The organism is Asticcacaulis sp., assembly GCF_035497195.1.
Taxonomy (GTDB): domain Bacteria; phylum Pseudomonadota; class Alphaproteobacteria; order Caulobacterales; family Caulobacteraceae; genus Asticcacaulis.
The window spans coordinates 112,366-227,708 of sequence record NZ_DATJDZ010000022.1; the positions used below are offsets into that span (position 1 = coordinate 112,366).

General features: G+C 58.6%; 92 protein-coding genes and 3 pseudogenes (2 of these 95 only partly in view). 43 read left to right on the plus strand and 52 right to left on the minus strand.

The window, feature by feature from the left end:
- A protein-coding gene (locus VL130_RS13960) for a hypothetical protein (RefSeq protein WP_325363542.1) crosses the window boundary here: on the minus strand, positions 1-94 show its beginning. Its footprint begins 230 nt before the window's first position; 94 of the gene's 324 nt are visible here — the first part of the coding sequence; the start codon lies at positions 92-94; its stop codon lies beyond the left edge, outside the window.
- Between the two features lie 78 nt (positions 95-172).
- Here VL130_RS13960 and VL130_RS13965 point away from each other — a divergent pair, with 78 nt between their 5' ends.
- Positions 173-343: a hypothetical protein gene (locus tag VL130_RS13965; RefSeq protein ID WP_325363544.1), complete on the plus strand. Its 171-nt coding sequence runs from the start codon at positions 173-175 to the stop codon at positions 341-343.
- A gap of 24 nt (positions 344-367) precedes the next feature.
- Here VL130_RS13965 and VL130_RS13970 read toward each other — a convergent pair whose 3' ends face one another.
- Both VL130_RS13970 and VL130_RS13975 read right to left on the minus strand, forming a co-directional pair.
- Positions 368-622 (minus strand): pentapeptide repeat-containing protein, encoded by a 255-nt coding sequence (locus VL130_RS13970; protein WP_325363546.1) that lies wholly within the window; start codon positions 620-622, stop codon positions 368-370.
- 87 nt (positions 623-709) lie between these two features.
- Complete coding sequence (locus tag VL130_RS13975) at positions 710-1,591, minus strand: glyoxalase superfamily protein (protein WP_325363548.1); 882 nt, start codon at positions 1,589-1,591, stop codon at positions 710-712.
- A gap of 454 nt (positions 1,592-2,045) precedes the next feature.
- Between VL130_RS13975 and VL130_RS13980 the strand changes: the two genes are divergently transcribed.
- Positions 2,046-2,252: a phosphoribulokinase gene (locus VL130_RS13980; RefSeq protein WP_325363550.1), complete on the plus strand. Its 207-nt coding sequence runs from the start codon at positions 2,046-2,048 to the stop codon at positions 2,250-2,252.
- A gap of 619 nt (positions 2,253-2,871) precedes the next feature.
- Complete coding sequence (locus VL130_RS13985; protein ID WP_325363552.1) at positions 2,872-4,005, plus strand: NAD(P)/FAD-dependent oxidoreductase; 1,134 nt, start codon at positions 2,872-2,874, stop codon at positions 4,003-4,005.
- A gap of 2 nt (positions 4,006-4,007) precedes the next feature.
- On the opposite strand, the gene VL130_RS13990 is transcribed toward VL130_RS13985, so the two are convergent.
- On the minus strand, positions 4,008-4,628 hold the full coding sequence (locus VL130_RS13990; protein ID WP_325363554.1) for a TetR/AcrR family transcriptional regulator: 621 nt from the start codon (positions 4,626-4,628) through the stop codon (positions 4,008-4,010).
- A 174-nt stretch (positions 4,629-4,802) separates the two neighbouring features.
- Here VL130_RS13990 and VL130_RS13995 point away from each other — a divergent pair, with 174 nt between their 5' ends.
- Positions 4,803-5,687 carry an alpha/beta hydrolase gene (locus VL130_RS13995; protein WP_325363556.1) on the plus strand — a complete coding sequence of 295 codons (885 nt, stop codon included), beginning with the start codon at positions 4,803-4,805 and terminating at the stop codon, positions 5,685-5,687.
- A 158-nt stretch (positions 5,688-5,845) separates the two neighbouring features.
- Here the strand turns inward: VL130_RS13995 and VL130_RS14000 are convergent, their stop codons facing one another.
- Complete coding sequence (locus tag VL130_RS14000) at positions 5,846-6,742, minus strand: LysR family transcriptional regulator (protein ID WP_325363558.1); 897 nt, start codon at positions 6,740-6,742, stop codon at positions 5,846-5,848.
- Positions 6,743-6,999: 257 nt separating this feature from the next.
- Here VL130_RS14000 and VL130_RS14005 point away from each other — a divergent pair, with 257 nt between their 5' ends.
- From VL130_RS14005 to VL130_RS14015, 3 genes are all read left to right on the plus strand, one after another.
- Positions 7,000-7,659, plus strand: a complete 660-nt coding sequence (locus tag VL130_RS14005; RefSeq protein ID WP_325363560.1) for an FMN-dependent NADH-azoreductase — start codon at positions 7,000-7,002, stop codon at positions 7,657-7,659.
- Positions 7,660-7,675: 16 nt separating this feature from the next.
- Complete coding sequence (locus VL130_RS14010; protein WP_325363562.1) at positions 7,676-8,530, plus strand: pirin family protein; 855 nt, start codon at positions 7,676-7,678, stop codon at positions 8,528-8,530.
- Between the two features lie 103 nt (positions 8,531-8,633).
- Positions 8,634-9,254: an NADPH-dependent F420 reductase gene (locus VL130_RS14015; RefSeq protein ID WP_325363564.1), complete on the plus strand. Its 621-nt coding sequence runs from the start codon at positions 8,634-8,636 to the stop codon at positions 9,252-9,254.
- Between the two features lie 208 nt (positions 9,255-9,462).
- On the opposite strand, the gene VL130_RS14020 is transcribed toward VL130_RS14015, so the two are convergent.
- Both VL130_RS14020 and VL130_RS14025 read right to left on the minus strand, forming a co-directional pair.
- Positions 9,463-9,963, minus strand: a complete 501-nt coding sequence (locus tag VL130_RS14020) for an SRPBCC domain-containing protein (protein ID WP_325363566.1) — start codon at positions 9,961-9,963, stop codon at positions 9,463-9,465.
- A 3-nt stretch (positions 9,964-9,966) separates the two neighbouring features.
- Positions 9,967-10,518, minus strand: coding sequence for an NADPH-dependent F420 reductase (locus tag VL130_RS14025; RefSeq protein ID WP_325363568.1), 552 nt, complete (start codon positions 10,516-10,518; stop codon positions 9,967-9,969).
- Between the two features lie 5 nt (positions 10,519-10,523).
- On the opposite strand from VL130_RS14025, the pseudogene VL130_RS14030 reads away from it, so the two are divergent.
- Positions 10,524-11,198 (plus strand): annotated as a pseudogene (locus VL130_RS14030) (efflux RND transporter permease subunit); the annotation flags it as partial.
- Positions 11,199-11,535: 337 nt separating this feature from the next.
- On the plus strand, positions 11,536-11,928 hold the full coding sequence (locus tag VL130_RS14035) for an STAS/SEC14 domain-containing protein (RefSeq protein ID WP_325363571.1): 393 nt from the start codon (positions 11,536-11,538) through the stop codon (positions 11,926-11,928).
- A gap of 14 nt (positions 11,929-11,942) precedes the next feature.
- On the opposite strand, the gene VL130_RS14040 is transcribed toward VL130_RS14035, so the two are convergent.
- From VL130_RS14040 to VL130_RS14050, 3 genes are all read right to left on the minus strand, one after another.
- A complete protein-coding gene (locus VL130_RS14040) occupies positions 11,943-13,454 on the minus strand; it encodes a tryptophan halogenase family protein (RefSeq protein WP_325363573.1) in 1,512 nt (503 codons plus the stop codon).
- Between the two features lie 23 nt (positions 13,455-13,477).
- Complete coding sequence (locus VL130_RS14045) at positions 13,478-14,491, minus strand: cupin-like domain-containing protein (protein ID WP_325363575.1); 1,014 nt, start codon at positions 14,489-14,491, stop codon at positions 13,478-13,480.
- Between the two features lie 96 nt (positions 14,492-14,587).
- Positions 14,588-17,638 (minus strand): TonB-dependent receptor, encoded by a 3,051-nt coding sequence (locus VL130_RS14050; protein WP_325363577.1) that lies wholly within the window; start codon positions 17,636-17,638, stop codon positions 14,588-14,590.
- A 313-nt stretch (positions 17,639-17,951) separates the two neighbouring features.
- Here VL130_RS14050 and VL130_RS14055 point away from each other — a divergent pair, with 313 nt between their 5' ends.
- Together VL130_RS14055 and VL130_RS14060 are read left to right on the plus strand one after the other, a co-directional pair.
- Positions 17,952-19,151, plus strand: a complete 1,200-nt coding sequence (locus tag VL130_RS14055; protein ID WP_325363579.1) for an ROK family transcriptional regulator — start codon at positions 17,952-17,954, stop codon at positions 19,149-19,151.
- A 139-nt stretch (positions 19,152-19,290) separates the two neighbouring features.
- Positions 19,291-22,704 (plus strand): glycosyl hydrolase 2 galactose-binding domain-containing protein, encoded by a 3,414-nt coding sequence (locus tag VL130_RS14060; protein WP_325363581.1) that lies wholly within the window; start codon positions 19,291-19,293, stop codon positions 22,702-22,704.
- Between the two features lie 7 nt (positions 22,705-22,711).
- On the opposite strand, the gene VL130_RS14065 is transcribed toward VL130_RS14060, so the two are convergent.
- From VL130_RS14065 to VL130_RS14075, 3 genes are all read right to left on the minus strand, one after another.
- Positions 22,712-23,398: a DUF6445 family protein gene (locus tag VL130_RS14065; protein WP_325363583.1), complete on the minus strand. Its 687-nt coding sequence runs from the start codon at positions 23,396-23,398 to the stop codon at positions 22,712-22,714.
- A 7-nt stretch (positions 23,399-23,405) separates the two neighbouring features.
- Positions 23,406-24,920, minus strand: a complete 1,515-nt coding sequence (locus VL130_RS14070; RefSeq protein ID WP_325363585.1) for a tryptophan halogenase family protein — start codon at positions 24,918-24,920, stop codon at positions 23,406-23,408.
- Positions 24,921-25,059: 139 nt separating this feature from the next.
- Positions 25,060-28,479 (minus strand): TonB-dependent receptor, encoded by a 3,420-nt coding sequence (locus VL130_RS14075; RefSeq protein WP_325363587.1) that lies wholly within the window; start codon positions 28,477-28,479, stop codon positions 25,060-25,062.
- Between the two features lie 724 nt (positions 28,480-29,203).
- Between VL130_RS14075 and VL130_RS14080 the strand changes: the two genes are divergently transcribed.
- The 6 genes and pseudogenes from VL130_RS14080 to VL130_RS19555 all read left to right on the plus strand — a co-directional run.
- Entirely contained in the window at positions 29,204-29,797 is a 594-nt protein-coding gene (locus VL130_RS14080; RefSeq protein ID WP_325363589.1) for a hypothetical protein, read from the plus strand.
- 538 nt (positions 29,798-30,335) lie between these two features.
- Positions 30,336-30,974, plus strand: coding sequence for an acyl-homoserine-lactone synthase (locus tag VL130_RS14085; RefSeq protein ID WP_325363591.1), 639 nt, complete (start codon positions 30,336-30,338; stop codon positions 30,972-30,974).
- Complete coding sequence (locus VL130_RS14090) at positions 30,967-31,191, plus strand: hypothetical protein (protein ID WP_325363593.1); 225 nt, start codon at positions 30,967-30,969, stop codon at positions 31,189-31,191. The genes VL130_RS14085 and VL130_RS14090 overlap by 8 nt, the downstream gene beginning before the upstream one ends.
- Before the next feature lie 120 nt (positions 31,192-31,311).
- Positions 31,312-33,285 carry a conjugal transfer protein TraG gene (locus tag VL130_RS14095; RefSeq protein ID WP_325363595.1) on the plus strand — a complete coding sequence of 658 codons (1,974 nt, stop codon included), beginning with the start codon at positions 31,312-31,314 and terminating at the stop codon, positions 33,283-33,285.
- Positions 33,286-33,292: 7 nt separating this feature from the next.
- Positions 33,293-33,709, plus strand: a complete 417-nt coding sequence (locus VL130_RS14100) for a CopG family transcriptional regulator (RefSeq protein ID WP_325363597.1) — start codon at positions 33,293-33,295, stop codon at positions 33,707-33,709.
- 356 nt (positions 33,710-34,065) lie between these two features.
- Positions 34,066-34,254: pseudogene (locus tag VL130_RS19555) on the plus strand (DNA -binding domain-containing protein); the annotation flags it as partial.
- Between the two features lie 99 nt (positions 34,255-34,353).
- On the opposite strand, the gene VL130_RS14105 reads toward VL130_RS19555, so the two are convergent.
- Both VL130_RS14105 and VL130_RS14110 read right to left on the minus strand, forming a co-directional pair.
- Positions 34,354-34,992: a hypothetical protein gene (locus VL130_RS14105; RefSeq protein ID WP_325363598.1), complete on the minus strand. Its 639-nt coding sequence runs from the start codon at positions 34,990-34,992 to the stop codon at positions 34,354-34,356.
- 184 nt (positions 34,993-35,176) lie between these two features.
- Positions 35,177-35,584, minus strand: coding sequence for an RHS repeat domain-containing protein (locus VL130_RS14110; protein ID WP_325363600.1), 408 nt, complete (start codon positions 35,582-35,584; stop codon positions 35,177-35,179).
- Between the two features lie 148 nt (positions 35,585-35,732).
- Between VL130_RS14110 and VL130_RS14115 the strand changes: the two genes are divergently transcribed.
- On the plus strand, positions 35,733-40,148 hold the full coding sequence (locus tag VL130_RS14115; RefSeq protein ID WP_325363602.1) for an RHS repeat-associated core domain-containing protein: 4,416 nt from the start codon (positions 35,733-35,735) through the stop codon (positions 40,146-40,148).
- 28 nt (positions 40,149-40,176) lie between these two features.
- Positions 40,177-40,512, plus strand: a complete 336-nt coding sequence (locus VL130_RS14120) for an NTF2 fold immunity protein (protein ID WP_325363605.1) — start codon at positions 40,177-40,179, stop codon at positions 40,510-40,512.
- A gap of 222 nt (positions 40,513-40,734) precedes the next feature.
- Here the strand turns inward: VL130_RS14120 and VL130_RS19560 are convergent.
- The 3 genes and pseudogenes from VL130_RS19560 to VL130_RS14140 form a co-directional block, all read right to left on the minus strand.
- Positions 40,735-40,903: pseudogene (locus tag VL130_RS19560) on the minus strand (MucR family transcriptional regulator); the annotation flags it as partial.
- A gap of 1 nt (position 40,904) precedes the next feature.
- On the minus strand, positions 40,905-41,027 hold the full coding sequence (locus VL130_RS14135; protein WP_325363607.1) for a hypothetical protein: 123 nt from the start codon (positions 41,025-41,027) through the stop codon (positions 40,905-40,907).
- 138 nt (positions 41,028-41,165) lie between these two features.
- A complete protein-coding gene (locus VL130_RS14140; protein ID WP_325363609.1) occupies positions 41,166-42,176 on the minus strand; it encodes a hypothetical protein in 1,011 nt (336 codons plus the stop codon).
- Between the two features lie 820 nt (positions 42,177-42,996).
- Between VL130_RS14140 and trbB the strand changes: the two genes are divergently transcribed.
- From trbB to VL130_RS14195, 11 genes are read left to right on the plus strand one after another with little or no spacing between them, the layout of a single operon-like run.
- A complete protein-coding gene (gene trbB / locus VL130_RS14145; RefSeq protein WP_325363611.1) occupies positions 42,997-43,962 on the plus strand; it encodes a P-type conjugative transfer ATPase TrbB in 966 nt (321 codons plus the stop codon).
- A gap of 12 nt (positions 43,963-43,974) precedes the next feature.
- Complete coding sequence (locus tag VL130_RS14150) at positions 43,975-44,298, plus strand: TrbC/VirB2 family protein (RefSeq protein WP_325363613.1); 324 nt, start codon at positions 43,975-43,977, stop codon at positions 44,296-44,298.
- Positions 44,298-44,582, plus strand: a complete 285-nt coding sequence (locus VL130_RS14155) for a VirB3 family type IV secretion system protein (RefSeq protein WP_325363615.1) — start codon at positions 44,298-44,300, stop codon at positions 44,580-44,582. Before VL130_RS14150 ends, VL130_RS14155 begins: the two co-directional genes overlap by 1 nt.
- Before the next feature lie 9 nt (positions 44,583-44,591).
- Entirely contained in the window at positions 44,592-47,024 is a 2,433-nt protein-coding gene (gene trbE, locus VL130_RS14160) for a conjugal transfer protein TrbE (RefSeq protein WP_325363617.1), read from the plus strand.
- On the plus strand, positions 47,011-47,763 hold the full coding sequence (trbJ, locus tag VL130_RS14165; protein ID WP_325363619.1) for a P-type conjugative transfer protein TrbJ: 753 nt from the start codon (positions 47,011-47,013) through the stop codon (positions 47,761-47,763). The genes trbE and trbJ overlap by 14 nt, the downstream gene beginning before the upstream one ends.
- 2 nt (positions 47,764-47,765) lie before the next feature.
- Positions 47,766-49,115 carry a P-type conjugative transfer protein TrbL gene (trbL, locus tag VL130_RS14170; RefSeq protein ID WP_325363621.1) on the plus strand — a complete coding sequence of 450 codons (1,350 nt, stop codon included), beginning with the start codon at positions 47,766-47,768 and terminating at the stop codon, positions 49,113-49,115.
- Positions 49,116-49,117: 2 nt separating this feature from the next.
- Positions 49,118-49,801 carry a conjugal transfer protein TrbF gene (gene trbF / locus VL130_RS14175; RefSeq protein ID WP_325363623.1) on the plus strand — a complete coding sequence of 228 codons (684 nt, stop codon included), beginning with the start codon at positions 49,118-49,120 and terminating at the stop codon, positions 49,799-49,801.
- Between the two features lie 47 nt (positions 49,802-49,848).
- Entirely contained in the window at positions 49,849-50,679 is an 831-nt protein-coding gene (gene trbG, locus VL130_RS14180) for a P-type conjugative transfer protein TrbG (protein WP_325363625.1), read from the plus strand.
- On the plus strand, positions 50,676-51,881 hold the full coding sequence (locus VL130_RS14185) for a TrbI/VirB10 family protein (protein ID WP_325363627.1): 1,206 nt from the start codon (positions 50,676-50,678) through the stop codon (positions 51,879-51,881). Before trbG ends, VL130_RS14185 begins: the two co-directional genes overlap by 4 nt.
- Positions 51,882-51,883: 2 nt before the next feature.
- Positions 51,884-52,108 (plus strand): DUF2274 domain-containing protein, encoded by a 225-nt coding sequence (locus VL130_RS14190; protein WP_325363629.1) that lies wholly within the window; start codon positions 51,884-51,886, stop codon positions 52,106-52,108.
- An 11-nt stretch (positions 52,109-52,119) separates the two neighbouring features.
- Positions 52,120-52,401, plus strand: coding sequence for a pyocin activator PrtN family protein (locus tag VL130_RS14195; protein WP_325363631.1), 282 nt, complete (start codon positions 52,120-52,122; stop codon positions 52,399-52,401).
- Here VL130_RS14195 and VL130_RS14200 read toward each other — a convergent pair.
- Entirely contained in the window at positions 52,373-52,570 is a 198-nt protein-coding gene (locus tag VL130_RS14200; RefSeq protein WP_325363634.1) for an SOS response-associated peptidase family protein, read from the minus strand. The two genes, VL130_RS14195 and VL130_RS14200, sit on opposite strands and share 29 nt — an antisense overlap.
- Before the next feature lie 36 nt (positions 52,571-52,606).
- Here VL130_RS14200 and VL130_RS14205 point away from each other — a divergent pair, with 36 nt between their 5' ends.
- From VL130_RS14205 to VL130_RS14215, 3 genes are all read left to right on the plus strand, one after another.
- Complete coding sequence (locus VL130_RS14205) at positions 52,607-52,909, plus strand: hypothetical protein (protein WP_325363636.1); 303 nt, start codon at positions 52,607-52,609, stop codon at positions 52,907-52,909.
- A 124-nt stretch (positions 52,910-53,033) separates the two neighbouring features.
- Positions 53,034-53,474 (plus strand): response regulator, encoded by a 441-nt coding sequence (locus VL130_RS14210; protein WP_325363638.1) that lies wholly within the window; start codon positions 53,034-53,036, stop codon positions 53,472-53,474.
- A 79-nt stretch (positions 53,475-53,553) separates the two neighbouring features.
- On the plus strand, positions 53,554-54,291 hold the full coding sequence (locus VL130_RS14215) for an SOS response-associated peptidase (RefSeq protein WP_325363641.1): 738 nt from the start codon (positions 53,554-53,556) through the stop codon (positions 54,289-54,291).
- Here the strand turns inward: VL130_RS14215 and VL130_RS14220 are convergent.
- The 3 genes from VL130_RS14220 to VL130_RS14230 all read right to left on the minus strand — a co-directional run bounded on the left by VL130_RS14220 (position 54,288) and on the right by VL130_RS14230 (position 56,096).
- Positions 54,288-54,821: an SOS response-associated peptidase gene (locus tag VL130_RS14220; protein WP_325363643.1), complete on the minus strand. Its 534-nt coding sequence runs from the start codon at positions 54,819-54,821 to the stop codon at positions 54,288-54,290. The genes VL130_RS14215 and VL130_RS14220 overlap by 4 nt on opposite strands.
- A gap of 218 nt (positions 54,822-55,039) precedes the next feature.
- Positions 55,040-55,300 carry a hypothetical protein gene (locus tag VL130_RS14225; RefSeq protein ID WP_325363645.1) on the minus strand — a complete coding sequence of 87 codons (261 nt, stop codon included), beginning with the start codon at positions 55,298-55,300 and terminating at the stop codon, positions 55,040-55,042.
- A gap of 142 nt (positions 55,301-55,442) precedes the next feature.
- Positions 55,443-56,096, minus strand: a complete 654-nt coding sequence (locus VL130_RS14230) for a class I SAM-dependent methyltransferase (RefSeq protein ID WP_325363647.1) — start codon at positions 56,094-56,096, stop codon at positions 55,443-55,445.
- 215 nt (positions 56,097-56,311) lie between these two features.
- Here VL130_RS14230 and VL130_RS14235 point away from each other — a divergent pair, with 215 nt between their 5' ends.
- The gene (locus VL130_RS14235; protein WP_325363649.1) at positions 56,312-56,710 is read left to right on the plus strand and encodes a hypothetical protein; all 399 of its coding nucleotides are present in this window, start codon (positions 56,312-56,314) and stop codon (positions 56,708-56,710) included.
- Between the two features lie 360 nt (positions 56,711-57,070).
- Here the strand turns inward: VL130_RS14235 and VL130_RS19565 are convergent, their stop codons facing one another.
- From VL130_RS19565 to VL130_RS14295, 12 genes are all read right to left on the minus strand, one after another.
- Positions 57,071-57,745: a nucleotidyl transferase AbiEii/AbiGii toxin family protein gene (locus VL130_RS19565; RefSeq protein ID WP_325363651.1), complete on the minus strand. Its 675-nt coding sequence runs from the start codon at positions 57,743-57,745 to the stop codon at positions 57,071-57,073.
- A gap of 20 nt (positions 57,746-57,765) precedes the next feature.
- Complete coding sequence (locus VL130_RS19570; protein WP_325363653.1) at positions 57,766-58,122, minus strand: nucleotidyl transferase AbiEii/AbiGii toxin family protein; 357 nt, start codon at positions 58,120-58,122, stop codon at positions 57,766-57,768.
- A gap of 1 nt (position 58,123) precedes the next feature.
- Positions 58,124-58,801: a DUF6088 family protein gene (locus VL130_RS14250; protein ID WP_325363655.1), complete on the minus strand. Its 678-nt coding sequence runs from the start codon at positions 58,799-58,801 to the stop codon at positions 58,124-58,126.
- 502 nt (positions 58,802-59,303) lie between these two features.
- Positions 59,304-59,576: a DUF2274 domain-containing protein gene (locus VL130_RS14255; RefSeq protein WP_325363657.1), complete on the minus strand. Its 273-nt coding sequence runs from the start codon at positions 59,574-59,576 to the stop codon at positions 59,304-59,306.
- Entirely contained in the window at positions 59,564-60,133 is a 570-nt protein-coding gene (locus VL130_RS14260; RefSeq protein ID WP_325363760.1) for a TrbI/VirB10 family protein, read from the minus strand. Before VL130_RS14260 ends, VL130_RS14255 begins: the two co-directional genes overlap by 13 nt.
- Positions 60,072-62,213: a phosphocholine-specific phospholipase C gene (locus VL130_RS14265; RefSeq protein WP_325363659.1), complete on the minus strand. Its 2,142-nt coding sequence runs from the start codon at positions 62,211-62,213 to the stop codon at positions 60,072-60,074. Before VL130_RS14265 ends, VL130_RS14260 begins: the two co-directional genes overlap by 62 nt.
- A gap of 68 nt (positions 62,214-62,281) precedes the next feature.
- On the minus strand, positions 62,282-63,235 hold the full coding sequence (locus tag VL130_RS14270) for an aspartyl/asparaginyl beta-hydroxylase domain-containing protein (RefSeq protein WP_325363661.1): 954 nt from the start codon (positions 63,233-63,235) through the stop codon (positions 62,282-62,284).
- Positions 63,232-65,139: a tetratricopeptide repeat-containing sulfotransferase family protein gene (locus VL130_RS14275; RefSeq protein ID WP_325363663.1), complete on the minus strand. Its 1,908-nt coding sequence runs from the start codon at positions 65,137-65,139 to the stop codon at positions 63,232-63,234. Before VL130_RS14275 ends, VL130_RS14270 begins: the two co-directional genes overlap by 4 nt.
- Positions 65,136-65,741 (minus strand): aspartyl/asparaginyl beta-hydroxylase domain-containing protein, encoded by a 606-nt coding sequence (locus VL130_RS14280; RefSeq protein WP_325363665.1) that lies wholly within the window; start codon positions 65,739-65,741, stop codon positions 65,136-65,138. The genes VL130_RS14275 and VL130_RS14280 overlap by 4 nt, the downstream gene beginning before the upstream one ends.
- Entirely contained in the window at positions 65,738-66,376 is a 639-nt protein-coding gene (locus VL130_RS14285) for a sulfotransferase family 2 domain-containing protein (RefSeq protein ID WP_325363667.1), read from the minus strand. Before VL130_RS14285 ends, VL130_RS14280 begins: the two co-directional genes overlap by 4 nt.
- Before the next feature lie 71 nt (positions 66,377-66,447).
- Positions 66,448-69,297, minus strand: a complete 2,850-nt coding sequence (locus VL130_RS14290) for a TonB-dependent receptor (protein WP_414636289.1) — start codon at positions 69,295-69,297, stop codon at positions 66,448-66,450.
- Between the two features lie 447 nt (positions 69,298-69,744).
- Positions 69,745-70,473, minus strand: a complete 729-nt coding sequence (locus tag VL130_RS14295; RefSeq protein ID WP_325363671.1) for a UTRA domain-containing protein — start codon at positions 70,471-70,473, stop codon at positions 69,745-69,747.
- 418 nt (positions 70,474-70,891) lie between these two features.
- Between VL130_RS14295 and VL130_RS14300 the strand changes: the two genes are divergently transcribed.
- On the plus strand, positions 70,892-72,799 hold the full coding sequence (locus tag VL130_RS14300) for a PAS domain S-box protein (protein WP_325363673.1): 1,908 nt from the start codon (positions 70,892-70,894) through the stop codon (positions 72,797-72,799).
- Positions 72,800-73,115: 316 nt separating this feature from the next.
- Here VL130_RS14300 and VL130_RS14305 read toward each other — a convergent pair whose 3' ends face one another.
- Both VL130_RS14305 and VL130_RS14310 read right to left on the minus strand, forming a co-directional pair.
- On the minus strand, positions 73,116-73,919 hold the full coding sequence (locus VL130_RS14305) for a ThuA domain-containing protein (RefSeq protein WP_325363675.1): 804 nt from the start codon (positions 73,917-73,919) through the stop codon (positions 73,116-73,118).
- Positions 73,920-74,009: 90 nt separating this feature from the next.
- On the minus strand, positions 74,010-76,814 hold the full coding sequence (locus tag VL130_RS14310; RefSeq protein WP_325363677.1) for a TIM-barrel domain-containing protein: 2,805 nt from the start codon (positions 76,812-76,814) through the stop codon (positions 74,010-74,012).
- A gap of 736 nt (positions 76,815-77,550) precedes the next feature.
- Between VL130_RS14310 and VL130_RS14315 the strand changes: the two genes are divergently transcribed.
- The 8 genes from VL130_RS14315 (at position 77,551) to VL130_RS14350 (ending at position 88,628) form a co-directional block, all read left to right on the plus strand.
- The gene (locus VL130_RS14315; RefSeq protein WP_325363679.1) at positions 77,551-79,776 is read left to right on the plus strand and encodes a TonB-dependent receptor; all 2,226 of its coding nucleotides are present in this window, start codon (positions 77,551-77,553) and stop codon (positions 79,774-79,776) included.
- A gap of 11 nt (positions 79,777-79,787) precedes the next feature.
- Positions 79,788-80,786 (plus strand): 4Fe-4S dicluster domain-containing protein, encoded by a 999-nt coding sequence (locus VL130_RS14320; protein WP_325363681.1) that lies wholly within the window; start codon positions 79,788-79,790, stop codon positions 80,784-80,786.
- Positions 80,783-81,985, plus strand: a complete 1,203-nt coding sequence (locus VL130_RS14325) for an MFS transporter (RefSeq protein ID WP_325363683.1) — start codon at positions 80,783-80,785, stop codon at positions 81,983-81,985. The genes VL130_RS14320 and VL130_RS14325 overlap by 4 nt, the downstream gene beginning before the upstream one ends.
- Positions 81,960-82,355, plus strand: coding sequence for a hypothetical protein (locus tag VL130_RS14330; RefSeq protein WP_325363685.1), 396 nt, complete (start codon positions 81,960-81,962; stop codon positions 82,353-82,355). The genes VL130_RS14325 and VL130_RS14330 overlap by 26 nt, the downstream gene beginning before the upstream one ends.
- Positions 82,356-82,516: 161 nt before the next feature.
- On the plus strand, positions 82,517-82,924 hold the full coding sequence (locus VL130_RS14335; protein WP_325363687.1) for a hypothetical protein: 408 nt from the start codon (positions 82,517-82,519) through the stop codon (positions 82,922-82,924).
- Positions 82,925-82,987: 63 nt separating this feature from the next.
- Complete coding sequence (locus VL130_RS14340; RefSeq protein WP_325363689.1) at positions 82,988-84,241, plus strand: TolC family protein; 1,254 nt, start codon at positions 82,988-82,990, stop codon at positions 84,239-84,241.
- Entirely contained in the window at positions 84,238-85,392 is a 1,155-nt protein-coding gene (locus VL130_RS14345; protein ID WP_325363691.1) for an efflux RND transporter periplasmic adaptor subunit, read from the plus strand. Before VL130_RS14340 ends, VL130_RS14345 begins: the two co-directional genes overlap by 4 nt.
- Before the next feature lie 2 nt (positions 85,393-85,394).
- Positions 85,395-88,628, plus strand: a complete 3,234-nt coding sequence (locus VL130_RS14350; RefSeq protein WP_325363693.1) for a CusA/CzcA family heavy metal efflux RND transporter — start codon at positions 85,395-85,397, stop codon at positions 88,626-88,628.
- A 71-nt stretch (positions 88,629-88,699) separates the two neighbouring features.
- On the opposite strand, the gene VL130_RS14355 is transcribed toward VL130_RS14350, so the two are convergent.
- The 16 genes from VL130_RS14355 to VL130_RS14430 form a co-directional block, all read right to left on the minus strand.
- A complete protein-coding gene (locus VL130_RS14355) occupies positions 88,700-89,059 on the minus strand; it encodes a response regulator (RefSeq protein WP_325363695.1) in 360 nt (119 codons plus the stop codon).
- A 33-nt stretch (positions 89,060-89,092) separates the two neighbouring features.
- Positions 89,093-91,915: a PAS domain S-box protein gene (locus VL130_RS14360; RefSeq protein ID WP_325363697.1), complete on the minus strand. Its 2,823-nt coding sequence runs from the start codon at positions 91,913-91,915 to the stop codon at positions 89,093-89,095.
- Between the two features lie 690 nt (positions 91,916-92,605).
- A complete protein-coding gene (locus tag VL130_RS14365) occupies positions 92,606-94,114 on the minus strand; it encodes a tryptophan halogenase family protein (protein ID WP_325363699.1) in 1,509 nt (502 codons plus the stop codon).
- Positions 94,115-94,117: 3 nt separating this feature from the next.
- A complete protein-coding gene (locus VL130_RS14370; RefSeq protein WP_325363701.1) occupies positions 94,118-95,593 on the minus strand; it encodes a tryptophan 7-halogenase in 1,476 nt (491 codons plus the stop codon).
- 4 nt (positions 95,594-95,597) lie between these two features.
- Positions 95,598-97,139: a tryptophan halogenase family protein gene (locus tag VL130_RS14375; RefSeq protein ID WP_325363703.1), complete on the minus strand. Its 1,542-nt coding sequence runs from the start codon at positions 97,137-97,139 to the stop codon at positions 95,598-95,600.
- Between the two features lie 63 nt (positions 97,140-97,202).
- A complete protein-coding gene (locus VL130_RS14380; RefSeq protein WP_325363705.1) occupies positions 97,203-97,889 on the minus strand; it encodes a DUF6445 family protein in 687 nt (228 codons plus the stop codon).
- A 36-nt stretch (positions 97,890-97,925) separates the two neighbouring features.
- Positions 97,926-98,504, minus strand: a complete 579-nt coding sequence (locus tag VL130_RS14385; RefSeq protein ID WP_325363707.1) for a CC0125/CC1285 family lipoprotein — start codon at positions 98,502-98,504, stop codon at positions 97,926-97,928.
- A gap of 83 nt (positions 98,505-98,587) precedes the next feature.
- Positions 98,588-101,845 carry a TonB-dependent receptor gene (locus VL130_RS14390; RefSeq protein WP_325363709.1) on the minus strand — a complete coding sequence of 1,086 codons (3,258 nt, stop codon included), beginning with the start codon at positions 101,843-101,845 and terminating at the stop codon, positions 98,588-98,590.
- Positions 101,846-102,445: 600 nt separating this feature from the next.
- Entirely contained in the window at positions 102,446-104,320 is a 1,875-nt protein-coding gene (locus tag VL130_RS14395) for a glycoside hydrolase family 97 protein (protein WP_325363711.1), read from the minus strand.
- Positions 104,321-104,334: 14 nt separating this feature from the next.
- The gene (locus tag VL130_RS14400) at positions 104,335-104,478 is read right to left on the minus strand and encodes a hypothetical protein (protein WP_325363713.1); all 144 of its coding nucleotides are present in this window, start codon (positions 104,476-104,478) and stop codon (positions 104,335-104,337) included.
- A gap of 86 nt (positions 104,479-104,564) precedes the next feature.
- Entirely contained in the window at positions 104,565-106,259 is a 1,695-nt protein-coding gene (locus tag VL130_RS14405) for a tannase/feruloyl esterase family alpha/beta hydrolase (protein ID WP_325363715.1), read from the minus strand.
- Positions 106,260-106,263: 4 nt separating this feature from the next.
- Positions 106,264-108,681: a glycoside hydrolase family 95 protein gene (locus tag VL130_RS14410; protein WP_325363717.1), complete on the minus strand. Its 2,418-nt coding sequence runs from the start codon at positions 108,679-108,681 to the stop codon at positions 106,264-106,266.
- Positions 108,682-108,719: 38 nt separating this feature from the next.
- A complete protein-coding gene (locus VL130_RS14415) occupies positions 108,720-109,604 on the minus strand; it encodes a hypothetical protein (protein ID WP_325363719.1) in 885 nt (294 codons plus the stop codon).
- 14 nt (positions 109,605-109,618) lie between these two features.
- Positions 109,619-112,246, minus strand: a complete 2,628-nt coding sequence (locus VL130_RS14420; protein WP_414636290.1) for a glycoside hydrolase family 3 protein — start codon at positions 112,244-112,246, stop codon at positions 109,619-109,621.
- Between the two features lie 60 nt (positions 112,247-112,306).
- Positions 112,307-114,394 (minus strand): alpha-L-arabinofuranosidase C-terminal domain-containing protein, encoded by a 2,088-nt coding sequence (locus VL130_RS14425; RefSeq protein WP_325363722.1) that lies wholly within the window; start codon positions 114,392-114,394, stop codon positions 112,307-112,309.
- 59 nt (positions 114,395-114,453) lie between these two features.
- A protein-coding gene (locus VL130_RS14430) for an alpha-N-arabinofuranosidase (RefSeq protein ID WP_325363724.1) crosses the window boundary here: on the minus strand, positions 114,454-115,343 show its 3' portion. The gene runs 667 nt beyond the window's last position; 890 of the gene's 1,557 nt are visible here — the last part of the coding sequence; the start codon falls outside the window, past its right edge; its stop codon occupies positions 114,454-114,456.

Genomic DNA, 115,343 nt, shown 5'->3' on the forward strand with positions numbered 1-115,343 from the left:
GGCGCGCTCTGACCATCGCAAAAGAGATAGAAGGATGGACAAGGTCGAGACAACGAGACGTAGGCAGACGACGTTGCCCCTTGATGTTATCCAATCTTGAGTTCGCTCTGGCGGTTGGTTTTTCCGTTTTCGATACTGGTGGGAGCGTCGGTGACCGGCGCGGAGCTGCGCGATGAGCGCAGCGCCGATGCCGGCGGAAGCCAGATCGATATCGGTGCGGGCAGTTATCCCGGCCATAGCCGGGATCAGCGAAGGCGTAAGGATCGATGGAGCTGTTGTCCCACGTCTTGCCACTCACATGCAGTTCGTTGCGCAGGATCAGGGCGGTATCGCTGACAATTGAGGTGAGTTTCTCAGGGCCTAAAGGTCATGTTAAACGCGCGAGTTCCGCTTCAATGAGCGCCTGGATGTCATGTCCGAAGATGGTCAGGCCATCAATATTGGCATTGGTAATTGCGACACCCGACATGTCGATATCGTGGAGTTTGGCGTCCCTCAGATTAATGTTGTTAAAAGTGCTGGCGGACAAGTCGACATTCTCGAACTTACACCCCTTCATCGAGCAATCCTCGAAGCTCCCTCCTTCAATCCGTTTGTTCACAAACTTATTTTCGGTAGTCATTGTCTATCTCCTCTTCTTTAGGGCGCCTTCTAAACTCTGTTTATAAATCAAGGCTCGTCTTATCCGAATTGCCGGCAGCATGAGTCATCAGGTGCCTCCGTTGGTCGGTTCGGTCTGATGGTATTGCACAAAAGAAATCTCGTTGCCGCTCGGATCGCGAACATAAAAATCCGTCCCGCCCCACGGCTGATCGACAAGCCCGCGCGAAATATGCACACCTCGGCTATCGAACTCAGCACGCAGTGCATGAATATCTGAGACTTCGACCGTCGCGAGAACAAGAGCTTCTTCCGTCGCGGCAAGCTCGGCGAAGTTGGGATGAGCGACATAGCGCAGGTGAAGGCACGCCCCATCACGCGACACGGAACCGTAAAAAGGGGGGGTGCCATAAAGGAAGTCTGTCGAGAAACCCAAGTCCATATAAAACTGGGCGGCCTGTGTGACATCGCTTACAAAGAAGATCGGGGTGACGCCTTTCACCTGCAAAGTCCGCGCGGAAGTTGTTTCCCGATCCGATTGTGTTTCACGTCCCACACCTATCAGGGCTGCCAATAGCTTACGTAGCCCCGCCAAGCCCGCCCGACCGATCCGCGCCGTGAGGCTAAGGTCAATCCCTTCGCGCGCCTCTGTTTGTATGCGTGCGGCGTCGCGGCCTCGCTCTGTAAGCGAAACAATGTAGCGACGACGGTCCTGCGGGTCTATCTGGCGCTCCAGATAACCCCGCGCAACAAGCGTATCGACCAACTGACCTGAGGCTTGTTTTGATAACCCAAGGTCGTCGATGATCTTGGCCAATTGGATATTGTGTGGTTCGTAAGCAAGCCCGCCTATTACATAGAGACCATTTCTGGGGATATCGTCATAGCCCTCAGCCTCCAAGGCTTTGCGCATGGCGGTGCCATATATGTTTCCGGCATGACGAATCAAATAAGGAATAGATACCGTCTCGAACCAAGCTCCTTCGCCCATTATCGCCAACCCTATGTGGTACGTAATAATGATAGTCCCATATCAGTACCAATATTCTTAGTCAAGAGTAATTGCCGCAATTGAGGATATGACAAGGTCCGCTTCGGCCACGACGGCGGTAAACTATAATGGTACGGTTCCCGCTCCGATGAACGCGCGAAGGCGTTCAGCCAGTCTAGCCTTTGGAAATCGTATGGTAAGAAAAACGGCCGGTTTTCTGGCGATCGCCGATCAATCCAATATCCAGACGTCAAACCGCAAGAAAGCCCGTTGCGGAAATCAGCATAAGGATGCCCCCCACCAGTCTCTTCTTGCGGGTGAAGCGGTGTAAATCGGCTATGCACGGGTGAAGCCGCAACCATCATGGCTGCCAAGCTGAAAACACCGCTTCAGATAGGGCGCCATCTTGTGCGGGCGTTCGAGGCGGGCTTTGAAGCTGGTGTAAAGCCCATCGATGCCAGTATTGTTTGAGACCGTTCTATCGCGCCGGATTGATGACCTGGAACCCGAACTGACCCGCCATGGCTACGATGTCAGGACCCTTTGCGATCAATTTGATGCCAAGGCCGTGGAAATTCGCCAACTCCTGCGGGGCAATCTAAATCCCCAACGGACGAACGAATTGATTGACGAAATGCGTGCTGCGGGACTGCCCGAATGACCTGTGTCCAGCAATCTGCGTCTTCGTCTCACGATCTTGCGTCTGTCTCAAAGATTGTGGACTGTGTCTCACTTAATGTGCGTGTGGCGCGCGCCACTGTCTCAATTAATTTGCGCCGAAACCGACCTTGAATCTCGCGTCAGGCCGTTAATTATTGCGCGTCGCTACAGCTATCACCCGGCAGATGTCTTTCGCGTATATCTTCAGCGGACGGCATGGGCTAGCCTTGTCGCGTTCGTCGGCGCCACGCCAATTGGCCTCGATGCCCCGCGACGCATAGTCTTGGATATCGGAATGGCTAGCGCCGCGTGCCCAGACAAGAAAGTTTGCTGACCCAGGCTGTTCTCCGCCCCAATATAGGACGTTCAGCGGAACTGTATCTCCGCTGACAACTGACAATGTTACTGACCCGCAGACGCGATAGCTGCCTTCGCTGATCCCTTGACTCACAAAAAAGCTCAAGCTACTGACGAGCGTCGCGAAAAACGGTCGTCAGCGATGAGCATTCTTCGCTTTCGGACACCGCATATATGCCGATTGTGCACGAGCACGGTCGACCAGCGTCTCCTAAATCATCCGCCAGCGTCCAGGACGCTGATGCGACCAGTGGAGCGCAACCATGACTAAAACTATCGGCATCATCGGCGCCGGCCTCGGCGGCCTGACACTCGCCCGCGTCCTCCATTTTAACGGGATCGAGGCGATCACCTTTGAGGCAGAACCATCGCCTCGAGCAAGATCGCAGGGCGGCTTGCTCGACATCCATGAATATAACGGCCAGCTAGCGCTGGAGGCTGCCGGGCTTTATGGGGATTTCCTCAAACTCGTCCGCCCCGGAGAGGATGCCAAGCGTATTGTCGATAAGGACGGCAACGTCCTTCTCAACAAACCCGGCAGTCTCCGGTCCCAGCGCCCCGAGGTCGACAGGGGTGAACTTCGTGCCATGCTCATCCGGTCGCTGCCAGAGGCGGCGATCCGATGGGGCCAAAAGGCCACGTCGATCAAGGCAGTCGGAGACAACCGGCATGAAGTGATGTTCAGTGATGGCAGGGTATTCACGCTTGATCTGCTTATCGGCGCTGACGGAGCCTGGTCGAAGGTCCGACCACTCCTTTCCGACGCCACGCCGGTATACTCCGGCACTTGCTTTTTTGAAATTGCACATCCTGCTGGCGGTAAAGGCGCAGATGGGCGCGCGGCTGTCGTCGGCACAGGCACCGTAATGGCGGTTGCGCCGGGCAAGGGCATAATCGCTCATCGCAACTCTGATGGAACTATCGCTGGATATGTAGCGCTGAACAAACCAGAGGAATGGGTCAGGTCTATTGATTTCAGCGATGCTCGTGGCGGCCTGGCGGTCATCGCAGCGCAGTTCGAGGATTGGGCACCGAGTCTCATCGACTTCATCACTGCGAGCACTCTGGCTCATCCGACGCTCCGCCCGATCTATGCATTGCCGGTGGGGCATGAATGGCCCCGGAGACCAGGGCTGACATTGGTCGGCGATGCGGCGCATCTGATGTCCCCGTTCGCGGGCGAAGGAGCCAACCTGGCCATGCACGACGGCGCTGAGCTTGCGAAGACCATCATCGCCAACCCTGGCGACATAGAGGCCGCTCTTGAGACATATGAGCATGAGCTGTTTACGCGAACTCGTGAAATCGCAGAAATGTCGGCACAGAACCTTCAGTTGTTCTTTGGCGAGGCTGCGCCACGCAGCGTGGTGGAGATATTCAGTCACCCTGAGGGCTGAGATCAAACGATGGGCCGACCGGGATTGGCGCGGAGCCCCCGCAAAACCTGGTCGATCAGGCTGGCGCCGTACGCCTCCGTGAGGGGCATAAGCCGAAGCAGCAGGCGATAATACATCGGGCCAAAAATGGCATCGACCAGCAGTTCCGGATCGGTGTCCTCGGGGAACTCGCCCGCGTCCTTGCCGCGCTCGATGTCGCCAATCGTCGACGCCCGCCGAAGGCTGATGTGGCTATCGTAAAGTTCCTGCAGAACGGCCTGGTCGCTTTGACCCTCGGCAATCAATTCGGCCATGACTTTGCCGAAGAGGCCGTTAAACTCACCGATCAGGTGTCGCACCTTGGCGCGGATAGCCTCTTCGGCGGAGGCCGCCGGCGGCGCCTCCAGCTTTCCGACCATGCGCTCATGAAACATCGCAAAGATCAGCGCCGCCTTGGACGGCCACCATTTGTAGAGCGTTGGCTTACCTACGCCGGCCCGCTTGGCCACCGCCTCCATCGACAGGTCGCGGACCGACTTTTCATGCAGCAGCTCATAAACGGCGTCCAGGATGGCGGCGTGTGACTCGGCGGCCACGCTGCGGGGGCGGCCGATTCGTGAAGGACTTTGAGGATCGGTCTTCATTTTATATTTCCTGAACGGCACGGAAAGGATATTGACTCCACTCGAGTCTATAGATTACTTGACGGGCAGTAAAGCTAATCGGCTGCGACGCCGGTTCCTCGTTTGGAGTCCACAATGCAATCTTTCCCAGACTGGTCCCATATCCACGCTCTAACGCCCGAGGATCGGATCGTCATGACCCAGATGCGGGCCATGATCGCGCCCAACAAGGGGAAGCTGCGCGGCATCGCCGCGCGCGCGCCCTATGATGCCATCATGGGGCGGGTCCTTCCGCCCGACGGGGTGAGCTTCCGCCCCGACACGATTGGCGGCGTCACCGGCTGGTGGTGCGAGCCAGAAAATGCTCAGCCTCACGCGGCGGTTCTCCATGCGCATGGCGGGTGGTTCACCTGGGGGTCGGGCAAGTCGTTTCGGCATCTCGTCGGGCACATTGCCCGCAGTGCAAGGATCAGCGCGTTCGTCCCCGACTATCGGCTTGCGCCCGAGCATCCCTTCCCTGCGGCTCTCGAAGATGTCCATGCCTCCTATCTGGGGCTTGTCGAGAGCGGTGTGCAGTCCATCGCGTTGTCCGGGGATTCTGCCGGCGGCAACCTGACCCTGGCCTTGCTGGCGCTGATCACGGCGCAGTCGCCTGCGAACAACGCGACCTTTGGTGCCGTGGTTCTTTCCCCCGTAACCGATCTGGCGATGACGGGCCGAAGCTGGGAGAGCCGGGCGAACGCCGATCCATTCTTCATGCGGGAGCAGGCCGAGGAACTTGTCCGAGGCTATCTCGGTGGTCGTGACGCCGCGGACCACACGGCGTCACCGCTTTATGGTGACCTCGCTGGCCTGCCACCGATCCGCGTTCATGTCGGCGATGATGAAGTCCTGCTCGAGGATTCCCTGCGCTACGTCGAGCGCGCGGTCGCTGCCGGTGTCGACGCGAAAGTCGACGTCTGGGAAGGAATGGCGCACGGCTTTGTCGGCAGCATTGGCCGGCTGGACGCCGCGACCGCGGCCTTGGGCGCGATCGGCGCGTTCCTTGCCACTCGGTTCGCCGTTTCCCGCAGCGCCTGAACACCTCTTACCGAAAGACAGTCTCAGATCCTGATCGACGTCAGGACGACGCGTGTCCTCGAATGCCATGACGCAGGTAACGGATTTGTCGATCCGATAGATCGCGCTTGAAGTCGGCTATGATTGTTACGCGCTAGTGATTTCCCAGGCGAGAAGTTTCAACCGTTTACGCTCCCGAAAAGCTCGATCAGCTTGGTTTCGCAGGCCGATGGATCCCGGCCTTTGCGACGGGAGATCATGAATGTCAGTGGCCGGATATGCCACGCTCGCCGGTTGATCTCCACGAGCGCTCCACTGGCCAAGTCACTGGCAATGAGATCCGATGGCATATGGCCCCAGCCCAGCCCGGCTTTGAGGAAGTCGTGCTTTGCGCTCAGGTCGTTAAGCAGCCACTGGCGTTCGCCGGCGACGGCCATCTGAGTTTTCTCAGCCCCCGGCTGGTTGTCGGTGACGACGAGCTGAACGTGCCGACTGAACTCGTCTACAGAGACGGGTTCTGGATGCGATGCGAGCGGGTGACTTGGAGCGCATACGGTCAGCATCGGCGTTTCGCATAGCCAGTGTCTTTCGATCGCGCTCGGATTTCCTTCGGGAACATCGGCGATCGTGACTGCAAGAGAGCAGGTGCCGTCCAACACCAGATTCTCGCCCCCCTGCATAGTCGTCATGCGCAGGTCGATCACCGCCGTGGGAATGTCGGCTTGTAGGGTCCGTAGACAGTCAGTCAGATGGGCACGGGGGAAATAAACATCCACCGCTATCGAAATTAGCGGCACGCCGATCCTGGCGATTGAACCGGCCCGATTCTTCATTTCCTCCGTTCTTGAGATCACCGCGCGAGCATCCGGCAACAGGTTGCGGCCTGCCGGACTGAGTTGAGCCTTGCGAGTATTCCGCTCGAACAGCTCAACGCAAAGGGCGCTCTCGAGTGCCGTGATCGCATGGCTTATCGCTGACTGAGCGCGTTTCACCTCCCGCGCTGCACCCGAAAAGCTCCCTTGGTCGGCAACGGCGACGAAGGCACGGAGCTGGTTGATCGTTACGCCGTCGAGCATGATATATCCAAAGAGTAGATGGTACTAAGCTAAATTAAGTCAGTTCTCCTCATAAGTCAATGCGACTAAGGTTTGACAGTCTTCGATGCCGGGCACCACCCGACGCCGGGGCAAAACAAGCCAACCACTGAGAAGATGTCGCCGGTGAAGCTGCCAATCTCTCTTTTCGAAAACTAGCTCGAGTCGCGGGATCAGGACCCCGAGATTGCCAGACGCGCCCAAGCCATTCTTCAAATCAACCATTCACGAGGTCAGATATGCCTACATTACTCGTTATTGAAGTGAGTCCGCGCTTTGACTATTCTACGTCGCGCAAACTGACAGCGGTGTTCGCCGAAAAATGGAAAACCGCCAACCCGGATGGGTCGGTGATCGTGCGGGATTTGGTGAAGACCGAACTTCCGTTCGTCGATTTGCCGTGGATTATGGGCGCGTTCACGCCGCCGGAGACGCACTCCCCGGAAAGCGCGGCCGCTATCAAGGTCTCAGACGACCTCGTGGCGGAATTGAAGGCCGCCGACCGGATCGTCATCGGCACGCCGATGTACAACTTCGCGATTCCCGCCATGCTCAAGGCGTATATCGACCACATTGTGCGCGTCGGTGTCACCGTGACAGCCGACAACACAGGTCTCCTGACAGGCAAGTCCGCCGACATCATTCTCGCCAGTGGTGGCGACTTCTCCCCCGGCTCTCCGGTCGAACAGTACAATCAGGCCAGCGGCTACCTACGCCAGGTTCTTGCCTGGATCGGGATCACCGACGTCAATATCGTCCTCGCTGGTCGCGCGGTCGGAGGCACCTATGGTGAGACGGCAGTGGAGCAGCTTGGCGAAACCGTCCGCGGCGCCGCTATTCGCGAGTTGGCCATCCCGATCACGGCCCCAGTCACGGCCCCGGCCCCGATCCCGGCATAGAGTGAGGTCTGATCGAATGTCTTCTTCCGATAGCTTCAGCGGTTTCGAGCGCGGCGTTGCCCGGATCAGCGATCCAGCGACGTCGCTGACGGGAATGCCCGGTTATAAGGGACGGCGCCTGATCGACGCCGGCGATCCGGATTTTGCGGACCCGTTTCTGTTGATGTCTGAGGATTGGGTGCCTTACGGAGCGTTTGCGGTTCACCCGCACCGAGGAATCGAGACCGTCACCTTTGTCATCGAGGGGGTGCTGGAGCATTATGACAGTGCCGGCCATCGAGGCGCCATAAACGCCGGCGATGCGCAATGGATGACGGCTGGGCGCGGCGTGCTCCACGAAGAGAACCCTCCGCCCGGTACGACGGCCCACGCGCTTCAGCTCTGGGTCAATTTGCCCGCCGCCTCGAAGATGACAGAGCCGCGATATCAGGATATTCTCCGCAACGCGGCACCAAGTTGGCGCCAAGACGGGGTTGAGGTCAAGATCTTCTCCGGCGCCATGGATGGGATCGCTGCCGAGACGCTCAATCACGTCCCGGTTTTGATGCTGGAAGTCCGTCTTCAGCCGGAGGCGGCTTTCCAGCTTTTCCTGCCGGGTTCGGACAACGCCTTCGTCTTCGTGATTGAAGGCGCCGTGAAAGTCGGTGCCGACGCCACCGCCATCTCGGTTGGTCAGCTCGGCTGGCTCACGCGATCTGAGGCGTACGGCCTCTCGCAGCTCAGCCTTCGCTCGACCAAGGTACCGAGCAAATTGCTGCTATTCAGCGGGCCTCCGCTTGGGGAGCCCGTCGTATTCGGCGGTCCGTTCGTCATGAACACCAAAGAAGAAATCCGGCAGGCGTTCCGCGATTTCGCGAATAACCGGTATTGACGGCCGAGCGTCGTCATCAGCGCGAACCGAGATTCGTCAAACCAATAGACGGAATCTCATCTCCAGAGACCCAGCACTACCCCAACTCAATAGGAGACTGTACATGAGCACTATCAGCATTATCGGTTCAGGGAGCATGGCCGCGGCGATCGCGGGCCGTGCCGCCAAGGCCGGACACACGGTCGAGGTTGTCAGCCGCGACCCCGCCAAGGCGCGGGCGCTGGCCGACAAACTTGCAGCCGGAGCGATTACCGGGACGTACGGCGCCGCGCCTGCGGGCGATATAGTTATTCTCGCTGTGCCGTACAGCGCGGCGGCGGCGGTCGTGGCCGACTTTGGGAAAACACTCAATGGTAAGGTAATTATCGACGTCGCCAACCCGTTTGCACCCGACCTTTCGGGCCTCGTCACGCCCCCCGGCAGTTCCGGTGCCGAGGAGATCGCCAAGGGCCTCCCGGCCGGGGCGCATGTCGTGAAGGCGTTCAACACGATCTTTGGTCACGTGCTTGCGAAGGGTGGACGCCTCGACGCGTTCATGGCAGCCGATGATGCGCAAGCGAAAGCGAGTGTTTCGACGTTCCTCGAAAGTATCGGGCTGCGTCCGCTCGACGTGGGCGACCTGCACATGGCACAGACGCTCGAGGCGCTCGGTTTGATGATGATTGGACTGGCCAAAAACGGCGCCGGCACCTGGAATTTCGCCATGAACGCCGATATCGGCTGAATCATCGGCAGGTCGACAATGCCGCTTCCGGCTAAGCGCCCAGGTCATCGACCTGGGCGCTTAGCCGCATCGATCCCGCTGATGAAGCACGATCCGGGCTTTCCCGATGGCGCTTGCATAATCGGTCTGATGCGACTGGTCTTCAGCGATATGGCTCTGTTTAAGCGTTAGCTGAAAACCCGACGCGAGCGGGAACAACAGATCGGGATTAGCGGGCCGCCGCCGCTACTACCTCGGCAGCACGAGCAAGGTCGTCGACCCACTGCTGGTGATAGCGGTAGAGCCCACCGGGGTGCTTGTGTCCGAGCATGTCGAGAAACCAGGGCCCCTGCTGCGTCTCTTCCGTCAGGACATGGCAGCCCGTGTCCGTGGGCGTGATGACCCAACCGTGATAAGCCGTCGAGCCTGTCTCGTCGCCGTCGACCACCGTCTTCCACGCAAGCCTGTGGCTGGGCTCGCACTCCGTCACCACAAGGCTCATTGGAAATCCAACCGTCACCCGGCTGTATCGGGTTCCGAGCGCCAGTTTGGGCTCACCGGTCAGGATCTTGACCTGGTCCTCGGGAGGAAAGTAGTTCGACCAGTTCTCGGCATCGATCAGCAATTTCCACACAACTTCAGGCGGCGCTTTCACGTCAACGTCATTGAGCGCGTAGATCGCCGAAATCTTCGGGTCGAAATGCTCAGGCCATTTCACATGATCATACATTGTTCAATTCTCCTTCTTGAAGAGATCTTTAAAAATGAGTGGTCCCCAGGCGTTTCCGCGCGCCTGGACGAGCAGCCCACCCTCTGTGAGTGCTCCCAGCTTGACCGGTGCGTAACCGAGCTGCTCGACCAGTGCGGCGACCACCGGAATGGCGCTGTCCTTGTCGCCGGACAGGAAAATCACTCGCCGCCCGCCATCGACGGCGGGATCCTGCGCGAGGACGCCCGCAGGCAGGTGGTTAAACGCCTTGACCAGCGTTGCAGCGCCAAACGCCTTGGCGATCACAGCCGAAGACGGGAGGTTTCCCAAATCGCTAGGGGAGACGCCGTATGCGTTCGTGACATCGATAACGATCTTACCCTGCCAATCTGCAGCCGCATTCGTTACGTCACGGTGCGCCCAAAAGGGAACGGCCAGGAAGATGATATCGGCCTTGACGGCTTCATCCAGGGAGACAGCAGTGACCGTAGGCCCAATGGCCTTTACGAGCGGTGCGAGCGCTTCGGGCGCGCGGGTGCTTGCTATGGCCACCTCTATACCCTTGCGGGCGAACATTTTAGCGAGCGCTTGTCCGCGACCGCGATGTCGGCTCCTTCGTCAGGGAAGCGCTGCCGAAGGTCGAGGCTGTCGTTTTACCGACCGGCTCGTGGCTTGAGTGGGGTGGTCAGTTCCAAAACCTGAAGGCGGCTTCAGACCGTCTGGTGATCGTAGTGCCGATCTGCTTCACTATCATCTTCGTTCTTTTGTACCTCGCTCTTGGAGGTCTTGGCCGCGCAATCTCTGTTTTCGCGGCCATTCCGCTTGGCCTCGCTGGCGGCGTGTTCACCCTTGCGCTCACGGGCATTGCCTTCTCCGTCTCGGCGGCCGTCGGCTTCATCTGTCTGTCTGGCGTCGCCGTGCTCAACGGCTTGGTCGTCATGACCAGTATCCGTGAGCGGCTGGAGGCGGGTATGGAACTAAGCCAGGCCATCATCACTGGAACGATGGAACGGGTCCGTCCCGTCATCATGACGGGACTGGTCCCTGCCATTGGTTTTATCCCAATGGCCATTGGCACCGGCACAGGCGCTGAAGTGCAAAAGCCGTTGGCGACGGTTGTCCTCGGAGGACTGGTGGCTGCTACCGTTCTGACATTACTGGTTTTGCCGGCCATCACCCAGGTAATTCTCAATGTGGGGGAACGTCTAAAACCGAAATCTGCCAAGCCGTCCGTCGGCAAAACGCTGACAGAATAGAATACGAGCCTCCGGTCTTTACGACCGGAGGCTCGTCCAGAAAGGATAATCATTAAAGTATAATCATGGCCCAGATGAAAGAGCGTACATGAAGGTCTCTTAGCTGCTAGGCGGCACATGATATCGCGGGGGACCTGGCCACGCCTATATTAGAAGCGTCACTTACTTTTCGTCAGTCTTTCGGTCGCTCGACTGCTGCGCGCCCCAATCCGGACGTTCGTCCTGCACTTAGTCCTTCTCCCCTAAGCGGACATAAGTTTCCCGCCACATTGAAGATTGACAACTCAGATGGTCAGAGCTGAAGTGCCACACAGCGTGAATGTCACGGGAGATCAATTTGCCAAGCGAACTCTTCAAACTCTCCGTCGACCATGATCTGAAACTTATTTCAATGCGACTGAAAGGATCAGAGGCAAGCGCATACTACGTCGATCGGATGTTGGCTGGATACGACGGTATTGACGCTCCATGCCTTTACGACTGGCTTTTGGATTATCGGCAATTTAGCGGCATCATTGAAGGTCAAGATGTCGAACGTCTCGCACAACATTGGCGCGACTTAGCTGATGGACAGAGCGCTGGATCCAAAATAGCGGTCGTCACCGACGATGTTCTAACGCCTGCCCGGGCAAATGCCTTTCGTCATCTCTTTCCGAAGGATGAAATTCGAACCTTCCACGATCTGAACACAGCTCTTGTCTGGCTGAAACATATTGACGTGGGCAGGTAAAAGCGGCCGATATATCACCGGACCGTCAATTGGCTTTCAACGAAACTGGCGTGGCTTTTAGCTTGTCCGGCGATAGCCGTAATGTCGATGCGCAGGCGTTTCGCAATATCAAGCAGTTGAGCAAATTCCACGCGATCAGCGGACGGGTCGCGGCAGGTCGCAGAAATCCCAAACCCAGCATACATGCTGAGCCAGCTTGGATCTTGGAAGCTTTCCCATTCATACCGCACCAGATGGCCGTGGGCGCGGAACACATCGATCTTATGTCGCAAAGGTTCTGGCAGTTCCGCCATCTGGCAGGCGCGCCACATCGGTTCGGGTCTCCCCGACGCCCAATAGTGGAGAATCAAAAAATCGCGGATACGCTCATATTCGAGTCGGGTACTGCGATTGAACTCGTCGCGAATGACCGAGTTGAAACCGGCTTGGGGAAACAGACGGATCAGTTTCTCTATGCCGGTCTGAACCAATACGATACTGGTAGATTCTAGCGGTTCGAGAAACCCGGCGGCCAGTCCAAGGGCGACGCAATTCCCTTTCCACATTTCCGTGGCGTGGCCGCTCGTAAAACGAAGCCGGTTGGCGTCGGCCAATATCTCGCCTTCAACTCGTGTTCGCAATACAGCTTCTGCCCCATCGTCCGAGACGTGATCGCTACTGTAAACATAGCCGTTGCCGATACGGTGTTGCAGGGGGATGCGCCATGACCAGCCGGCGGCAAGCGCTGTCGCGCGCGTGTAAGGCGTCATTGCGTCAGCGCTCGCGGACGGCGCAAATCCACATGGCAGGGCGACCGCCCGGTCGCAGGGCAGCCACTGCTTCCAGCTCTGATAACCGCTACGCAGGGCGCCTTGAATCAGCAAACCACGAAATCCAGAGCAGTCGATAAATAGATCGCCCTCCAATAAAAGACCGCTATCGAGGCGAACATTCTCGATATGGCCGTCCGCCTTCACTTCGACTCCCAGTACCTTCGCATCGATCCGCCTGACGCCATGTTGCGTTGCGAATTTACGCAGGTAGCGGCCGAATAGGCCTGCATCGAAATGAATGGCCCAGTCATAAGCCTCGAATGCGGCCCTTGGCTTCGGCGGCGGCAACATGAAGCGACCGGATAAGGCCAGTTGCGTGCATAGATTATAGGCGGCCATCGGCGCGTCGTCCCCCAACTCTCGCAGACGATGCCACATGTGGTGAAAGGCGGTTTGCCCCGCCGGTACGCCATAGGCGGCAAAAGGATGAAAGAATCGCTGCCCCTCACTGCTCCATCCGACATATTCAATGCCGAGCTTCGCTGTGCCCTGGGTCGCCCGCATGACATCGAAGATGTCCAGGCCGAGCGACGCAATATAGTCGCGGATTGCCGGGACGGTTGCTTCGCCGACTCCAACCGTCCCAATATCCGAAGATTCAACGAGCGTGATCTGAAGGTTCAGATGCGCCAGCTGGTGCGCCAGGCTGGCGGCCGCCATCCAGCCGGCTGTGCCGCCCCCAACAATGACGACTTTTTTGACAAGTGTTTGCATGCATTCTTCCCCGGATTTGCCACCTATGCAGGCGGTGGCTTAAATTGCTTCCTTAGCCAGTTGTTGAGATGCGCGGCCAAGCCTGGCGTCATCGGTCCTAACACGGATCGGGCGGCATCAGGCATATGGGCCGCAGGATCGCCGCTGTCGTCAAAGACATAATGATCGATCAAGGTTCGCCAGGCCTCGCGTTCGGGTTTGGGCAGATGCCGGACCGCCAACAAACCATGGACGAGCCAATTAAAAGGGGTACCGCATTCCGCCGGATAGTCGCGCCACCAATAATTGACAAGCAGGTTTACGGGAGACAAGGCGGCCACATAATGCCACCATGGGCTTGGAATATAAATCGCGTCACCTGGGTCCAGCTCCGCGACAGATGCCGAGGTCAACGCCTCTCGGAACATAGGAAAGCGGTCGAAATCCGGTGCTTCTGGATCAACCAGGCTAATCGGTTGACCTGCCGGTGTGAAGTCGAGCGGACCGACATAAAGGTTTTTCACCTGATCTGTAGGAAACAGGATGAAGCGGCGCCGTCCGGCCGCAACCACCGCCAAATTATCTGCGACATCGAAATGGGCAGCCACACGCGTCGCGTTGCCGATCCACAACCGTGGTTCGATGGCATCGTCAATTATAGCGTTGATATTTTCAACCGCAAACCTGGGCATGATTTGCGAAGCTGGTGTCGATTGAATATAGACTGCGGTTGAATTGTCCGCGTTCCGCAATTGCAGCAGGTGGTCGAGAACCTCCCTGAGCGGCGCCTTGCGGCGCTCAAAATTGCGGCCCGTCATGTCGTCGGTGTAGGAGAATAGACCCTTTGCTTTCGGCGGCGCGACTAAAATGTCCTGCATCTGCTCCACCGCCTGCCGAGCGATGTGGTCACAAAGCCTCTCATCACCTGCCGCCGCGGCCGCCACGATTGGCCAGGCAGCGCCCAAACCTTTCAAGACCACGGGATCGCGGCGATGCGATATCGCCTCGAATTCGGAACGGCTCAGACCTGCAGCCGCGATTGTCGGTATTGAGCGCATAGCCACCTGAAATGAAAGAAGCGCCCCGGAGTTATTGGCTCCGAGGCGCAGTTACCCATCCAGGCTCTTAGGGAGAAACCTGGATGCGAGGAACAGCTAGAACTTGGCGCGCAAACCGAGGGTCACGCGTTTCTCATAAACATTTTGATAGGCATACTGATTTTCCCACTGGAAGTAGTAGGATTCCTTTTCGCCGGTCAGGTTCGAACCTTGCAGGTAAACGGTCATGTTGGGCATGAACTCATAGCTGACTGAGGCATCGACGTAATTGGTCGGCTTTTGATACAGCTCTAAGCCGGCCGTACCCCATACCTGGTTTGATGCAACGGCGCGTTTCGAGCGATAGTTGTCGGCGATGCGTGCCTGCCACGGACCATTCTGGTACCAAAGGGACGCATTGACCTGGTGGACAGAATTATCCTGGAACGGCAGGTCGTCCCCGGCAAGATCGGTTTGTCCCGATGACGACGGCGAATAGGTGTAGTTCGCATCAACACCGAAATTGGACCAGAATCCTGGCAGGTAAGTAAAGGCCTGCTTCGCATTCAGCTCTATACCCTTAAGGGTGCCGCCTGCGCCTTGGCCGGAGGTGTTGATTGATACCATCCGGTGACCACCACCGGTCTGGTCCGGATAGTCACGCATGACACTGACATTTTCAATGAAGCTGGCGATTTCGACATAGAAGACGCCAACGCTGAACAGAGAACCAGGTGCGTTGTACCATTCAAGGGAGACATCGTAGTTTGTCGAACGCCACGGATCGAGGTCGGGGTTGCCGGATTCATTACCGCCGATGACGAGGAAGTTGCCCGTCGCCGAATCCTTGGAATAGCTCAGCGAGAGAGCGCCGCCCCACTGGGCCGCGTCGAGGATTGTCATGTTCTTGGAGAACGCGCCGCGGAGTTTCAGGTCATCACGCAGGTCGAACGAGATGTTGAACGACGGCAGGACATCGGTGAAGTCGCGTTGCGTTTCCTTGGTGCCGTTGTTGACGTTCGGCGCACCATAAAGGCCAGAAGCTCCTGGCAGGTTTTGAACAACGTCAAGCTCGGTGCGAATAACCTGGACTCCGGCGTTCAGGCGATAGGGCACGCCGGCCACGCCCCGCAGGTTCATCTGCCCGTAAGCTGCCTCCTGCTTGATGCCGACGCTGAAAGACGCGCCTGGATCGGCCACCCGGACTTCGCCAGGCCAGTACTTTTCCTGCCAGGCCAGCGGATCGTCCATGGCGTGCGGATCGATAGCATAAGCGGTCGGAATACCACCGACTCCGCCGAAATTGTTTACGGCAATCACGTCATTGCCGTAGGCGGTCAAGGGGATACCCGGGGACGCGGTAAAGTAACCCCCGGCATCGCCTGCGTGGCAACCGGCATTTCCGTCACCACCGTTGATTACGACATCAGTCGATTTCCATTTGACGAGACAGCCCTGGCCATCCAGCGCACCCGTGCCGACCGCGGAGTAATTCTTGTATAGGGGCGCCAGGTAGGCGAACTGATCATTACGCATGTCACGGTTAGAATAGCGAGCGCCGAAGTCGAATTTGAGGTCATCGTTGACACGGTAATGGCCGTCAAATCTCGCCACATCCATCGTGGCTTCACGATCATAGTTGTTCTCCGATGACGCACCGTCCATGACGTAATTGGCCTTGTTGCCCAGCAAGGCCGCGTCCAGGCCGCTCCATACTGGCGAGTCGCCGCTGTAGTCGATATTTATCGCCTGCAAGCCGGTGAAGCCGGTCGGGTTAGTAACGTGGTCGCCATCCGGGAAGTGGTTTTGGCCGACCGTATCGCCGGGATTGTTGGCGGCGTCACATGGGCTTGTGCTCGTAGCGTTCGGGCAGTCGGCATATTGATATTCGGTGCCGAGGCTCTGACCGGCGTAGGAATTGATATTGAGCTGCGTGGCCTTGGCGTGCAGAACACGGGCGTTGAAGCTAAAATTACCGCCGTTGTCGTAGTTCAGAGCCAGATTAAAATTATCCGACTTGGAATCATAGCGGTCCGTTTCCGTGTAGGTGCCCAGGCGCAGGGCATTAATTTTGTATTCCTGCACGGTATAGAGGGCCTTGCCGCCATCGTCATAGCCGGTGTCAGTTGCGGAGACGGGCGCGAACCAACCCCAGCTCGACCACTTATTTTCGGCATCGATACCGACTTCACGGTTCCATTGTGTTTGCTCGGTATGGAAATACTCGGCGTTGATGTGAACGGCGTCACTCACGTTCCACTGGAAGGCAGCGTTTATACCCGTGCGCTTGCGTTCGGTCGACTTGTTGAAGCCGACGTGGCCCTCGTAAGAAATGAATTCATCGTTCGTGGTGCCGTTGCCGTTCTGGTCACCAGCCGCAAAGGCAAGACCGCCGCTGTTCAGGCCCGTCGGCTGAAAGACCGGCAGGGCAAATGACCCTTCGTCCGGTTTGCCCGACCAGCCAGAATTGCCATTCATGCCGTTATAATAGTTTGCCTGCGTCGTGTCGGAATAGGCGACCGAAATGAGAGCGCCAAATGTGCCGTTCCGCCAGCTGCCCAAAACGTTGGCATTGGGTTCCCACTTTTTGGTCTGGTCACCATAGGCGCCTTCAATGGCGCCGGTCAGGGTCAGGCCCTTCTTGAAATCGAACGGGCGCCAGGTTTTAAGATTGACCGTGCCGGTGATGCCCGCCCCCAATTGCGTGGCAGTTGTCGATTTAATAACATCGGCCCCGGACATGAGCTGCGAAGGAATATCGCCAAAGTTCGGCTGGACGTTGGTGATTGAGTTGGCGCCTAAAAAGGCTTCGCCGTTCAGCAGAGTCGCGACCTGCGGCAAACCGCGGATATTAACCGCGCCCGCCTCGCCGGCCTCGCGGCGCACCTGGACCCCAGGTATACGTTGCAGGGAGTCCGAGATCGTCGCATCGGGGAATTTGCCGATGTCTTCGGACGAGACAGAATCGATGACCTGATCGGCATCGCGTTTCAAAGTTACAGCGCGCTTCAGAGAGGCGCGGATACCCGTAACAACGACAACCGTATCTGAATCGGCGCTCGGCGCAGGCTCCGTCGCTTCCTGGGCAATGGCGCCGCCCGCCATCAGTATTGCCATACCGGACGCGGCCGTAAGCAGCGCCAACTGGCGCCGGGGATATTTCTTCATGATAGTGTTTCCCTGTATTTTTTCACGACTGCAATCAGCGCCGCACGGGAGTCATAATTCCATAATCGGGATCTGGCAAATTAATTTATTCAAATTGTTTTAATCAATAGACATGCTATTTTTATACAGCTTTTCAAGGCTATAAATTTATGACAGCGTTATCATCGGTTGATTTTATAAGTTGCAGAAAAGACACTTAGACCTGTAAAGAGCGAAGTCAGGATATTTGCCGCGTACAGATTATGGCTGTGGGTGCCATCTATTGTTTCTGGATTTATCGATCTGAATCAGTGGTAAAAGGAGTTTCGGTTATATGGTTTTGCGTCCGCATCGTTACCCAGCCGATATCGGCTTGGCCGGTACCAATCTGGCGCGTGCGGGCGATTATAACCAGCGGGTTGTTTTGCAGGCGATTCGCTCCCACGGCGAGCTGACGCGTGGAAAGCTGGCCCAAATTACGGGTTTGACGCATCAGTCGACTATAAATATCACCAAGCGCCTTATCGCTGATGGCATGGTGCTGGATCTCGGTCGAATCTTGGGCGCACGTGGCCAGCCGGCAATGCGGTTGACCGTCAATCCCGAAGGCGCATACGCTGTCGGTCTTAATCTTGACCGGGATCACATGACTGTGGTCATTATGGATTTTCAGGGCCAGGTCCGCGATCGGGTGTATATCGACAAGCACTTTGCCCTGCCCGACGAGGCGCTGGCATTCGTGCAAGCCGCAATGGAAGACGGTATGCGCCGTCTCCAAATCCCACGAAATCGGATGACGGGCGTGGGCCTAGCTATCCCCGATCGCCTGGGAGGCGTTGAAGTCAACGAGCGGCCAGACGGATACGATCAATGGTCACGTATCGATGTCGCTTCAGTCTTTTCCGCGACCCTCAATGTCCCTGTATTTATAGAAAACGATGCTACGGCGGCGGCCATTGGTGAACTGCAATTTGGCCAAGGCCTGCGCCATAAATGTTTTATCTACACCCTCATCAGCGCGGGCATCGGATGCGGCCTGATCATAAATGGTCAGCCGTTTCCGGGCGGACTGACGCATGCCGGCGAAATCGGCAACATCCCGATCGCGCCAAAAAATGGCCGAGCCCGCACCCTGTGGAATGCCGTTTCTTTGTATGCGCTCTATGATGAACTGGCACTTCGAAACATTGACGTCAGTGACCCGGACGAGTTGGTAGCTGATGGCGGAGAGATGGAGGCCGGCATCGATGCCTGGGTCGAGCAGGCCGCCGGACACATGACGCCGCCCTTCCTGGCAATCACCTATGCCATGAGTCCGGAATTGCATGTAATTGGCGGGCAGTTGCCCGCCTTCGTGGCCGAGAAGCTATGCAATGCCCTTAACAGGCACCTCGAAGCCCACCAAGGTCCAATTCCCTTGACGCGTTTCACGACTTCGACGGCTTCCGTTGACGCCGCCGCCATGGGCGCCGCCGTTCTGGCGTTTCAAAATCGCCTGTTGCCCGGCCCCAATGTCCTGAAGGCGGCGACTTAGGCTCTTGCGGCTGTCGCAACAATGTGCCTTAAATAAATCAAATATAATTAATCGACGGTATTCGGCGGCGTAGTTCATTCCGCGATCATTACTGTCGGGCGGAGGCGCCACACCAAGTGTCGCCATACAGGAGGAATTTATGGCCCGCACCTTAACTGCCGCACTTGCCGGCTGCGCTTTGCTGGCACTTGCGACCGCCCCTGCATTGGCCACAACGTGGGGTCCATACAATGTGGAGGTGCCCGCAGCGGGCGACCAACTAACACGTGAGGCGAAACAAGGCGCAATTTCCGGCCACGTTTTCACCTTATCGGGCTGGATTAAACCAAAGGATATAGCACGGGGCACATCGCCCATACTTTCCCTCGGCAGTTGGCGCGTACTTCTACAGGGGGGTCGCATTGGCTTCGACGCCGCGGGTCAGTCTCTCAAAGCAAAAGCGGCTCGCAAAAGCGGCGACTGGACCCTTATAACGATCGTCAATGATGACGCGAGCCTACGCCTCTATTTGGATGGCAAGCTTGTCGCCAAGGGTAAAAGCCTCGGCGATCTACCCGTAGCCCCGCTCGTGTTCGCGCCCCGTACGGCCGATGACACGAACTTTGCCGGCAAGATCGCTCACTTCCAGATGAGCGATAACGCACTAGACGAAAAAGGCATACGAGCCCTTGCTCTCAAGCGACCGCAGGATGATCTGATCAATTTCACCACAACCAGCCCGACCTGGCCGGTTCAGGTTCGACAGATGTACGGTCAGGTCGAACCGCAAGATGCGTGGACACTGCCTACGTCGAAGACGCCGCCAACATCGGCCGTCGCAAAGCCAACTTACGCCGGCCCCGCCTTGGTGACCGACGCGCACAACACCGCCATACTTAAGACCTGGTTCCTACAAGCCGCACCACAGGTTTCGGCCAAGCCAGAGGCGATATCGAGCGCCGGGTTCAACAGCCATTCCTGGTATCAGGCCACAACTCCTGGCACGGTCCTGACCACCCTGGTCGATCGCGGCGTCTACCCTGACCCGGATTACGGGCTTAATAACCTCGCCATACCGGAATCCTTAAATAAACAGGACTACTGGTACCGGACCGAATTCCCCCTCCCCGAAACCTATAAGACCGGCGACCACTTGTTCGTCACCTTCAAAGGCATCAACTATGCTGCCGAAGTATGGATCAACGGTCAGAAGCTGGGTGGTATTAAGGGCGCCTTCATCCGTGGTGATTTCGACATCAGCCGTTACATGAAAACCGGGACCAACGCGATTGCCGTCAAGGTGTCGCCTGTCCCGCACCCCGGCATTCCACAGGAAGAGTCGCTGACCGCCGGCGCCGGCAATAATGGCGGGGCACAGGCGCAGGATGGTCCCACCTTCATCGCCTCCGAAGGCTGGGATTGGATTCCCTCGGTCCGCGATCGCAACACTGGCCTTTGGCAGGACGTCGTGCTGAAAGCAACCGGCGACGTCAGACTGGGCGATGCACAGGTCATCACCGCCCTGCCGAAGGCGGACAACAGCGAAGCCGACCTCACTATCAACGTGCCGGTCACCAACTTATCCTCGGCGCCGGTGGTAGCCCGCATCCAGGCAGCCATCAGCGAGCGAGACGGCGGATCACAACCGGTCCTCGTAAGCCGCGACGTTACTCTCGCGCCCGGCGAACAAACGGTCACCTTCACCCCAGCCGATTTCTCAGTTCTGAAATTTCAGCATCCGCGTCTGTGGTGGCCCAACGGCTATGGCGCGCCCGACCTGCATGTCCTCAACCTTAAAGCCTTCACCGGCGATACCGTATCCGACACGTCCGACACCCGCTTCGGAATCCGGCAGGTGACCTATGAGTTGTCGCTGGTGGACCAGACCGGCCATCTCGATCGCGTCGAGGCCAACTTCACCAAGGGCCATGAACTGGGCGTTCGGATCACTGACGGATCGCACACGGGAATTCGTCGGATCGCTGGTGATGCGACCAATGGCGGCAACTGGGCAACAAGCCTTCGTCCGGAAGCTGAAGGCACCGCAGCCGTCACGCCGCTCAATGACACTCAACTCTCGCCTTTCCTGGTGATCAAGGTGAATGGCGTTCGCATTGCCGCACGTGGCGGCAATTGGGGCACGGACGACTGGCGCAAGCGTGTCAGCCGCGAAACTCTCGAACCCTATTTCCGCCTGCACCGCGATGCTCATGTCAATATTATCCGCAACTGGGTAGGACAGAATACGGAAGACACCTTTTATGATCTGGCCGATGAATATGGGCTGATGGTACTGAATGACTTCTGGGCGTCCACTCAGGACTACCAGCTTGAGCCCGCCGACGTGAATCTCTTCCTCGACAATGCGAAAGACGTCGTTAAACGTTACCGCAATCACCCCTCGATCATTCTTTGGTTCGGCCGCAACGAGGGTGTTCCACAACCGCTGCTCAACGAGGGCCTGGAAGACCTGATCTACCGTCTTGACGGCACACGATGGTATACGGGCTCCTCAAATCGGGTGAACTTACAAAACTCCGGCCCCTATGCCTTCAAGACACCCGACAGCTATTTTACCGAACATGCCCGCGGCTTTTCGGTTGAGGTCGGCACCGCCTCCTTCCCAACACTTGAGGCGTTCAGGGCCACTGTTCCGCAGAGTGAGCAATGGCCCATTTCCGACACCTGGACTTATCACGACTGGCATCCGGACAGCAATGGTTCGACCAAACCATTCGAAACCACCCTCGCCAACGAATTCGGCGCGCCAACTTCTTTGCCGGATTTCGAGCGTAAGGCGCAGATGCTCAACCTCGAAAGCCACCGCGCCATCTTCGAGGGGATGAATGCGGGTCTGTGGACGCAAAACAGCGGCCGCTTGCTGTGGATGACACAACCGGCCTGGCCATCAACCATGTGGCAGATCATCAGTCATGACTACGACACCCAGGCATCTTATTACGGTGTGAAAGCGGCGTCAGAACCGGTGCATATTCAAATGAATTTGCCGGATCGCCAAGTGATCGTGGTCAATAACCCAATTGCGGAAATCAGTGGCGCGACGGCGACGGTCGAAATCTATGGTATCGACGGTCAACAAATTGCGAAAATTAGCAAGCCAGTCGCCGTCCCGGGCGGCGCTATAACGGCACCTATGGATTTTGGCATCAGTGAAGCTGTGGCCAGCCACAAGGTTGTTATCCTTAAACTCACCTTGACAGCTCAGGATGGATCCGAATTGTCGCGCAACGTCTATTGGCAAGGCAGCAGCGATACGGCGCTGCAAACGCTAAATGCGCTCCCCCAACAGAGTATCAGCCTCGACGCCACGAGAACGGCAAAGGGTTTAGACATAAGGTTGACTAACTTATCTAAGACGGTCGTTCTGCAAAATAAGCTCACCCTTCTGGACAACAAGGGCGATCGCATCCTGCCGGCCTATTATAGCGAAAACTACATTTCGCTGGTGCCAGGGGAGCGGCGCACGGTCTCGATCGAGTACCAATCTGCAGGTCCGGTGCAGGTGTCACTACGGGGCTGGAACACGCGGGCAGAGAGCGTCACGGTTCCCTAGGCGCTCCTCACCGGGCCTTCCTGGCCTCAATGAACAGGTTTGCCGTCAACCGTCCGGTGCGCGGGTCGGGGCTCAGTTGCCCCTGCCCCAGGACCGCCGCGTGGAAGATGTTATTGCGGTAGGCGACCAAGCGATTGTAGTCCGCATTCACCTGCGCCGTCTGTTCGTAATAAGGAGTCATCGCGTCGGTGTAGGCGGCAGGTACGTTTTCCACCTCGTATTTCGCATGGGCCGCAAAGGTCTTTACACGCCCCTTGTCGATCGTTTCGAAGCCCGTGGCGCGATGACGAAAAAATGCTGTCCCGCCAAACCCTGCCTGGCAGAGGTAAAGCACGATCGCCACCCGTTGAGGGTCGGCGGAATCAAAATGTGGAATACGCTGCAAAGCCGTCAGATCTTCAGCCGGTGTCGTTGCTAAAGCCAGGAAGCCCGTAATAGTCAGCGCCCCCGTCACGTCCATACCAAAGCCCTGGCCAAGCAATGGCCGAAGCGCCTCCGCCAAAGCCACACCGAGCCCATTCGGCAGAGTGGCATTCAGGCCAGGATACGCCGAACCGGCTGGGGCAGAAAACGTCGCACCTGCCGCCTCCCGGACAAATACATCCGGTTCGGCAAACACCTTATCGATGACCAGAAGCGGCTGCTTTTCCGATCCGATGTAGCCACTTTGCAACTGTGCCGACGAATTGAACATCCTTGGATTATACCGGCTTTGCCCTTGCGACGGCCGCAATAAACTCATCGTGACGTGGCATCCCGTCGACCCGTTGCCTGACGGCGCGACGGATGTGGGCCATACGACGCGACAACTCCTCTTCCGGCAAAATTTCCGCAACTGGGTGGTGATCCTTAGGATAAAAGCCCTGCCCCATCAGGACCGCAAACCAGCTTGGTTCGCGGAACATTTCAGCTTGCTGTACGGCGGCCTGCCCACTGGTTCTAAATATCTCCAGCCGGGCCTTCAGACTGTCGGGAATATCCATTGCCCGGTTGCGTCTCCAGAACGGTGTATCGGCACGATCCGTAACGTGATAGTGCGCGATGAGGAAATCCTTGATGTTGTCGTATTCAGCCAGCATTTCGCGATTGTATTGAGCAGTAATGGTTTCACTGAAGCCCTTGCGTGGAAACATGGTCATGAGCTGCGCGAGCCCGCTCTGGACGAGATGAATGGAGGTCGATTCAAGGGGTTCGAGAAAGCCGGACGCCAAGCCCAAAGCCAGGACATTCTTGTGCCACATCCGTTTCCGATGACCTGCCGTGAAACGCAAAACCTTGGGATCACGCAAGGGTTTGCCGTCGAGCCGCGACAGCAGTTTCGACGTGGCTTCATCCTCGCTGATAAACTCGGAACAAAACACATAGCCGTTGCCGGTACGCGACTGAAGCGGAATGTGCCATTGCCAACCAGCCTCGCGCGCCGTCGCGGTTGTATAGGGGTCGATTGGCCCATCCGGCTTCTCGGTTGGCACGGCAACAGCCCGGTCGCATGGCAGCCATTGAGACCAGTCTTCATATCCAGCCTTCAGTGTCTGTTCGATCAGCAAGCCGCGGAAACCCGAACAGTCGATAAAGAAGTCCCCTTCGATACTGTCGTCCCTATCTGTTGTCAGTCTTGTTACAAAACCACTTTCAGGGTGCTGTTCAACACGGATTATACGTCCTTCAATCCGCCTCACACCATGGTCTTCTGCATACCGGCGCAACCAGGCCGCATACAGACTGGCGTCGAACTGAAAAGCGTATGTGACCTTCGGAAGGTCAGGTCGCTGACCCGCCGGGGTGCGTCCGAACCGGCCTTCACGGGCCGCCAGGGTTTCCACATTGAATATCGCAGAATCCCGGTCGCCTCCGCTGGCGACCCATCGTAACCAGAAATGGCTGAATAATACACCATCCATGTCGAGGCCGAAGCTGCCGAAAGGGTGGAAATAGCTTTCACCACTTGTTTTCCAGTCGGCGAAGCGAATCCCCAGTTTAATCGTGGCGTTCGTTTCCCGGATGAAGGCGTCCTCGTTGATATCCAGGACTTTATTGAAGAAATGAATTTGTGGGATGGTGGCCTCACCGACCCCAACCGTTCCGATTTCGTCCGATTCGACCAAAACGATCTCATAGAGATCCCGCCCCAAAATCTTCGATAAACAGGCAGCCGCCATCCAGCCGGCGGTCCCTCCGCCGACGATGACGATACGCTTTACATAACCTGATGCCATATGATTTCGGTCCACGGATGCGAGTCGGCGCACCCTCTTTCTCGGAGAGGATGCGCCTGCTCGGGTTCGATGTCAGCAATGGGAGTTCATGCCGCCATCGGTTAATTGCCGGCGACGATCATCGCCGGCAAAGCTGTCCTTAGTATTTCAGACGGAAACCGACCTGTACGCGTCGGTCACTTTCGTAGTAACCGGCGGGCATGAAGACCGATTCCTGGTTCGGGTTCGCCTGCGTCGGCCCCTTAACTTGCTGAACATAGATCGTCTTCTGGCCAAGCAGGTTGGAGCCCTGAATATTGACTTCGAGATGGTCGTTGATTTTGTATCGTAAAGAGCCATCAAGGAAGCCTTCCGCATTGTTCCATACCGGCAGGCCGATACAGCAATCGTCAACGCTGATCAGGTATTTCGAGCGCCAGCTGTAAGCCAGTCGAGCGCCGAAGGAACCCTTTTCGTACATGGCAATGAAGTTGTACGAGTCGTCAGACAGGCCTTCGAGGCGGCCCGGATCGATCGTGCCATCTTCCGCCGAACCCGCGGTCGTGCCACCATCAGCCGTGTCGAGATTGAGGTGGCTGTTTTTCACGCCGCTATTAACAAGCTTGGTATAGTTGGCCTGCATCCCCAGACCATCAAACGGTGATGGCAGGAAATCAAAGAAGCGCTGGTAGGACAGTTCGAAGCCCTTGATGGCAGCCCCATCACCGTTCACCGGACCTTGAACACGGACATCACGGGTGACACCATTATTGGTGACGGGTACGGTAAATGTACCTTGCTGGATATAATCGTAGAACTTCTTGTAGAAAATATCAAAGGTAAATGACCCCACCGACGAGAAGTAGTTTTCCGCCGTCAGGTCGAACTGGTCGGCCGTGATCGGCTTGATACGCGGATTACCTGTCGATCCCGTATAGCTGTACTTATAGCTGTAAGGATTACCGTTGGCATCGAGAATGATATTCGGATTGCCTTGCCGGATGTCGGACTGGTTGATGCTCCCGCGGTTAATTTGCATATAGTTGCGATAATTGCCCATGTCCGGCCGTGACATTGCACGTGATGCAGCGAAGCGAACCTGCCACTTGTCGTCGAGCTTCACCTTGAGGTTCAGGCTTGGCAACCAGTTGATGTGGGTCGTTTCCACGTCTGACAACGAGGCGGCGGCGTTGCTGAAGGCCTGATCTTCTAGCGAGTTAAGCGCCAGGCAATTGGCTGTAATGGCATACTGCCCGGGTTGCAGTTGCTCGATCTGCTCCGGCGTCATCGGCTCACAAGTCAATTGAGCAGATGTGAATGCGGTCGGGAAGTTGATCCCGCCCGAGCTGCGAACGGTCGTTTCGACGTAGCGCACGCCGACATTGCCGGATACCGGGAAGCCGCCAATCGTTGCCTCATCACCGCCGAATTTGAGCATGACATAGGCAGCATTGGATTTTTCATCGACATCTAGAATTTCACCGGCAGTGAAACAGCTGTTCGCCAGTTCGTTCGGACGCTCGCAAATTGGATTCCAGGTTGACGAAGCGGTTCCGCCCTGGTCGGTTTCACCGCGAATCGAGAATATCTGCGCCAGAGCTTCCGGATTGCTCATGATATCATATTTGATGTGGGGGAAGACGAGCTGATTAATCAGGCTGGTTCCAAGCGTATCCGGGCTTAGCGAGCGGTCCTCCCAGTAGTTCGGCTCGTAGCCCTGGAAGCGGACGGAGCCATCCGTATTATAGGTGGGGCCGGAGTCCGCGAAGATTGAATCCGCCGCATTGACGGACCACATGCTGCCAATTGAAGCCCAATTATAGGCCGACCACTTGTGAGTCTGATGGCGATCGGTCGAGCGCACACCGAACTTGAGCTGGTCAAGCCAGGTCCCTTCGAAATCGTATTGTGCATCGATACGGACCGCGTCTTCCTTGCCCTCGGACTCCGTGCGGTGATCCATGATCCAGGCCGGCATATAATTGCTAATATTGGCAAAAGGATCATTGCCGACCAAGTTGATGCGCGACGGGTCGAGAAGGGTGTATTTCGGATATTCGCCGGTCAGATCGAGACCGATATCAGCCCAGCTCTGGAGGCCCTGGCTGACGTCATAATTGTTTGTCGTTGCATTGACATGCTGCACATCGAAATTCAGGCGCAGCTTGTCGGTTGCCTGCCAAATGAACTGCAGCGCGGTATCTTCAACAACCCGGGTTTCGGTGGAGTAGCGTGAGCCCGAGGTGAGCGAATTGCCGTAACGGCAGTACTGGTTGGCATGAGAGCCGCCCGAGACGATACACGGTTCAAAAAGAGGCTCGTCGACCCCGTGCTGATTATGACGGCCAAACTGGTCGGTCGAACCGGCCAGATACTGGGTAGGCTGCCAGCCGGACGCTTCGGTGCTGGAGCTCCAGTCCAGATCGCCATAACCCCAGCTTTGTCCGTTTGTGATAACACCCGTCTGGAAAAGGCCGTTGGAACCGAAGGTGAAAGGTGTGCCGCCACCCGCACAGTTGAAGCAGCTGTTATCCGCGTCGGGCGGGGCGAACATTTGCGGGTCGCTCCAGGTCGATGACATGGTCGTCGCCGCAGGATCAACCCAGGTGAACGATCCAGCGATCGAATCTTCCGTCCAGGTATTTTCGTATTCAGAACGATTGTATTGCAGGTTAACGGTCATAGTGTGATCATTATTCTGCCATTGCGCGGCCAATGACGCGCCATTGCGGGTCCGGTCGTAGATGTTTTCGTTGATGTTGAACCCTGACGGAATATAGACGTAGTCGGCGTTTCCGAAAGTTCCGGGCTCGAAAGGCATCATGCGCGGCAGGTTCGTGCCACGGGTCTTGGTGATGATATCGGAATAAGCATAGTTGGCCAGAATACCAAATTCGCCGATCGACGTGCTCCAGCGATCGGAATAAAGCCCGGAGACGGACGGTGTCGTCTTCTCCGAAATGTCGCCATAGCTTTCATCGAAGCTCAAGGCCAGAACTCGGCCCTTGCTGTCGAATGGCAGACGCGTACGCAGATTAATCGAGCCGGCAATGCCGCCTTCGATCAATTCCGCGGTCTGGTTTTTATAGGTATCGACGCCCGCCATCAGTTCCGGGGATACATCCGACCAGCTCAGGCCATAAGACGAATTGGCTGAAAACGTGTCACGGCCGTTAAATTCGGAACGAACCTGTTGCAAACCCCGGACAGTCACGCCCGACGGTTCGGCCGAGAAACGCATGACGTCGTTTTTGGCCGCAAATCGCTCAACCGTTACGCCCGCGACCCGTTGCAGCGCTTCCGCCACAGATTTATCCGGAAAGGCACCAATGTCAGTTGCGGTTATCGAGTCCACAACCGTGTCGGAGTCGCGCTTGATCTGCTGTGCAGTTTTCAGTGATTTTCTCACACCTACGACGACAATTTCCTGCGACCCGATATCATCGGCTGATGCAGAGGCATCGGTATTTCCGGTCGCGCCGGTATCTTGCGCGATGACAGGAAAAGCACATCCGATTGCCGCGATCGCCAAAAGCGACGCGCCGGCGCGAAACGCAGTTCTACTCTGTTTGAATCTCATATTTCATCTCCCCTTAAACTGCCGTTGACGGTTGGAGCCCATCAGCCGGAAAGCCCGCATGTGGTATTATATTGCAGGATTTTAATTATCGTACATAGGCAGGCTACCGGATGAACGGTGCGGGTGAAATACCTAATGATTAAATTAATTAAAAACGTTTAAAGTATGTTGCACCAATGTAACACTTTTTGAAGGACTGATTTTATTCAATAATATCCAAATATCGATAAGGCGGTCGCCATGAGATCGCCCTTTTCTCGGATACTTTGGTGGGGACACTTCGTTGCAGAGCCCCATTGGGACCGCTAACATGGAACGTGAGGTAACGACGGTATATTACGCTCCGGCTGATGTCATTCACGCAAATCGTTGACCGCTACCAAACACCTCAAATATGTCGGCGCTCTTCAGTTCGAAAACGGGAGGGCTTCGGCGATGGGAGGGAAATGTCGGCGACAGAACTGGCGAAAAATTCAATAATTTCGCGCTTGGTATAGCGCGCACAATTTCCAAAATATAGGTGTTAAGGCTGTTATACCTCACGGCCTGCGACAGTGCTTCACCTCCGCGCCCCAATGCGGAAGTGAAACCTGCGCCGTAAGATAGTGGGATCGATACTCCAAAGCAGACGTGGCGTTCGAGAGTTTGCGTAATTTATGATTGAGGAAACGACTAATTCTTGCTCAAATCTTGCCCGCTGCAACGGGCCATGCAAGCATCCGACATGTTTGAAAAAATTGAAAAAGCCCGGGCCGATATGACACCTGGAACTCTCTATGCAGTCGCAGGCGAGTCCGGTTGGATCTATTATGGCCAAGTGTCATCCGATAAGTCAGTGGGGTTCTTTCGGATTAGGGATTCTGAAATTTTATCGGGCGAAGGCGTTTTAGCCTCACCCATAATGTCGGTTGTATCGGTTTCTTACCCTTCTATCGGTCGCGCGCTACGTTCTGGATTTTGGAAAAGACTGGGTCGCTTTTCACTTGCGAGCACCCTAAAATTTCCTCATCCGGCAGTGCAATGGCCGGTAGGGACTCTTACCGTTACGGTGCACCAGCACGGCCTGCCGCCGTACGACACGCGGGTCGAAGATCCTAAAATTCAAGCTTTTGAACAAATGGCGGTGTGGGATGCGGAATATCACATTCCAAAACGCTTAACCGCCGATTTTGGAGCAGAACCCAGCGAATGGCACGTCTCCGGCCCTATCTGGAGAGCGCGTAGGGTGAAGGAAGAGTACGCGGCGAGGTTCCCTGACATGCCATGGCATCGACTACCTTCTGATTGGGTTCTTGTGGGATTTCGCCAGGACGAATAGTATTGTTACTGTTGGCTTGCGCTCAACCCGGGATCGACGCTGCATATCCACGTAGCGCCCCGCTCCGGACATCTCATTGATGATTGCATTGCAAGCCCGAAACCGGACATCGAGAATAAAATGCCCCCCACTGCGCACTGCTGGATTAGCCCGTGAACTCATCAAATTCAGCAACGGCGCCGAAGTATAGTCAATGTGTCTGGAAAAGAGAGGCATCCTCGGAATCGGCCCAGCGGCCTTCAGGTAAGGCTCCACGCATATCGAAAATAGCTGACAATGAGCCGCCAATGAACAACCCAACTGCTGCAACAGTTGAACTCCACTTGATTGATACGAGCGTATTGGCAGGCAGTTTGGTTAGCCGTCGTTCCAAACAGTTGTGCGGACCATTAAGGCACCAGTGCGCGCATCTTCATGAAAGCGTTGACGGTCACTTTGACTTGAGAAGGGAAACGTGACAGGCCCTGTAACCCGAACGGGTGATTTCGACTCGCATCAACTTGTGATCAGACTTCCGTATCTTTACACGGAGGGTTCAATGCTTTCGGTAATATCGTACAAAACCATCTCGTCCTCGCCGGACTTGTTCTTCAGCCTTCATCGCCTGCGCTATCAGGAGTTCGTTGACCGACAGCACTACGCAGTCAAGACCATCGACGGCATGGAATACGATGAGTTCGACAATGCGTTTGCGGCAACCCATCTGGTTTACAGCGAGGATGGAAAGCACGTCTTAGGGTGCAGCCGCCTGTTCCCCGTCGAAGGGCGCTGCATGCTCAGCGAGCACTTTTTCACCCTGGTCGACGACCCGCTCATCTACACCCTGCCCCGCACCTGGGAAGGCACCCGCTTTTGCATAGATAGCGCATTGCCCCCCGACAAGCGCTTGCAGATCCTTCGACACATCGCTGTCGGCTATCTGGAATACGCCCTGTCCGAGGGGATTGATCGTATTATTGGTCTGATGCCGACCCTGATCTTGCGATCGGTATTCGAACGAAACGGCATAACCCTGCGTCGTTTAGGCGTACCCCATCAGATCGGCGAGCACTCGAAAATCCAGGCGGCCTGTATCGATGTCTCCATTGAACAGTATGCGCGCGCTTGCGAGAAAACCGGCATTTACAGTCCATTGGGTATGCTTCGGCCACCACGAGAAGGTCGAAACCTTGCCTGAAGATAACGAAAAGCCACCCGATCTGTCGGACGCTGAGACCGTCATCAGGGCGCTTGAGGCCTTGGCGACCGAATGTGACCACCGGAAACTGACCGGATTCGCCAAGCGCATCCGGTTGTGCATCACGAAATGTCAGTCTGACTACATCACCCTTCAGCGACACGCGTTCGCCACCCGCGCCAGAAAGCCCCGTGGTCCGCCCCGAACGACCCATTGAGGCGCTGAGCACCTTTCTATTACTGCGAATGCCTTTCTAATCCTACGCTGCGACGGGTCGTGGCCTTGTCTTCCCTGACATGGTCAGCATTCTGGCCGTCTGTTTTTGACGGAGCGCGCAATGGCAGCGACCAAAATAATGTGGGGGCAGATTGTCGCCGTGGTGACCACGGCCTTGCTCGCCGTATGGGCGGCGACCGAATGGACCGCCTGGCGCCTGGCCTTCCAGCCTGAACTCGGTGCGCCCTGGTTCCAGTTAAGCGCCCTCCCCATCTATCGGCCGTTCGAGTTCTTCTTCTGGTGGTATCAGTTCGACGCCTACGCCCCCGCGATCTTCATGGAGGGCGCCTGCATCGCCGCCGCGGGCGGCATATTGGCGATAGCGGTCGCTCTGGCATTGTCTGTATGGCGCGCACGGGAGACCAAGACAGCCGACACGTTTGGCTCGGCACACTGGGCGGACGCAGACGCAATTCGCCGCAGCGGCCTGCTGGGTCCGGACGGCGTTGTCCTGGGCAGGTTTCACGCGAACTATCTCAGGCACAACGGACCTGAACATATTCTCTGCTTTGCGCCCACCCGAGCCGGTAAGGGCGTTGGCCTCGTCATCCCAACCCTTCTGACCTGGCCCGGCAGTACGATCGTTCATGACATCAAGGGCGAGAACTGGCATCTGACCTCGGGCTATCGCGCCAGGTACGGCAAGGTCTTACGTTTCGATCCGACCGACACCGGCTCTGCCGCCTACAACCCCCTCCTGGAAATACGCAAAGGGGAATGGGAAGTTCGCGATGTGCAAAACGTCGCAGATGTCCTCGTTGACCCGGAGGGATCCCTGGAGCGCCGGAACCACTGGGAAAAAACCAGTCACAGCCTGCTGGTCGGCGCTATTCTGCATGTCCTGTACGCGGAGACCGACAAGACCCTCGCTGGCGTTGCCAGTTTCCTGTCCGATCCGAAACGCTCCTTGTCGGCCACCATGGCAGCCATGATGACAACCGCGCATCTGGGCGAGGCGGGCCCTCACCCCGTCATCGCGTCGGCCGCGCGCGAGTTGTTGAACAAGTCGGACAATGAACGGTCCGGCGTCCTATCGACCGCAATGTCTTTCCTTGGACTGTATCGCGACCCGGTCGTCGCTGCGGTCACAAGCCGTTGCGATTGGCGTATCGCCAATCTGGTCGATGACCTGAGCCCCGTGTCGCTATATCTCGTCATTCCGCCTTCTGATATCAGCCGCACCAAACCGCTCATCCGGTTGATACTTAACCAGATCGGCCGGCGATTGACCGAAGATCTGGTTGCGCGCAAGCGCCATCGGCTGCTGCTGATGCTGGATGAGTTCCCTGCCCTGGGGCGGCTCGATTTCTTCGAAAGCGCCCTGGCCTTCATGGCCGGCTACGGCATCAAGTCCTTTTTGATCGCCCAAAGCCTCAATCAGATTGAAAAGGCCTACGGCAGCAATAACTCGATCCTCGACAACTGCCATGTCCGCGTCAGCTTCGCGACGAACGACGAACGCACGGCGAAACGCGTCTCTGACGCACTGGGAACGGCCACCGAATTAAGGGCGATGAAAAATTATGCGGGCCATCGCCTGAGCCCGTGGCTGGGTCATCTGATGGTATCCAGATCCGAGACCCCAAGGCCCCTGCTCACGCCAGGAGAGGTTATGCAGCTTCCACCCGCCGACGAGGTCATTATGGCGGCGGGCCTGGCGCCGATCCGCGCAAGAAAGGCGCGCTATTTCGAGGATGCCAACTTCAAGGAGCGCATTTTGCCGCCCCTGGACATGCCTACCTTGCCAACTGTGGCAACGGACGATTGGAGTGAATTGGCGCCGATTCAGCCAACAGACGTCGCCGTGCCACAGGGCAAAAAGACAGACATAGCGCTGTCGCCGGTGGAGCTTCGCAAAACACCGGAACTGGTGCCAGAGAAAAAAACCAAGTCGCCGGAGACCTTGCCATTCGATTTCGGGCCGACCGGCTCTGAACTCGAAGAAAGGGTGAAACGTCTCCAGGGATTACAAAAATCGCAACTGTCTGTCGCCCGTCAGGCAAGCCTTGACCCGGGCGATGGCGTGGACCTGTGAGGGCCTGATGAAAAAGATCCGTGTCACCGTTTATCTTGAGCCAGGCGTATATGCCAATCTGCGCGCTTATGCCGCCAGCCGCCGCCAGCCACTCTCCGTCATGGCCGAGGCGGCCGTCGCCGCCTTCGTCGATCCCGAACAACGGGAAGCCGTCATGGTTCGCAAACTGGGCGCCATCGAACGGCAACTCGACCGCATGAAGCGGGATGCCAATATCTCGATTGAGGCTTTCATGGTTTATGTCTGGTTATGGCTCGGCGCCAACCCGCCCTTGCCGGAGCAAGCTGCTGTTGCCGCCCGCGCCTCCGCAACGGAGCGATATGACCAATTCATGGAAACCCTGGGACAGAGATTGGCCGCAGGAGATCTGGCCTTAGAGCAGGCGCTTTCGGAAGCCATTCTGACCCGTCAATCTATCTCATAAGATCGGCGATCGAAATCATGTCAGACGGCTTGTTCAGACGATAGCCACCCGATCATCCGCGCTTGGATTCGAGAAATCCTTCCTGCCGCAGTTCGAGTACAATGCCATAAACGAAGTGCAAGGGCGTCTTAATTCGCTCTGTAAGCTCTGTCGCCTGCGCAGCGCGGATGGCATATTTTGCCCGCTGAGAAAGCATGTCTACTCCGCTATTTCGCGTCTTTGTCCGGGCATCGAGCAGGCTGTCATCGCACCGATCATGTCGCAACAGACCCGTCGGTCGCAATGAGCGGCAGGTTTGCTGAACCACCTCGACGCCGCGATCCTGCCCCTATGCCGCCTGTGCGGTATCGCGCGTCTTGGCCGCCCCCCACGCCCTTTATCCCCCCGACCCGATCGTTGCGCAACGCGTCCGATCGCTGCAAGCCTGGGACGGCGCCCGCGCCGGCGCCAGCCAGCGCGAAATTACCGTGGCGGTTTTCGGCGCCCGGATAGTGACGGCAGAAAGCTTCGATTCGATGCGCAGGCGCGTCAATCGTCTGCTCCGCAACGCCGACCAGCCAGATCGCCGAGGCCTCGCACCGGTTCTTTCCGAAAGGCGGCCCCTCCGGCGTCGATCGCTAAGGCGACGCGATCTGCGCGAAGGTTTACTGTGCCAAAAACACAGGAAAGACGACGGCGATATTCTGCTGGTCGCTTACCATCGGATACGGACCGCACGCGGACAGGGCCGCAAGGGCCTTGGCTTCCGATTGCAGGCTTTGGTCGGTGATCGGCACATCGGGATTGCGTTCGATGACTGGCGGGACGGCAAGGCCACCGTCTGCCGCAAAGCTGATCGTCAGAGTGGCGCTGAGGGTGTCTTTGTCAGCGATCCGGTTCCAGCACGGCGCGATGGCGTTCCACAGTTCGGTGTTGGCCTGGCCATTTTGACCGTGGGCGCCGGCGGCGGCCTCCATCGAGCTATCCGAAGGCGCCCGGCTATCCGACAGTACTGTCTCCGTTTCGGACGCGGATTGGTTCTCCGTTGCCGGCTTGACCTCATCGGTCCTTTCAGACGTGTCAGCCGCCTCGGTCGGGGTTTCGTCAACCGCCGCATCACTGGCCGCAGTTTCCGCCTGAGTAGCAGATGAAGTCGCTTCCGAAGCCTTAGGCGTAACCAACTCCGAGGCATCGACCAGCGTGACGGCTGTGCCCGCGCCATCGATGCTTCCAGCGCCTGTCGAGCCTATGCTGGCCAGCCCTTTCGCCGACGGCATCAGCAGCAGCAAAAGACCGAGGTGCAATAGCAGTGATCCGGCAATGGCAACGGCTTTGCGTTGATTGGGCCTCAGCCTATCAAGCCACACGGTCGCGCGTGAGCGCCCGACCCCCAGCCCAATGCCTCGGACAAACCTTCGTACCGAGGCGTAGAGTGCGTTCATGTTTATGCGGCTTGGGACTGGCGAACGGACCTTCCGGACGATTGGGCTAATTGCCCGATGCGGATTCATCAGTGGTGACGGCAGGCTCACCCCCAACGTCAGCCTCGGGGGCCGCAGCCGTTTCGCTCAGCGTCTCCATCTGAGCGTCTTGCGCATCCGCCGACATGACCGCCGTAGTTTGCGAAGTGGTCACCGTCGCAATGGCGACCGCGCAAGTGCCAGTGGCTTGCCGTTTTACTTGCGTACGGTTGCCCGCGAAATCGTAGGCGTAACAAACCTGTTTGGCGTCAGGATAGGTGACTTTAACCACCCGCCCTAATGTGTCGTATTGATAGACAGTGTTCCCGGCCAAAGCAGAAGAATTGACACATAATCCAACGACAACAACGCTGCACATAACAACTTTGGACCAATTTATCCGCCTGCGAAATCCCACTTTACCGACCTTGGACATTATACTCCCCACTTCATTTGTGCGAATGACACAGCCATTACGATCAAATTTCAAGGCATTTCTAAAAAATAAATAATTGGTCCTCTTGTCACACACCCCAAAATTGAGTCATCTTCCGATTGTAGATGTTTCTCGGGGGGGGGGTATTATGGCTATTTCGTTCGCTTGTAGAACCGTAAAATACAGTTCCGATACAAAACGCCAAACCCAAGCTCAGTTATTTCTACAAGACCACTTTCGCGATCTAGCGATTGTCCCGCCGTTTTTATTATTCTTAGCGTTAGCGACCCCAGACGCTCAAGCGCAAGCCTTTCCACCAGGCACCTCGCCGACATCCGGCGGGACACCGCCGTCTTCATTGACGGGTCCCACGACGCCGCCAGCAGTCACGACACGCGATCTGTATGGGATCGATCTGGCTTCAGGGGATATTGAATATAACCAACCGCTCGTTTCGATAGGCACAACGCATGGCCACCAACTAACGGCAAGCTACCGCAATTTCCCGGGAACCGATGAGAATTCCGGGGCTATTGACCATAGTGGCGATCTCTTTTGGGGCGTAGTGTCCTGGAAGGTGTCGGTGAATGGCGAGACCGAGATTTTTACAGATGCGGGAGGACTATTCACCTCCACCCAAGGCACCGGCTCGACGTTCGTATACGACGCGGCCGCCAATGGCTACAAATACACCAAGCGGGATGGGACCGTCGCCATATACTCGAGGTCGATGGCGGGAAAACTTGGCGTTCCATCCAACGAAGGCGTTCTGACTTCTGTTACCTACCCCACCGGTGAAAAGATCAGCTACATCTATCGGACGCTTACGCCGCCGAGTGGAATACAATATGTTCGACTGAAATCCGTCGTTTCTAACCGAGGTCTGATGCTCAAATATTCGGGCCAGCCGGATACAGCGGGGGGCTTGAGCATAACTGCCGTAAATACCGCGATGGAATATTGCGACCCGAACGCCGAAGCCTGCACCGGGATGGCGCTGTCATGGCCCAAAGCCACAATGGGAGTGTCCACGAGTACATCGTCCACAGCGGGCGGCGTTAATTATTATTCGCTCACGAGACCTGTTACCAACCCGCTTGGGAAATTAAGTAAGCGCGTCTACGATCAGGAACTGACTATTTATAATCCATATGGCGCGAGTCAGACGAAGACAAAAAATATAGTCAGATTGATTGACGAAATAGGAAATTCCAAGGTCGTCACATACAATGACCTCTGGACGAACGAAGTTGCGCCGGCGTTCTCCGAGGGGAAAGTTCAAAATGTCGTTGTAGGGGACACGCTGTCCCGGATTTACGGCTTTAACGGCAGTGGATTGACCCATGCGTGGTTATCCAGTGCGGGTTACGGTTCTCCCGGAACGAATGGTGCTGCCGCTGGGTATACCATGCAACTGGCCAGCCACTACGTAAATCAGGTTTCGCCCGCTGTCGTAACAATTAATGGAAATGCGACAAATTACCTCCGCGACAGCTTCAACCGCATCACACAGGTCACGCATCCCGAAGGCAACATCGAAGTTTACACTTATGATGCGCGCGGCAACGTAACCCAGCTCACTTACAAGGCCAAGCCTGGTAGCGGGTTGAGCGATGTTATATACAGGGCGACCTATCCGGCGTCATGCAGCAACCCCAAGGTGTGCAATCAGCCAACAGCGACGTTCGATGCCAAAAACAATGAAACCGACTACACCTACGACCCTGATAATGGTCAGGTTCTGACGGTTACCATGCCGCCCGACAATAGCGGCGTTCGCCCGCAAATTCGCTATCATTATACTGCGAAATACGCCCGTATAAAAAACAGCAGCGGCCTCCCGGTGGATGCGGATTCCCCGATTTACGTATTGGACAAAATATCTCAGTGCCGGACTCTGGCCAGTTGCACCGGCGGGACAGACGAGATCGTCACGACGTTCGAGCTATCTGGCAACCTGTACCCGACTGCCGTAACGATAACGTCAGCCGGCGTCAGCACGACCACAAGAAAGACATACACCCCCTTGGGAGATGTCGCGTCCGTGGACGGCCCTTTAGCCGGCACCGGGGATACGACTTACACGACTTATGATCTGCTTCGCCGGCCTGTATATGAAATCGGGATCGATCCGGACGACGCCGGCGCCCTTCAGCGCAAGATCGTATATCATGTCTATAACGATGCGGGCCAGGAAATCAGAACGGAAACGGGTACCGGTCAGGCCGTTGATGGCTCAGATTTCAGCCGCACCTCCTATGTAGAGGTGACCTACGGTAATTCCGGTCTGAAAATAAAAGAAGCGATCTACAATAATGGAGTTTCCACGCCGGTGTCCGTGACACAGTTCGGCTACGACACGTCAGGTCGACAGGTCTGTTCAGTCGTCCGCATGAATCCGGCGACATTCACCGCCTTACCGGCCAATCCCTGCGCGCCCTCGCCGACAATCGGCACATTTGGTCCTGATCGCGTCACCCAAAACGAGTACAATTCGGCGTCGCAACTGACGGCAATATTTCAGGCCGTCGGGACTTCCGATCTTAGACGATACGCCGGTTACACCTTTACCAACAATGGTTTGAAGTCGTCTGAAATCGACGCCAACGGCAATAGGACGACCGTCGTCTATGACGATCTTGATCGACTTTCGACCATCCAATATCCCGTAACTACCCGCGGGGCCGGGACGTCCAGCACAGCCGATTACGAGGCGTTCACCTACGACCTCAATGGCAATCGGCAGACCTGGCGTCGGCGCAATGGCCAGACCATTACCTACACCTATGACAAGCTGAACCGCGAAGTGATCGCGGATGTGCCCGCGCACCCCGGCGGTGCCTATAATGCCTCGGAAAAGGACATCTACACCACCTACGATATCCTGGGACACGTCAAGAAGAAGGCATTCGGTTCTTACACGGGAGCCGGCGTCTCTTACACCTATAATCCGCTGGGGTGGGTGGCCACGACAACAGATATGAATAACCGCACGATTTCCTATCTGTATAATGCCGCAGGCACCCGTGTTCAGATGACGGACGCAAGCGGTTATGTTGTCAATTACGACCTCGACAATTTGAACCGGGTAAAAAAAGCTTTTTTGAATGGGTTGGCGAGCGTTCTGTATGGATATGGTTACAACAACCTCGGGCAACGCACCTTGCTCATGCGGGGAGCCTCTGGAGCCGGCGGCACGACCACCTACGCCTATGACAACCTCGGACGACTGCAAGGCATCGCCAACGTCCAGGCAACAGCCGGCTACGATATCACCTGGGGCAAGGTCGGCACTGTGGGGGCCATCGCCTACAATCCGGCCAACCAGATCACGACCTGGGCCTCGAATAGCACGGCCTTTGATTATGTCGAAACAGCGACGACTGCTGAGAACCGCACCTTTGATGGCCTCAATCGTGACGCAGCCATAGCCGCCGTCAGCGGCGGTTATGACGCCAACGGCAACCTCACCAAGGATGCGCCTCGCGCCTTCGTCTATGACATCTATAATCGTCTGCTGACGGTATCTGGCGGCGCCAGCAACATCTCACTCGTCTATGACCCCGAAGGCAGGCTTGCGAAAACCACGACCGCAACCAGCTCCAAGGATTATCTCTACGACGGCACCGACCTGATCGCCGAATATGCGACAGGCGCCACTACACCGGCGTCACGTTACATCTTCGGTTCGGGCACAGATGATCCGGTCGTCTGGCTTAAGGGGGCGGATGACAGCGATCGCCGCTATTATTACACTAATTACCAAGGTAGCATCATCGGCTATGTCGGCGCCACCGGCGCCTTCGTCACCGGCGGACTGACCAAATATGGCGCCTATGGCGAACCGCGCAACAGCGCCAATGCGGAAACCTGGTCCGGCACACGTTTCGGCTATACCGGACAGATGGTCCTGCCCGAGGCTTACCTCTATTATTACAAGGCACGCGTTTACGATCCGAAGTTCGGGCGCTTCCTCCAAACCGATCCCGTTGGATCAGAAGCCGACCTAAATCTTTACGCGTATGTTGGCGGAGATCCGATAAATCGCAGCGATCCGACCGGTCTTTGTCCTAACTCGTGTAGCTATTCGACCCAGGACAAAGCCGGGGTAGCAGCTTCCAATGACGATCGGGCAAGAACAGATGATTCACGCAATCGCGATTCAGATGGAAATAAAGTAGAATACGGCGGAGAGGTGTTTCGAAGAGGAGATGGGACATTCGGGTATACCCAGCGCCGAGGTGATCGATCCAGCGTGCCGACACGTTCTCCGCCCTGGTTTACGACGGGCGCTGGTGATCACCACTCGCATCCCGAAAATGGTAGGTATAACGGCGAGCACTTTTCACACAGTGACATGGAGGGAAATCGCAACGATAACGGCGGAGACGGAGAAAAAGGCTACCTCTCCACTCCATCTGGTTCGGTTAAAGCGTATGACCCGAACGGCAGCTCAAATAACCAAGACACCGATGGCACGCCCAAGGTGACAATACTTCAACCACCTTCGACACCTCCACCAGCGGAGCCTAAGCCAGTGAAAATCGAAAGACCAAAGGCTTAAATTAATTGAAAACTCAAAGAGGAAAAAGATGCCAAGGAGAAAAATAAGTACTTACATTTTAATGATGTTTCTGATTCCGCTCTCACTTACATTTGCCCCACACCACAGCCTGGCGCATACCTACAAGCCACCCGGAGGCTACGTTCAATCAGCCGATGTAGCGATTGCGATTGCCGAAGTGATACTTGAGTCTATTTACGGCGAAAAGCAGATCAAGTCCGAAAAGCCGCTGACAGCAACGTTGACCAAAGAAGGTATATGGGTGGTCAAGGGAACTCTAAAGAAAAATCACAAGGGCGGTGTAGCTGAAATCTGGATATCAAAAGAGGATGGTACGATTGTGAACGTAACGCATGGTCTGTAATTCTTAAGAAGACGGCACAATCGTACGCGACATCCGTTCCATCAGTGTCGGCAGCAGAGGCATGGCGGAAAGTCCGCTGTTTCTTTCCGGACGCCCCTTTCAATCCGGCTTCGGCGTGGTGGTTCTTTTCGCCTTCGGGGCCACCTTTGCGCCGGGCTTGCGGCCCAGACCGATCTTCTCCGCCATCGCGCGCCGCGTCGCCGAATAGGCCGGCGCGACCATCGGATAGTCCGCTTTCAGATTGTAGCGTCTCCGGCGCCAGGCCATTGGTGGACAGGTGGCGGCGCAGAGTCTTGTAAGGCCTGCCGTCGATCAGGCTGATGAGGTGATCAGGTGACGCCAGCGACCGGCGCACCGATACCACCGGCGTAAAGGCCCCGTCTGTTGCCACACTAGCAGCGGCGGGCGTGGGGCACCTCTTCAACGGTGGCGCGGGTATTCGGGTTGTTCAGCCAGGCAATCGTCAGGTCCGTCGCCAGTCCGATCGCGTTCGGGCTTTCCTCAGTCGTCGTCATGCCACCTCTCCAGGTCAGGATAGCGACCGCTCTACTGAATATCGACCTGCCTTCAAGCTGTAATTGTCGTCCGGCCATGAACCCCTGGCGGCCCGTTATCTCGACATGATCCTTATTACCGGACCCCCTCTTGTCAGTTCAGGACAAGATAACTTTCGGCGCCTTGCCGGACGACAGGGTAAAGCGACGCACGCGGACCGAAAGCGAGTCCAGGCACCGGTCGAGGTCTGGGGGCAGCGCGCCTTCCGGGATGACCAGCGTCCGCGTGACGTCCGCGGCCGCCCCGACCGAATGGCTGACAAGCTGGCCGATCGCCGTATAGATCGACTGGCGATCGGTGCCGGTCTTGACCTCATAGATTTCGGTCATCGTCTGCCCGTTGCGGACATAGAGATCGATCAGCCGGCTATTGAGCACGCGTTCGCCGTCGCGGCAGCGCGCGGACCGCTCCTCGAACAGGCGCTCGACCACCTCGCCGTGATAGGAAATGTAGTCGATCTCGGCGCGCCGGCGGCCCTTGCGGCGGCCGGCGCTTTCGCTGTTGAAATTGTCCCATTCGGCGATCGCCTTGCGCACTTCGGGATCGTCGAGGTCGCCGCGCTTCACGGCATCCTTGAAGCCTTTGACGAGCTGGACGAACCGCCACAGCCGGCCGGTCAGATCGTCGGAATCGACGGCGCCGATGATCACACCGGACCTGACCTCGCCGCCTTCGCCGTACACCTCTTCCGGGTCGGCTTTCGACCATAACAGAAAGGCGCTGCGGCCGACCCCCGGCTTGCCACCGCCGACACTGCCGTCGTGCATGAGGAAGACCTGGCCGGTCGCTGCATCCCTGGCGAAGAAGCCGGCGACGCGCGCCGAGTTGGAGGTCGTCGGGATATTGATCTCGACCGTGATCATCTGGGCATGGCGTTTCGGATCGAAGACGCCAAATGCGTTCCAGCGGCGGGGCACCGCGGCGCCGTCCACCGCGGCGAAAGCGGCCCACAGGTCGCCGTCGCCATTGGAATAGATGATCTCATCGGCATTGCCGCTGGGAAAGCCGATATTGCGCAAACCCTGATCGGCCAGACCGGCACGGACGGTTTGCTCGAGCGCGGCTTGCGCGGCGCGCTTCTCTTCCAGATCCGTCACGAGCAGCAGCATCAGCGGTTCCCCTCCCCCATTCGTTTGAAAGCGCACTGAGCGCTCCGCCACTCTGCGGGATTTCCGTTAATTCTCACTGAATTGGGCCATAACCGGGTGAACAAAATGCGATGTGTGAGGACACGCCGGAATTCGCGCCGGACGCGAAAAACCATCCGGCGACCACGACCACGCGATACCAGATATCTGAATGGGGTGTCTGTCAGGCCATCGGCGGTGAAGCGCGCGGCATGTCGGCGGTTTCGATCGGGCGTGACCGAGGGGAAGACCTGAGCTTGAGGGGGTTGCGGACGCCCTGGGGGGCAGAGCGTCCGCTGTGCCGCCGTATTCGAGGGGGGCAAGAATGACGGCGACACGCCAGATATAGGTCGTTCCCCACGGAATGCACCCGCAAATCCCGCCGGAACGGGGTTATACTTTTGCCTGGGCCGGTTTCGATTGGTCCACTTCGTCAGAGCGTTTCCCGATAAGGAAATGGGGGGGGGGCGCCGTCCGGCCAAGCCGCCGGACCGCGCTCTGCTCCGCCCGCCAGGGCAGGCTCCGTCGAGCCGCCAGGCGGCGTCTCGCCCTGACGGCGACGATCACTGGCGCGCTACTGATCGAGATCATAGATTCGGCCGCCTTGCTGAGCGACCATTCCTGATCCTGTAGTTGGTCACCCTAAGCCTCTACGTCCTGGTTCTGAACGCCAGGCGGCGCTACGACCAGCTTTCTATTCCTGCGACACAGTACGCTGGCACAAATCCGTTGTTGTCATACGCAAAATCCCGGCTTTCTTAATCAACCTCACAAGTTGTCGCAATGACTTCTGGGGTTGTCAATGTCCGTGTCTCACCTGTCTACCGAAACGCCCGGCCGCTTTTCGCGAATGCTGCATAGCGCGTTCGGACCGCACATCGGCGCCATGCTCGCCGACGACAGCGTCGTCGAACTGATGCTCAATCCCGATGGCCGACTGTGGGTGGACCGGTTGACGTCCGGACTGGCGGATACCGGTCACACGCTTTCGCCGGCAGACGCGGAACGCATCATTCGCCTCGTCGCCCACCACATCGGCGCGGAAGCCCATAGCTTGTCACCACGTCTCTCGGCCGAGCTGCCGGAAGGCGGGGAACGGTTCGAAGGCCTGCTACCGCCGCTCGTGACCAACCCCGCTTTCTCTATCCGGAAGCCGGCTTCCATTGTCTTCACGCTCGACGATTACGTTGCCTCCGGCATCATGGACGATTGCCAGGCCAGCGCATTGAAACATGCCGTCGCGGACCGGCTGAATATCATAGTCGCCGGCCCGACTTCATCCGGCAAAACGACCCTTGCTAACGCCCTCCTGGCGGAAGTGGCCAAATCGGGCGACCGCGTTGTCCTGATCGAGGATATCCGCGAACTTCAATGCGCGGCCCCCAACCTGATTGCGCTGCGCACCAAGGACGGCGTCGCCTCCCTATCCGACCTTGTACGCTCGGCCCTTCGCCTTCGCCCCGACCGCATTCCCATCGGCGAGGTTCGCGGTGCCGAAGCGCTCGACCTGCTCAAAGCCTGGGGCACGGGCCATCCCGGCGGTATCGGCACACTGCATGCCGGGACAGCACTCGGAGCCCTGCTGCGCCTCGAACAACTCATTCAGGAAGCCGTGGTGACCGTGCCGCGCGCCCTGATCGCTGACACAATCGACCTCGTCGTCGTCCTCCAGGGACGCGGCGCGCAACGCCGGATCTCAGAGCTGGTCCGCCTGGGCCCGCTTCCCGAGACCGGCATCTACCAGTTCCAACCCTACACACACACCTGAAAGGACCATCCCATGTTCAAGTTGTCTCGCCTCCGCCCCCCCCTGGTCACCCTGTCAGTCATGGCCCTCGGGCTTTACACTTCATCGGCTTTCGCCGCCGGCTCCGGCATGCCGTGGGAAGCGCCGCTGGAAAAGGTTCTGACGTCGATCGAAGGACCGGTGGCCAAGATCGTTGCCGTCATCGTCATCATTGTCACAGGCCTGACCCTGGCCTTCGGCGACAGCTCGGGCGGCTTCAAGCGCCTGATCCAGATCGTCTTCGGCCTGTCGATCGCCTTCGCCGCGTCGTCCTTCTTCCTGACCTTCTTTAGTTTCGGCGGCGGAGCCCTGGTCTGATGGCGTTCGACCCCAATCCCAACGGCGAACGGCCTGCCGATTTTGCTGCACCCGTTCACCGGGCACTCACCGATCCGATCCTGATGGCAGGCGCGCCACGCGCCATCGCCATCATCAACGGAACGCTGGCGGCGGCACTGGGTCTTGGCCTGCGTCTCTGGTTGGCCGGTCTCGTGTTCGCGGTCCTCGGCCACGCCCTGGCCGTCTGGGCAGCGCGCTACGATCCGGATTTCGTTGAGGTCGCCCGACGCCACCTTCGCTTTCCCACCCATCTCGACACCTGAAAGCCTCCCATGTTCCATCTCGCCGAATATCGCCAGCGCGCCAGCCATCTTGCCGACTACCTGCCATGGGCCGCCCTGATCGCGCCCGGTATCGTCTTGAACAAGGATGGGTCATTTCAGCGGACGTTGACGTTTCGCGGTCCGGACCTCGACAGCTCTGTTCCGGCAGAGTTGTCTGCCATATGCCAGCACCTCTCGCTTGCGTTCAAACGTCTGGGCGAACGCTGGGCACTGTTCATTGAGGCGCGACGGATTTCGGCGCAGTCTTACACCTGTTCCAGCTACCCCGACGCCGCCTCGGCTATGGTCGAAGCGGAACGCAAGGCGGCCTTTGAGGCCGATGGTACGCACTTCGAATCCGTCTACTTTCTGACCTTCACCTACATGCCGCCCGAGGACACCACCGCCGCAACCGAGAGCTGGCTATTCGAAGGGGCGCCCTCAGGTGCGCGTCAGTTGTGGGATCTGGTCAACACCTTCCGCGAGCAGTCCGCACGCGTGTCGGACCAGTTTCAAGCCTTCATGCCGGAATGCCGCTGGCTCAGTGATGAGGAAACCCTCACCTATCTCCACTCGACCGTGTCAACACGCCGTCAGCCGGTTGCCGTGCCCGAAATCCCAATGCACCTGGACGTCCTGCTCGCCGATGAACCGCTCACCTGCGGTCTCGCGCCGATGCTCGGCACATCAAATCTGCGCTTGCTGTCCATCACCGGTTTTCCGGTGAGCACCGTGCCCGGCATTCTCGACGACCTCAATCGTCTGGGCTTCGCCTACCGCTGGTCTACGCGCGCCATCCTCATGGACAAGACCCGCGCGCAGTCTGAGCTCACCCGGATTCGCCGCCAGTGGTTCGCCAAACGCAAAAGCCTTGGCGCCATTCTGAAGGAGGTCATGACCAATGAACAGGCAGTACTGGTCGACAACGATGCGTCCAACAAGGCGGCCGACGCCGATGCGGCTTTGCAGGAACTTGGCGCCGACTATGCCGGCTATGCCTGGGTCACGACAACCGTAACCGTCTGGGACGAAGACCCCGTGATCGCCGACGAAAAACGGCGGTTATGTGAGAAAGTTGTCCAGGCCCGGGCCTTCACCTGTATTCCCGAGACCCTCAATGCCGTCGATGCCTGGCTGGGCTCCCTTCCCGGTCACCTGTATGCCAATGTACGCCGTCCCCCGATCTCAACCCTGAATCTCGCGCACATGATGCCTGCATCCGCGGTATGGGCCGGCCCTGAGAGCAACACACACTTGGCCGGCCCGCCGCTTTTGCTGGCAAAAACCGAGGGCACGACACCATTTCGCCTCTCCCTGCATGTCGGCGATGTCGGCCATAGCCTGGTCGTCGGACCGACCGGGGCCGGCAAGTCCGTACTGCTCGCGCTCCTGGCGCTTCAATTCCGCCGTTACCCCGACGCCCGCATCATCGCCTTCGACTACGGACGCTCCTTGCGCGCCGCCTGTCTGGCCATGGGCGGCGACTGGCAGGACCTTGGCGACAGCCAGGACGCGCCCGTCAGACTCCAACCTCTACGTGGTATTGATGATCCGGCGGCGCGCAGCTGGGCCGCCGACTGGCTTGCCGCCATTTTGGTTCATGAAGGCGTCGCGCTCACACCGGCCGTTCGCGAACATGTCTGGTCCGCGCTCAATGCGCTGGCCACGGCACCCGAAGCCCAACGCACGCTCACCGGTCTGTCGGTGATGCTCCAGTCCCAGCCCCTCAAGCAGGCACTTCAACCCTATTGTAGCGGCGGCGCCCACGGCGGGCTCCTCGACGCAGAGACCGACGCCTTGGCCTTCCATAGGGTCAGCGTCTTCGAAACCCAGGGGCTCGTGGGTACGCCGGCGGCGTCCGCCGTCTTCGCCTATCTCTTCCGCCGTATCGAGGGCCAACTCGACGGGTCACCGACGCTGATTATTATCGACGAAGGCTGGCTGGCACTGGATAACGCGGGGTTTACCCTACAGCTCAAACGCTGGCTCAAGACCCTGCGCAAGGCGAACGCCAGCGTGATCTTCGCGACCCAAAGCCTGGCCGACATCGGCAGCAGTCCCATTGCCACGGCCCTGATCGAAAGCTGCCCGTCACGCCTGTTCCTGCCAAACGCCAATGCGTTGGAACCGCAGATCGCAGACATCTACCGGCAATTCGGCCTGAATAGCCGCCAGATTCAGCTTATCGCCCGCGCCATGCCGAAACGCGATTATTACCTGCAATCTTCCGTCGGCAGCCGCCTTTTCGAACTGGGATTGGGCGACGTGGCGCTGGCCCTGTGCGCGACCTCGTCGCCGCAGGACCAGTCAGCCATCACCCGACTGTGGCAGGCGGGCGCCCCGGATCGCTTCTTCGCCGACTGGCTCCGCTTCAAGGGACTGACCTGGGCGGCCGACCTCGTTTCAATCTCAGACAATGGAGCACACCATGACCCTGCCTGACCGACGTTCCGCCCTTCGGGGTTTACTGGCCCTTGCCGCGACAACGTTACCGATGGTCATCCCCGCGGCCCACGCGCAAATGACGGTATTCGACCCCGCCAATTACGCACAAAACATCCTGACTGCCGCCCACACACTTCAGCAGATCAACAACCAGATCATCTCCCTGCAGCATGAGGCGCAATCCCTGATTAATCAGGCACGCAACCTGACCACCCTGCCCCTATCGGTCCTGACGCAACTGCAACAGTCGGTGAACCAGACAAAGGCTCTGATCGCTCAGGCCCAGAATATCGCTTATGACGTCCGTCAGATTGATCAGGCTTTCCAGTCGTTGTATGGCCCAGCGTCGATCTCGTCCACAGACAGCGCACTCATCGCCGGTGCCCAAACGCGATGGAAAAATACGGTGGGCGGCCTGCAGGATGCGATGCGGACCCAGGCCACCGTTCTTGGCAATTCGGCGAACTACCAAACCCAACTCGGGGCCCTCGTTACCGCCAGCCAGAGCGCGGATGGCGCCCTCGCCGCCACCCAGGCCGGGAACCAGCTCCTCGCTTTGCAGGCCCAGCAAATAAGCGATCTGACGGCGCTTCTGGCGTCCCAGGCCCGCGCGCAGGATCTCAAATCGGCCGAAGACGCTGCCGCGACCGCGCAGGCCGCCGAACTACGCCGGCGCTTCCTGACACGGCCGAACGGTTATCAGTCCGGCAATGCCCAGATGTTCTACGGGCACTGACCATGGGCAATACAGGCGTGATCGACCACTTCCTTGAAGTGTTTACCCAATATATCGATTCCGGCTTCGGTCTCGTGCATGGCGATGTCGCCTTTGTGGCGACCACTCTGATCGTCATCGACGTGACGCTTGCCGCGCTCTTCTGGACGTTCGACGGTGGCGGCGACAGCGAGATCATCGCACGGCTGGTCAAGAAGACGCTGTTTGTCGGCGCCTTTGCCTATCTCATCGGTAACTGGAACAGCCTAGCCGCCATTGTGTTCAACAGCTTTGCGGGACTTGGCCTCAAGGCATCGGGCTCGGGTTTCACGGTCACGGACTTGATGCGGCCGGGCAAACTGGCCCAGACCGGTCTCGATGCCGGCGCGCCGCTCCTTCAGGCGGCGTCCGATCAGATGGGCGTCGACGTCATGCACAATCTGCTGCAGATCGCCTGCCTGGGCCTCGCCTGGGTGCTCGTCGTTCTCGCCTTTTTCATTCTGGCGATCCAGATGTTCGTTGTTCTGATCGAATTCAAACTGACGACCCTGGCCGGTTTTGTTCTGATCCCCTTCGGTCTGTTCGGCAAGTCCGCTTTCATGGCGGAAAAGGTCCTCGGCAATGTCGTGTCGTCCGGCATCAAGGTGCTGGTCCTGGCCGTCATTACCGGCATCGGTTCAACCCTCTTCGCCTCGTTCGTGCAGGACTTTGGCGGCAGCGCCCCCACCATTGAGGATGCGATGTCGGTTGTCCTGGCATCCCTGACCTTGCTTGGCCTCGGCATCTTCGGCCCAGCCGTGGCGAATGGCCTCGTCTCAGGCGGTCCACAACTCGGTGCGGGCTCGGCCGTGGGCGCCGGTCTCGCCGCCGGCGGGGCCTTAGCCGCAGGCGCTTTGGGTATGGGCATGGCCGCGCGCGGGGCATCCGCACTCGCCACCGGCGCTGTGGGCGCCGCCAGAACAGGGGCCGCAATGGCCGGAGGCGCCTCGACCGCCTATTCGCTGGGCAGGATGGGCAAGTCCGGTGCGTCGGCCGTCGCCGGCGGTCTCGCCAATGTCGCTAAAGCCGCCACCGCACCCATGAGTCAGGCGGCTCAGGCGACGGCCGACGCTTTTCGGGACAGCTTCAAGAGCGGTGGCCGCGCCGCGTTCGCCGCCACCGGCGGCCAATCGGCCAAAGGGACCGTATCGTCCGGCGCGCCGGCCGGTTCCTCGACCGCCGCACCCCCGTCTGCCTCGGCTGCCCCGCAGTGGGCATCCGATCTCCGGCAAAACCAATCCGTTCACAATGCCATCGGCACCGCCGTGCACGCCATCCGTTCCGGTGACGCCTCCGGCAGCGGCCATTCCCTCGATCTCAAAGAAGGCAGCTGACCATGTTCAAACGCACCACCGCCACCTATGGCGACACCCCGAAACCTGAAACGCCCTATCAGCGGGCGGCACAAGCCTGGGACGACCGCATCGGTTCGGCGCGGCTTCAGGCGAAGAACTGGCGGCTCATGGCCTTTGGCTGCCTGCTCCTCGACTTCGGACTGGTGGGCGCCCTGACATGGCAGTCTACGCGTGGCACGATCGTGCCTTGGGTCGTTCAGGTCGACAAGCTGGGTCAAACTCAGGCCGTGGCCCCGGCAACGGCCGGTTTCCGCCCGAACGATGCGCAAATCGCTTTCCAGCTCGCCGAGTTCATTGCCGAGGTGCGCTCGATTCCGAATGATCCGGTCGTCGTGAGATCGAACTGGCTGAAGGCCTACGACTTCACCACCGATAGAGGCGGTCAGGCCTTGAGCGGCTATGCCCAGGCAAACGACCCGTTCGCCAAGGTCGGCACGACCCAGGTAGCCGTCGAAGTCGTTAGTGTTATCCGCGCGTCTGCCGACTCGTTTCGCCTGACCTGGATAGAGCGCAGCTATGCCAACGGCCAGCTTGTCTCGACCGCCCGGTGGTCGGCGATCATAGGGATCATCGTCGATCCGCCCCATGATCCGGAGCGCCTGCGCAAGAACCCGCTCGGCATCTACGTCAACAGCCTCAACTGGTCCCAGGAGTTCAACCCATGACCGCCTCTCGCTTAACTTTATCTCTTTGCCTTATGGCGGCCCTCGCCATGGCGATTCCCGCCGCCGAAGCCCGTCCACGGCCCGACCACGCCCCGCGAAACGCGGCAAAAGCGCCCTCGGCCAGTGCAGAGGTGGAGCGCGCCAACGCATCAGCGCGCGTCCAGCCGGCGCCCTCGGCCTTTGCCAATGCCGAGCAGGTCTACGCCTATGCGCCTGGTTCCTTGTTTCAGGTCTATACAAGCGTCGGGAAAGTCACCGACATTGCGCTCCAGCCGGGTGAACGCCTGGTCGGGACCGGTCCGGTGGCCGCTGGCGACACGGCCCGGTGGATTATCGGATCGACCGAAAGTGGCAGCGGCGACGCGCGCCAGACCCATATTCTGGTCAAGCCAACCCTGCCCGGCCTGTCGACCAACCTGGTCATCAACTCCGATCGGCGCACCTATCATATCGAACTCCAGGCCTTGCCCGCGACCTACATGGCCTCGGCGTCGTGGCGCTACCCGCAGGATGAGCTTATCGCCATTACGCAACAGGCTGAAAAAGCCAAGGCTCAAACACCGATCGCCAGGGATATCGATCCGACCCACCTGAGCTTTCGATACCGCCTCGAAGGCGATAGCGTGCCCTGGCGGCCGCTGCGCACCTTCGACGATGGCCAAAGCGTATATATCGAAATGCCACCGGCCACCGCCGGTACCGAACTGCCGCCGCTGTTCCTGATCGGTGACGATAAGAAGGCCGAACTGGTCAATTATCGCGTCCAGTCCAATTTTTTGATCGTTGACCGCCTCTTCATCCGCGCGGAACTGCGCCTGGGCGGCAAAGGGCGTCAGAAGGTCGTTCGCATCGTACATATCGATGGGGGCCGCTCATGACCGGAGACAGCACAGAGCCTGAAAAGGCCGTCACCGAAATGCGTCTGCGTCCAAAGCCCAAGCCTGTCCTCCGTTTGTCGCGCAAGGTGCTCATCGGCGCAGGCGCGATGTGCGGCATTGGACTGGCAGGCGCGCTCGCCTTCTCGATCGCGCCTCGAAAGCCGCCGTTGGTTCAACCGAGCGCATCCGACACCCAGGCGCCGCGTAACCGACCCTCGACCGAAGCGCTGGACGCCTTGCCGAAAGACTACACCGGCGTCCCGAAACTGGGTCCGCCATTACCGGGAGACCTCGGTCGTCCGATGCTGGCCGCGCAGACCGGGTCGACGGACATGACCTATGCCGCTATGCCGCCGCCAACCTACACTCCAGCGGCCGGAACCCCCACCGGGCAACCAGATGAAGCCGCGCAAGCACGCACCGCCGCCCGTGGCAGCCAGTTATTTTTCGCCCAAGCCGCCAGCAGCGCGCCGGTGCCCGAAGCGGTTTCGACCAGCGTCGATCCCCTGGCGGGTCTGGCCGCATGGTCGGCGCCGCCGCCCAATGGAGCGCCCTCGGAGCCAGATCGCAAGCGCGCCTTTCTCGACAGGGAAGTGGACCGGCAGCCCGTGAGCGAAGCGCGGCTGATCAAGCCTGTGTCCCCATATCTGTTACAGAGCGGGAGTGTCGTGCCGGCCGCACTCATTACCGGCATTCGCTCGGACTTGCCCGGCCAGGTTCTCGCCCAAATTACACAGGATATCCGCGACTCCCTGACCGGCCGGTATCTGCTCATCCCCAAAGGGTCCCGGCTGATCGGGCAGTATGACAATGCCATCGCTTTTGGACAGTCACGGCTGTTGCTGACATGGTCGCGCCTCATCCTGCCAAATGGCAAATCCCTGCTGCTGGGCCGGGCCTCCGCTGCAGATACGCGCGGCTATGCGGGGCTGGAAGACCGGACCGATTACCATTGGGGCGGCATCGTCAAGGCGGCGGCGGTCTCCACTCTATTGAGCATCGGCGCGCAGTCCGGCGATACCGATGCGGACAGCGCGCTTGTCCGCGCGATGCGAGATGGCGCCAGCGACAGCATAAACCGTGCAGGCCAGCGCGTTGTCGAGCGGCAGCTCAATGTTCAGCCGACCCTGACCATACGGCCCGGGCTGCCGGTGCGGGTCATCCTGTCGCGTGACCTCGTCCTCGAACCTTATGGAGATTGATAATGGCCAAGTTGAAACTGGGCGCCCTGCTCGACGACAAACCCGTCAAGGTGACGGCCGATTTGCCCGCCGACACCCATCGCACCCTCGTCGCCTATGCCCAGGCGCTGGAAAAAGAAACGGGGCGCCCCATTGGGGACCCGGCCCGGCTCATCCCCGCCATGCTGGAACGGTTCATGGCGTCGGATCGTGCCTTCACCAAATCCGCCCGTCGTACCGATGCATAAGGACAGACGCCATGAAAACGACGTTCCTTCTACTGGCGCAATATGATGGCAAGGCCGTGATACCAATCGATCAGGTGTGCCGGGACTATTTCTTTCATCTGACCTTGCCGAAACTGCTGGCGAAAATTTCCACCGGCGACATCGCGATTCCCCTGGTCCGAATAGAAAATAGTCAGAAATGCGCGAAGGGCATCCATGTGCAGGATCTCGCCGTTTATCTGGACGCACGAACGGAAGCCGCACGCCGGGAAATGACGGCGCTGATCAGTCCGGTTCGAGCCAGACCGCATTGAACAATATGCGCGCTTCCTTCGAGGCCGGTACAGTTTCAAAGGCATCGTCAGCCCAAGGTGTTACCAGGTCAATGGCGTCCGACCCGTCGAGCCAGGCCTGCCAGTCTTCCGGGTTAAGAACCACGGGTTCACGATCATGAAAGGCGAGTGTTGAGTTGTAGTTTTCCACGATGTGTCGGATAATGCTGCCGGGCAGGAGTACGTGATGGCGCGTTTTATTATCCCGACAATGGAAGCGGTCGTGGCCGGCGACATTTCAAGTGCCGATGCCTGCTATACCTTGGCGGCCCATCTCGCGACCATTGAGCTACCGGCAGGAAAACCTGTTCCTCACGACGAAGACGTTCAGGCGTATGTGACGGCCGTCGTTCTCGCCGCGGCGGAGGGTCGTCTGCCCGTTTTGCAGGCCGCACGTCGACTGATCGGCTTCAAAGAAATGCTCGCGTCTGGCGTCCCCTTGCATGACATCCTGGAGTCCGAGCCCGAGAACTATGGCGAAAATCGATAGTTCAGGCCGAGCGAAGACTATGTCCCGCAAAAGTCACAATGACGTGCGTTTTTGACCGACATCTGAAATCCAATTGACGCACTTCAGCGCTAAACTGGTCGCAAGGTCAGATAAAGGTGCCGCAATGCAATCTCCGGAAACGAACAAGAGCCGGGAGGTCACACGGGCAGGCACTTTGCGCGTCCTCATAGTCGACGACGACGCATCCTGTGCCAATGGGCTGGCAGAGGCCATCGAGGAAGCGGGGGCAGCTACGAAGGTCTGTTTGCATGCCGCGGGCGCGCTTACGGCAATGCGTGTATTCCGGCCCGACCTGATTTTGCTCGACCTAGAAATGCCGGACTTAAGCGGCTTCGATATCGCCAGCACAATTCGTACGATGATGTGGATGAATTCCACCAAGCTGATTGCGATCTCGGGACATAACGACGAAGCGGCCCGCCGCAGTAGCGCAAAGGCGGGGTTCGACCTGCACCTGTCGAAACCAATCAAGCTCTCGCTGCTTGAGGACATTCTGGACCTCTCGCGCGCCATGACAAATGGAACGCGCCCGGTCGTCGCTTGACCTTACGCGGCCACCGCTTTTCGGCTTGCCCGGCATGGCCGTAAGGGGCATCCTTGTCCTTGGCAGCAAAGGATAGTCGATGTGCAATCTCTACTCAATGACAAGCAATAAGGAAGCGCTCCGCGAATTCACCCGGTTCATGCGTGTCGCGACAAACGCGGATAACCTCGGCGCCTATCCCGACACCTTCGCGAATGATTTTGGACCCGTCGTCCGAAATACGCCGGAAGGCCGGGAACTTGCCGTCGCACGTTGGGGAATGCCCTCTTCCGCCGAAGCCATCGGCAACAAGAACTACGATGGCGGGACGACCAATGTTCGGCGCACACATCTGCCGCATTGGCAGCCCTGGCTTGACGTCGCCAACCGTTGCGTCGTGCCGGCCACTTCATTCTGTGAACCCGACCAGGTGGGCAAGACCTACCAGAACATCTGGTTCGCTCTGGACGAAAGTCGCCCACTGTTTTTCTTCGCCGGCATCTGGACGCCACAATGGACGAGTGTGCGCAAGGTTTTGGAAGGCGAGACAACGTCTGACCTCTATGCCTTCCTGACGACGAAGGCCAATGCGGAAGTCGAACAATTCCATGACAAGGCCATGCCGGTGATCCTGAGAACGCCCGAGGAAGTCGAACACTGGCTAACCCTGCCCTGGCCAGAGGCCAAGGCGATGCAAAAGCCCCTGCCTGACCGTACCCTGCAGATCGTGTCGCAAGGGATGAAATGGGATCCGCCCGAGGCCGAACCGCGCCATAAAAAGGCGGAGCCCAAGGCACCCGCGCCTAAAATCGAAACGAAGCAACTTAACCTGTTCTAGGATGCCGTCTTGCAGACGAAGGCATTATCCGGCCACGGCGCCTGAAGGTCGAGATCATCCGCGCCGTCCAGCCATGTGGCAAAGGCTTCCGGTTCGATCACGACCGGTTCGCGGTCGTGTATTTTCGACATCAATGACCCCGGCTCTCGGGTCAGCATGGCGGCGGATATAAGCAAACCGTCTGGCGTCTGAATGGCATTATAAATACCGGCAATGCCCAGGGGCCTTCCGTCCGCGCGCGTGATGACGACCTTGGATGCACGTTTACCGTCGCCGAACCGCTCATTGCCGGCCGCAACCTTTTGCTGAAAGCTCTTGACCGGGAATAGGCACCGCCATTTCTTTCGCCAGCACTCGGCGAAATACGGCTTCTCGTGAACGCTTTCCAGTCGTGCATGTGTGATCGCGCCATCGAACAATTCCGGTGCCGCTGCGTACAGCGTCGGGATCAGGCCCCAGCGCACGGTCTTCTGCACATGCAGCCCCTCGCTGTTGCGCGCATACACCTCGACGGTTTTACCAGTCAGCATCTCACTCTCTATTTACAGGCTCAGGCCACCTCGGGGCACCTCAATGCGAACCCGGTTTCAGGCGATTGAGGACATCCATCCGAGGCTCCTAAGCACGAATAGCCGAGCGTTCTATCTTTGTTCCACTCTGTTAAAGAGTCAAGGCTGGTGTCTTCAACTATTCTACGGTTGCGAAGACTATCGCCCCATTGGTTGGAGAACCCGTTTCGTCGTGACTATCAGCCTGCTGACTCAACGTCCTCGGCAAATTCATCGGCGGCAGCCTGGTAGCCGGCGGCGAAGGCTTCGGCGACCGAGGTGATATCCCGGGCCCGGACATAGACCAGGAATCCCAAACCGGCCGAAGACAGGGCAATGACGCCCTGCTCGTTTTCGTACACGAACCCCAGCCGCATACATTCGGCAATCCCACCAAGGGATTTAGCCAATCGGTCGATCTGCGGAAGATGCTCGAATTCGAAGGCGTTGCTGTCGGTCATGTTCGGTATATCTTCTGTGAGATCAATTCCAGGAATATAGGGTTTGTTTGCATCTGTAACAGTTGGACGAACCAAAACGCTTTGAAACGAGCATACGGCCAAACGCCTTCTATGCAAATATACGCATGGGTCGAACCCTCTATTAAAACCGGTTCGCGATTAGCGTGATCCAGACACCCTCTCGGCCGTTGAAGGTCGATCGCCATTCCACGGCGAGGCCGTGTCGTGACAGGCAGTCGACCATAGCGACCTCTTCCCACCGCACAACCTGATAGGTACCTTCCGGCGCCACCGATACCCGCTCGCCCTCCCCCTCCTGAAAGGACATCAGCAATGTCCCGCAGGGTCGGAGTGCTTTTGCAAGCCGGCCAATCACACCATCGACCAGGTCACGCCCGACATGTTGGATGACATAGAGCGCGACGATGCCATCCCACGGACCTCCCAGGTCGCCTGTGATCAGATCCAGACTATCGACTGCCCGGCCCCGTTCGCGCTGGAAAGTTATAAAGCCTTCCGACAGGTCGGTTCGCCGAATCTGCAGCCCTTTTCCCTCAAGCCAATCAGCATCCCAGCCGGCCCCCGAGGCAACCTCCAGCACCCGGCCGCCGGTCCGGACCGAGGCGACAAATCGGTCCAGCGCCTCGACATGATCCGGCGTCGGCGCATGGTCAGTTTCCGCCGCATAGCCTGCGGCGCTCGCGTCATAGCCCGCGACGGTCGCCCGGTTTCGGGCCAGTTCTTCAGATGCGCGCGACGCTTTCTGGCCGCCGATCTGGCTCGTCTCCGTGTCCATACCGTGCTCCTTTTGCGTTCATGCCCCCCTTTACCACGCTCGGTTCAATTGAGCACTTCACATGGAATTGCGCTCGCAGACGATCGGAGCTTCGGCCTCAGGGCGAAATCGAATTGGCGCTATGTGAGAATTCAGTGGGCAATGTCACAATTCTCTCGATTGGACCTTATCCCGCACATCGAGTCGGCGTAGCTCGGTTCCTCTGGGGAGTTCGAATGCCGGTTAACAAACACACAGTTGAGCAATTTGTCGAAGCGCTGGCTGCCTTTCGAAGCGCGCTAGATGATTACGACGTCCCTGAAGGCAAATCAGGTATCGCCTGTGTAAAGGGTACGCTCACCTCTCAATTGAACGTGCTTAGACTGGTGGTTGACGGTCTGGATAGCCGGGACGTTACAGCGAAGGACGAAGCCGAGTTGACACGGACGGTGTCCATCCTGACCTGGCTGAGTACCGACGACTATGTCACACGCGACTTCAAAGGCGTCGAACTCACCTTGATGCAGACGGCGTTTGCCAACGATCACGTCCATATAGGTATCGTCGGCCAGACGAGCTTCGACCTTGCCATGGGTATGCTATCGCGCGCCCTGAAGGAAACGGTTCTCGCTTAGCGTAAGCCCTGGAGGGCGCCTCGATTACGGGGTACGTCGACGGCAAACAAGTGGTTGCCGGTACAAGTCAGTTGTATGGGACAGGGATGGCGGGCCTCTTGGCAGGCCAAGCGCCCGGCCGCACGAGTACGCCCTTCTTTGACAGCATTCTGATCAATTCGGTAAGAGGGAAAAAGCCCCGGAAGACCATAGCGCAGGCAGGGTATCAGCCTATTTATAGTTAAAGTGTCTGATAATGGAACTGCCTCTGCGGAAAGACCTGGCTGGACAAATAGCTCGTAATGCCATTGTTCAAGTTCTTGACAGGTAAGCAGTGTCTTTTCAACGACTGTCACTGCCGCAAGGGAACCTGGACAACGGCTATCCGGTAGCGTTGAGACGATCCTCAAGTTCAGCGATGGCTTCTAATATTGCATCAAAATCCGGCACCTTCCCAAAGATCATGCCTGACATGGCTGAATAGTCGCGTCTAAGGGCGTCGACCATTCCGTCGTGTGGGCTGAGACGGAAAGTGCCGGGCTTGGCCGTCGCAAGGTCGTAATCCGGGCGATTGAAAAAAAGCGCAGCGTGCGCAATGCAGTTCTCACCAAGCTCAGAATTCGCAGAGGCTTCGGCGCCAACGTCTGCGATGAGAAGTCGATAGAGGTCGTAATAATGCCGGGAAACCCGCTGTCCATCGCCTTTGAGCTCTTTTCGTCGATCGAACCATGATCTGAGGCCATGGAGGATGATCACCTTGTCCCAGAAAGTCCGTTGCGGATCGACGGTGGTAACGTTGGGTACGCGTAAATCACCATCGGGAAAATCGTCGTTTACGTACGGTTCGATTGTCGCGACGGCATTGGGATCCAGCGCGGACTTGGCGCCAGATTCAATTTTCACATAAGGGCGCAGATAGTCGCCGTTCGGCGTTGCCATTGGATAGAAGACCAGGAGGGTTTGCTCATCGTCAGGATCAGGCACGACCCGGAATTCATCTGTCGGAATGTTGCAGCGCTCGGCAGCAGCGCCAACGATTGCGGTTAGCTGGGGCAACAGCTCTCCACGTAGGTACGCTATACAACTCGTCTGAATGCTCGCAAGTTCCATTTGTGGGGCTTGTTGGTCATGTTGCGTAGGTCGTCGGCCGTCGTGTTATTACCAAGATCTTCCCGGAAGACAGTTACGTCGATATCTTCGGAGAACCGGGAGATAAGGCCAAACCCTTTCGACAACGAGGTTCCCCCCTTGAACAATAGCCTCGGCCCACCGTCTGCTAGGCCGTTGAAAAGGGCATCCAAGGTCCAGCAAACCCAGAAGTCCTTTTCGATGTTCTGCGGCGCTGTACCTAGACGCTGCGCGGCTTCGGCGAACAAACCTGCCCGCGCATCCCCATCGGCTCGTAAAATTTCGTCGAAAGCTGCGTTCATCATGCTAGGCACTTTGTAGCGCGTTCGTGTACGTTCCATCGTCCCCCGATATCGAACCGATCTTCTGTCGTAAAACGTTCTGCATCCAGGCAGGCAATGTGAACATTCCGCGGTCGATATCGTCGCGAATGTCGGGACCTAAATCCTTATCTGCGAGAATACGGTCTATTTTGGATAGGATTTGTCCGTCGTCTCTATCGATGACGTCTTTCAGCCAGTGCATGGCTTGGACCAATCTCATAGCCGGACGCCCCGCCCAGTACAGTTTACTTGCCGCCGTTGGGCGAAATGTGATGACGAGGTTGCCGAGCACAATCGGTCGCAGGCGCGCATCGACATGGGCCACGATTTTGGCTGGGACCGCGTTGGTGAGTCCCAAGTCGTTCGCCGCCGTTAAGCCATCAACAAGCACTCGGATTTGGTCGCGCCTGGCAATCGCATCAATGATGGCTCGCGCGTCGGGCGGCGCCGGCTTCTTGGTCAGAATGTTAACCGCAGGGCGGTCATACAGACCTCGGTCAATGCGGCGCAAATCTCCTGCGGCGACCAAACGCTGGAGACATTTGTCGACGGCGTCACGGTTGCCGAGATTGCAAAAGTCTGTCGGCGTCCAGACAGTCCGCGTCGGAGCACCTATCGTGATGCTCTGCAATAGATCCTTCAATGTGTGTGTATCAGTCATGTCCGAAATTTGTATACATTTTTCGGACACATGTCAAGATTTTCTTGTCCGAAATTTGTATACATTTTTCGGACACACAACCTTTTTGCCAAATAGCTGCCAGTCTCCAGAATGCTCCCCTTCATGGCAACGGGTTTCTGAACTACGCTGATGGAAGGTCGATGCCTTTTTGACTCTCCACTCCGACAAGAATTCAAAGGTACTTATTCACACCGTCAAATTTGCAATTAGCTGTGGATAAAAAAGGCTTATGTTACCGCACCGCAGTGCAAGTCCGTCCAATCGAACACCGCAAAAATGCAGCACATCATTGAGCACATCATCGCCTGTTGAAAACTCGCAAACTACCTAATTTCAAAAGGCTTTTTAAAAGCGTCCGTCCAGTCCATCATGGGTGCAACTGAAAACCGGGACGCATTGTTATGTCTAATTTTATATGTTTTTTCAGTCATTTACAAGATTATCAACAGAACTATTTACACCCATTCCAACCTGTTTTACATCATTTTTTTGCCTTTAGTACATCAATGATGTACTTTCGAGACAAATGATGTACCGCAACTCGGGCCGCGATGTACCGGCTCGATGTAACCGAAAAACGACTGGAATGAAATGGGCACCTCAGGATCAGGTCCACGACCTGTTCTGTCGTGCCATATGTCGCCTGATATAGGTAGGCATAGTCCTTCAGCGCCTGCTGTAGCTCAGATCCGAGAGTGATCGTCAGTTTGACCGGCGTGCGATCCGGCAGTCGCGGTAATTTCAATTCGGCCATGACGACACCATGGGTTCATAGGGTTTCAGGATAAGGTCTTTGTGGACGATGATCCGCAACGGCCAGCCGGGACGCACCTTGATCGTCGGCTGAACAGACAATTGCTTTTCGACGATCTGTTGACCCGCCTGGTTTCCGTTCTGTCGGGTCGCCTCGCGCAGGGCTTTGACCAGATCGCTATCGTCGCTGTCACCCATTTGGCCCGTCAAACCTAACAGAGTGGAGAGGCCGATGCTCTTCACCAGAGACCAGGTGTGGAAGTCGACACTATCGGCCAAACCGGCATAGCCTTCCATGTCAGTTGCCGGCAAACTGTCGATTTCCAGCGAAGTCCCGTTAGGCACAATCATGCGCTTCCAAACGACGAGCGCGCGGGATTGTCCGAACGCTACCTGACTATCGTATTCACCGATCAGACGCGTGCCTTGGGGCGCCAACAAAATTCTGCCCTTACCGGCGAACCAGGCGCCGAAAGCTGACGAGGCGTAGGTGTGGTTATGACCTGTCTGTTGGAATTGCGTCCTGCCACATCGCTGCCGGGCCGCCCATGGCCGGATCGCTCAGGGAATCCCCTCCGGTCTCGATGCGGCCAGCAAGACGCTGCGCGCTGCCATCCGCGATGATCCACAAATCGTACCAACCGGCAGTGGCGGTAAGAGGCAGATCAATCTCGCGCTGTTCGCCTGGGCTGAGGCTCAAGGATTGCGCGGGCATGGCATCCGGGTAGGCGCCCGGGACGAGGCGCAGAATCTCGGTCGTGGCCCGCGGGTTCGACAGGCGAAGCCTCGCGCGCAACGGTTCGGCGGCGCCAGGTGTGAGTATCGCCTCAACCGGCAACACGTCGGTGCGGCCGGCATAGTGACGGTGAAAACCACCGGCTCCCAGCAGCCAGAGGTCATACATGCCCGCGTGAGCGCTCCAGGCGTCGGCGAGCGTTACGCCGGGCGCCAGGGTGTAGCGGCGCGGGATGGCCGTGAGGTGCAGGCGGTCATAGACGTGGAGCACCGTGGTCGCGCCCTCGCAAGCCATCGCCAAATGTACCTGCGCGGTTTGCGTATCCACCTGCACACGCGCTGTGGGCCGGTAAGGCAGCGCACGCGAACGGCGCACGCCGGTGTCCTGAACCGGCGGTGTGGCCTCTGCCGGCGTCGGCGGCGTGGTCGTCTCCAGCAGTTCGGCGGCGCGCGCGGCCGTTTCCATCGTTTCGGGCAGCGAGGCCACGAACGGGCGGGCGTCGCGCTGCGAGAAATCGAAAGCCGAGGTGAGTTCGCCGCACACGGCACGGCGCCATGGCGTGACATCCACCCTGACGCCGAAACGGCGTTCGATCAGTCGCAGCACCGAGGTGTGGTCATAGACCTGCGAATCGACCCAACCCCCGCGGCTCCATGGCGAGATGACATACATAGGCACGCGGGGTCCGAGACCATAAGACCGGTTGCGCAGTTCGGGCACGTCGAGTTTCTCTTCGCCGGGCGCCGGATGGTTATGGTATTCGCCATCGGTTGAGACTGCCGAGGCACCGGCCCGACCGCTCGGCGTAGTGGAATCGGCCGCAGGCGGCGCGGGCGGCGGGACGTGATCGAAGAAGCCGTCGTTCTCGTCGAAATTGATGAGCAGTGCCGTGCCAGCCCACACCTCCGGGTCCGCGGTCAGCGCTTCGAGCACGCGCGCCGTATAGGCCGCCCCCTGTGCCGGACTCGATACGCTCGGATGCTCGCTGCCTTTGGCATCAGCGACAATGAAGCTCACCTGCGGAAGCTTTCCCTCCAGGACGTCGCGACGCAACTGGTCGATACCACGCGTGGAAACGCCACGCGCGCGCAACTCTGCATCGCTTCCAAGGTCGCCGCGATAGGCGCGGCGGAAGCTCTCGAAACCGGCGAGCGGATTATCCGTGAAGTTGTCAGCCATGTCCTGGTAGACCTGCCAGGTGACTCCCGCAGTCTGCAGGCGTTCGACATAGGTCGTCCAGGTATACGAGGCGGGATAACCGCCGTTTTCCACGAAATTGTCGTGGGAGTTCCCGATCACGGGGCCGCCGCCGAGCGCATGTGGGTCGTTGTTACCGCACCACTGGAACACACGGTTCGGGTTGGTGCCGGTCTGCACCGCGCAGTGATAGGCGTCGCAGATGGTGAAAGTTTCGGCCAGCGCAAACTGGAAGGGAATGTCGGCGTGGCGGAAGTAGCCAAGCGAATGGTTATGCTTGGCGTCAGGCCAGCGTCCCATGCGACCGTTGTCCCAGGCATGGTGCGCATTCAGCCACGAATGCGGCGTGCCTTCGACGCGCATCAGGCGGAAGTCGCGCCCGGTATCCAGCGGAAACGGGGCAAGTGGCCTGTCGGAGCCGGCGGCCGGTTGCAGCCATACGCTGCGCGGCGCACTCCCGGCAAGAGGCGGCGCGGGAATAGTGAAGCGATCTCCAAAACCGCGCACGCCCCGCAGCGTGCCGAAATAGTGGTCGAAGGAGCGGTTCTCCTGCATCAGGACCACGATGTGCTGTATGTCCTCGATATCGCCGCTACGCACACGCGGCGCAATGGCAGCGGCCCGGGCGATGGCGGGCGGCAGCAGGGCGGCTGCTCCCGTACTGAGTCCGGCCAGCAGCAGACGGCGGCGCACCGTGTCGATCATGAGGTTGGTCCTTCTGAGTTACGCATCACATTGATGCCGTGGTGACGTAGATTTCGTGACATATCCGGTTATGACGGCCGCCGCTCTGGCGCGACCAGATGCTGCAACACGCGCTTTTCGAGCACCAGCAACGCGCCGGCCTGGTTGGTGCGCATGATCAGGCCATCGGCGAGCGGCTTCGCGGCCTCATGTACGGCGCCTGCCAGATGCAGAAATTCCGCGCGCCCTCGCCCCCCTGTGCCATGCAGGGCGCAGAGCTGACGCCAGTCCTGCACGAAACTCTCCAATAGCCGGCTGAAACGCGTGGCACGCACCCTGTTATCCGGTGTATCGGCGGCGACCGTGAGTTCGGCCCGCAGATCATCGATCAGCCATTGCACCTCGGCAGCCGGCATCACCGGTGACTGCTGGTCGTTCTCGGTGAGCAGTTGCGGCGTGATGTCGGGATTCCACGGCATGGTTCGCCATTGTGCACGGGGGGGCGTGGGCCCACAGGCGAACTGCCAGAAGCCCGCCGTACCGGTGGTATCTGCAACCAGATGGATGCGATCGGCGCTGGCCTTGTTCTCGACATGGTGCCTGCGCCAGTTATCGAAGATCCAGGCTTCGCCCGCCGCCATATGCACGGATTGTCCGTCGCAATGGAAACGCACTTCTGTTTGTGTAAAGACCGGGATGTGCACCCGTACCCGCGTATGCCAGTGGTAATTAATATCGGCATGTTCTGGTACGCCGGCACCTGGCGCCAGACGCATCAGCCGCGACCGGCTCCATACCGCACCAAAGCCGGCCAGGACCTGCTGCATGTAAGGCATATCCGCGAGCCAGCGCGTCGGCAACATCTGTCCATGGACGGAATCCGTCTCTTCGCCGCCAGCGCTGATCAGCCGCGCGGCGCTGTTGCCAGGCAGGCTGTCCGGATGCGACACCCAGGCCCCGGCCGGCAAGGCGGCGACCTCGGCCTGCAGGCGCGCCACATCGAAAAGAACGGGAAGCTGGAAGAAGGGTTGCGACAACTTCATGATTGGTCCCTGTAGCGGGTCAAGGCGTCACCCAAAGCGTCACGCAAGGGTTCGAGCCAGGGCGCATAATGCTGCCACTGGTCGAGCCCTTCCCGGCTAAGGGGCTGGCGCACCTGCTCGGAACTGGGCGTGCGTACGCTCCGCCGGGTCTCGTGGAAGGTCAGGCAGGCCGGCTCAAAGGGTAGCCGACAATGCGTCAGCAGGCGATGAACGCTGCCATCAAGATCCTCGACCACGTCCTCGTAAGGCACTCTCAATACCCGCCCCGGCAGCACATCGTCCCAGTGCTGCATCAGGTCGAGATAGGTGCGGTAGTGACGGGCAATATGATCAGGATCGTAGCTGAATTCCTGATTGATAGTACCGAAAAGTTGCTTGAGATTGCTGAAGCCGCAGGCCATGGGTTCACGCCGCGCATCGATGATCGTGGCCCGCGGCAGGATCAGTTGGATCAGACCGATATGCCAGAAATTGTTAGGCATCTTGTCGATGAAACATGGTTTGCCCAGCCGGCGATAGGTGCGGGTGTCGGCGATGAAGCGCTCACCCAGCGCCCGCGCTGCGCCGGGCGTCAGCCGCAGCAAGACTTCCGGGTTCAGCGGCAGGTCGCAATCCGGGTCCTGGCCACAAAGTTCGGCGATATAGCGCCCGATGATAATTAGCTCCTGCGTGCCCTCGACCTCGGAATGGGAGGCCAGTATCTGCTCGATCAGGGTCGATCCCGAACGCGGCAGTCCGAGCACGAAGATGGGAGCCGCATCATCGAAGCCCCAGCCGGCGCGCTCGGCAAAGAATTCGGCCGTGAAAACCTGCTTCAAGCGGCCGGCGCAGGCCGCCGCGATTTCCGGACGATAACGGGAGGTCAGTCGCCGCACCGCATTGCCCTTGCTGTAATACGACCATGAGCCTTCGTAATCAGTCCGGTCCTCCAGCGCCTTGCCCAGCGCAAAACAGAGATACGTGCGATCCATATCCTGGATATCCGGCCGGACTTCCACAGCCCGCATATGTGCAATGTCTTCATCGCTGAAACGGTAAGTCTTGAGATTGGCGAGACCGAACCAGGCCACGCCCTGGCCGGGAAACGCCACCAGCGCGGCGCGATAGTCGGCGATGGCCTCCGTGCCTCTGCCCGTAATTTTCAGGGCAGCCGCCCGCCACAGCCACAGGTCGGCCGCCTCAGCGCCCGACTGAACCTGACCGCCCAGCAAGCGCTCATAAAGATCAATGAGCGGCTCGTAATCGCCCAGGCCGACGCAGGCCGCGGCGTACTGCTTGAGGTATTCACGGTTGTCAGGCTCGTAGGCGAGCAGGTGCTCGGCCTGTTGCCGCGCAGCCAGGTGCTTCTGCTGCTGCAACAGGGTCATGGCATAGTCGAGGCGCGCGGCGTGATAGTCCGGCGCCTGTGCAAGCACCGCTTCCAGTAAGGCCTCGGCTTCACCCGCCGCGCCGCGATTGTTGCATATACGTGCCAGCAGACGCAACGCGCCGACATTGCCACCATTCCTGCGCAGGTAATCGCGGATGACGTCCTCCGCAGGGCCAAGGTCGCCATCGGCATAAAGGCTGTTCGCTATCACGATTTCCGAAGGCAACTGCCTTAGCGTCGCCAGCTGCTGCGCCGCCACAATCGCCTGGGCGCTGTCGCCCACCATGCGATAAAGCTGTTCCAGCATGTCCCAGCTCGCCGGCAGGGTCGGGTTGAGCCGCACGGCCTCGTGCAGCGCCTCGATGGCCGCAGGCGCATTCCCAAGCAGAACGTGGCAGTGGCCGCGCTCCTGATACAGGCGGCTGAATCGGGGATACAACGTTTCCAGCCGCATGAGGGTGGCCAATGCATCAGGGATACGCTGTTGGGCGCGCATGTCCCTGGCTGTCTGCAACAGAGCGTCTCTGTCACTCATCCCGTCGCACCGGCAAACAGCGGCCCAAGCCAGACCGGATCGGGCTGGTCAGCATCATAGTACTCGAAGATCAGATGGATGCGGTCACTGTCACCGTTATTGCGCACCCAGTGCGGCCCCAGATTATTGACCTCGACAGCCTCGCCCGGTGTGAGATAACGTTCCTGGCCACCGAAGAACGACACTACCCCGGCATTGGTCGTCAGCGGGACATGAATCTTGTGCGGCCATTTCGCAGCCGGATTGGCATCGATGTGGGGATGGATGACGCCGCCTGCCGGCATTCTCGCCAGCATCACCCGTGGGAAAATTCCGTGCACATAACCGTAGTCGCGGACGGCCTGCAACAGCACCGGCTCCAGCATGCCGCGCCATTGTGCCCATGCCGCGCGATCGTGCGAACTGCGCCAGTCACGTGGGCTATCGACAAAGCGAAAGACGATGTGACGGGTGGCGTCCAGCACCTCGAAGCGGTTCGGTTTGGCCGCATTCTCCGCGTCCCAGATGTCTTCGGGGACCGCCAGTACAGCCGCCGTGAGAGCGGTGATGTCGACCGGTCCGAGCTGGCGAACCGTTGTGGTCTTGCGCGGATTGGCGTTCATCGCAAGCCTTCGAAGGTATAGCCAAACAGCTCCAGATCGTGCGCATAGCGTGCGCTGACACCGTCGATCAGGCCCTGGTCGTAATAGTCACGATAGTCGCCGCGTTTGCTGCCGTTGACGCGGTCGAGCGGGCGCGACGTCATGCCGATATGCGCGCAAATCGCGTCATACGAGCCCTGCATATCCTCGACGCGGCCAACCGTGTCCGTCAGGAGAGTTGTGCCGTCATCGTCCGTCAGCAGAGCCGCTTGCGGCTGAAACAGGATATGGTTTTCCGGCGGCGCCCGGAAAAGAAAATGGTACATCGCCTCGCGCGGGCGGTGCTGGAACTCATCGCCGCCACGCAGCATAAAGGCGCAGTAGGAGACGAAGCGGTCGAAGGGATTGCGCACAAAGGCGAACTTGAAATAGCTGTTGAAGGCATCGTCACCAAGATAGGGTCGCACCTGCCGCAGGGACAAATGGCCATGCTGGATCGCCGCCAGATCTTCCCATGGGAAGCGCCTGTTGACGAACAGGCCCACCTGCTCGACATCCGTATCGTCCAGTTGTTCACGCAGGGCCTGGCGAACGGCGTGCGTGCCGGTCTTGGGCACAGCAGCGAAGATAAAGCGGTGGCTATGAGATACGATCATTGAACATTCAGAAAGAAGACGCTCCCACCTCCGGAGGGAGATGGAAGCGCCCGATTTAGCAGAGTTTTGTATCAGAATTTATAGCTGAGCCCGACCATGTAGGTCGCGCCGCTTTGGTTCTGATTGTAGAGGTACTCGTTCTGGCCCCAGAACTGCGTATCCTTCTGATTGGTCAGGTTGATCCCGTTCAGGGTGAGCTGGAGCCTTTCGCTGACATTGTAGAAGGCCGCGGCGTCGACATAGGTCGAGGCTTCGAAGCCGCGTGTACCGGCGCTCATCACGCTAGCACTATTTCCGCTGAACCATTTGTCACGGTGGCTCAGAGAGACGCGACCGCCCCAGGTCTTGGTTTCGTAGTACAGCGTGGCGTTATAGCTGTTCTTCGAAATGCCGGTGATCGTAGGCGCATCCACATGGGAGTAGTTCGCCGTCACACCGAAATTATCGAAAGGCGCCGGCAGGAAGGAGAACTGGCTTTGCGCCACCACTTCCACACCGGTCAGCTTAATGCTGCCGTCAGCGTTGACCGGCATCGAGAAATTATCAATGATGGTGTTGGCCATTGCGCCCGGAATTGTGGCTATCGGGATCTCTGCCTGCGCAAAGGTGAGCGCATTGCCGTCTTCGACACTATAGGTATCCGAAGTGATGAAGTTGGTGATGTCCTTCTGGTATACGCCGACGGAAAGCAGGCCAACCTTGCCGAAATAGTATTCAACGGCCAGATCAAACGTGTTGTCCTTGTACGGCTTCAGATTCGGGTTGCCGCGCGAAGCCGAGATGTCGCAATTATTTTTCCCGTCCGCAGCAATCTGACAGTCACCCGTGCCAGTACCGACCTCCTTGTCCGAAAAGGCGCTGCCCTTGGCCGCCATCGAACCGATACCCGGGCGGTTCAGATTCTGCGTGGCGGCAAAGCGCACCAGCACATCCGGCGTCAGTTCAAGTACGGTGTTGAGAGACGGCAGTACACCCGAATAGCTGCCCTTCACATCCGTCGTGCCGAGGTAGGCGTAGTTGTCACCCTGAATCCAGCCGGTTGAGTGGGTGTCGGTGCTATAGCCGCGCAGGCCAACATTACCACGGAAACGCTTGCCCATAAGCTCGCTGTCCCAGTCTGCCTGGGCGTACCAGGAAACCGTCTCTTCAGAGGTGTCGTAAACGTTCTCGATATCCTGAAGCGCACCGCCCGAACCATCTTTATTAGGCTCTAACCGGTGATACTCGTTGTACTTCTTGAACGCCTTGTCGTAATCGCCGATCAGCCACGAACCGAATTCGTTGGTGTAGACGGATGTGATATCGGCAACGGAGGTACCGCGCGTCTTGGCCGTGGTGCCATTGACATTGCTGTCATAGAAAAGGTCGATGCCGTCCTGCGAGAACTTGTGGTACGCCACTCCGGCGCGCAGGGTCCAGGTGTCGGACAGGTTATAGCGGGCGTTGAGCACGCCTTCCTTGAGTTCAGAAGCATTGTGGAAGGCGCGATAGTAGAAGTTATCCATCACGTAGTTGTCGGGGTCCGTCGTATCCCAGCCCGAATAATCGAACGAAGCCGATTGACCATTAGCGCCGTAATTGGCGACCAGGTCACCCTTGGCGCGCATGTAGAGCTTGTCGTCATACGGGGTCTCGTAGGTCGATTTTTCATAACCGATGTGGCCATCGATAAAGAGGCGATCGGAGACGTCCCACTTGCCGGTCAGTGCGATCTGGTCGAAGCGGTTTTCATTCAGCGAACGGCGATTCTCGCTGCCGAAGGTGACGTTGGACGCATCGGTCATGGTGACGTAGCCGTCCTTGTCGACCGTGAAATCGTTGAGAACAGTCGCCGACTGGTACTGAGCCGGGTATGGCGAACCGGCAGCTGTGTCCAGAGTGGTGGAGCCCAAACCTTCGATGGGTCGTGTAGCGAGGTGCAGTTCATTGCGGTGCGTGGTGAATTCGCCATGCAGCAGATCGAGTGTCAGCAGCATGTTTTCCGTCGGACGCCATTGCACGGCGCCCGTCAGGCCGAGGCGCTCCTGCTTCGCGTTCCAGGACGACAGGCGGTTGCCATCGGCGAAATAGAGGTCGCCAGCCATGAACCGGGCCTGCTTCTCGGCGCTCAGATTGGAGATGTCGAGACCGGCTGCGACCAGATCCACGGCATCACCCGTGGGGTTCGGATGGGTTGGGGTTACAGAAAAATCGGTCGCGCCCAGCTGGCTGTAGTTGTAAGTGTTGTGCCCCTGTTCCGTGGTCTCGCGCTTGCTGTAGGCCACCGAGAAGGCCACGCCGAACTTGTTGTCCCAGTTATAGCTGTACAAGGCGGCGATACGCGGCTGCGTATCTTTGGTGTATTCGTTGGTGCCCAGCTTGAAAGACACCGCGCCCTTGGAGCCAACGCCATAATCGAAAGGCTTGCCGGTGAACAGGCCGACCGTGCCGCCCATGCCGCCCTCGTTCTGCGACGCCTGGAAAGTCTTTTCAACTTCCACCTTCGAGAACAGTTCCGAAGCGAAGATATTGAAATCGAAAGAGCGATCGCGCGAACGCTGGCCGCGGCTGTCCTGAGCGGAGTCGACATTGCCCAGCACTTCCATGCCATTCAGTTGCACGCGGGCGAAATCAGGTCCCAGGCCACGCAAGGATATGCGACGGCCTTCACCAGCTTCACGGGTGATCTGCACGCCCGGCAGGCGCTGCATCGATTCCGCCAGGTTCAGTTCCGGGAACTTCGCCATGTCTTCAGCGACGATCACGTCCTTCTGGATGGTCGCGTCGCGCTTGATACGGCGCGCATCGCTGAGCGACTTGCGGAAGCCGGTGACAACCACCTCAGTAGCGGCCTCGTTCATGGCGGTTTGAACGTTTGTCGAATCTTGGGCGACAGCCAGAGCAGGAACCAGTGCGCAAAGCGCGCTGAGCGCGACGCCCATCAAAATGTGGTTGCGAAAACCAGTGGTGCGCCGTGTTGGCTGTGTAAGGTGGGAAGGCATAAAATTCTCCGATCGTGTCAATAGGCCTGGAATGCGATGCTTCCTTTCGCAGTGGCACGACAGGACTTCTCCCCCGCACCGGACGCAGCTTCCGGGCTTTAGCGCATGCCTTGAAGACGCAGTCGTTCGCGCCTTCGGACGTGTGTCAGAAGTTCCGGAGATAAGTCTTGCCCAGACCATGATTTTTAATACGAAGCAGCATTTAGATGTCGCAAAATATTTCTGGTGTAAACCAGATTTTTTCAATTTGGAAATATTGTATAAAAATCGAAATAGTTACATAAAATCGTCACGAAAATATGACTTTATGTACACCTCTCGCGTCCTGGCAGACTACGGAACAGGAAAATTTTCGTTTTATGTTGAAAATGTAGCTACAGCCCAGCCTCAGCGGATGCGAATATCAACGCTGATCTTGAGTGCGTCATGCCGCCAGTGCTCAATATCGTATTCCACCACGCGACCGCTCACATCGTAGCTTATACGGCGCATGAGTAATCCCGGCAGGCCCGATTTGATGCACAATGCCGCTGATGCGTCCTGGGTGAGCGCGCAAGGCTGCATCTCGACCTGGTTGCGAATTACCGTGACACCGTAATGATCGCGCAAAACGGCGGTAAGGGACTGGTCGAGATTGTGCTCCAGAACACCGGGCGCCAGGCGAGGGTCGACATGGATTTTCTCAATCAGCACGGCACGTCCGTCAATATAGCGGCGGCGGCGGATTTCGTAGAGCGGCGCGTTTGGCGCAATGGAGAATATCTCGGCCACCGCCGTCGGGGCGGATATTTCACGCGTAGAGAGAACCTCGGTCAGTGGCGCACGCCCCTGCGCGCTGACATAGGACATGAAGCCTTCCCAGCGCGTCGGATCATAAACTACAGACGGCGGGGCCACATACCAACCGGAACGGTTCTTGCGGTAGATAAGCCCCTCGGCTTCAAGCTGGAACAGGGCCGCGCGCACCGTGCCACGTGCCGCCAGCGTGGCTGCCTCCATCTGCCGCTCGGAAGGCAAATGCGCCCCCTTCTCCAACTCACCCGATTCGATGCGTTTTGCGATTACGTCGCGAACGTCAAGATAGTGGCAGTTGTCGGCCGGGTTCCGCGGTTCCATCCAACTCGCGGGCTTGTTTATCGCCATAAAGCGTCCGTCAGTTTCATGTTTACAAACAGGCGCTGCTTATTAAAGCGCTTCGCGGCAATTTTGAATGGAAAAGTCGCATGGGGATACATCGCGACCCGATAAGGTTTGAAACGCCTAACACATTATCCTTCGTCCGCTTAGGGCCAAAACCTGCGCTTCGCTTTCGCGCCCAAAGTAGTCGAACGAAAGGTGTTCAAGTGGTCGCAATAATGGACATTGCAACTATCGGTGATGCCGCCTTGAAAAAATGCAAAGCTAAAGATCTTGTATCGCCTCAGATACAGGCCACTCAATCCAAAATAATATTGGAAACTTATACCGTCGAGGTCATTTGACACACACACCGACCCAAAACGGATACGGGGCATAATCGCTAACGGATCAGAGTATGTCAGAAAAAAAAGCGTTTGATAACGCTGAGGGCTACCTCGCCGCGATCATAGACTCTTCGGATGATGCGATCGTCGCCAAAACACTCGACGGCGTTATCACGGCTTGGAACAGGTCGGCCGAGCGCATATTTGGCTTTTCTTCAGACGAGGCTGTTGACAAACATATCTCCATAATCATTCCGGAGGACCGGTTGGATGAAGAATATATCATCTTGGGTAAGGTCAAGGCCGGCCAGCGCGTCGATCACTTCGAGACAATTCGGCGCGCCAAGGACGGCACGCTTATAGACATATCGCTGACCGTCTCGCCTATTCTCGCGAACGATGGCAGGATCATAGGCGCCTCCAAGGTGGCCCGTGATATACGCGCGATGAAGAGTGCCGAGCGTCTCAGCGCTTACCTCGCCGCGATTATCGAGTCGTCGGATGACGCCATTGTCAGCAAAAATCTCGATGGCATGATTACGTCGTGGAATCCGTCCGCCGAACGGATTTTCGGGTACACCCCCGAGGAAGCCGTAGGCAAGCACATCTCCCTGATTATTCCCCAGGACATGATCGACGAAGAACATGCGATTCTCGGGCGGGTCAAGGCGGGCGAGCGAGTCGATCATTTCGAGACAATTCGGCGCGCCAAGAACGGGGATCTGCTGAACATCTCCCTGACGGTTTCGCCGATCCGCGACGGCGCAGGCCAGATTGTCGGCGCATCGAAGGTGGCGCGCAACATCACCGATCAGAAGCGCACGATCGAAGCCTTGGCCGAGGTGAGCAGGCGCAAGGACGAGTTCCTGGCGAATATGAGTCACGAACTGCGGACGCCGCTCAATGCCATTATCGGCCTGACCCATTTGCTCACTCAAACTGAGACGCTTACGCCCAAGGGGCAACAATTTCTGACGATGATTGGTCAGAGCAGCGACAGCCTATTGGCCCTCATTAACGATCTGCTCGACTTCTCGAAAGCCGAGGCCGGTTCCTTCCAGTTCGAGAGTATCGATTTTCAGCTTTTGGAATTGATCGAACGGGCGGTCCTGATGCAGGAGGCCGCGATCCGTGAGAAGGGGCTGAAGCTGACGGTCGATTATGTCGGTGAACTCCGCGACCGTTATGTCGGCGATCCGCTGCGCATCCAGCAGATACTGACCAACCTGCTTGCAAACGCGGTGAAGTTCACCGAGAAGGGCGGCATTGACATTTCGGTGGAGCTTGCAGGCGCGACGGTTGACCGGTCGCGATTGGTGCTAAAGGTTTCCGATACCGGCATGGGTATCGCCCCTGACAAACTGCCGTTCGTTTTCGACAAATTTATGCAAGCGGATGCCTCGACGGCCAGGACCCACGGTGGTTCGGGCCTTGGTTTGAGTATCTGCCAAGGGTTGGCAGAAGCGATGAATGGCTCGATTTCCGTAGTCAGCACGCCTGGTTTAGGTTCAACCTTCACGGTCGAGATCGAGGTTGGTAACAGTCCGGATGCGCAGGTGATCTCCGGCCAATCCGGTGTGCCCGACAGGAAGAATGTCCTTATAGTGGAGGACTTTGAACCCAATTTAGTTGTATTGGCCGGCCTGCTCGATAATTGGGGCTATAGCTATGACATAGCTCGTAATGGCATGGAGGGAGTGAGGTGCGTTGAGCGGGGCGTTTATGACGTCATTTTTATGGATGTGCAGATGCCGGGCATGGACGGTTTCGAGTGCACACGGCAGATTCGCGCCTTCGAGGGACGCACGGCCAAAAAGCGGATACCGATCGTGGCGGTGACGGCTCACGTCTTCGACAAGGATCGCGCCAGGTGCCTCGATGCCGGAATGGACGGATTTCTGCCTAAACCTATAAAGCCGGACGCCGTTCAAAAAATACTAGTCGACATGGTCTCTGCCTCGCCTAGTGAGCCTTTTTGAACCTTACGGCAACTTCGCTTGACACTTTCCACTCGGACGTTTCGAGGCAGTCTGTCACGTATCTGCCGATGTTCCGGTATCCGGCCAGATCGGAGGGCTTAATCAGATAACCGACGGACCTGTTACCCAGCGGAGTGCTGACAACTTGTGACGCCGGTGCACTCGATAAAATCATAATGGGGACGACGTTGAAAGCAATACGATTTCAACAGCGCATGAAGCAGGCTGGACCGGGGATAGCGGGCTCGACACCCCGTCGTGGCGTTGGCTATCCGAGCGTCCAGCCTATCCTTTGGCCGACAACACGATCGCGGTTCTAGCGGGGCACCAGCACGAACTTTAGGCCATCAAGCATGAGCTCTTGCAGCATTGGCGTGTCGTAAAGTTCTATGCGATGCCCAAGTCCTATATAAAACGCGCGCCCGCCATCGTAGCGGTTCGACCATACGATAGGGCTTAATCCTGTGGCTGTAGACCCTGTGTAGGATTGTCTGTCGACAAGGAGAATGGGATGGACATTCGGGCTTTCATTCCTGAAGTCGTACCATTCGTCCTTAACCCTTATTTCCACTTTTCCAGCGAACGCAGGGTTGTTGATAATGGCGGGATCTTCTGGCGACGCCACCACTAGCCTGGCTTCCTGGATTTCCGGATGGGCTTTGAAATGCGCCCCCATGAGAGCGGTGTACCACGGCCACTTTCCATCGCTTTCTGTGTCGGTTGCAGAATGCATTCCTAAGACGCCGTGACCCGCGCGAACAAAGCCTTCCAGGGCCTGTTGTTGTGGCTCATCGAGTACGTCGCCCGTCGTATTGAAAAATACAACAGCATCATAAGCCATCAAAGATTCGGCCGTAAACGCATGCGCGTCTTCCGTAGTTGTAACCTCAAAGCCGTTCGCCTTACCGAGCGCCTCCAACGTGGCCTGCCCTTTGGCAATCGAGTCATGACGAAATCCCGCCGTTTTGGAAAAAACGAGCACATGCGCCCCTTCCAAACCTGATTGATCTTGTGCCGCGAACCCGGACAACACAGACGCGGCACATAAAGCTACCAGAGACGAAACGACTTTTTTGGAACAAGTTACAAGCGCATGGCTATACCAGTTAATCATCTGCATCCTCCAGGATTGTCACGGTGCCACGACCGCCGTTTTTATGCCTTCAACCTAACCACTCAGGCCAGGAAGACAACCCTCCCATCTTGAAGGTCACTTTTTGAAAGAAATGGTTTGGGGCTTGCCGGTATAGACAAGCGTCGTTGTCGCAGGTGTTGGATCCCCTGCTGTCGCGTTACCCGGGTTGGCGATCACAATGTTCAGCGTGCGCGATTTTACAAGCCCGGGATAAGTCCCCTTTCGCGCGCCGATTGACAGGGTTTGCGCCTTGTCATTCCACACCAGATCATAGGTCGCGTACTGCCCCTTCTCATAGTTGTAGGTTTCGTTGTCGTCTTCATAGAGGGTGAAGGTCGCGTCGGCGCCGGGGTAGATCCGGATTTCATATGGGGCTTCCGGCTTCTCCGTGGCGTACTGCTGAACCGGCCCCATCGGTATGATCGATCCCGCCCGGACATACAGCGGAATGATATCCAGTGGCGCTTCGCGCGTCACGCTTTGTCCGCCGTCAAACCGGGCATTGGTATAGAAATCATACCAGCCCGCGCCCTGCGGCAGATAAGTCGATATTTTGAGGTCAACCCCCTTGAAAGCCGCCGCCAGGGCCTTGATCTGGCTGGGCGTCCGCCAAGCCAGGCGCAGGCTGCGATCCGAGGCGCCCTGATAATAGTCGATCTTGACCGGAACCTTCTCGCCTGCCTTGAGCGTGACCTTTGCGCTCTTGTAGCGTTTGGGACCGTTATTCCAGTCATCTATGATTTTTTCGCCCTTCAGGAACAGACGGAAGCCGTCATCGCCTTCCAGGCCGATTTCATATTCGCCGTCTTCCGGCGCGACCAGTTCTCCCTCCCAGCGGGCAGAGAAGTGGTCGAGTCCGTCAAGCCCGCCCGGTGGTTGCGCCAGCGGCGGCCCAGGCCATTTCAGGTCAATCGCCGTATCAACCGTTTTGCCTTTCGGCGTCTCGAAGTTCTCGCCGGCGAAATATTGCCCGGCCAGGCCTTTCTGCCCCGTCGGCGTCAACAGGTAGTCGGCCGGTATGGTATCGGCGGGGGGATTCTGCACATGGTACATCGGATGCGTGACCGGATGAACGAGCAGCGACGAGCCGAACATGAAGGTGTCGTTGACGGCATAGGTCGCCTTGTCCGCCGGGAAGTCCATCGGCACAGCCCGCATCAGGGTATAGCCGTCGGACGTCACTTTCCAGCTCAGGCTGTAGATATAGGGCAGCAGGCGGTAACGCAGGTTCACGCTCTTGACGAGCGAGCCGTACATCTCCGGATCAAGGTCTTTGAAGATATAGGGTTCACGCTCGATGCTCGTGCCATGCACGCGGAAGATCGGGTTGAAGGCGCCGAACTGGAACCAGCGGGCAAACAGTTCGCGATAGGCCGGGTTCTGCTCACCACCGGGAAATTCGGTGACGAAGAAACCGCCAGTATCCTGGGTCCAGTAGGGATTGCCTGTAATGGTGACATTGACGCCGCCATTGATCTGCTCGCCGAAGGTCTTCCAGTTGGCGAAAATATCGCCCGACCACGAGGCCGCGCCAGTGCGTTGAGCGCCGGCCCAAGCCGAGCGTGTCAGGGTAAAAACGCGCTTGTCGCTGGTGGCTCGCTGGCCGTCATAGGTGCCTTGCGTCGTCATCAGGGTATAGGGATTGAGATAACGCGTGAAATCGCCGAGCGCATTCTTGCCGAGGCTCTTGATATCGCGGATATTGTCGTCGGGGTCCCAGGCGGCGGTGGCGACCTCCACCTCGGTGCCGTCCATCCACAGGGCATCCACCCCCTTGTCGAGCAGGCCCTGTTTTATGTACTTGAAGTATATCTGCCTGCCGAGTGGGCTGTAGGCATCATAGACACGCGCGTGCTTCGATATCCAGTGCAGCGGTTCGAAACGCAGGCCGTGCGAATCCAGTTCCTTGCCAAGTTCGGTGTCGTTGCCAACCGATGGCCAGATCGAAATCATCAGTTTCAGATGTTCGTCGTGCAGGGTTTTGGTCATGGCCTCCGGATCGGGATAGCGCTCCTTGTTCCAGATCATGCCGCTCCACGTACCATCGGTGTCGCTGCCCCAGTATTGCCAGTCCTGGACGATGTAATCGAGCGGGAACTGCTTTTCACGGAAGGTGCGCGCCACCTCCAGCAGGCGGTCTTGCGTCTTGTAGCGCTCCTTGCTCATGAACAGACCAAACGCCTGCTTGGGGTACATCGGGGCTTCCCCGGTGAGGTGGCGATACGATTTCACCACGTCGTCCATGCTGTCGCCGCCCATGAAGTAGTAGTCGACACCACCTGGCGCGCTTTCGGCCCACAGCGTCGCGCCCTGGGCGTCGTCCTTGAACGTCATCTTGGAATAGGTATCCCAGAGAATGCCGTATTTTTCGGACGACATCATGACCGGGATCACGATGCCTGTATTGGTCTGGACCAGCAGGATATCCTGATTGCGGCGATTGAGTTCACCCTGGTCAATAAAGCCAAAGCCGAATATGCCTTCGTCGGGCTTGAGGGTGAAGGTATTCTGCGCCTCATAGGTTGGCGCGCCGGAAATTTCGAGTGACTTCAGGGCTTCAGGCGCCCTGGCGCGTTCGCTGGTATAGACCTTGCCGGCGGCATCCCTGAAGGTCAGGGCGCCGGAGTTTTTATCGACAATAATGGTCAGTTTTTCCGAGACGATCGTCAGGTCGGTCGATGTTTCCTTGATATCGAAGACAACCGGGTCGGGCTTATCGACGACGACGATGCTCGGCGCGGTCCAGTAGTTTTTGCCGAGGTTGGCGTTTACACGCACCGTCTCCGGGCCATAGAAAATGATGTTCTTGGTTATGCCGTCATGCGTAATCTGTATGCCGTCTGCCAGCCGGACAAATGAAAAGCCGGTAGTTTCAGACACGTCAACCCTTAGCAGATGTCCATTGGCATCCAGGCCCGTGGGCGTCGCAGCGACAGCCATGACGGGTGCAAACATCAGGAAAGATGCGCACGTTGTCGATAGAAGCGTTTTCATACACAGAAGTCTCATCTGGCATTTCCCCTATTCTTCGCCGGCAGCGCCTACACAGATATCAATCTGTACCAGACGAGACGAGAACCTGTTTTCTAATCATGGATGCGCTTAATTGCGCTTTTTACCGCAATCGCTGGCGATGGAACCAGATTGTTAAAACGGATTGATCGCCCTGTCCATAAAAACGGATTTCATTAGGGGGAGGCTTAGTGGGGTATGCTTCGCGGGAGAGCTGATCTCTTTTTCCAAAACAGGCCCTCAAGTCGATGAAGGGAAAGCCCGGCCGCCGGGCAACCAGAACTTTAGAGTCAAGCCGGCTGTTGGGCGCCCAACCCGGCATTCAGCAGACGGAATTTGGTGGTCAGTTTCAATGTCGCCCAACAGGAGCGGTGAGCAGCGCTTTTCTCTTAAATTCAAACCGAACAAAGTCGAAATGATTCCACATGCCTACAATTCACCCAGTCAAATGTAGTTACGTAACTACAATGTGGCGATTCCGCAACACAAATAATATGAATAAAAATAATAGCTTAGAATCGTCACAAGCCGCTTGTTCAAAATCAAATCGCCTAATAACCATTCCCCCCACGACCGGTAAAGTCCGGCATGGGGAAACGCATATATGAAGACGAAAAAGAGCGCCTGGCTCTATAGCGGCCTGTTGACGGCTGCCCTGATCACCACATCTGCGGTGGCCGAGACGGCGGCCGCGTCTCAACTGGAAGACGGATCGACCGAAGTCATCGTTACCGCGCGCAAGCGAACCGAGGCCCTTCAGGACGTGCCGCTGTCGATCAGCGCCGTTAGCAGCACCGAACTGGATCGCCGCAATGTCCAGAACGTCACCGACCTGTTCGCCCAGGTGCCCGGCCTGTTCACGTCTCCGGGCTCGGTCAGCTATTCCAGCGACCTGACCTACCTGACCATGCGCGGCGTTGGCTTCAATGCCGGGCTTGAACCGGCGGTCGGCGTCTTCATCGATGGCATGTACCAGCCGCAGATCGGTTTCGACACCGCCATGCTCGACCTGCAGCGCGTCGAAGTGCTGCGCGGCCCGCAGGGCACCCTGTTCGGCCGCAACACCCAGGGCGGCGCCATCAACATGATCACCCGCAAGCCGGGGCCTGAGGTCCACGGCCGCCTGGCCGCCGAGGCCGCCACCTTCGGCACCTTCCGCGCCCAGGCCGCCATCGATGGCCCCGTTGCCGGCAATCTCTACGGCGGGATCAGCGCCGCCTACGGTCGGTCGGACGGCTTCATCTACAACCCGCTCCTTGATCAGCACCAGGACGATTACGAACAGAGCGCCGTGCGCGGCAGCCTGCGCTGGGTTCCGCGAGAGGGGCTGGATGTCACCCTGATGGCCGACGCCAGCCAGCGCGACTATAACGAAGCCCTGCGCGGCGTGCGCCTGGCCGGCAATCACCGCGAAACCTATATCGACCAGGACAAGCCGGATTCAAAAAGCAATCATGGCGTCCAGCTCAATGTCAGCGCCGACGTCAATGAGCATATGACCTTCACCTCGATCACCGGTTATCGCTATTCGGATTCCGACAATTTCCTCGACATGGAAAACCGCGAGAGCACCGGCGGCACTGAAGTCCTGCCGACCTACCCGGTCTTCGCGCCCGAGCCCGTCACTACGCACGGCGCGACGCTTGCGGCTCAAGTCAACCAGAGCTTCACCAGCCAGGAATTCCGTCTGGAAGGCAGCCATGACAAGCTGACCTGGCTGGCTGGCCTCTACGCCTTCGAGCAGGTCCAGCACCAGACCCGCCAGCGCCAGGCCGGACCGGGCGCGGCGCCCACCATCCCGGCGGCCTTCTATATCCGCGAGGCCTACAAGGATGTGCGCAAGGGCGAGGCCGTCTTCGGCCAGCTCAGCTACCGTCCGGTCGAGAAGGTCGAACTGACGGCCGGCGCCCGCTATTCGGAAGAGAAGGTCGACGGCACCGGCAGCAAGGTCTCGGTCTTCGGCGCCCCGCTCAACCGCGCCAGCCCGCTGACCCGCGACGGCCACCCCGATTTCGACAATGTCTCGTGGATGGCCTCGGCGTCGTACAAGTTCACGCCGGACGTCTCGGTCTACGCCACCTATGCGGAAGGCTGGAAGGCCGGCGGCGTCGACCGCTATCCCGGCCACACCGACAACCTGGTCTACCGCGCAGAAACCTCGCGCAATTACGAGGCTGGCGTAAAATCCATCCTGCTGGAGCGCCGCCTGACGCTCAATGCCGCCGCCTACCATATCGATATCCAGAACCAGCAGCTCAACAATGTCATCCCCGATCCGCGCGGCGGTCCGGTGCCGATCACCGTCATCCAGGATGCTGCGAAGAGCCACGTCAACGGCTTCGAGGCCGAGGCCGCCTTCCGCCCGGTGGCGGGCCTGCAGTTCAACGGCAGCCTGTCCTACTCCGACGGCGTGTTCGACGATTTCGTGCGCACCTTCTCAGCCACCGACACCTTCGACATGTCCGGTACGCCGTTCGAGAACGTCCCCAAGATGACGGCCTACGGCTCGGTGCAATACAGCCGCGCCCTGGCCGACGGCCGCAACCTCGATCTGTCGGCGGAATACGCCTATGTCGACGAGATCACCTTCCAGAACAATACGCGCATGTCCAAGGCGCACGACCAACTGACGACGCCAGCCTATGACCGCGTCAATGTCAGCGCCACCCTGACCACCCGTTCGAGAGTCCGCTTTACGCTCTACGTCAACAACCTGCTCAATTCGTTCGACTATGTCTACGCCTCCAGCGATCCGTTCCTGGGCGGCGACGTCTTCGTCGTGCCGCTGGCGCCGCGCCAGGTCGGCGTGCGCGTCTCGAAACGCTTCTGAGGGAAATCTGGATGTCACGCAGGAAGGAAAAGACCTACACCCCCGGCCCCGTCGTCATGGCGGCCTGGCCGGAAGGCGCCTCGGGCAATGTGCTGAACGGACAGGGCGAAAAGACCTTCCGCAAGGCGTCGCCCATGTTCTGGCATCCGCCGACCCAGCACCCTTTCGGCACCCTGCAGCAGATCGCCAGCGATGGCTGCCGGGTGACTCCGGAGGCTGTCGAGGAGTTTCTCAAGGCGCGCGATTATCCGCCGCTGGTCGAGATCAATCCCGTGCGCGCCGAGCGCACGCCGCAGGAATGGACGGCCCTGGCGCGCGAATTCGCCCTGGCCAACGAGTCCGACCTGTTCGGCGTCACCACGGTCAAGGAACACTATATCGTCGAAGGCTACAGTATCGACGTGCCCAACGTCATCGCGCTCGGCTTCCCGCACAATTACGAAAACCTCAAGCAGGTGCCGAGTTCGCCGGAGAACGGCAAGGGCATCGCCGAGGTCGGCCGGCAATATGCCCGCTGTACCCGCGCCTCATACAAGCTGGCCAACTGGATCCGCGAGCAGGGATATTATGCCTATCCCTATCCCGGCCCACGCGCCGACGCCCTGCTGCTGATCCCCGCCGCCATCGACGCCGGCCTCGGCGAGTTGGGCAAGCACGGCTCGCTGATAAACCGCACCTACGGCGCCAACCTGCGCCTGGCCGGCGTGACGACCGATATGCCGCTGGTTTTCAACGAAGAAGACGTCTTCGGCTCCGACGACTTCTGCCTCAACTGCCGCGTCTGCGACGACGCCTGCCCGCCGGGCGCCATCACCGATCAGAAGCAGTGGGTGCGCGGTGTCGAGCGCTGGTACGTCGATTTCGACAAGTGCATCCCGTACTTCGCCGAAAACGCCGGCTGCGCCATCTGCCTGGCCGTCTGTCCGTGGTCGCGCCCTGGCGTTGCCGACAATCTGGTGATGAAGATGGCCAAGCGCCGCGAAGCCCAGTTGCGCGACGGTGCCGAATGACCAGACCCACATCGCCCGCCCTGGTCTTCGCCCTGTGCTTTATCGCCGGACTGTGCGAAGGCTACGACCTGCAATCGGCTGGCATCGCCGCACCGAAATTCGCCCCGGTCTTTCATCTTGACCCCACGCATCTGGGCTGGGTGTTCAGCGCAAGTACGCTGGGCCTGTTCATCGGCGCCCTGATTGGCGGCCGCCTGGCGGATCAGATCGGCCGGCGCGGCGTGCTGATCGCCTCCATGTTGATCTTCGGCCTGTTCAGCATCGGCACGGCCCTGGTTTCCGACACCAACAGCCTGCTGCTAATGCGCTTCCTGACCGGCCTTGGCCTCGGCGGCGCCATGCCCAACCTGATCGCCCTGACCGCTGAAGCTGGCAGGCCCGAGCGCGCCGCCGTGCGCGTCACCATGCTCAGCTCCGCCATGCCCTTCGGCGGGTTTCTGGTGGGCGCGCTGATGGTGGCGAGGCCCGATATCGACTGGAAAGCCGTCTTCTGGATCGGCGGGCTGGCGCCCATCGCCGTCGCCGCCCTGATGCTGTTCGCCCTGCCTGAATCGGAGGCTTTCACCCACAACCGCGCCCAAGGTATCCGCGCCGATATCCCCAAGGCCCTGGCCGGGGAGAAGCGCCTGACGCCGACCCTGCTGATGTGGGCCGCCGCCTTCTTCACCTCGCTGGCCCTCTACCTGCTGATCAACTGGCTGCCGTCGCTGCTGGTCAGCAAGGGCTTTCTCAAGGCCGACGCCTCGAAGATCATCATGGTCCTGACGCTCGGCGGTGCGGCTTCCGGCTTCGTCTTCGGCGCCCTGGCGCGCGTCCGCCGCCGCAGTGTGCTGTACCTGCTGACCTGGCTCGGCATGATCATCAGCGTCGCCGGCATGGCCGTTGTCAGCCACAATATCGCCCTCGCCTGCCTCGCCGGCTTCGGCATCGGCTTCTTCCTGAGCGGCGGCGGCTTCCTGCTCTACGCCCTGGCGACGGAACTCTATCCCTCCGCCGGGCGCGCCACCGGCCTCGGCTTCCTAGTCGGGGCCAGCCGCCTCGGCGCCGTGGCCGGACCGCTTCTGGCCGGCATGCTGCTCACGGCTGACCGTGACGCCGGTGAGGTCATGCTGTCGCTGGTCCCACTGATCGCCATCGCCCTGGTCGCGGCGCTATTCCTGTCGGGAGGCCGCCATGTGGGTCAGACAGTGGCGCGGTGAAGTTCCAAAGGCGCGCTCGGACACCTGTCTGAACTACCTTCAAACAGTTGCTGTACCTCAACACAAGCTGGCTGAGGGAAATTTGAGCGCTCACGTATTACGCATTTGTGGTGAGCTTGCAGATGAATTCCGACTGTTCAGTTACTGGTATTCTTTGGAAGCCATCCAGGCCTTCGCCCGTGAAGACGGGCCTGCGACTGCTCATGACGAAGCGGAGCGGGAGTATCTTGCTGGAATTGGGCTGGATATTCTCATCTATCAGCCATACGACTTAGATGAATACATGCGCACGGAGCAGACTGTAACTACTTATCCGCAAATTGTGACGGCGCCCCGAAGGAGGCCAGATCGACTTCGTTCCCGTGATTGATCAAACAACACCGTCAACGAGCAAATGTGTGCATTTGAGAGAAACCCTATGCGCCTTCACCCCCAAAGCGGTCTTTGAACAGACTGTTGAGAGACCTTCTGTAGGGGGCTATTGGACCTCAATTGCTTGACTTAATAGTGCATGAGCCTCATGTGTATGCCGTGAATATCTCCACCAGTCCTTTACTGTCTCGCCTGCGGGTTTGGGCAATCATGCTTAGCATGGCCCTTACCTTTGGCATGGGAACGACAACCGTTCAGGCAAACGCTTCGGTATTGGCGCACATCGCCTGTGGTGACAGCGAACTGCCCGACGGAGGTTGGGTCTGCAACTGTGAGCCTGGCAAGGGCGGCTGCATCAAGCATATTCCAGATAATGGCCAGGAGCATGGTAGTGATATGGTGGAGATGAACCACCATCATCATGGCGACACTCCGTCAAGTACAGCGGCGCTGCTTTTCGGCTCAGTTGAGCCTGCGTTAGCTGGCAACGCGTCTATTATGCCAGCCCGCGCGTCTATTCTGCATGGCATAGGCCCCTCGCAGGCCGATCAGCCTCCAAAAATCTAGAACCGTCCGTTCGACGTCCGCGCAGGGAACTGCGCACTGTTCTAAATTTTTCCGAGGTATTTTATGATCTCCCTATCGATACGACCGCTGCGTGCGGTCCTTGCAGGTGCGAGCCTGTGTGCGCTGGCCATGCCGGCGTGCGCCGCCCCAGCGCCATCTTTTTCCGAGCTACTCCGTCAGGCAGATAATTTTCCGCGTTTGCGGGAAGCCAGGGCAGGTATAGACGAGGCTGAGGGACTGTTGCGGCAGTCAACAGCCCGGCCCAATCCAACCGTCAATCTCGAAGTCGAGAATTTCGGAGGCAATGGACCTTTCCGCGGCGGTGACAATGCCGAAACCACGGCCTCCGTAGAACAGACCATTGAGCTGGGCGGTAAGCGCAATGCCCGGCGCGCCGTTGGGGAAGCTGGTCTTGTTTCCGCAAAAGCCAGGAGCGAAGCCGCCAAAGCCGATTTTACCTTCGATCTGGCGGAAGCCTATGCGGCCGCCGAGGCAGCCGATATTCGCCTGGAGTTGGCACGTGACGCGCGTTCACTTGCTGAGGAAGATGCACGCATCGCCAACGCGCTCGTAAAGGCCGGCACGGAGCCGGAGTTGCGGTCCATTCAGGCCAATGCCGCCGTCGATTCGGCGCAGGCCGATATCGATGAGGCTCTGGCGGAACGGGACAGTTCTTTCGCAAAGCTAACAGCTCTCGTCGCCGCGCCGACCCCCATTACCTCGATCCCTGCAAGTCTTCTCGCCCATGCAGATGCGGATGAAGCGCTTCCTGTCATTGATCCCCTGCAAACGCCGGCTTATCTTGCCGCGCGGGCGGAGAGGGACCGCATCGCCAAACAGATTCGGGTTGAGCAAACGCGCACGAGTCCCGACCTGACGGTCTCAGTCGGCGTGCGGCGGTTAGCGGGTGACGACGCCAATGCCCTCGTCGGTGGCGTCTCGGTGCCGTTTCCGTTCTTCGATCGCAATCGTGGCAACATCAGCGCCGCACAAGCTGACCTCAACGCAGCTGAAGAACGGCTGAATATGGCCAGACTGGATGCGCAGGCGGATGCGCAATCTGCCACCGCGCACCTTCGCGCGTCGGTTAGTCGCGTACGCGCGGTTATAGCCAACGAGCGGGCAGCTACGGAAGCCTACCGGTTGACCCGGATCGGTTACGAGAGCGGCAAGTTGCCACAAAGCGAACTGGTCACGGCGCGGCGCGTTCTGACCGATGCCCACGAACAGACCCTGACTGCCAAGCTTGATCGCCTCAGCGCCGAGGCCGCGCTGGCCCGCCTGCAAGGCATTGCCCCCTTTGGAGATGCGTCATGAAGCGCGACAACAGATTGATATATGGCGCCGCGCTTGCGGTCATTCTTGCCGGTGCCGGAGGCTTCGGCCTGGCCAAACTCACCGGCCATAAGCCGGTTGCAACAGAGACCACTGAGCATGAAGAAGAAGCGGGGCACCTCGACGGTATCAAGGTGACACCGCAAGCTATCCGGTCGGCCGGTATTGCAGTAGCGGAGATAAGCGCCGGCGGCCTGTCTTCCGAGATCCTGGCACAAGGCACCGTGATGGCGACGCCAAACGGGCAAGCTATTCTGACGGCTCGCGCAGGCGGCGCTGTGACGCGCCTCTTCAAGCGTCTTGGTGATCCGGTGAAAGCGGGGGAAACCATCGCGTTGATCCAGAGCCGTGACGCCGGTCAGATATCGGCAGATCGCTCCAGCGCAAAAGCACGGGCGGATCTGGCACAACTTAATCTGGCTCGGGAAAAGTCCCTTTACGAGCAAAAGGTATCGCCACGCATGGCCTATGAACAGGCGCAAGCCGAAGCCAGCGCCGCTCAGGCAGAGCTTCGCCGGACAGGTGCTGCCGTTAGCGCTGCTCACGTCACCGATGACGGGCAGAGCGTCGCCGTCACCAGCCCCATTACCGGTCGCATAACCAGCAGCACGGCCATTTTAGGCGCATTCGTACAACCCGAAACCGAACTGTTCCGGGTCTCCGATCCGAACCTGATACAGGTTGAAGCCGCCATCAGTGCGGCGGATAGCCAGCGGATCGTAACGGGCGACCGCGTGATCATCGAGATGCCAGGCGGCGCCACGGCTGACGCCCGCATTCGGTCGGTGACGCCATCGCTTAATGCAGAAACACGGGCGGCCACAGCCGTGATCGATGTCAATACGGCGGACCTGACACCCGGTCTGTCGCTGCGCGTTCGCATCATGCCGAGCCAGGCTGGCACATCGAACGCTATCGTCGTCCCCGATGAAGCGGTCCAAACGGTGGAGGGGCAGCAGGTTGTGTTCGTCCGCACGGCGGACGGTTTCAAACCCCAAGCCGTGGTGGTCGGACAAAGCTCGGCAGGACGGGTCGAAGTGTTGTCTGGTCTGTCTGCCGGTCAATCCATTGCCACGCGTAACGCCTTCGTCCTGAAGGCGGAACTCGGCAAGGGCGAAGGCGAGGAACACTGATCATGCTCAACAACCTCATCGCCCTGAGCGTGCGCGCGCGCTGGGCCATCGTGCTCTTCTTCGCTCTTATCGCCAGCATCGGCGCCTGGCAGTTGACCAAACAGCCGATCGACGCCGTGCCGGATATCACCAACAAGCAGGTCCAGATCAATACGATCAATCCCGGCCTGTCACCTATCGAAATCGAAAAGCGCGTGACCTTCCCCGTGGAGACCGCCCTGGCCGGCATCCCCGGCCTGGAAACGACCCGCTCGCTCTCACGCAACGGCTTCTCTCAGGTTACGGCCATCTTCACCGAAGGCACGGACCTGTACTTTGCCCGCCAACAGGTCAGCGAGCGCCTCACCCAGGCACGCGACAGCCTGCCGGAAGGCACACAGCCCCAGATCGGACCGGTCACGACCGGTCTGGGTGAAGTCTTCATGTACGCCGTTGATTACAGCCATCCCGGTGGTAAAGGGGCGAAGATTGTAGATGGTCGACCGGGTTGGCAGTCGGACGGCGGCTACCTGACGCCGGAAGGCGACCGGCTGACTGACGACGTGTCGCGGGCTGCCTATCTCAGGACCGTGCAGGACTGGATTATTTCCCCGCAACTGCGCTCGGTCAAAGGCGTCGCCGGTGTAGATACAATCGGCGGCTATCAAAAGCAGTTTGTCGCAGAGCCTGACACAGTGAAGCTCGCCGCTTACGGCGTCTCGTTCTCCGAACTGGCTGAGGCGTTGGAAAAAGCCAACCTGTCGGTGGGCGCCAACTTCCTCAATCGCGGCGGCGAAGCCTATCTGGTTCGCGCCGATGCGCGCATCCGTTCGCTTGACGAGATCCGCGAGGCCGTCATCGCCACACGCGGCGGCATGGCCGTCGCCGTGAAGGATGTGGCAACCGTGCGGTTAGGCGGGGAATTGCGTACCGGCGCCGCGACCATGAATGGCCACGAGGTTGTTATCGGCACCACCTTGATGCTGATCGGCGAAAACAGCCGGACGGTGGCCAAGGCGGTCGGTGATAAGCTGAAGACGGTCGAGAAATCCCTGCCGCCCGGCGTCAAGCTGACGCCAACACTGGATCGGTCAAAGCTGGTCAACGCCACGGTCCATACGATCCAGAAGAACTTGCTGGAAGGCGCCATTCTCGTGGCGGCAGCCTTATTCTTTCTGCTTGGCAATGTTCGTGCAGCGATCATCGCTGTTCTGGTCATCCCGTTCTCTTTCCTGATGATGGCGATCGGGATGAACGGCCTGAAAGTCCCAGGTAATCTGATGAGTCTGGGCGCGCTCGATTTCGGACTGATTGTCGATGGCACGATCATCATCATCGAAAACAGTCTCCGGCGTCTGGCGGAAAGACAGCATCACGAAGGCCGTCTGCTGACCCTGCGCGAAAGGCTGCAAGAGACCACGCTGTCGAGCCAGGAGATGATCAAGCCGACCGTTTACGGTCAGGCCATCATCTTCCTCGTCTTCACGCCACTCCTGATGTTCACCGGCGTCGAAGGCAAGACCTTCACCCCGATGGCCATCACCATCATGCTGGCTCTGGCGGCGGCCTTTATCCTCTCGCTGACCTTCGTTCCGGCCCTGATCGCGCTTTTGATCCGTGGCAAGGTGACCGAGAATGAAGTTGGCTTTATTCGATACATTAAAAAGATTTACGCACCGGTCCTGACCAAGACAGTTGCCCGCCCGTGGCCCTTCATCGCCGGCGGCTTTGGCATCTTCCTGCTGTCCGGATTTGTCTTCACCCTGCTGGGGCAGGAGTTCATTCCGCAACTCGATGAGAAGAACATGGCCCTGGCGTCTCAGCGGGTGCCCTCTACGTCACTGGAACAGTCCGTCGCCATGCAAAAAGGTGTCGAGCGGGCGATAACGACCCTGCCGGAAGTCGCCTTGATGTTCTCGAAGACGGGCACGGCCGAGGTCGCCACCGATCCTATGCCGCCCAATATCTCGGACGGCTTTGTGATCCTGAAGCCCGAAAAGGAATGGCCCAAGGGCGTGAAGACAAAGGCGGATATCCTTGGACGCATCGAAGGGAAGGCCAACGAACAAATCGGACAGGGTTATGAGATCAGCCAGCCCATCCAGCTTCGCTTCAATGAACTGATCGCCGGTGTGCGCGGCGACATCGCTATCAAGCTCTATGGCGACGATCTGGACAAGATGAGCGCGGCGGCAGCTAAAATCGTCGCGCAACTCCAGACGATCCCGGGCGCCGCTGACGTCAAGGCAGAGCAGACCGGTGGCGCGCCTGTGCTTGACGTTCAGTTCGACCGCGCCGCCATCGCGCGTTACGGTCTGACGGTTGAGGAGGTGGCCGATACGTTAGCCACCGCTATGGGCGGCAAGGAGGCAGGCCTCGTCTTCGAGGGCGACCGCCGGTTTGAGATTATCGTGCGTGTGCCGCAAGGCATTCGCGACAATCTCGATGCCCTGAAAGCCTTGCCGGTGATGTTGCCGGAAGAGGGCGGCCATGTACGGGGTTCAGTGCCGCTGTCCCAGGTGGTGCAGTTCCGCTTCACAGATGGTCTCAACCAGATCTCCCGCGAGAACGGCAAGCGGCGTATTGTCATCCAGGCCAATGTCCGCGACCGCGATGTCGGCTCCTTCGTCAGAGACGCGCTGCCGAAGGTCGAGGCTGTCGCTTTACCGACCGGCTCGTGGCTGGAATGGGGCGGTCAGTTCCAGAACCTGAAGGCGGCTTCAGACCGTCTGGTGATCGTGGTGCCGATCTGCTTCACTATCATCTTCGTTCTTTTGTACCTCGCTCTTGGAGGTCTTGGCCGCGCCATCTCCGTCTTCGCGGCCATTCCGCTTGGCCTCGCCGGTGGCGTGTTCACACTTGCGCTCACCGGCATTGCCTTCTCCGTCTCGGCGGCCGTCGGCTTTATATGTTTGTCGGGCGTAGCCGTTCTCAATGGGCTCGTTGTCATGACCAGTATCCGTGAGCGGCTGGAGGCGGGTATGGAACTAAGCCAGGCCATCATTACCGGCACTATGGCGCGCGTTCGGCCCGTCATCATGACGGGACTGGTCCCTGCCATTGGTTTTATCCCAATGGCCGTCGGTACCGGCACAGGCGCTGAGGTGCAGAAGCCATTGGCGACGGTTGTCATCGGAGGACTCGTGGCGGCCACCGTTCTGACGTTGCTGGTCTTGCCAGCCATGACCCGGGTGATTCTCAATGTGGGAGAACGTCTAAAACCCAAATCTGCCAAACCGTCCGTCGACAAACGCTGACAGAATAGAATACGAGCCTCCGGTCTTTACGACGGGAGGCTCGTCCAGCGGTATACCCGATACATTAGAGATTAAGCGGCGATAGTCAGGGCTCGTTCTATGGCAGCCAGCATTTCCCCATAGGTGAAGGGCTTCTGAACAACGATCGCATTCGGCTTTAGTTCACTGACCAGCCGGATATCACCGCTGGCAAAAATATGCGGTACAAAGCCGCTCAGGCAAATCTTATCGAGTGCATCTATACCATTGCCGCCGATTAAATTGACATCAGCGATAATCAAATCGGGGCGATCCGTCGTCGCCGCACTAATCGCACCGCCCGCGGTTCGCTCCGTGCCACAGACTTTGTGCCCCATCTCCTCAAGCATCATGGTCAGTAGCATTGCCATGACGATGTCATCTTCAATGAGCAGAATACGTAAAACTCTCAATGACTCTCTCCCGAAAACGCGCGACTGGCGAACCTACTGGACACTGGATTTCCCATCCAATGAACTCAGATAACTTGACAGTTCGCCAACCCATTGCCGGGAGACGGCATTGTCTGAAGTCTTGGCCACTGTCACCAGTGCCGAATTGATATCCGTAATAATAGGGAATCCGAACCCGCCGCCAGACCCCTTCATGTTGTGAGCAAGGAACCGCACCGTTTCAAAATCGCTACGATCGAGTGCGTCGAGCATCTTTATGACATTCTCACGGCATTCACGCAGATAGGTCGGGATGTATCCCAGAAGCCTGGCTTGCAACGCGCGTGGCATGGCGACATCCGGGACGCTGATTGATGGCACCGATAATTCGTCGATGAGATTGCGGTCGCGGATGGCCTGCAACAGGACATCCTGTTTGATTGGCTTGGTAAGGAAGGTTGTGCAGCCGGCGGCCAGGCACATTTCCCGGTCGCCCTTCAGGGCCGATGCTGTCAGCGCAATAATCGGCGTGGCTGCGCGGTCATTTTCCTTCTCCCAGGCCCTGATGGCCCGCGTAGCCGCCAAGCCATCCATGACCGGCATCTGACGATCCATCAGGACCAGATCGTAGAAACCTGCCTTGAACATCTTGCAGGCAATCTCGCCATTGACGGCGATGTCCAACCGATAGGGCGTATCCTCCAGATAAGCGCCGGTGATGATGCAGTTGTCAGCGTTGTCTTCGACCAGGAGGATTTGCAGCGCCGGTAAATTGTCGTGGAGCGTCGGACCGGCCGCTGCGAGAATCGGCCGATTGGCGCCGGCCCAGATTTCGAAAGGTACGGAGAAGGCGAAGCTACTGCCCGTATCCATTATGCTGCTGACCGATATATCGCCGCCCATCAGTTCCACGAGCCGTTTTGAGATCGTCAGGCCCAGGCCGGACCCGCCGAAGCGCCGCGTCGTCGAAGAATCGGCCTGCGTGAAGCGCTCGAATATCCGACCCAGATTGTCTTCAGGAATGCCAATACCGGTATCTGTTACCGTGAAACGCAAAGCCGAAGGCACAGCCGACTGATTGTCACGTTCCACTTTCAGAGAGACGGACCCCGTCTGCGTAAATTTGATCGCGTTGCCGAGCAAATTAAGCAGAACCTGACGCAAACGCGTGGGATCGCCCACCAGATCGGTAGGTACATTCGGTGCGATCTCGCAGGTGACCGCAAGGCCCTTTTCCTTACCCTTCACGAGCACCATTTCCATGACTTTTTCGAGATGGCTGATTAACGAAAAGCCGGTACGTTCCAATTCCAGTTGCGCGGTCTCAACCTTGGAAAGGTCGAGGATATCGTTGATCAGGTTTAGCAGGTTATCGCCGGCGCGACGGAATATCTGGACATACTTATCCTGCTCCAGGGTCAGCGACGTCTTTGCCAGCAGATCGGCTATCCCCATGATGGCGTTCATCGGTGTGCGGATCTCATGGCTCATGCTGGCGAGAAAATCTGATTTGGTCAGGCTGGCGCTCTCGGCATCCGCCTTGGCCTGGCGCAGTTCGGCCTCAACCTCTTTGCGCTCGGTAATATCGCGTGCGGCGGCGAAGACACCCTGCAATTTACGATTACGATCATAGAAGGTGGTCGCATTAAATGACACGACCGTTTTCTTTCCGTCGCGGGCACAGGCAGTCAGTTCATAATCGGTGACGGATTTTTCGCCAAGCACTCGCAGAATCCCCGCTTTGGCACGGTCCTGGTCGGTAAAAAACGCCTTGAAAGGCGCACCGATCAACTCGTCACGCGTACAGCCGGTCAGGGCTTCCATCTGCTTGTTGACATCGGTGATGATGCCCGAAGGGTCGGTGGTCGTGATCGGATCTATGTTCGATTCAATGAGCGAGCGTGTGTAGAACTGTTGATCTCTCAGTCGCTGGTCGGTCTTGACCTGCTCCATCTCAACCAGCTTTCGGGCTGTGTTGTCGGTACCGATCAGGAGGTAACCGATGATCGTCGCTTGAGGATCGCGCAGTGCGGTCACCGAAACCAAGGCGGGGAACCGGCTGCCATCCTTGCGAGTATAGGTGAGTTCATAAATGTCTTCGATACCGCGAGAGGCTTTGAACACCAATGCCTCGAAGCCGGGCAGAATTAATGCTCCCAATTCCACGCTCAGCGCCTTGGCTCGTAGTACGAGTTCGTCTGGATCGGAAATGTCCGCCGGCGTGATCTTGTTCACCACATCTGTAGCCGCATAACCCAGCATCCGCTCGGCGCCAACGTTGAAGATCTGGATCACGCCTTTGGCGTCCGTGGCGATGCTGGAGAAGTTAGCGCTATTAAAAATGGCGCTTTGCAACGCCCCGGCTTTTAGCAGTGCCTCCTCGGCTTGCTTGCGCGCGGTGTTATCCGTGCCAATGAGCAGGTAGCCGATTATTGCACCACCTACATCCCTGAGGGCGGTGACTGACACGACGGCGGGAAAGCGGCTCCCGTCCTTGCGGATATAGGTCAGTTCATAGATATCCTCGATGCCGCGTGACGCCTTGAACACCAGGGCTTCGAAACCAGGCAGAATAGGCGTTTCAAGTTCGGTACTCAGCGCCTTGGCGCGCAGGAGAAGTTCGTCCGGGTCGGAAATATCGGCCGGGGTGATCTTGTTCATCACCTCGCTCGCCGCATAGCCCAGCATCCGCTCGGCGCCGACGTTGAATATCTGGATTACCCCCTTGGCATCCGTCGCAATGCTGGAGAAGTTAGCGCTATTGAAGATCGCGTTCTGCAAGGCGTCGGCCTTCAGGAGTACCTCTTCCGCACGCCGGGTTGCTACTGTTCCGGTGGCTTCGGTGGAATCTAAAGGGTTTTTGGCTTTTCTTGTCATAGAGTCCCGAAAATCTAGTTTGAGGCTTGCGTGTGACTCGCTGGGCGAGATTCGGCAGCAGGACACGGCACCTTCAATTTTTGACTTTTGGGGTCAGTATGATTCCCGATGGGACTGGGTGTTATTTATGACTTTCTTACATGTCATGTAAGTAAGCCATACCTTTTACAGATTAAGGCTGCGACGTTGCCCCCGGGGATTTAATCCAGTTTAAAGTTAGCTCTGGCCTCAAAGGAGGATCAACTACTCTCAAAAGACGCGATGGCACGCAAAAAGTCGAGCGTGACGAAGCGCGCCTGGTTTTGCAGGAGACCTGCCGCCAGATATCCGAAGAACTTGGCGCCATCCGCTGTTAAACGCGGATTTAATTTTACCTGCAAAACCTGGTTTTCGCAGGATATCAAGTCGATGCCATTGAGGGGTTGAAAATAAGCGATACTTTTAATATCTTAAATAAATACAATTCCTTATACTTCATTGACGCACTGTCAATTTGCCATATAAAAAACAACTATCCGCCATGGATACTCAGCATTCGGGCTGAAGATTGGCGCTCTTTGGCCGCTTACAGCATATGCTTTCTGGTCCGTTTCCCCAATTTTCCACGTCGCGTAATGTTGCCGCTCCCATGCCGTCCGGCGCCATGCCCGACAATGACGATCTTGCGGATGCGCAAATCCTTCCTGTCAGCTAACCGGCGGCAGGCCCGCTATATCTTGCCAGATAGTCCTCATGCGTGGGCATCTGAGATACGGCGTCGATCATGGCCACGCGCATGGATTCGACACTTGCCGTCACCTCGGGAGGCGGCAGGGTGGCCACAACCGGATCATAGGCTTTGGGAATGATGTTTTGCCCGAGGAAGACCGCCACCCAACTCGGTCGCGAGAAAAGTTCGTCCTCACATCGAAAGGCGCGCCCGCCTTCGCGAAACAGAGCAATTTTGTGCTCCAGGCTATCCGGAATTGGCATGTTGCGGCAGTAATCCCAGAAGGGACTATCCGTCCGTTCCGTTGCCGTAAAGTGCAGGATGATGAAATCTCTTACCTGCTCGAACTCCGTCCGCATATGGCGATTGTATTCATGGCGGAAAACCTCGGGCAAGGCGGCATTAGGGAAGAGGGAAATGAACCGGCTGATCCCTTCCTGTATCAGATAAATTGAGGTCGATTCCAGCGGCTCCAGGAAGCCGGCAGCGAGGCCTATAGCGATACAGTTCTTCTCCCAGAAGGTCTGGCGATGACCGGCAGTGAAGCGGATGATCCGTGGCGAAGCCAGTGCTTCGCTATCCAGCCCTGCAAGCAGGACGGAGGCCGCTTCATCGTCGGAAATGAAATCCCGGCAATAGATATGGCCGTTGCCCGTGCGCGCCTGAGTCGGGATCCGCCATTGCCAGCCCGAAGCCTTCGCCGTGGCGCGAGTAAAGGGCGGAAGTGGTCCGGCATGGCTGGAAGGAACCGCCTGCGCCGAGTTGCACGGCAGCCAATGGCTCCAGTCGTTAAATCTTACACCAAGCGTCTGGCCCAGCAGAAGCGAGCGAAAACCGGAGCAATCGAAAAAGAATTCCCCGTCGACCGAGCGGCCGTCTTCAAGTTTGACTTCGGCTATACGGCCCGTTTCCGGCGTCTGAATGACTGTCTGGACCTTGCCTTCAATGCGCCGGACACCGCGCTTTTCGGCATAGGCGCGCAAGTACCGCGCATACAGGCTGGCGTCGAAATGATAGGCATAGCGGATGTGCGAGCGTATTGCGCGCGGATTTGGATCCGGATGGGTGAATTTGCCCTGACGGGCGGCGATGGCGCACAGGCTGTAATCATCGATCGGATAAGGGTTCCCGGCGGCCCGGCTGTGCAGCCAGAACTGATGAAAGTCGAACCCGTTCATGTCGACGCCATGGTTGCTGAACGGATGAATGTAGCGGTCGCCCTTGCGTCCCCAGTCGATGAATTCGATACCGAGCTTGAAGGTTGCGTTTGTGGCACGGATGAAGTCGGCTTCATCGATGCCAAGCATACGGTTGAAGTTCAAGAGGTCAGGAATGGTCGCTTCGCCGACCCCGATAATCCCAATTTCATCGGACTCGACAAGAGTAATCGTGACATCCTTCGGCGCCAGAAGACTCGAAAGCGCGGCCGCGGTCATCCATCCCGCGGATCCGCCACCGACAATAACGATCTCTTTTATGGGAGGGACCATGGATCAGGAACTTTTCTGTAACAGGAAGCGCTTCAGCCCGGACATGTAGCTGTGATGACTGGGAAGCCCCCCGGTGCTCGCAACAATGTCACGCTGCAGGTCCGACAGATACTGCTTCACCTGCGCCTCCGGGGCCTGGTCCGCAAGCCGGTCACTGCGCCGAGGGCGGCGCCCCATACCATAATGCAGGATAGTCCAGTCTTCGGGCGTAAACGGCTCCAGATCATAGGACACCAGACTTCCGCGACTGAGGAACTGCGTGAGCTTACGCACGAGTTTCGTGTCCTCCGCAGCCCCCTGCGCTGCCTTCCAGTAGCCCGACGGCGCAACCGGCGCTGTCGCAAACAGAGCGCGCTGGAACAGCTCGGCATATTCATGGTCATCGGCAAACCGCCGGTTAAACTCCCGGCGCTCCATCGCCATGTCGCGAGACAAAGGGATCAGGGAGATCAGGCGCTCGATATCGCCCTGAAGCAGCATGATCGGTGCAGGCGTCAGAGGCTCCACGACCGCCGCAGCCTGCCCAATGGCTACGCAATTGCCGATCCAGGCTTGAGCCTGGCGGCCAGGCGCCGCGTTTGCGCGCGCATCGACATCATCGCCGTGCGCCGTGAGGGCAAGGCACTCATCCTCCTCGGAAAAGACAGTCAGTTTCGCTGTCGCCCCTTGCAGCGGAGTGATCGACTGCCATCCGAACGGCCGCCCGGTCAGGGTCCGCACGGCGGGTCCAAGGGTTTCGCCAGGCGTCAGGGACATGGCCGCACCCAACCCTCTCCGCCCCGCCGGCCTGGCGCCGAGCCGCCCCAGCAACAAGCCCTCGGGGCCGGTACAATCGATAAACATATCCGCCGAAACACGCTGACCGTCTGAGAGATGCAGAGCGCCTATGCCTTCCGTACTGGCTTGTATCTCCGTTATGCCCGCACGAATGATACATATGCGGGAAGGCGCAATGCCCAGGGCAAACAGACGGCTGTACGCGCTCGCATCCAGTTGGTAGCCGTATTCTGACCGGCTCAGCGGATTCGCCGCCTGTTCGGGCGGATGCGCAAAGACGCCGCGCTTCGCCGCCGCCGCCGACACCAGGTAGGGTTCGAGCGTATCAATGCCCTGCCGGGTCAGGTACTGATGGAATTGTACCCCGTTAAGGATGGGGAGCGGCAATTGGAATCCCTGGACCCACGACCGGCCGTCTTCACCCCACGCCTGATAGTGCGTGCCCAGCGAAAATGCACTGTTGCTTTCCAGGACCAGGGCCGGTTCGGAGACACCCACGGACAGGTTAAAGTCGTAGGCCGAAGGGGCAGTCACACTGCCATAAAAAATATCGGTCGATGGCGTCTCATCGGTGACGATGAAGGTAATCCGATAGGTCGCTGGCAAGTGGCGAGACAGGGCGGCGGCCGTCATGTAACCGGCAAGCCCGCCCCCGCAGACGGCAATATGAATAACGGGCATTTCGTGAAGGTATGTCGACATGGCGCTAACTCACACCTGCGGTGAGCGGCGCCCGGTCTGAGGTGCCGCCGGCCTGGCGTATGAAAGCCACGTGATCGGGCGTGCGTCGTGCCGCCGCCAGCACGGTCTCACGCAGCCGTCGGCTTTCCACCAGAAGCCTGTTTTCCGGTATATTCAAAACCCGTGGATCGTAGCCTCGCGGCACTAGGTTTTGCCCAAGCAGAACCGCCAGCCAGCTCGGTGGCAGGAATGTTCCGAACTCATATTTGATGATATGGCCGCGGGTCATCCAGGCCGTGATTTTCTCGTCCAGACTGTCCGGCAGGACCAGATTTTGAAAATGCAGCCAGAGTTCGCCCGCATCACGCTGGTTGGCGACGTAGTGCAGCAGAATGAAATCGCGAACCCGTTCGAACGCCAGGCCCATCCGGTCGTTATATTCGTCGGCGTCCGAGCTGTGAAAGCTGGTATCCGGGAAAAGCTGAAGAAGTTCAGTGATGCCCTCCTGGATCAGGTGAATGGATGTCGACTCGAGGGGTTCCAGGAAACCTGCCGCCAGGCCGATGGCGACGACATTCCGGTTCCAGAATTTACGGCGGCGGCCGGTGGTGAAATAAAGTTGTCGCGGCGAGGCCAGGGCCGGCCCTTCGAGATTTTCAAGCAATTGGGTGGCTGCCTCGTCATCCGAAATGAAGCGGCTGCAATAAACATGACCATTGCCGACACGATGCTGTAGCGGAATACGCCACTGCCAGCCGGACTGACGCGCTGTCGCGCGCGTAAGCGGCGTCAACGCCCCCTTGGCCTCACACGGCACGGCGATCGCCCGGTCGCACGGCAGCCAGTGGCTCCAGTCGTCGTAACCGGTTTTCAGAGCCTGTTCGATCAGCACGCCGCGGAATCCCGAGCAGTCGACGAACAGTTCCGCCGTCGCCGACTTACCATTATCAAGGGTGAGAGAGCGGACGAAACCGCTTTCAGGGTCACAGGTGGTCGAGGCGACCTTGCCTTCCGTCCGGATAACGCCGTTGGCTTCGGCATAGCGGCGCAGGAATTGGGCGTAGCGCGAGGAGTCGAACTGGTAGGCGTAGCCAAAGCCGGATTCGACGGAGTCATGACCGGCTTTGGGCCGCTGGAACCGTCCCAGTTCAGCCGCCATGATCGAATAGGAATAGTCATCGAGCCGCGCGGTTTCCCCGAGTTGCCGCAGCCGCAGCCACGCCTGATAAAAGGGAATCTCATCAATGGGCTGGCCGTAATCGCCGAACGGATGGATATAGCGATCTCCCGGCCGCCCCCAGTCGCAGAACTCGATCCCGAGTTTGAACGTCGCGTCGGTCTCCTTCATGAATGTGGCTTCGTCGATATTCAGGGCTTCATTGAATTTCCGGATAAGCGGCAGCGTGGCTTCGCCAACGCCGATCGTGCCGATTTCATCGGATTCGACCAGCTCAATCCGGATCGGCAGGCCCCTCAGCTTATGGGCGAGGGCTGCCGCAGTCATCCACCCCGCAGTGCCGCCGCCTAAAATGCAGATTGCTTCTATATTCTTCGAACTCTGCGGCATCCCAAATCCCGATCTAACTGAAAGCCATTACTCACCACCAACACCGAATTTTCCATCCGCGCGTCAGCCGCTACCCCTGGCCGTTAGGATAAAAACGTTTGCTGTCAGTCGCCCCGTGCGAGGGTCACAACTGTAACTGAAATCCGGTGGAAAATAGCCTGAGTGAAGCAGACATCCGGGGTAGATGACAAGGCGATTAAAACAGCCTTCAACCTGAAATATCTGTTCGTAGTGCGTATTCAATGTCGCTCCGGTACTTACCGGATTAGAAAGTTCCGCTTGCGCCTGCTTGCGAAACTCAGTGACGGTATCATGTCGTACCTGTTCGAGATCGCTTGCGACATGACGGTAGAATGCCGTGCCGGTGTGAGGGACGCGATGCAGATGAAGCATGATGGCCAGATAATCCGGGTCATCCCAATCGTAATGGGGAACGCGTTGTCTTGGACTCATTTTCTCCGGCGGTATCGTGACCAGCGAATAGCTCGCTTCCAAAACTCTGAAATCGTCCGCATTATAATGGCTTTGAATGAGAGGGCCCGCCGTTTTCAATATATCCATGACGCAGGACGAAGCCTTGTCGCCAGGCCCAATCTGGTGACGCCTGCCCGGATAGGCCGTCCTGCCCTCAGGAGGAAAGGCGGGCAGCGCGGCTGCCGCATCCACGGCGTCCTGGGCACTGGTCAGAAAGTCGTCAATAATAATGACCTTTGATTTCGAACGCCCGATTTCATGCACCTCGACTTCCATAGCCCTCACCTAACATCCGGTCTCACCAAAAGCCGATCATTTATTTGGTGGGGTTGCCGGTGCTGAGGACGTAGCAGGAAAAATTTCCGGCTGGTGATCCAGCCCTGGAAAGGAGGCTTTATCGCCTGCCCCCAATTCGATCACCAGGATCGTCTGGCGCACCCGGCGTGGCTGCCACCGCTCAAGCACATTGTTCGGCACGGCTTCTCCACCGAAGGTGCCCGTAGTATTTTGAGAATTGGCGCTCGGCGCACCCGATACGGGTGCCGAAGTGCTCGCGCCTGCGCCAGATCCCATAAAATTGCCCGCGCGCATCTGCAGATCGTCAGCAACCCCTGCCTGCACCATGCGATTGGTGGTCGTCAGCACAGCGAACCATTCCTTATGTTGTTCGGCGGTAAGATCTGCGGCGCGCTTCATGGCATATTCAGCAATCTCACGGTTAGACTGCCCGGCCTCACCCGTATAGCCGACTGTCCAGAAGCCGCCTTCCTCAAGCACGTTGAAATAACCAGCGGCTCCAGGTTTTTCGGCGATCTTATAGTCCTTCGCCTCGGCGCCAGAGACTGCGACCACAGCGACAAATGCGGCAACGACAAGTGAAAACGTCTTCATTGGTAACCTCACGGATCAAATAAAAACTCGTAGGTAAAAAGGGCGGGATAGAAATCTATCCCACCCTTCTCTCTCAGACTGGATCAGTAGATGTAGCGCAAGCCAACCACGATCCGACGGTCATTCTTGATGGCGAAGCGCGGAAGCGTATGTCCCGCCGCATCGACCTGCATTACCGCTTTCGTGGTCGTATCGAGCATGTTCTCGACCGAGGTGTGGAGTTGCAGGTGTTCGTTGACATTCCACTTCAGCGATCCATCCAGGAAACCTGTCGGCTCGTTGTATGTCGGGTTACCCGTCATGTAGTCGCCCTTAACAATCAGGTAGCGACTGCGCCAGGAATAGGCCAGACGGGCTTCAAACTTGTCATCCTGATAGATGCCGACGAGGTTCGCCAGGTACTTGGACTGACCGAACAGGTCGGTGATGTTGAAACGGCAGGGTTCGCCGTTGTTCGTACACGAGGCATCCGGATCCGTGCTGGCGTCGATGTAGGTGAAGTTTGCCTGCGCCCCCAGGTGTGAGAAGATGCCCGGCAGGAAATCATAGAACTGCTGATAGGCGAGTTCGACACCATTCACATCCACCGATTTGGAATTGACCTGACCACTATAGGTGATCGGCACGCTCTTTCCATCCAGCGTGACGTTGCCAATGGTTTCTGAGCCGCCCTGGATGACGTCGTGCAGCTTCTTCGAGAACACCGCCGTCGTGATGTTTCCGCTTGGGAAATACCATTCGTACGAGAGGTCGAAGTTGTCCGATGTCGTCGGTTTCAGACGCGGGTTGCCACCACCAGCGTTAATCGCGTTCAGGGTCACATTCTGGAACCCATCGTTGCATGTCACCGGCAGGCTGATGTCCGCGCAATGCCCGGCCGGCCACTGCACCGTTGTCGTGTTGGCGCTGTAGGTCGTGTAAGCCCGCAGATCCGCAATATTCGCGCGCGTCAGGTTTTGACTGGCGCCAAAGCGGATCAGCATGTCCTCGTTCAGATTCCACTTCAAGTTAAACGACGGCAGGAAGTGATCGTCGCTTGTCGTGTAGTTGATCGGCTGTGCAGCCCCCTGAAGGTAGGCGTCCGTCCCCGGCAGGAATTCCTGCGGGCTGTTATGCGAGCAGGCATAGGGTGTCGTGACCACGCCGTTGACATCCGTTCCGGGCGTACAGACCGAATCGGCAGCGAACGGAACAAAGACAAGATTCCCCGCCGACTCCAGATCGGTCTTCGCATAGCGAACGCCGATGTTGCCCTCCAGAGACTGGCCGTTGCCGAGATCATGATTGAAGTCCAACTGAACATAGAAGTTGGTCGTCTTTTCGGTGATCTCCGAATGGTTATCCGACGGGAACATCGGGACACGCGGCGCCCACGGCGCGCCGCGAACGATACCCGTTGTCGGATCCGAGTTGTCTTTGAAGAACTGCCCCATCTTGTCATAATTCAGCAAATAATCCCTGCTGATATAAACAAACTTGGTGTTGTCACCCTGGACGAGGCCGCCGCGGAAGAAGTCCTTGTAGTCGTCAACTTCGGTCATACCCGCCGGCAAAGCGCTGAACGGCGTTGCACCACCTCCAGCCCAGGGCGGCGCCACGCCTGCCCAGTTCTGGTTGGCGGTATCGTTGGTTTGGTTTCGTTCGGAGTAGCGGGCGCCGAATTTGATATCCTTGAACCACGAATGGTCCGCGAAGTCATACGACAGGTCGGCGCGCAGCGCGAAGAGATCGCCATCGCCTTTTTGCTCGTTATCGGCGTTGAAAAGCCACCAATAAACGCCCGGATCACCGGTATTGTCAGACGCGACGGTCTGAGCCATGCCCGGTTTCACGTCGGTGATCTGGTTGCCACGCGGATCCATGTGAAACCTGACAGAGCCGTGGTCGAGATCGGCCACCTCATCAACCATGAAGTGCGTTTGGCCGCCGGCCCAGACTTCGGTCTGAGCCGCTGTCGCCTTGGTGTATTGCGCGTCAAGGATGAGGTGCAATTGGCTGCTGAAATTGTGCTTCAGATTGATGCTGAAGTCCTCGGTCTTGGACCGGTCGACCACGCCACGGCCCAGCGTATTGATGCCGTAGCCATACGCGCCGCCGTCAATTCCGGCATTGTTGATGGTACCGGCAGTCATCAACTGACCGATGCCGATCGGCTGGCTACAGCCGCCCTGTGTAATGTCGAAGCCGATGTTGCAGAGCGCCACGGTACCGCTGTAAGGCCGGGTGACGACATTGGTGAGTACCGTGTTGTTGGGCGTGTTCGCGTCCGGCAAATGCTCAACGGTATGCTCAACGGTGTTGGTGCCGTTCTCAACGTTGATGTACTTGATCAGAATACTCGTCGTATCGTTCCGCCATTGCCCTGCGAGATAGTAGCTGGTGCGCTCGCGATCCTGCTCGTTGTGACGCAGTTGGAACACCGTCTGGGTGCCGATGACATCACTGACAGGCACGCCATCAAACTTGTCCGGCCCGATCGCCTCGATCGCGCCGACATTGACCTTCGGAACCGGCGCGCCGATCTGCCAGTCGTTGATATCCGATTTCAGCTCGGAATGGGAATAAGACCCCATCAAGCCAAATTCGCCCGCACCCGTTTGCCAGCGATTGCTCGCGATGACGCTATAGGAGGGTGACCAGTCTTCGCGCAGGTCGGCGTAGGTGCCATCCACGCTGACAGAAAACAACGACCCCTTACGGTCGAACGGGGCCAGCGTGCGCAGGTTGATCGTACCGCCGGCGCCACCTTCGATCAGCTCAGCCGACGCGTTCTTGTAAACATCCACGCCACCGACGAGTTCGGGAGGGATGGACGACCAATCGAGCGCGCGACCGCCGTTGGCGGTGAACTGGTCGCGACCGTTGAATTCAGACCGAACGAACGAGAGACCGCGAATCAGGTTGCCAGAACCTTCGGCCGAAGGGAAGTCACCGCTCGCGCCGCCGGCGCCGCCGGTGTTATACTGCGGCAGGATCGAGTAGCGCGTCACAGACACGCCAGGAATACGCCCGATGGCTTCCGCCACGTTGGTATCCGGCAGCGCGCCGACATCAGACGCCGTGATCGAGTCGACGAAGGTGTCCGACCTCCGCTTGATCTGCGCGGCCGTTTCCAGCGACCTGCGGATGCCGGTAACGACGACGACCTGGCTGTCGTCCTGGGCGGCAGTCTCCGTGCCTCCCGCTTTATCCGTGCCGGCTGGCGCCGTATCCTGTGCGAAGGCTCCGCTGGCTAGCAATGCCGCCGCCAGCGCCGTCGAGCCGAGCAGCAGCCTGCCGGCGCGAGAGCGGACACGCATGCCGCCCTGATTTTGGGCAAAATTATCCCTTGTAGATTTCATTAGCTTCAACTCCCTGATCTCGTGTGGCGTGTGGCCCCGAGTTAATTTTATGTTCTCTCGCAATAAGCGAGAGCGTCTAGTTAGACGTTTTGTAGGTGCCTCTGTCCGCCGGGCGCCGTGTCTTTCCACACACCAGCAAATCTGCCACGCCCCGCGCACTGTGACAGAACGACGTTATGATAGCGCTCACATTATTTCAAGCATAAAAGTCGGACATATTTTTGATAAAATGGCTGCCGTTGCCAGATTGTGACACTATTGTGTTCACATAAAGAATTTAATTTCATAAAATGCTACCGCAAGCTCACACGCGGCCGCGCAATGATGCGCACATTATTTCATTGTTTTTGTTACATTAATTAAGAAACCACTTAATAATCTGAGCAACAAAGACCGTATCAAGACCAATAGTTTGCAATTCAAAGGTTATTATGAAAATTATTTTTTCTAATGGAATATTTTTATACGTGCTTAATTGTCTGAGTTATTCAGCGGATAAAATGGCACAGATTATCGAGATCCGTCAAAGGCGAACCTCGAAAAAAACGGCCCTTACACCTGTAGTGCAAGGTATGTAACAGGCCCGTTGTAAGGCGCGTTTTATGGCGTAATCACAATCACCGCACCCCCGCCACCCGGCATTTTTACACTGAGAGACTGACCTCGCGATACGGTTCTGACTGTGCGGCTGACCTGATTGGCGCTCGCTCCATCCGACCATATCACTGCGTCCTGCGGCTTGTCCGCGAGGAACGTAAGCGGTATCTCTATGACACGCGCGACTTCGTTGTTTATGGCGCCGACGTACCACGCATTGTTCTTACGCCTCGCGACGACGACGTAACTGTCCGGCGTGCCGTCGATAAAGCGGGTCTCGTCCCACGAGGTCGGTACGGCCTTCACAAAATCGAATCCATCGGCATCGCGATAAGCCGACGGATCATCCGACACCATTTGCAGCGGACTGTCGTAAACGACGTACTGCGCCAGGGCCTGTCCGCGGGTGAAGCGCGTCGAGGGCATGACCTCGGTCTGCACGTAGGCATCCGGATAAGAATTGCGGAATCCGCCTGGGGTATAGTCCATCGGCCCCAGCAGCATCCGCGTATAGGCCAGCTTGACATTATGCGCCGGGGTCACCTTTCCCCACGGGAACTTGTTATATTCGGCGCCAAGGACGCCTTCCTGGGTGATATAGTTCGGATAGGTTCGTGACAGGCCCATCGGCGGGAAGGCGCCGTGCATATCCAGCAGCATGTGTCTTTTTGCCGTAGCGGCGGCAAGCTTTTCATAGAAGGCGACCATTTCCTGGTCGTCACGTTCCATGAAATCGACCTTTATCCCTTTGATGCCCCAGGCGGCGTAGGTGTCCAGCACTTCGTCCATGCGGGGTGCAACGTGTTGCCAGTGCACCCACAGAATCAGGCCAACGCCCCTGGAGGCCGCATATTTCGCAAGCGCCGGCATATCGATTCCGGCTTCGCCCTTAGTGATATCGGTCCGCGGGTCGGCCGCACAGCACGGACCGGTATTGAGCGCCCAACCGGAGTCGATAAGAAAATACGGAAAGCCCGACTCGGCCGCGAAATCGATAAAACGGCGGTAGCGCTCCATGGTCGGCTTGTCTCCGACCGTCGGGCCTGACCACCAGTCCCAGGCCACCTTGCCGGGCTTCACCCAGCTATAGTCGCCCGTCGCCTGGGCGGAGAGATTCCCGATCAGGTGCGATTCGATCAGGTCGCCGGCCCGGTCCGCCATCATGATCACGCGCCATCCGCTCTGCAGGCCATTGGCCGCTTCGACCGCAACCTCTTTGTGATCAAGACGGCTGAAGAGTTGAACCTGCAAGACGCCCTTGCCAGGCTTGAGCGCAGAGCCCGCATAGCCCGACAACCCGGCCTGGACGATGGCGTATTGGGTATTGCCGCTTGGCGATGGACAGACGACCGGATAATCATAAAGCTTGCTCTGGTCGATCTCTGACATCCGAACGGAATTCCAGTCCTTTTCATGAGACGCCGCGTACTCCGAAACAAGGCAGCTTGGATCTCCTGCGGGCCGATATTCGGTGGTTTCACCGGCCAGGGAGACGGCCGCGCCTCCAGGCAGGATGTAGCGCCAGGCGACCCCCTCATTATAGACGCGCACCTCGATGGAGATTTCCCGATGCGCCCCGTCATTTTCCCGGAAACTCAATAGCTCGCCATTGAAATAATCCCGCGCCGTGTCCGCCTTCGTCGCCGTCAGCGCGTGCGTCACATTTTCGTTTTGCGGCGTGCGCTTTACCAGCACAAGATGGGAAAATGCCGGCGCATTCGACAGCTGCAATCCGAGTTGCGAACCCGAAACCACCTCTTCATTCCTGCGATAGGCGGCGTAACCGGCTCCGTCATCCGCGAGGCGGAACTTCACACTGCCATCCGGGGACGACACAACAATCTGGGCTGCGGCGGCAGCAGCAATCAATTCCAACATATCCGTGTCCGTTCCTAGATAGTAACAATCGCCTTGAGCAGATCATCGGGGGTTTTGAGCAATTCCGGCACGCGCCGCGGAAGATCGGCTGCGTCGAGCGAATGAGTATGGAGCTTGTCCACAGGAATAAGGCCATCGCGGATCATATCGATCACCATAAGGAGTGCAGTACTTTTTGGATAAATTGCGCGACATAGTAAAACTTGGAGCGGGAATTTTGATTCCATCAAAAATGCATCCCGCTCTAAGCCGCGCACTCGAAGCTTGAGGCCGACTCCGGATCGCCGCCAATGTACTTCGCCGACCGGGGATAGGCGCACAGCGGCCGCGTCCGTCCCGGCCAAGGCGTGTTCGGTCCCGCTGCGGCAATGACCGTATCCGGCGCCCGGCCCTGTTCCACCCACGCCACCAGGGCGGAGAACATGTCGTAGCGATCGGTAGCGGTTCCGCCGCCGCAATGGCACATGCCGGGCACGGGAAACACCCGGACGAAATCCGCGGCATGGCCACCAACCTCCTGGTTGAGCGTGTCGAACCAGTCCAGCGTATCTTTCAGCGAAAACACCGGGTCAGATTCGCCATGCGGCACGATCAAACGTCCGCCCCGTGCCTTGAAGGCGGAAAGATCCGTGGAGCGGGCGCCGACATCGGTCCAGGCCGAACGCGGAAACAGGTCGGTCGTGGTGTAGATTTTTTTGGTGTCACGGTCGAAATCGAAGTTTAGCCGATAGGCCAGCAGGGCGTCGGGCGCCCCCAGGGCGGTCGGCGGCGAGGTGAATGCCGAGGCCAGGGCCGGGCCGCCCAGAAGCACATTCAGCGGCGGCACCTGGCCATCGGCCGAGCCGATCTTCCATATTCGCCAGTCAGGCGTATTGATCGACGACGGCCAGAACCAGCCGCTGTAAATCGGCGCCCCGCCCGATGTCATGGCCCCAGCCATCACCCGCCGCAGAACGGCGACCTGTCCCGCCATCAGGCAGGCATCGGTCTTCGCGGCGGTACACACCAGGGCCTGAAGCCCCGACAATACCCGGGCGTCCGTGCAGGTCCAGATGCTGGCGACCATGCCATCCTGCAATCCGTCGCTGCCGTCGCACGCTTCGAGAATGACACCGCGCACCAGGTCGAAATCCGTTGTCGAAAACGTCTTCGCCAGGTCGGCTATTTTCAGCGACTCCCGGGGACCGGCCAGTGAGGCGAAGGCCTGAGTATCCCAGGCTTCGGCGACTGCGGCGCGTGGCAGGGCAAAGCCCGGCGCCGAAGCGATGATCCCGTCAAACATATCGGGATAAAGCTGGGCGAAAACCATGCCCTCCTGCCCACCCTTGGAACAGCCGACGAAATAGCTGTATTTCGGTTCGCGGCCATAGACGGTGCGGAGAACCGCTTTTGCCGCTTCGGCCGCAGCCTTGAGCGACGCATGGCCATAGTCGGCGCGCGCCTGTGGATCGAAACCGAACGCCAGGGCGCCATTGTGCGCCGGGTCGGAATTGGTGGCGTTGTCGTGACCCGAATCCTGGCTGATAACGGCATAGCCCAAGGCCAGTGCGACCGGCCCCGCCGAAGACACACGGCCCAAGGCATCGCCGACATCGCCATTGCTGCCACCGCCGCCCTGAAACACCATCCGCGCGTTCCAGTTTTCCGGCAGGCGCATGTGGAAACGGATGGCGTAGGATTGACCGAACTGCCCCTTGCGTTCGTGCATGATGCCCGAAATTTCGCAGTGGGCAGGGATACCGGCGCCGGCGGCGCCGTCTGCAACCGGCGCCGCGCTGACAATGCGGGCGCTGTAGCCGGTCCACGCGATCGTTCGGCCTGTCAGGGAGGCACACGATGCGTCCTGAGCGAGGGCATGAGGCGCATTAAATACGCCCAGGCATACAGCGACCAGGGTCAAGATCGTGGCAAACGAACCGGGCGTTTTGCGATACAGCATCAATTCACACCTTCATCTCGTAGACGCCCCCGGCATTGAGCCGAACCACCTGAAGTTCACCGCCATGGCGCAACCGGACCTCTTCGCCCGGTCGGCCTTTCAATCTCAGTTGCGCCAGTTTCCCCTTAGTCCAGGAGATATCAGCAGCAATGTTGCCACGAACCCGCACGCCGGTCATCCGCCCGGACGGCCAGGCGGAGGGAAGCGCCGGCAGCAGATGGATTTCCTCCCCCCACGACTGGACGATCATCTCCATGATCCCCATGGCGCCGCCGAAATTTCCGTCGATCTGGAACGGCGGGTGGGCATCGAACATATTGGGGTAGGTGCGCTGCGGTCCCAGCAGGGATTTCAGGATAGAGTGGGCGTGATCGCCCTCCCCCGTCCGCGCCCAGCAGTTTATCCGCCAGGCCGTGGCCCAGCCCGTCGACAGGTCGCCCCTGCGTTCCAGCGTCACCTTCGCTGCCTTCACCAGGTCGGGCGTGTCGCGGGGATTGACCTGCGAACTGGGGAAAAGCGCATAGAGATGCGAGATATGGCGGTGTTGCGGTTCCGGCGCCGCGTCGTCCCAGTCTTCCAGCCATTCCTGCAACTGCCCCGTCTTGCCAATCCGGTCCGGCGCAATACGGCTGACTGTCGCTGTGATCTCTGCGATCAGGTTACTGTCGCGCCCCAGCGTCTTGCCGGCTGCAATCGTATGATTGAACAGGTCGCGGATGATCTGCCGGTCCATGGCGGGGCCGGCGCAAACCGAAGAGCCGAAGGGATGGCTGTTTTCGGGCGAAACCGATGGCGAGGTTATCAGGCCGCGACCGCCGGGGTCTTCGATCAGGGTATCAAGAAAGAACAGCGAAGCCCCCCGCAACAGGGGGTACAGTCGCGCTAGCATCGCTTCGTCGCGACTGTAGTCATACTGGTCCCACAAGGTGTTGCACAACCAGGCGCCGCCACACGGCCACAGTCCCCATAGCGGACCGTCGATCGGCGCCGCCGCCCGCCACAGGTCGGTATTATGGTGCGCGACCCAGCCCCTGGCGTTGTACATGGTTTTCGCGGTGCTAGCGCCGCTCACCGCCAGATCTTCGGTCATACCCAACAAAGGTTCGACGCAGGCCGACAGACCGGCCGGGCCGGCCAGCCAGTAGTTCATCTCGGTATTGATGTTGATAGTATATTTGCTGCCCCAGGGCGGGTTCGTGCTGGCGTTCCAGATCCCCTGCAGATTGGCCGGCTGTGTGCCTGGACGCGACGACGAAATCAGCAGGTAGCGGGCATATTGCAGATAAAGCGCCGCCAGGGCGGGATCATCCGCGTTTTCCGACGCCACAATCCGTTGGTCGGTTGGCAGGTCCGTAGCGCCGCCACCGAGATCGACCGTAAAGCTGCCGAACAGCGCCATGTAGTCCTTGATGTGCGCCTGCCTGAGCTGTGCGTAGGACTTCCGCGCGGCCGCTTCACCTTGCCGTCGCACGATGGCGATGGGTTCGCCGCTTGTATCGCGGAAATTCACATAGCTGGTCGCCGCCGAGATCAGCAGGGTCGCGGTGCGCGCGCCCTTGATGGAAAAGTGCGAATCCGAAGCCGAGACCTGGCCATCAGTAATGACCTGAACGCGCATGGCAAAGGTCAGGCCGGCCGGTATACCCTGACTGCTGTTATTTCTGCCGGTAATCAGCCAGGCCTGCGGCCCGTCCTGCCGGATGCGAATATCCTGTCCGTTCGTGCCGACCGCCTCACGCTGCGCCCAGTCCGGCGCTGCGGGTTCGAGGCTCGTCGCGGAGCCGCTGAAATTCGCCGCAGTATATTTCACCTCCTGCGGCCCGCGATAGGCGAGGTCGAAGCCAAGTCTCCTTCCCTTGGCCTCAAGCCGCACGACCACCACCTGGTCCGGCGCGGACGCAAAGACTTCGCGGCTTATCGTTCCCGATGGCGTTGTGTAGCTGACGCCCGCAATCGCCGTCTCCAGGTCGAGATGCCGCTCGTACGGGCTGGGAACGGCCTGGTCGTCAAAGGTCAGCAACAGGTCGCCGAGCGTGCCGTAGGCCATTTGCGACAGCGGCCGCGCCATCATCTTCGCGCCAGCCAGGTCGGTGGCCTCCTTGTAGCGTCCCTCTGCAATCAGCCGGCGCACCTCCGGCAGGGCTGCTAACGCCTCCGGACTATCCGGCGTGTAGGGGCCACCCGACCACAGGGTATCTTCATTAAGCTGGAGGCGTTCCTGGCCGGTACGACCGAACACCATGACGCCCAGCCGACCGTTGCCGATCGGCAAAGCCTCTTCCCAGCGCGAGGCCGGCTGGCGATACCATAACCGGTTCGGATTGCTCTTTCCGCCAGCGGCAGCGGGAAGCGCCGGCGCAAGCGAAAGCGCCGTCATTCCCGAAAGCACGACACGCCGGGACGGCCGGTTCGAATACGCCATGGTCAATCCTCCGCTGGGCAAAACGCCGGTTATTGCCTTCAGAAATTCTTGTGTTCGTAGACAATGCGCTTGTCGGTGCAGTAACCGCAAGCCTCGCCACGAAACTTGCTCGCCGCAGCGTTGTCGCCTTTCAACCGCCAGTCCAGCCAGGCGGTCACGATTTCGGCGCCGATTCCGCCGTTCGGCTCCATGTAGGTGCCGCCATGACCGACCGGAATATCGACATAGGCTGCCGGGATTTGCGAGATACGACTGTAGTCGTCGCGGCCATTGGCGTAGGCGATGTCCGAAGGACCGCCCATGACATAGATCACCGAGCCGTGCAGATCGGCCAGCATCGACTTGTCTACATTGAGGCCGGCGATGGGGTTCCCTGCATTGAAGACGCCGCTGTTCATAATGACGAAGGTCGAGATGCGCGGATCCCTGGCGATGGCGATCGCCTGCAGGCCGCCGCAGCTCCAGCCGGACGCCGCAATCTTTCCCGGCGCGAGCCGGTGGTAATAGAGACTGCCCTCGCGGGCGTTTTCGCGCACCGCCCAGTCGATAGCATCCGTCAGCGATTCCGGCGCGGTCGGCGCGCGTAGCTGGCCACCCTGCGCCGGCGCGGCATTGGCCGGCTGCGGGTGCGCCGAAGGGATATTACCCGGCGCGATCACAAGGTAGCCCTGGGAGGCGATTTCCAGCAGGTGATTGCGCGAACTCGTGCCATCGCCGCTGCATCCGCCATTGCCGAAAACGTAGACCCCGAGCGCACCGTCTTTCACCGCCGCCATGTTTTCCGGACGATAGACCACATGTTCGGGAAGCCCCGCATCTTCTTCAAAAACGGCAGGAAAGGCGCCTGAACCTTCGCCCGCGTGGGCGTTCCCCGCCATAGCCGTAAAGGCCAGCCCACATAACAGTCCGAGTGCTTTTTTCATGATCATGCTCATGGTCAGGGTTCAAGCGTCTGGCCGGACGTTATGGTGAGCGAGGCCGATACCCCGGGCGCTTTTCCGAGGCCGGACCTTTGATCGGGCTGTCCGCCGCCCAGCCAGATATTGACCTTGCCCGGCCTGACCGAACGCGAGCCATCCGGGTTCACCGTGCTGAGCGCGCGGCTGTCGAGCGTGAAGCTGACCGTTTTCGTTTCGCCCGCTTTGAGATGAATGCGGTCGAATCTCGCCAGCGCACGGATCGGCACGTCATTTTGACCCGGATGGCTGAGGTAAAGCTGCACGATTTCATCCCCGTCCATTTGACCGGAATTGGTGACATCGACCGAAACCGTCACCTCGCCGCTTCCCCCAACCTTGCTGGCCGACAGTTTCGCCGGTGCATAGCTGAAGCGGGTATAGGACAGACCATAGCCGAAGGGATACAGGGCTTCCCCCTTGAAGTAGCGATAGGTACGCCCCTTCATGGTGTAGTCGCTGAAGGCCGGTAGTTGATCGACCGAGCGATAGAATGTCACCGGCAAACGGCCGGCCGGGCTGTAGTCTCCGGCAATCAGGCGCGCCACGGCCGCACCGCCCTGGCCGCCGGGATACCAGGCTTCCACGATCGCCGGAACATGCTTGTCTGCCCAGTTGACGCCGAGCGCACTCCCGTTGACCAGGACCAGGACGACCGGTTTACCAGCCCCGCTGACCTGCTCCAGCAGCTTTTGCTGCACCGGCGGCAGGTCGAGGCTGGTGCGGTCGCCGCCGGAGAAACCCGGTGTTTCGACGTGCATTTCCTCGCCCTCGACGCGCTGTGACAGGCCGGCGACGAAGATCACCAGATCGGAAGCCTTGGCGGCCGCGACAGCTTCCTGTGCGCCGGTGTCGGACGGCAGGCTCCAGACCAGCTTCTCGTCACCCGCCGCCTGTCTCTGGAAGGATTCCACCCGGATCGTATTGTGGCTGCCGCCTTCGAGCCGGATCGTGCCTGTGGCAATCGACGGACGCCAGTCAACCCGCCAGGCATCGACGACCAATTTGTCGTTGATCCAGATGCGGTAGCCGCCGTCGGCGTCATATCGGAAACGGTATTCGCCGCTTTCCGGCGCCGTCAGATAGCCATCGAACCGTACGGCGCCGCTGCGCTGTTCGCCGGTCCAGGCCAGGTGCGGCGCAGTTTCTGTTGAGGTTGTCTGCGCGTCGCCTGACGTATCGGCGGCGGTAAAATGGCTTGCCGTGACGCCCATCTCGGTACAGGCCCGGTCGCGGCAGAAGGCCGCGTCGGGCACGGCAGTCATGACCGGATCGATAAGGCCGGAGCCCTTGGCATAGGTGACCTTTGCGTTTGGAAAACGGGCGCGAACACCGGCCAGAACCGTAACCGGATGCGACGGATCGCCATTGTAGTTGCCTATCAGGGAATCGATCGTGTCAGCATTGGGTCCGATCACCGCAATCGACTGCGGCTCGGCTTTCAGCGGCAGCAAATTGCCATCGTTCTTCAGCAGGACCATGGCAGATTCCGCCACATGCTGGGCCAGATCGCGATTGGCCTGCGTATCGTAGTCGGCGGAGGTGATCGCCGGAAAAACCTGAGCGGGCGGATCGAACTGACCGAGCCGGAACCGCGCGCTGAACAGCCGGACAAGCGCCGTATCGACGGCGCTTTCCGGCAGCAGGCCCTGGCGAACGGCGGACGTCACATGATCGGCCTCGTTGGTGTTACCGCAGATCAGGTCCGTGCCGGCCAGATAGGCAGCGGTGACGCCATCTTCCGGCGTGGCCTTATAGTGGTGCGAAGTCTTGTAATAGATGTCGCCGACCGCATCGCAATCCGACACGATAAAGCCCTTGAATCCCCAGTCCTTGCGCAGGTGCGTGACGAGCAGGTCGTTATTGGCGCAGGCCGGCTGGCCGTCGATGGCGTTGTAGGCGCACATGATGGACGCCGCCTTGCCCTCGGTGATGGTCGCCCGGAAGGCCGGCAGATAGGTATCTTCGAGATCGTATCGCGACGGCGCCACATTATCGCGGTGGCGTCCGGCTTCGGGTCCGCTGTGAACGGCATAATGCTTGGGCGTCGCCACCGTGCGGTAATAGACCGGATCGTCGCCCTGCAGACCTTCCACATAGGCCACGCCCATCCGCGCCGTCAGATAGGGGTCTTCGCCGTAGGTTTCCTGGCCGCGTCCCCAGCGCGGATCGCGGAAGATGTTGATATTGGGCGACCACACGGTCAGGCCACGGAACCAGTCGGAACCGCCGAACCGATGGCGGCTTTCCACATACTTGGCGCGGAACTCCACGCTGACCGTATCGGCAACCTGATGGATCAGCGGCACGTCAAAGGTTGCGGCGAGACCGACCGCCTGGGGAAAGACCGTCGCGTGGCCCGCGGCGGCCACACCATGCAGGCCTTCGTTCCACCAGTTGTACTCGCGGACTCCCAGGCGCGGAATGGCCGGCGCGTCGTTGATGAGCTGGGCAGTCTTTTCCTCCAGCGTCATCCGCGAAACCAGGTCCGCGGCGCGTTGCTCAGGCGTGCGCGCCGTGTCCTGATAGCCAGGCCTGTCGAGGGGGTTTTGCGCGAAAGCGACCGGCGCCGCCCCGATCAGCAAGGCGATTGCCGAGACGGCCAGCATCCGGCCGGCGGCATTTCGTATTTGAAGGCGTTTCATGACCATTCCCTGTTGTTGTATCGTCTAGGCGCGTACGAATTCGTAAAGTGCAACGCTGATCGGCGCGATTTTCAGTGGCGTCGAGGTACTGAATGTACTTTCGGCGATCACCACTTCAGGCGGTTTGCCGACCTGGTTCTGCGCCTCCAGGCTTGCGGCGGTCAGCTTCCAGCTACGGCCCGTCCTGCGCACCTTGAAGCCTTCAAGGCTCAGTTGCAGGGGGTGGGCTTCCTCCGTGGCATTGACCACTGCAACGATCAGGGCCTTGCGGTCGGCGGTCAGGGCGGCGGACAGATCGAGCGGATAGGTCGCGCTGCCGGCATTGACGCGCGGCTGGTCGCCGCCGGCCGGATATTCGGGCGCCGGCACCGGCGAATTGCCGGTAACCGCCACCGGAATGGTGCCGAAATGCTGGTTATACATCTGGTAAAGGCGGCCGGTAGCGCTGATCACCGAACGGGTACGATCAACATCCATCCAGCCGGTCGCCATAGTGTAGCCTGCCATGTCGATGAAATCGGAATGGCGGAAGAATTCATGCAGGCACATGCCCATGGCCAGGCAGGTCTTCAGCGTCTGCCGGAAGCTGTAGGCATATTCATCGAAGAAGACCTTGACCTTGCCATCTTTCAGCGCCGGGAAGCGCTTCTTGTACTCTTCCCAGCATTCCACCATGGTGAGAACGCGATTGGCCGGCTGGCGCGCCCATTCGACGAGCGGGCGCTGGACATCGAACAGCTTGCCGGTCTTGATGTCGAATTTCTTGTTTTCGGGGGGATAGGCGTGGGTGGCCAGCGCGTCGAACTTGCCCCAGGCATGTTCGAACATCCCGTAGGCCCAGTCACGATCGGAACCGAATTCGACCTGGGGCTGGCCTTCGATGAAGATGCCCTGCCCTGTCGTCATCTCATCGGCGAAACCGCCCGGCGCAATGATGTAGATCGACGGGTCGACCTTGCGCATGGCGTCGGCGAACAGGTTGTGTTTGACGACATACTGCTTCAGCGGAATATGGCCCATCTGCCAGTGGCCGTACATTTCGTTGCCGATATTCCAGTACTTGACGCGATAGGGTTCAGGATGGCCGTTGGCGGCACGTTTAGCGCCCCATTCGGTATCGGCGGCGCCATTGATATATTCGACCTGTTCCGCTCCCGATCGCGGTTCGTCGAAGCCAGTGCTTACTGACCAGCTCGGTTCGGCATTGATCAACTGGCACATTTGCAGCAGTTCATCGACACCGACATCGTTCGGCTGGGCAAAATTCCACACCGGGTCGAGGATGGGCGGTCGTTTGTCCGGATCGCCGATCGTATTCTTCCAGTCATAGCTGGAAATGAAATTGCCCCCCGGAATGCGCAGTATCTTGCAGTCCATCTCCTTCATCAGGGCAATGGTGTCGGCACGGAAGCCCTTGATATTGTCGGCCGGCATCAGCGAAACGGCGCCGATGCTGAACGTGCCGCCGCCCGTGCCGGTGATTTCCAGACGCGCCTCTTCCGTGTCAGCCTGCGGCAAGAAACGCAGGGGTGCCGTGCTCCAGTCCTTGCCAGCCGGCACCCTGATCGTCTGACGGTCCCCGGCGCCATTGCCCCAGATCAGGGTGGCGGAGATATCGGCCTGGCCGTCGGCGGCGACAACGACCCGCCCAACATAGTCTGTCCGCCCCCTCAGGATCAGGCCGGATTGCGCGATGCCCCGCGGTTCCGAAGCCGTCAGCGCAACGACGGGCGACTGCTCGCCGACCCAAGGCGTCTTCCGGTTCATCGATACGGCGTTGTCTGGCCCCACCGGAACCCACTTATTGACGACACGCATCTGCGAAACGGAGCCTTCCACCTTCGGCGCCGGCGTGGAATCGATCGCATTGTAGAATTTGCGGTCGTCGAGCACCTCGCTCCACAGACTGTGATTGATCAGGTTTCCGATGTGCTCAAGAAAACCGCCGTAGAGAAACGGATTGAGCGGCGCGCCTTCGCGGCCGACCTGGATTGTCGAGGAAATGGACGCGCGCGTCTGCGACAAAGCCGGAAAGCCGGCGAACAGGCTGGCGGTTACGCCGGCCAGAAGGGCCTGACGGCGGGACAGGGCAAGTTTGTTATCGGTGTGCATGGTAACCTCAAAATCCAGGAAAAGAATAAGGCCCGCCGAACGCCGGCCGGCCAGGGTGGTTACAAACTAATGGCGATCACGGTGACGGACGACGGCGCGAGCTGGACAACGGCCTTACCGTCCTTCAGCTTTACAGTCACGGCTTTGGGCGTGACCGTATTCGGGGCGTCGAAGGTGTTTGCGGAATCCATCTTCGGCGCCGCCAGGGTCTTTCCTGTCACGGACTTCGCCTTGACGCCCAGGAAGGCGGTGTCGATTTCCACCGGCTTGTTTGGATCGAGATTGGTCAGCGAGACGTAAATCCGACCGTCCGTCCCCTTGGCTGCAATGGCATCAACGCGCGGCAGGCTGATATCTCCGTAGGTATAGACCCCGGCATCGAGCTTGACCGGGATGAAGGTCGCGTCCTGGAACGGCACGTACATCTCGAAGACATGGTAGGTCGGCGTCAGCAGCATCTTCTCCTTGTCGGTCAGGATCATCGCCTGCAGGACGTTAATCATCTGAGCGATGTTGGCCATGCGGACCCGGTCGGCGTGACGGGCGAAGATATTGATGTTGAGCGCAGCAAGAACCGCATCGCGCTGGGTATTTTGCTGCATCAGGAAGCCGGGATCGGTGCCTGGCGTCGGGGCGTACCAGGCGCCCCATTCGTCGACGACGAGGGAGACCTTCTTTTCCGGGTCGTACTTGTCCATGATCGCCGAGTGCGTGGCGATCATGTTTTCCATGCCGAGGGTATCCTTGAGAATAACCGCGTATTCCTTTTCCCCGAAGCCGACGGCTTTCTGGGACACCGGAAATCCACCGCCCGTCGTATAGGCGTGCAGCGAAAGGCCTTCTATGCCCCAGGCCCAGCTACGCCCCTGATAGGCCTTCATCACCGCTTCGGTATAGGCCGTATCGCCCCCGCTGGGGCCGACGGCAATGCGCTCCATCGGTTGCGCCG

Coding starts and splice junctions, on each gene's coding strand:
- VL130_RS13965 (WP_325363544.1), top strand. CDS start 173: ATGAGCGCAGCGCCGATGCCGGCGGAAGCCAGATCGATATCGGTGCGG.
- VL130_RS13970 (WP_325363546.1), bottom strand. CDS start 622: ATGACTACCGAAAATAAGTTTGTGAACAAACGGATTGAAGGAGGGAGC.
- VL130_RS13975 (WP_325363548.1), bottom strand. CDS start 1,591: ATGGGCGAAGGAGCTTGGTTCGAGACGGTATCTATTCCTTATTTGATT.
- VL130_RS13980 (WP_325363550.1), top strand. CDS start 2,046: ATGCCAGTATTGTTTGAGACCGTTCTATCGCGCCGGATTGATGACCTG.
- VL130_RS13985 (WP_325363552.1), top strand. CDS start 2,872: ATGACTAAAACTATCGGCATCATCGGCGCCGGCCTCGGCGGCCTGACA.
- VL130_RS13990 (WP_325363554.1), bottom strand. CDS start 4,628: ATGAAGACCGATCCTCAAAGTCCTTCACGAATCGGCCGCCCCCGCAGC.
- VL130_RS13995 (WP_325363556.1), top strand. CDS start 4,803: ATGACCCAGATGCGGGCCATGATCGCGCCCAACAAGGGGAAGCTGCGC.
- VL130_RS14000 (WP_325363558.1), bottom strand. CDS start 6,742: ATGCTCGACGGCGTAACGATCAACCAGCTCCGTGCCTTCGTCGCCGTT.
- VL130_RS14005 (WP_325363560.1), top strand. CDS start 7,000: ATGCCTACATTACTCGTTATTGAAGTGAGTCCGCGCTTTGACTATTCT.
- VL130_RS14010 (WP_325363562.1), top strand. CDS start 7,676: ATGTCTTCTTCCGATAGCTTCAGCGGTTTCGAGCGCGGCGTTGCCCGG.
- VL130_RS14015 (WP_325363564.1), top strand. CDS start 8,634: ATGAGCACTATCAGCATTATCGGTTCAGGGAGCATGGCCGCGGCGATC.
- VL130_RS14020 (WP_325363566.1), bottom strand. CDS start 9,963: ATGTATGATCATGTGAAATGGCCTGAGCATTTCGACCCGAAGATTTCG.
- VL130_RS14025 (WP_325363568.1), bottom strand. CDS start 10,518: ATGTTCGCCCGCAAGGGTATAGAGGTGGCCATAGCAAGCACCCGCGCG.
- VL130_RS14040 (WP_325363573.1), bottom strand. CDS start 13,454: ATGCAAACACTTGTCAAAAAAGTCGTCATTGTTGGGGGCGGCACAGCC.
- VL130_RS14045 (WP_325363575.1), bottom strand. CDS start 14,491: ATGCGCTCAATACCGACAATCGCGGCTGCAGGTCTGAGCCGTTCCGAA.
- VL130_RS14050 (WP_325363577.1), bottom strand. CDS start 17,638: ATGAAGAAATATCCCCGGCGCCAGTTGGCGCTGCTTACGGCCGCGTCC.
- VL130_RS14055 (WP_325363579.1), top strand. CDS start 17,952: ATGGTTTTGCGTCCGCATCGTTACCCAGCCGATATCGGCTTGGCCGGT.
- VL130_RS14060 (WP_325363581.1), top strand. CDS start 19,291: ATGGCCCGCACCTTAACTGCCGCACTTGCCGGCTGCGCTTTGCTGGCA.
- VL130_RS14065 (WP_325363583.1), bottom strand. CDS start 23,398: ATGTTCAATTCGTCGGCACAGTTGCAAAGTGGCTACATCGGATCGGAA.
- VL130_RS14070 (WP_325363585.1), bottom strand. CDS start 24,920: ATGGCATCAGGTTATGTAAAGCGTATCGTCATCGTCGGCGGAGGGACC.
- VL130_RS14075 (WP_325363587.1), bottom strand. CDS start 28,479: ATGAGATTCAAACAGAGTAGAACTGCGTTTCGCGCCGGCGCGTCGCTT.
- VL130_RS14080 (WP_325363589.1), top strand. CDS start 29,204: ATGTTTGAAAAAATTGAAAAAGCCCGGGCCGATATGACACCTGGAACT.
- VL130_RS14085 (WP_325363591.1), top strand. CDS start 30,336: ATGCTTTCGGTAATATCGTACAAAACCATCTCGTCCTCGCCGGACTTG.
- VL130_RS14095 (WP_325363595.1), top strand. CDS start 31,312: ATGGCAGCGACCAAAATAATGTGGGGGCAGATTGTCGCCGTGGTGACC.
- VL130_RS14100 (WP_325363597.1), top strand. CDS start 33,293: ATGAAAAAGATCCGTGTCACCGTTTATCTTGAGCCAGGCGTATATGCC.
- VL130_RS14110 (WP_325363600.1), bottom strand. CDS start 35,584: ATGTCCAAGGTCGGTAAAGTGGGATTTCGCAGGCGGATAAATTGGTCC.
- VL130_RS14115 (WP_325363602.1), top strand. CDS start 35,733: ATGGCTATTTCGTTCGCTTGTAGAACCGTAAAATACAGTTCCGATACA.
- VL130_RS14120 (WP_325363605.1), top strand. CDS start 40,177: ATGCCAAGGAGAAAAATAAGTACTTACATTTTAATGATGTTTCTGATT.
- VL130_RS14135 (WP_325363607.1), bottom strand. CDS start 41,027: ATGACGACGACTGAGGAAAGCCCGAACGCGATCGGACTGGCGACGGAC.
- VL130_RS14140 (WP_325363609.1), bottom strand. CDS start 42,176: ATGCTGCTGCTCGTGACGGATCTGGAAGAGAAGCGCGCCGCGCAAGCC.
- trbB (WP_325363611.1), top strand. CDS start 42,997: ATGTCCGTGTCTCACCTGTCTACCGAAACGCCCGGCCGCTTTTCGCGA.
- VL130_RS14150 (WP_325363613.1), top strand. CDS start 43,975: ATGTTCAAGTTGTCTCGCCTCCGCCCCCCCCTGGTCACCCTGTCAGTC.
- VL130_RS14155 (WP_325363615.1), top strand. CDS start 44,298: ATGGCGTTCGACCCCAATCCCAACGGCGAACGGCCTGCCGATTTTGCT.
- trbE (WP_325363617.1), top strand. CDS start 44,592: ATGTTCCATCTCGCCGAATATCGCCAGCGCGCCAGCCATCTTGCCGAC.
- trbJ (WP_325363619.1), top strand. CDS start 47,011: ATGACCCTGCCTGACCGACGTTCCGCCCTTCGGGGTTTACTGGCCCTT.
- trbL (WP_325363621.1), top strand. CDS start 47,766: ATGGGCAATACAGGCGTGATCGACCACTTCCTTGAAGTGTTTACCCAA.
- trbF (WP_325363623.1), top strand. CDS start 49,118: ATGTTCAAACGCACCACCGCCACCTATGGCGACACCCCGAAACCTGAA.
- trbG (WP_325363625.1), top strand. CDS start 49,849: ATGGCGATTCCCGCCGCCGAAGCCCGTCCACGGCCCGACCACGCCCCG.
- VL130_RS14185 (WP_325363627.1), top strand. CDS start 50,676: ATGACCGGAGACAGCACAGAGCCTGAAAAGGCCGTCACCGAAATGCGT.
- VL130_RS14190 (WP_325363629.1), top strand. CDS start 51,884: ATGGCCAAGTTGAAACTGGGCGCCCTGCTCGACGACAAACCCGTCAAG.
- VL130_RS14195 (WP_325363631.1), top strand. CDS start 52,120: ATGAAAACGACGTTCCTTCTACTGGCGCAATATGATGGCAAGGCCGTG.
- VL130_RS14205 (WP_325363636.1), top strand. CDS start 52,607: ATGGCGCGTTTTATTATCCCGACAATGGAAGCGGTCGTGGCCGGCGAC.
- VL130_RS14210 (WP_325363638.1), top strand. CDS start 53,034: ATGCAATCTCCGGAAACGAACAAGAGCCGGGAGGTCACACGGGCAGGC.
- VL130_RS14215 (WP_325363641.1), top strand. CDS start 53,554: ATGTGCAATCTCTACTCAATGACAAGCAATAAGGAAGCGCTCCGCGAA.
- VL130_RS14220 (WP_325363643.1), bottom strand. CDS start 54,821: ATGCTGACTGGTAAAACCGTCGAGGTGTATGCGCGCAACAGCGAGGGG.
- VL130_RS14225 (WP_325363645.1), bottom strand. CDS start 55,300: ATGACCGACAGCAACGCCTTCGAATTCGAGCATCTTCCGCAGATCGAC.
- VL130_RS14230 (WP_325363647.1), bottom strand. CDS start 56,096: ATGGACACGGAGACGAGCCAGATCGGCGGCCAGAAAGCGTCGCGCGCA.
- VL130_RS14235 (WP_325363649.1), top strand. CDS start 56,312: ATGCCGGTTAACAAACACACAGTTGAGCAATTTGTCGAAGCGCTGGCT.
- VL130_RS19570 (WP_325363653.1), bottom strand. CDS start 58,122: ATGATGAACGCAGCTTTCGACGAAATTTTACGAGCCGATGGGGATGCG.
- VL130_RS14250 (WP_325363655.1), bottom strand. CDS start 58,801: ATGACTGATACACACACATTGAAGGATCTATTGCAGAGCATCACGATA.
- VL130_RS14255 (WP_325363657.1), bottom strand. CDS start 59,576: ATGGCCGAATTGAAATTACCGCGACTGCCGGATCGCACGCCGGTCAAA.
- VL130_RS14265 (WP_325363659.1), bottom strand. CDS start 62,213: ATGATCGACACGGTGCGCCGCCGTCTGCTGCTGGCCGGACTCAGTACG.
- VL130_RS14270 (WP_325363661.1), bottom strand. CDS start 63,235: ATGAAGTTGTCGCAACCCTTCTTCCAGCTTCCCGTTCTTTTCGATGTG.
- VL130_RS14275 (WP_325363663.1), bottom strand. CDS start 65,139: ATGAGTGACAGAGACGCTCTGTTGCAGACAGCCAGGGACATGCGCGCC.
- VL130_RS14280 (WP_325363665.1), bottom strand. CDS start 65,741: ATGAACGCCAATCCGCGCAAGACCACAACGGTTCGCCAGCTCGGACCG.
- VL130_RS14285 (WP_325363667.1), bottom strand. CDS start 66,376: ATGATCGTATCTCATAGCCACCGCTTTATCTTCGCTGCTGTGCCCAAG.
- VL130_RS14290 (WP_414636289.1), bottom strand. CDS start 69,297: ATGGGCGTCGCGCTCAGCGCGCTTTGCGCACTGGTTCCTGCTCTGGCT.
- VL130_RS14295 (WP_325363671.1), bottom strand. CDS start 70,473: ATGGAACCGCGGAACCCGGCCGACAACTGCCACTATCTTGACGTTCGC.
- VL130_RS14300 (WP_325363673.1), top strand. CDS start 70,892: ATGTCAGAAAAAAAAGCGTTTGATAACGCTGAGGGCTACCTCGCCGCG.
- VL130_RS14305 (WP_325363675.1), bottom strand. CDS start 73,919: ATGCAGATGATTAACTGGTATAGCCATGCGCTTGTAACTTGTTCCAAA.
- VL130_RS14315 (WP_325363679.1), top strand. CDS start 77,551: ATGAAGACGAAAAAGAGCGCCTGGCTCTATAGCGGCCTGTTGACGGCT.
- VL130_RS14320 (WP_325363681.1), top strand. CDS start 79,788: ATGTCACGCAGGAAGGAAAAGACCTACACCCCCGGCCCCGTCGTCATG.
- VL130_RS14325 (WP_325363683.1), top strand. CDS start 80,783: ATGACCAGACCCACATCGCCCGCCCTGGTCTTCGCCCTGTGCTTTATC.
- VL130_RS14330 (WP_325363685.1), top strand. CDS start 81,960: ATGTGGGTCAGACAGTGGCGCGGTGAAGTTCCAAAGGCGCGCTCGGAC.
- VL130_RS14340 (WP_325363689.1), top strand. CDS start 82,988: ATGATCTCCCTATCGATACGACCGCTGCGTGCGGTCCTTGCAGGTGCG.
- VL130_RS14345 (WP_325363691.1), top strand. CDS start 84,238: ATGAAGCGCGACAACAGATTGATATATGGCGCCGCGCTTGCGGTCATT.
- VL130_RS14350 (WP_325363693.1), top strand. CDS start 85,395: ATGCTCAACAACCTCATCGCCCTGAGCGTGCGCGCGCGCTGGGCCATC.
- VL130_RS14360 (WP_325363697.1), bottom strand. CDS start 91,915: ATGACAAGAAAAGCCAAAAACCCTTTAGATTCCACCGAAGCCACCGGA.
- VL130_RS14365 (WP_325363699.1), bottom strand. CDS start 94,114: ATGGTCCCTCCCATAAAAGAGATCGTTATTGTCGGTGGCGGATCCGCG.
- VL130_RS14370 (WP_325363701.1), bottom strand. CDS start 95,593: ATGTCGACATACCTTCACGAAATGCCCGTTATTCATATTGCCGTCTGC.
- VL130_RS14375 (WP_325363703.1), bottom strand. CDS start 97,139: ATGCCGCAGAGTTCGAAGAATATAGAAGCAATCTGCATTTTAGGCGGC.
- VL130_RS14380 (WP_325363705.1), bottom strand. CDS start 97,889: ATGGAAGTCGAGGTGCATGAAATCGGGCGTTCGAAATCAAAGGTCATT.
- VL130_RS14385 (WP_325363707.1), bottom strand. CDS start 98,504: ATGAAGACGTTTTCACTTGTCGTTGCCGCATTTGTCGCTGTGGTCGCA.
- VL130_RS14390 (WP_325363709.1), bottom strand. CDS start 101,845: ATGAAATCTACAAGGGATAATTTTGCCCAAAATCAGGGCGGCATGCGT.
- VL130_RS14395 (WP_325363711.1), bottom strand. CDS start 104,320: ATGTTGGAATTGATTGCTGCTGCCGCCGCAGCCCAGATTGTTGTGTCG.
- VL130_RS14400 (WP_325363713.1), bottom strand. CDS start 104,478: ATGGTGATCGATATGATCCGCGATGGCCTTATTCCTGTGGACAAGCTC.
- VL130_RS14405 (WP_325363715.1), bottom strand. CDS start 106,259: ATGCTGTATCGCAAAACGCCCGGTTCGTTTGCCACGATCTTGACCCTG.
- VL130_RS14410 (WP_325363717.1), bottom strand. CDS start 108,681: ATGGCGTATTCGAACCGGCCGTCCCGGCGTGTCGTGCTTTCGGGAATG.
- VL130_RS14415 (WP_325363719.1), bottom strand. CDS start 109,604: ATGAAAAAAGCACTCGGACTGTTATGTGGGCTGGCCTTTACGGCTATG.
- VL130_RS14420 (WP_414636290.1), bottom strand. CDS start 112,246: ATGCTGGCCGTCTCGGCAATCGCCTTGCTGATCGGGGCGGCGCCGGTC.
- VL130_RS14425 (WP_325363722.1), bottom strand. CDS start 114,394: ATGCACACCGATAACAAACTTGCCCTGTCCCGCCGTCAGGCCCTTCTG.